The 112,194-nt window shown below is 68.4% G+C and carries 106 protein-coding genes (2 of these 106 only partly in view); 75 read left to right on the top strand and 31 right to left on the bottom strand.

Going from position 1 to position 112,194, the window contains the following annotated elements; genetic code table 11:
* Window positions 1–51 carry the 5' end (the start) of a hypothetical protein gene (locus LHU95_RS06335; protein WP_248710529.1) on the bottom strand. The gene continues 117 nt to the left of window position 1, outside the view, so 51 of the gene's 168 nt are visible here — the first part of the coding sequence; it begins with the start codon at window positions 49–51; its stop codon lies beyond the left edge, outside the window.
* Between the two features lie 65 nt (window positions 52–116).
* Here LHU95_RS06335 and LHU95_RS06330 point away from each other — a divergent pair, with 65 nt between their 5' ends.
* The 7 genes from LHU95_RS06330 to LHU95_RS06300 all read left to right on the top strand — a co-directional run bounded on the left by LHU95_RS06330 (window position 117) and on the right by LHU95_RS06300 (window position 7,250).
* On the top strand, window positions 117–359 hold the full coding sequence (locus LHU95_RS06330; RefSeq protein ID WP_248710528.1) for a hypothetical protein: 243 nt from the start codon (window positions 117–119) through the stop codon (window positions 357–359).
* Complete coding sequence (locus tag LHU95_RS06325; protein ID WP_248710527.1) at window positions 356–1,147, top strand: hypothetical protein; 792 nt, start codon at window positions 356–358, stop codon at window positions 1,145–1,147. The genes LHU95_RS06330 and LHU95_RS06325 overlap by 4 nt, the downstream gene beginning before the upstream one ends.
* A 763-nt stretch (window positions 1,148–1,910) precedes the next feature.
* A complete protein-coding gene (locus LHU95_RS06320; RefSeq protein WP_248710526.1) occupies window positions 1,911–2,276 on the top strand; it encodes a DUF1622 domain-containing protein in 366 nt (121 codons plus the stop codon).
* 94 nt (window positions 2,277–2,370) lie between these two features.
* The gene (locus LHU95_RS06315) at window positions 2,371–3,819 is read left to right on the top strand and encodes a DUF2252 domain-containing protein (RefSeq protein ID WP_248710525.1); all 1,449 of its coding nucleotides are present in this window, start codon (window positions 2,371–2,373) and stop codon (window positions 3,817–3,819) included.
* A 111-nt stretch (window positions 3,820–3,930) separates the two neighbouring features.
* Window positions 3,931–5,643, top strand: a complete 1,713-nt coding sequence (locus LHU95_RS06310) for a SulP family inorganic anion transporter (RefSeq protein ID WP_248710524.1) — start codon at window positions 3,931–3,933, stop codon at window positions 5,641–5,643.
* The gene (locus tag LHU95_RS06305) at window positions 5,640–6,017 is read left to right on the top strand and encodes a hypothetical protein (RefSeq protein WP_248710523.1); all 378 of its coding nucleotides are present in this window, start codon (window positions 5,640–5,642) and stop codon (window positions 6,015–6,017) included. The genes LHU95_RS06310 and LHU95_RS06305 overlap by 4 nt, the downstream gene beginning before the upstream one ends.
* A 3-nt stretch (window positions 6,018–6,020) precedes the next feature.
* Window positions 6,021–7,250, top strand: a complete 1,230-nt coding sequence (locus tag LHU95_RS06300; RefSeq protein ID WP_248710522.1) for an HlyD family secretion protein — start codon at window positions 6,021–6,023, stop codon at window positions 7,248–7,250.
* Window positions 7,251–7,325: 75 nt separating this feature from the next.
* On the opposite strand, the gene LHU95_RS06295 is transcribed toward LHU95_RS06300, so the two are convergent.
* The 4 genes from LHU95_RS06295 to LHU95_RS06280 form a co-directional block, all read right to left on the bottom strand.
* Window positions 7,326–7,601 carry a glycine zipper domain-containing protein gene (locus LHU95_RS06295; RefSeq protein ID WP_248710521.1) on the bottom strand — a complete coding sequence of 92 codons (276 nt, stop codon included), beginning with the start codon at window positions 7,599–7,601 and terminating at the stop codon, window positions 7,326–7,328.
* A gap of 16 nt (window positions 7,602–7,617) precedes the next feature.
* Window positions 7,618–8,049: a Rap1a/Tai family immunity protein gene (locus LHU95_RS06290; RefSeq protein ID WP_248710520.1), complete on the bottom strand. Its 432-nt coding sequence runs from the start codon at window positions 8,047–8,049 to the stop codon at window positions 7,618–7,620.
* A 108-nt stretch (window positions 8,050–8,157) separates the two neighbouring features.
* Window positions 8,158–8,715 (bottom strand): hypothetical protein, encoded by a 558-nt coding sequence (locus LHU95_RS06285; protein WP_248710519.1) that lies wholly within the window; start codon window positions 8,713–8,715, stop codon window positions 8,158–8,160.
* 101 nt (window positions 8,716–8,816) lie between these two features.
* Window positions 8,817–10,508: a hypothetical protein gene (locus LHU95_RS06280; RefSeq protein ID WP_248710518.1), complete on the bottom strand. Its 1,692-nt coding sequence runs from the start codon at window positions 10,506–10,508 to the stop codon at window positions 8,817–8,819.
* Between the two features lie 428 nt (window positions 10,509–10,936).
* Between LHU95_RS06280 and LHU95_RS06275 the strand changes: the two genes are divergently transcribed.
* The 21 genes from LHU95_RS06275 (at window position 10,937) to rfbD (ending at window position 32,696) form a co-directional block, all read left to right on the top strand.
* On the top strand, window positions 10,937–11,188 hold the full coding sequence (locus tag LHU95_RS06275; protein ID WP_248710517.1) for a hypothetical protein: 252 nt from the start codon (window positions 10,937–10,939) through the stop codon (window positions 11,186–11,188).
* 188 nt (window positions 11,189–11,376) lie between these two features.
* A complete protein-coding gene (locus LHU95_RS06270) occupies window positions 11,377–11,868 on the top strand; it encodes a hypothetical protein (protein ID WP_248710516.1) in 492 nt (163 codons plus the stop codon).
* Between the two features lie 107 nt (window positions 11,869–11,975).
* Window positions 11,976–14,684: an ornithine decarboxylase gene (locus LHU95_RS06265; RefSeq protein ID WP_248710515.1), complete on the top strand. Its 2,709-nt coding sequence runs from the start codon at window positions 11,976–11,978 to the stop codon at window positions 14,682–14,684.
* A 16-nt stretch (window positions 14,685–14,700) separates the two neighbouring features.
* Window positions 14,701–16,401, top strand: a complete 1,701-nt coding sequence (locus LHU95_RS06260; protein WP_248710514.1) for a transporter — start codon at window positions 14,701–14,703, stop codon at window positions 16,399–16,401.
* Window positions 16,402–16,432: 31 nt separating this feature from the next.
* Window positions 16,433–17,656: a sodium/glutamate symporter gene (locus LHU95_RS06255; RefSeq protein WP_248710513.1), complete on the top strand. Its 1,224-nt coding sequence runs from the start codon at window positions 16,433–16,435 to the stop codon at window positions 17,654–17,656.
* A gap of 257 nt (window positions 17,657–17,913) precedes the next feature.
* Window positions 17,914–18,048, top strand: a complete 135-nt coding sequence (locus LHU95_RS23335; protein ID WP_283094292.1) for a hypothetical protein — start codon at window positions 17,914–17,916, stop codon at window positions 18,046–18,048.
* Complete coding sequence (locus tag LHU95_RS06250; protein ID WP_248710512.1) at window positions 18,045–18,725, top strand: MarC family protein; 681 nt, start codon at window positions 18,045–18,047, stop codon at window positions 18,723–18,725. The genes LHU95_RS23335 and LHU95_RS06250 overlap by 4 nt, the downstream gene beginning before the upstream one ends.
* Before the next feature lie 187 nt (window positions 18,726–18,912).
* On the top strand, window positions 18,913–19,215 hold the full coding sequence (locus tag LHU95_RS06245) for a hypothetical protein (protein ID WP_248710511.1): 303 nt from the start codon (window positions 18,913–18,915) through the stop codon (window positions 19,213–19,215).
* Window positions 19,216–19,331: 116 nt separating this feature from the next.
* Window positions 19,332–20,450 (top strand): AI-2E family transporter, encoded by a 1,119-nt coding sequence (locus tag LHU95_RS06240; RefSeq protein ID WP_248710510.1) that lies wholly within the window; start codon window positions 19,332–19,334, stop codon window positions 20,448–20,450.
* A gap of 113 nt (window positions 20,451–20,563) precedes the next feature.
* Window positions 20,564–21,682, top strand: a complete 1,119-nt coding sequence (locus tag LHU95_RS06235) for an HlyD family secretion protein (RefSeq protein WP_248711511.1) — start codon at window positions 20,564–20,566, stop codon at window positions 21,680–21,682.
* Window positions 21,672–22,802 carry a DUF2955 domain-containing protein gene (locus LHU95_RS06230; RefSeq protein ID WP_248710509.1) on the top strand — a complete coding sequence of 377 codons (1,131 nt, stop codon included), beginning with the start codon at window positions 21,672–21,674 and terminating at the stop codon, window positions 22,800–22,802. Before LHU95_RS06235 ends, LHU95_RS06230 begins: the two co-directional genes overlap by 11 nt.
* Before the next feature lie 201 nt (window positions 22,803–23,003).
* Window positions 23,004–23,405 (top strand): ion channel, encoded by a 402-nt coding sequence (locus LHU95_RS06225; protein ID WP_248710508.1) that lies wholly within the window; start codon window positions 23,004–23,006, stop codon window positions 23,403–23,405.
* A gap of 400 nt (window positions 23,406–23,805) precedes the next feature.
* On the top strand, window positions 23,806–25,104 hold the full coding sequence (locus tag LHU95_RS06220; protein ID WP_248710507.1) for a glycosyl hydrolase family 8: 1,299 nt from the start codon (window positions 23,806–23,808) through the stop codon (window positions 25,102–25,104).
* On the top strand, window positions 25,101–26,270 hold the full coding sequence (locus LHU95_RS06215; protein WP_248710506.1) for a hypothetical protein: 1,170 nt from the start codon (window positions 25,101–25,103) through the stop codon (window positions 26,268–26,270). Before LHU95_RS06220 ends, LHU95_RS06215 begins: the two co-directional genes overlap by 4 nt.
* A 536-nt stretch (window positions 26,271–26,806) precedes the next feature.
* Window positions 26,807–27,304, top strand: a complete 498-nt coding sequence (locus tag LHU95_RS06210) for an SRPBCC family protein (protein WP_248710505.1) — start codon at window positions 26,807–26,809, stop codon at window positions 27,302–27,304.
* On the top strand, window positions 27,305–27,730 hold the full coding sequence (locus LHU95_RS06205) for an MGMT family protein (RefSeq protein WP_248710504.1): 426 nt from the start codon (window positions 27,305–27,307) through the stop codon (window positions 27,728–27,730). It abuts the gene before it with no gap.
* A gap of 533 nt (window positions 27,731–28,263) precedes the next feature.
* The gene (locus LHU95_RS06200; protein WP_248710503.1) at window positions 28,264–28,872 is read left to right on the top strand and encodes a hypothetical protein; all 609 of its coding nucleotides are present in this window, start codon (window positions 28,264–28,266) and stop codon (window positions 28,870–28,872) included.
* Window positions 28,873–29,255: 383 nt separating this feature from the next.
* On the top strand, window positions 29,256–30,368 hold the full coding sequence (gene rfbB / locus LHU95_RS06195; protein WP_248710502.1) for a dTDP-glucose 4,6-dehydratase: 1,113 nt from the start codon (window positions 29,256–29,258) through the stop codon (window positions 30,366–30,368).
* Complete coding sequence (gene rfbA, locus LHU95_RS06190; protein ID WP_248710501.1) at window positions 30,365–31,246, top strand: glucose-1-phosphate thymidylyltransferase RfbA; 882 nt, start codon at window positions 30,365–30,367, stop codon at window positions 31,244–31,246. The genes rfbB and rfbA overlap by 4 nt, the downstream gene beginning before the upstream one ends.
* Entirely contained in the window at window positions 31,243–31,809 is a 567-nt protein-coding gene (gene rfbC, locus LHU95_RS06185; RefSeq protein ID WP_248710500.1) for a dTDP-4-dehydrorhamnose 3,5-epimerase, read from the top strand. Before rfbA ends, rfbC begins: the two co-directional genes overlap by 4 nt.
* Window positions 31,809–32,696: a dTDP-4-dehydrorhamnose reductase gene (gene rfbD, locus LHU95_RS06180; RefSeq protein ID WP_248710499.1), complete on the top strand. Its 888-nt coding sequence runs from the start codon at window positions 31,809–31,811 to the stop codon at window positions 32,694–32,696. The genes rfbC and rfbD overlap by 1 nt, the downstream gene beginning before the upstream one ends.
* 28 nt (window positions 32,697–32,724) lie before the next feature.
* On the opposite strand, the gene LHU95_RS06175 is transcribed toward rfbD, so the two are convergent.
* Window positions 32,725–33,801 (bottom strand): isocitrate/isopropylmalate family dehydrogenase, encoded by a 1,077-nt coding sequence (locus LHU95_RS06175; protein WP_248710498.1) that lies wholly within the window; start codon window positions 33,799–33,801, stop codon window positions 32,725–32,727.
* 177 nt (window positions 33,802–33,978) lie between these two features.
* On the opposite strand from LHU95_RS06175, the gene LHU95_RS06170 reads away from it, so the two are divergent.
* Window positions 33,979–34,950: a tripartite tricarboxylate transporter substrate-binding protein gene (locus LHU95_RS06170; RefSeq protein WP_248710497.1), complete on the top strand. Its 972-nt coding sequence runs from the start codon at window positions 33,979–33,981 to the stop codon at window positions 34,948–34,950.
* A gap of 105 nt (window positions 34,951–35,055) precedes the next feature.
* Here the strand turns inward: LHU95_RS06170 and LHU95_RS06165 are convergent, their stop codons facing one another.
* From LHU95_RS06165 to LHU95_RS06155, 3 genes are read right to left on the bottom strand one after another with little or no spacing between them, the layout of a single operon-like run.
* Window positions 35,056–36,510 carry an SLC13 family permease gene (locus LHU95_RS06165; protein WP_248710496.1) on the bottom strand — a complete coding sequence of 485 codons (1,455 nt, stop codon included), beginning with the start codon at window positions 36,508–36,510 and terminating at the stop codon, window positions 35,056–35,058.
* A gap of 5 nt (window positions 36,511–36,515) precedes the next feature.
* A complete protein-coding gene (locus LHU95_RS06160; protein WP_248710495.1) occupies window positions 36,516–37,544 on the bottom strand; it encodes a patatin-like phospholipase family protein in 1,029 nt (342 codons plus the stop codon).
* Window positions 37,545–37,562: 18 nt separating this feature from the next.
* Window positions 37,563–38,567 carry an AI-2E family transporter gene (locus LHU95_RS06155; RefSeq protein WP_248710494.1) on the bottom strand — a complete coding sequence of 335 codons (1,005 nt, stop codon included), beginning with the start codon at window positions 38,565–38,567 and terminating at the stop codon, window positions 37,563–37,565.
* Between the two features lie 193 nt (window positions 38,568–38,760).
* Here LHU95_RS06155 and LHU95_RS06150 point away from each other — a divergent pair, with 193 nt between their 5' ends.
* From LHU95_RS06150 to LHU95_RS06095, 12 genes are all read left to right on the top strand, one after another.
* Window positions 38,761–39,288, top strand: coding sequence for a hypothetical protein (locus tag LHU95_RS06150; RefSeq protein WP_248710493.1), 528 nt, complete (start codon window positions 38,761–38,763; stop codon window positions 39,286–39,288).
* 33 nt (window positions 39,289–39,321) lie between these two features.
* Entirely contained in the window at window positions 39,322–40,785 is a 1,464-nt protein-coding gene (locus LHU95_RS06145; RefSeq protein WP_248710492.1) for an alpha/beta hydrolase, read from the top strand.
* A 231-nt stretch (window positions 40,786–41,016) separates the two neighbouring features.
* A complete protein-coding gene (locus LHU95_RS06140; protein ID WP_248710491.1) occupies window positions 41,017–42,093 on the top strand; it encodes an efflux RND transporter periplasmic adaptor subunit in 1,077 nt (358 codons plus the stop codon).
* Window positions 42,090–45,146 carry an efflux RND transporter permease subunit gene (locus LHU95_RS06135; RefSeq protein WP_248710490.1) on the top strand — a complete coding sequence of 1,019 codons (3,057 nt, stop codon included), beginning with the start codon at window positions 42,090–42,092 and terminating at the stop codon, window positions 45,144–45,146. The genes LHU95_RS06140 and LHU95_RS06135 overlap by 4 nt, the downstream gene beginning before the upstream one ends.
* Window positions 45,147–45,148: 2 nt before the next feature.
* The gene (locus LHU95_RS06130) at window positions 45,149–45,604 is read left to right on the top strand and encodes a Na+/H+ antiporter subunit E (RefSeq protein ID WP_248710489.1); all 456 of its coding nucleotides are present in this window, start codon (window positions 45,149–45,151) and stop codon (window positions 45,602–45,604) included.
* Between the two features lie 144 nt (window positions 45,605–45,748).
* Entirely contained in the window at window positions 45,749–46,012 is a 264-nt protein-coding gene (locus LHU95_RS06125) for an MrpF/PhaF family protein (protein ID WP_248710488.1), read from the top strand.
* A complete protein-coding gene (locus tag LHU95_RS06120) occupies window positions 46,009–46,302 on the top strand; it encodes a monovalent cation/H(+) antiporter subunit G (protein ID WP_248710487.1) in 294 nt (97 codons plus the stop codon). The genes LHU95_RS06125 and LHU95_RS06120 overlap by 4 nt, the downstream gene beginning before the upstream one ends.
* The gene (locus LHU95_RS06115) at window positions 46,299–47,246 is read left to right on the top strand and encodes a hydrogenase subunit MbhD domain-containing protein (protein WP_248710486.1); all 948 of its coding nucleotides are present in this window, start codon (window positions 46,299–46,301) and stop codon (window positions 47,244–47,246) included. Before LHU95_RS06120 ends, LHU95_RS06115 begins: the two co-directional genes overlap by 4 nt.
* A complete protein-coding gene (locus LHU95_RS06110) occupies window positions 47,243–47,536 on the top strand; it encodes an NADH-quinone oxidoreductase subunit K (RefSeq protein WP_248710485.1) in 294 nt (97 codons plus the stop codon). The genes LHU95_RS06115 and LHU95_RS06110 overlap by 4 nt, the downstream gene beginning before the upstream one ends.
* 33 nt (window positions 47,537–47,569) lie before the next feature.
* On the top strand, window positions 47,570–49,045 hold the full coding sequence (locus LHU95_RS06105; protein ID WP_248710484.1) for a proton-conducting transporter membrane subunit: 1,476 nt from the start codon (window positions 47,570–47,572) through the stop codon (window positions 49,043–49,045).
* A complete protein-coding gene (locus tag LHU95_RS06100) occupies window positions 49,042–50,661 on the top strand; it encodes a proton-conducting transporter membrane subunit (RefSeq protein ID WP_248710483.1) in 1,620 nt (539 codons plus the stop codon). The genes LHU95_RS06105 and LHU95_RS06100 overlap by 4 nt, the downstream gene beginning before the upstream one ends.
* Window positions 50,658–53,027 carry an AsmA family protein gene (locus LHU95_RS06095; RefSeq protein WP_248710482.1) on the top strand — a complete coding sequence of 790 codons (2,370 nt, stop codon included), beginning with the start codon at window positions 50,658–50,660 and terminating at the stop codon, window positions 53,025–53,027. The genes LHU95_RS06100 and LHU95_RS06095 overlap by 4 nt, the downstream gene beginning before the upstream one ends.
* A gap of 40 nt (window positions 53,028–53,067) precedes the next feature.
* Here LHU95_RS06095 and glsA read toward each other — a convergent pair whose 3' ends face one another.
* On the bottom strand, window positions 53,068–54,072 hold the full coding sequence (glsA, locus tag LHU95_RS06090) for a glutaminase A (protein ID WP_248710481.1): 1,005 nt from the start codon (window positions 54,070–54,072) through the stop codon (window positions 53,068–53,070).
* A 150-nt stretch (window positions 54,073–54,222) separates the two neighbouring features.
* On the opposite strand from glsA, the gene LHU95_RS06085 reads away from it, so the two are divergent.
* A complete protein-coding gene (locus tag LHU95_RS06085; RefSeq protein ID WP_248710480.1) occupies window positions 54,223–55,311 on the top strand; it encodes an AraC family transcriptional regulator in 1,089 nt (362 codons plus the stop codon).
* Here LHU95_RS06085 and serS read toward each other — a convergent pair.
* The 4 genes from serS to LHU95_RS06065 form a co-directional block, all read right to left on the bottom strand.
* Entirely contained in the window at window positions 55,298–56,557 is a 1,260-nt protein-coding gene (serS, locus tag LHU95_RS06080) for a serine--tRNA ligase (RefSeq protein ID WP_248710479.1), read from the bottom strand. The genes LHU95_RS06085 and serS overlap by 14 nt on opposite strands.
* A gap of 158 nt (window positions 56,558–56,715) precedes the next feature.
* Window positions 56,716–57,468 carry a twin-arginine translocase subunit TatC gene (tatC, locus tag LHU95_RS06075; protein ID WP_248711510.1) on the bottom strand — a complete coding sequence of 251 codons (753 nt, stop codon included), beginning with the start codon at window positions 57,466–57,468 and terminating at the stop codon, window positions 56,716–56,718.
* Between the two features lie 52 nt (window positions 57,469–57,520).
* Window positions 57,521–58,165 (bottom strand): Sec-independent protein translocase protein TatB, encoded by a 645-nt coding sequence (gene tatB / locus LHU95_RS06070; RefSeq protein ID WP_248710478.1) that lies wholly within the window; start codon window positions 58,163–58,165, stop codon window positions 57,521–57,523.
* A 72-nt stretch (window positions 58,166–58,237) separates the two neighbouring features.
* Window positions 58,238–59,338, bottom strand: a complete 1,101-nt coding sequence (locus LHU95_RS06065; RefSeq protein WP_248710477.1) for an ABC transporter ATP-binding protein — start codon at window positions 59,336–59,338, stop codon at window positions 58,238–58,240.
* A gap of 203 nt (window positions 59,339–59,541) precedes the next feature.
* Here LHU95_RS06065 and LHU95_RS06060 point away from each other — a divergent pair, with 203 nt between their 5' ends.
* Window positions 59,542–60,303 (top strand): sulfotransferase domain-containing protein, encoded by a 762-nt coding sequence (locus LHU95_RS06060; RefSeq protein WP_248710476.1) that lies wholly within the window; start codon window positions 59,542–59,544, stop codon window positions 60,301–60,303.
* 43 nt (window positions 60,304–60,346) lie between these two features.
* Here LHU95_RS06060 and LHU95_RS06055 read toward each other — a convergent pair whose 3' ends face one another.
* Together LHU95_RS06055 and hutU are read right to left on the bottom strand one after the other, a co-directional pair.
* Window positions 60,347–61,546 carry a glycosyltransferase gene (locus LHU95_RS06055; protein WP_248710475.1) on the bottom strand — a complete coding sequence of 400 codons (1,200 nt, stop codon included), beginning with the start codon at window positions 61,544–61,546 and terminating at the stop codon, window positions 60,347–60,349.
* 70 nt (window positions 61,547–61,616) lie between these two features.
* On the bottom strand, window positions 61,617–63,281 hold the full coding sequence (gene hutU, locus LHU95_RS06050; RefSeq protein ID WP_248710474.1) for a urocanate hydratase: 1,665 nt from the start codon (window positions 63,279–63,281) through the stop codon (window positions 61,617–61,619).
* Between the two features lie 111 nt (window positions 63,282–63,392).
* Here hutU and LHU95_RS06045 point away from each other — a divergent pair, with 111 nt between their 5' ends.
* Both LHU95_RS06045 and LHU95_RS06040 read left to right on the top strand, forming a co-directional pair.
* Window positions 63,393–63,686 carry a DUF3297 family protein gene (locus LHU95_RS06045; RefSeq protein WP_248711509.1) on the top strand — a complete coding sequence of 98 codons (294 nt, stop codon included), beginning with the start codon at window positions 63,393–63,395 and terminating at the stop codon, window positions 63,684–63,686.
* Window positions 63,687–64,185: 499 nt separating this feature from the next.
* A complete protein-coding gene (locus LHU95_RS06040; protein ID WP_248710473.1) occupies window positions 64,186–64,557 on the top strand; it encodes a hypothetical protein in 372 nt (123 codons plus the stop codon).
* Window positions 64,558–64,638: 81 nt separating this feature from the next.
* Here LHU95_RS06040 and LHU95_RS06035 read toward each other — a convergent pair whose 3' ends face one another.
* Window positions 64,639–65,619 (bottom strand): tripartite tricarboxylate transporter substrate binding protein, encoded by a 981-nt coding sequence (locus tag LHU95_RS06035; RefSeq protein ID WP_248710472.1) that lies wholly within the window; start codon window positions 65,617–65,619, stop codon window positions 64,639–64,641.
* A 92-nt stretch (window positions 65,620–65,711) separates the two neighbouring features.
* On the opposite strand from LHU95_RS06035, the gene LHU95_RS06030 reads away from it, so the two are divergent.
* The 3 genes from LHU95_RS06030 to LHU95_RS06020 all read left to right on the top strand — a co-directional run bounded on the left by LHU95_RS06030 (window position 65,712) and on the right by LHU95_RS06020 (window position 68,029).
* A complete protein-coding gene (locus tag LHU95_RS06030; RefSeq protein WP_248710471.1) occupies window positions 65,712–66,470 on the top strand; it encodes a hypothetical protein in 759 nt (252 codons plus the stop codon).
* Window positions 66,471–66,589: 119 nt separating this feature from the next.
* Window positions 66,590–67,573, top strand: coding sequence for a tripartite tricarboxylate transporter substrate binding protein (locus LHU95_RS06025; RefSeq protein ID WP_248710470.1), 984 nt, complete (start codon window positions 66,590–66,592; stop codon window positions 67,571–67,573).
* 63 nt (window positions 67,574–67,636) lie between these two features.
* On the top strand, window positions 67,637–68,029 hold the full coding sequence (locus LHU95_RS06020) for a RidA family protein (protein ID WP_248710469.1): 393 nt from the start codon (window positions 67,637–67,639) through the stop codon (window positions 68,027–68,029).
* A gap of 1 nt (window position 68,030) precedes the next feature.
* On the opposite strand, the gene LHU95_RS06015 is transcribed toward LHU95_RS06020, so the two are convergent.
* The 5 genes from LHU95_RS06015 to LHU95_RS05995 form a co-directional block, all read right to left on the bottom strand.
* Window positions 68,031–69,179, bottom strand: coding sequence for a hypothetical protein (locus LHU95_RS06015; protein WP_248710468.1), 1,149 nt, complete (start codon window positions 69,177–69,179; stop codon window positions 68,031–68,033).
* Complete coding sequence (locus LHU95_RS06010; protein WP_248710467.1) at window positions 69,176–70,441, bottom strand: glycosyl hydrolase family 8; 1,266 nt, start codon at window positions 70,439–70,441, stop codon at window positions 69,176–69,178. Before LHU95_RS06010 ends, LHU95_RS06015 begins: the two co-directional genes overlap by 4 nt.
* A 258-nt stretch (window positions 70,442–70,699) precedes the next feature.
* Window positions 70,700–71,653: a nitronate monooxygenase gene (locus LHU95_RS06005; RefSeq protein ID WP_248710466.1), complete on the bottom strand. Its 954-nt coding sequence runs from the start codon at window positions 71,651–71,653 to the stop codon at window positions 70,700–70,702.
* Complete coding sequence (locus tag LHU95_RS06000) at window positions 71,650–72,588, bottom strand: tripartite tricarboxylate transporter substrate-binding protein (protein ID WP_248710465.1); 939 nt, start codon at window positions 72,586–72,588, stop codon at window positions 71,650–71,652. Before LHU95_RS06000 ends, LHU95_RS06005 begins: the two co-directional genes overlap by 4 nt.
* Window positions 72,585–73,775 carry an acyl-CoA dehydrogenase family protein gene (locus tag LHU95_RS05995; RefSeq protein ID WP_248710464.1) on the bottom strand — a complete coding sequence of 397 codons (1,191 nt, stop codon included), beginning with the start codon at window positions 73,773–73,775 and terminating at the stop codon, window positions 72,585–72,587. Before LHU95_RS05995 ends, LHU95_RS06000 begins: the two co-directional genes overlap by 4 nt.
* Before the next feature lie 167 nt (window positions 73,776–73,942).
* Here LHU95_RS05995 and LHU95_RS05990 point away from each other — a divergent pair, with 167 nt between their 5' ends.
* The 7 genes from LHU95_RS05990 to LHU95_RS05960 all read left to right on the top strand — a co-directional run bounded on the left by LHU95_RS05990 (window position 73,943) and on the right by LHU95_RS05960 (window position 80,686).
* The gene (locus tag LHU95_RS05990; protein WP_248710463.1) at window positions 73,943–74,356 is read left to right on the top strand and encodes an ATP-binding protein; all 414 of its coding nucleotides are present in this window, start codon (window positions 73,943–73,945) and stop codon (window positions 74,354–74,356) included.
* A gap of 98 nt (window positions 74,357–74,454) precedes the next feature.
* A complete protein-coding gene (locus LHU95_RS05985; RefSeq protein WP_248710462.1) occupies window positions 74,455–74,778 on the top strand; it encodes an STAS domain-containing protein in 324 nt (107 codons plus the stop codon).
* 16 nt (window positions 74,779–74,794) lie between these two features.
* A complete protein-coding gene (locus tag LHU95_RS05980) occupies window positions 74,795–75,604 on the top strand; it encodes a CheR family methyltransferase (protein ID WP_248710461.1) in 810 nt (269 codons plus the stop codon).
* The gene (locus tag LHU95_RS05975) at window positions 75,597–76,535 is read left to right on the top strand and encodes a chemotaxis protein CheW (protein WP_248710460.1); all 939 of its coding nucleotides are present in this window, start codon (window positions 75,597–75,599) and stop codon (window positions 76,533–76,535) included. Before LHU95_RS05980 ends, LHU95_RS05975 begins: the two co-directional genes overlap by 8 nt.
* Window positions 76,532–77,614, top strand: coding sequence for a chemotaxis protein CheB (locus LHU95_RS05970; RefSeq protein ID WP_248710459.1), 1,083 nt, complete (start codon window positions 76,532–76,534; stop codon window positions 77,612–77,614). Before LHU95_RS05975 ends, LHU95_RS05970 begins: the two co-directional genes overlap by 4 nt.
* Entirely contained in the window at window positions 77,614–78,255 is a 642-nt protein-coding gene (locus tag LHU95_RS05965; RefSeq protein WP_248710458.1) for a response regulator, read from the top strand. The genes LHU95_RS05970 and LHU95_RS05965 overlap by 1 nt, the downstream gene beginning before the upstream one ends.
* A gap of 4 nt (window positions 78,256–78,259) precedes the next feature.
* Window positions 78,260–80,686: an ATP-binding protein gene (locus LHU95_RS05960; protein WP_248710457.1), complete on the top strand. Its 2,427-nt coding sequence runs from the start codon at window positions 78,260–78,262 to the stop codon at window positions 80,684–80,686.
* Here LHU95_RS05960 and LHU95_RS05955 read toward each other — a convergent pair.
* Window positions 80,674–81,840: a SpoIIE family protein phosphatase gene (locus LHU95_RS05955; protein WP_248710456.1), complete on the bottom strand. Its 1,167-nt coding sequence runs from the start codon at window positions 81,838–81,840 to the stop codon at window positions 80,674–80,676. The two genes, LHU95_RS05960 and LHU95_RS05955, sit on opposite strands and share 13 nt — an antisense overlap.
* On the bottom strand, window positions 81,837–83,408 hold the full coding sequence (locus tag LHU95_RS05950; protein ID WP_248710455.1) for a methyl-accepting chemotaxis protein: 1,572 nt from the start codon (window positions 83,406–83,408) through the stop codon (window positions 81,837–81,839). Before LHU95_RS05950 ends, LHU95_RS05955 begins: the two co-directional genes overlap by 4 nt.
* A 104-nt stretch (window positions 83,409–83,512) precedes the next feature.
* Between LHU95_RS05950 and LHU95_RS05945 the strand changes: the two genes are divergently transcribed.
* From LHU95_RS05945 to LHU95_RS05930, 4 genes are all read left to right on the top strand, one after another.
* Complete coding sequence (locus LHU95_RS05945; RefSeq protein ID WP_248710454.1) at window positions 83,513–84,250, top strand: aspartate/glutamate racemase family protein; 738 nt, start codon at window positions 83,513–83,515, stop codon at window positions 84,248–84,250.
* The gene (locus LHU95_RS05940; RefSeq protein WP_248710453.1) at window positions 84,250–84,726 is read left to right on the top strand and encodes an ureidoglycolate lyase; all 477 of its coding nucleotides are present in this window, start codon (window positions 84,250–84,252) and stop codon (window positions 84,724–84,726) included. The genes LHU95_RS05945 and LHU95_RS05940 overlap by 1 nt, the downstream gene beginning before the upstream one ends.
* Window positions 84,727–84,787: 61 nt before the next feature.
* Entirely contained in the window at window positions 84,788–85,951 is a 1,164-nt protein-coding gene (locus LHU95_RS05935; RefSeq protein WP_248710452.1) for a cobalamin-independent methionine synthase II family protein, read from the top strand.
* Between the two features lie 41 nt (window positions 85,952–85,992).
* Window positions 85,993–86,967, top strand: a complete 975-nt coding sequence (locus LHU95_RS05930; protein WP_248710451.1) for a tripartite tricarboxylate transporter substrate binding protein — start codon at window positions 85,993–85,995, stop codon at window positions 86,965–86,967.
* Window positions 86,968–87,076: 109 nt separating this feature from the next.
* On the opposite strand, the gene LHU95_RS05925 is transcribed toward LHU95_RS05930, so the two are convergent.
* Complete coding sequence (locus LHU95_RS05925; RefSeq protein WP_248710450.1) at window positions 87,077–88,252, bottom strand: M20 aminoacylase family protein; 1,176 nt, start codon at window positions 88,250–88,252, stop codon at window positions 87,077–87,079.
* A gap of 147 nt (window positions 88,253–88,399) precedes the next feature.
* Between LHU95_RS05925 and glpK the strand changes: the two genes are divergently transcribed.
* From glpK to LHU95_RS05900, 5 genes are read left to right on the top strand one after another with little or no spacing between them, the layout of a single operon-like run.
* Window positions 88,400–89,878 (top strand): glycerol kinase GlpK, encoded by a 1,479-nt coding sequence (gene glpK / locus LHU95_RS05920; protein WP_248710449.1) that lies wholly within the window; start codon window positions 88,400–88,402, stop codon window positions 89,876–89,878.
* Window positions 89,875–91,035 (top strand): hypothetical protein, encoded by a 1,161-nt coding sequence (locus tag LHU95_RS05915; RefSeq protein ID WP_248710448.1) that lies wholly within the window; start codon window positions 89,875–89,877, stop codon window positions 91,033–91,035. Before glpK ends, LHU95_RS05915 begins: the two co-directional genes overlap by 4 nt.
* A 37-nt stretch (window positions 91,036–91,072) precedes the next feature.
* Complete coding sequence (locus LHU95_RS05910; RefSeq protein ID WP_248710447.1) at window positions 91,073–92,452, top strand: acyclic terpene utilization AtuA family protein; 1,380 nt, start codon at window positions 91,073–91,075, stop codon at window positions 92,450–92,452.
* A complete protein-coding gene (locus LHU95_RS05905; protein ID WP_248710446.1) occupies window positions 92,449–92,790 on the top strand; it encodes a hypothetical protein in 342 nt (113 codons plus the stop codon). The genes LHU95_RS05910 and LHU95_RS05905 overlap by 4 nt, the downstream gene beginning before the upstream one ends.
* Window positions 92,787–93,752, top strand: coding sequence for a tripartite tricarboxylate transporter substrate binding protein (locus LHU95_RS05900; RefSeq protein ID WP_248710445.1), 966 nt, complete (start codon window positions 92,787–92,789; stop codon window positions 93,750–93,752). Before LHU95_RS05905 ends, LHU95_RS05900 begins: the two co-directional genes overlap by 4 nt.
* Window positions 93,753–93,857: 105 nt before the next feature.
* On the opposite strand, the gene LHU95_RS05895 is transcribed toward LHU95_RS05900, so the two are convergent.
* From LHU95_RS05895 to LHU95_RS05885, 3 genes are read right to left on the bottom strand one after another with little or no spacing between them, the layout of a single operon-like run.
* Entirely contained in the window at window positions 93,858–95,054 is a 1,197-nt protein-coding gene (locus LHU95_RS05895; RefSeq protein ID WP_248710444.1) for an LLM class flavin-dependent oxidoreductase, read from the bottom strand.
* Window positions 95,055–95,093: 39 nt separating this feature from the next.
* Window positions 95,094–95,981 carry a DMT family transporter gene (locus LHU95_RS05890; protein ID WP_248710443.1) on the bottom strand — a complete coding sequence of 296 codons (888 nt, stop codon included), beginning with the start codon at window positions 95,979–95,981 and terminating at the stop codon, window positions 95,094–95,096.
* Window positions 95,978–97,123: a lactonase family protein gene (locus LHU95_RS05885; protein WP_248710442.1), complete on the bottom strand. Its 1,146-nt coding sequence runs from the start codon at window positions 97,121–97,123 to the stop codon at window positions 95,978–95,980. The genes LHU95_RS05890 and LHU95_RS05885 overlap by 4 nt, the downstream gene beginning before the upstream one ends.
* Window positions 97,124–97,265: 142 nt before the next feature.
* On the opposite strand from LHU95_RS05885, the gene LHU95_RS05880 reads away from it, so the two are divergent.
* The 8 genes from LHU95_RS05880 (at window position 97,266) to LHU95_RS05845 (ending at window position 104,851) form a co-directional block, all read left to right on the top strand.
* A complete protein-coding gene (locus tag LHU95_RS05880) occupies window positions 97,266–98,249 on the top strand; it encodes a DUF4424 family protein (protein ID WP_248710441.1) in 984 nt (327 codons plus the stop codon).
* Window positions 98,250–98,331: 82 nt separating this feature from the next.
* Complete coding sequence (locus LHU95_RS05875) at window positions 98,332–99,375, top strand: TRAP transporter substrate-binding protein (protein ID WP_248710440.1); 1,044 nt, start codon at window positions 98,332–98,334, stop codon at window positions 99,373–99,375.
* Between the two features lie 65 nt (window positions 99,376–99,440).
* The gene (locus tag LHU95_RS05870) at window positions 99,441–99,863 is read left to right on the top strand and encodes a TRAP transporter small permease subunit (protein ID WP_248710439.1); all 423 of its coding nucleotides are present in this window, start codon (window positions 99,441–99,443) and stop codon (window positions 99,861–99,863) included.
* Complete coding sequence (locus LHU95_RS05865) at window positions 99,863–101,185, top strand: TRAP transporter large permease (protein WP_248710438.1); 1,323 nt, start codon at window positions 99,863–99,865, stop codon at window positions 101,183–101,185. The genes LHU95_RS05870 and LHU95_RS05865 overlap by 1 nt, the downstream gene beginning before the upstream one ends.
* Window positions 101,186–101,194: 9 nt before the next feature.
* Window positions 101,195–101,908: a protocatechuate 3,4-dioxygenase subunit beta gene (pcaH, locus tag LHU95_RS05860; RefSeq protein WP_248710437.1), complete on the top strand. Its 714-nt coding sequence runs from the start codon at window positions 101,195–101,197 to the stop codon at window positions 101,906–101,908.
* Window positions 101,908–102,441 (top strand): protocatechuate 3,4-dioxygenase subunit alpha, encoded by a 534-nt coding sequence (gene pcaG, locus LHU95_RS05855; RefSeq protein ID WP_248710436.1) that lies wholly within the window; start codon window positions 101,908–101,910, stop codon window positions 102,439–102,441. The genes pcaH and pcaG overlap by 1 nt, the downstream gene beginning before the upstream one ends.
* Before the next feature lies 1 nt (window position 102,442).
* Window positions 102,443–103,810, top strand: coding sequence for an adenylosuccinate lyase family protein (locus LHU95_RS05850; protein ID WP_248710435.1), 1,368 nt, complete (start codon window positions 102,443–102,445; stop codon window positions 103,808–103,810).
* A gap of 3 nt (window positions 103,811–103,813) precedes the next feature.
* Complete coding sequence (locus LHU95_RS05845) at window positions 103,814–104,851, top strand: TauD/TfdA family dioxygenase (protein WP_248710434.1); 1,038 nt, start codon at window positions 103,814–103,816, stop codon at window positions 104,849–104,851.
* Here LHU95_RS05845 and htpG read toward each other — a convergent pair.
* Window positions 104,838–106,658, bottom strand: coding sequence for a molecular chaperone HtpG (htpG, locus tag LHU95_RS05840; RefSeq protein ID WP_248710433.1), 1,821 nt, complete (start codon window positions 106,656–106,658; stop codon window positions 104,838–104,840). The genes LHU95_RS05845 and htpG overlap by 14 nt on opposite strands.
* Window positions 106,659–106,859: 201 nt before the next feature.
* On the opposite strand from htpG, the gene LHU95_RS05835 reads away from it, so the two are divergent.
* The 3 genes from LHU95_RS05835 (at window position 106,860) to LHU95_RS05825 (ending at window position 109,730) form a co-directional block, all read left to right on the top strand.
* On the top strand, window positions 106,860–108,011 hold the full coding sequence (locus tag LHU95_RS05835; RefSeq protein WP_248710432.1) for a mandelate racemase/muconate lactonizing enzyme family protein: 1,152 nt from the start codon (window positions 106,860–106,862) through the stop codon (window positions 108,009–108,011).
* Between the two features lie 83 nt (window positions 108,012–108,094).
* On the top strand, window positions 108,095–109,315 hold the full coding sequence (locus LHU95_RS05830; protein WP_248710431.1) for an acyl-CoA dehydrogenase family protein: 1,221 nt from the start codon (window positions 108,095–108,097) through the stop codon (window positions 109,313–109,315).
* A 10-nt stretch (window positions 109,316–109,325) separates the two neighbouring features.
* Window positions 109,326–109,730 carry a VOC family protein gene (locus tag LHU95_RS05825; protein WP_248710430.1) on the top strand — a complete coding sequence of 135 codons (405 nt, stop codon included), beginning with the start codon at window positions 109,326–109,328 and terminating at the stop codon, window positions 109,728–109,730.
* Window positions 109,731–109,745: 15 nt separating this feature from the next.
* On the opposite strand, the gene LHU95_RS05820 is transcribed toward LHU95_RS05825, so the two are convergent.
* Window positions 109,746–110,312, bottom strand: coding sequence for a DUF924 family protein (locus LHU95_RS05820; protein WP_248710429.1), 567 nt, complete (start codon window positions 110,310–110,312; stop codon window positions 109,746–109,748).
* Window positions 110,313–110,326: 14 nt separating this feature from the next.
* Window positions 110,327–112,194, bottom strand: the 3' portion of a protein-coding gene (locus LHU95_RS05815; RefSeq protein WP_248710428.1) for an FAD-binding and (Fe-S)-binding domain-containing protein. Its footprint extends 991 nt past the window's final position; 1,868 of the gene's 2,859 nt are visible here — the last part of the coding sequence; its start codon lies beyond the right edge, outside the window; it ends in the stop codon at window positions 110,327–110,329.

The raw sequence follows: 112,194 nt of genomic DNA, 5'->3' as shown, positions 1-112,194 counted from the left end.
ATCCGTCGCCGCGACGATGCCGAGCGCGGCGAGGATGCGCGGATCGTCCACGATGCAAGCTGCCAGCACGCGCGAGCGGGCTTGCCCGATGGTTTGCTCAGGTCCGCGCCGGCTTTGTGCCGCAGCCCGAGGCGGTCGGCGCCTTCGGCTACGACTTCCGCCAGGTGGTCGAGATGATCCGCGAGGCCAATGCCTTGCTCGACGAGGCCGGCCTTTCGCTCGACTCCGATCCCCGCCGCGTCGCCAAGTCCGGCGCCGCGCAGGACGCAGCCCAGCTGGCCGCCATTGAGATCGCCGCCACCGGTGCCGCATCGCCACGCGCGGAGGCGCCCACCACTTCCCCAGGAGCCACACCATGATCCCAGGCGGCTACGACTGGGCCGACGATATGCTCAAGGTCAAAAGCATGCGCCGGCGCTTCCGCGACAATTTTGCCGGCGACGTCATCAACCCGACTCGCTGGGAGGTGCTCGCCACCGGCAGCGGCATGCTCCTTACCATCGCCAATGGCAGTGCGCAGATCTCCACCGGCACCACGCTGGATGACGAGCTCGTCCTGCTGAGCCGCCAGAGCTTCATGCTGCCGCTGCGCTCGATGGTGGCGCTCAACCTCAGCCAGCGCATCGCTGGCCAGACCGCCTGGCTGGAAATCGTCAGCGTCACGCCCGAGACCAGCCAGCCCGACGAGCGCAACATCGTTGCGTGGCGGCTGGACGGCGTCAGCGCGACGCTCGCCAATTATGAGGTGGGCAGCGATGCGGCGCCGCGGCTCGGCACCGCCTCCGGTGTCACCATCCCCACCACGGCCCCGGCCGGCTGGTCGGTGCTGGAACTCGAGCCCAACAGCGACGAATGCTACTTCCATGGTCGCGCGCTGGACGGTACCGGGATGCGCGCCAATTCCTATGCCCGCCAGCAGCAGTTGCCCGATCCTGCCGGGCTCTATCGCTTTCGCATCCGCGTGCGGAATCGGCAGGTCTTCCACGGCATCTCTGCTGTCACCAACAACGGCAGCAGCGCGGTGCGGATCACCCGCGCCGCCCATGGCTACGCGACCTCGGATTCTGTGACGGTGGCCAATGTCGCCGGCGTGCCCTCGTCACCAGGGCGGGGAGGAAGGGTGCGCAGGGAGCCATGCCAAGCATGAGGAGGCCGACGGCATAGGGCTCCTCCAGCGGGACGATGCGCGTCAGCAGCCATGCGAGCAGGGGGCCCAGCACAAGGCCGAAGACCGCGCCATAGGCCAGAAAGTGTCTGTTGCGTAGGCCCTTCAGGGCCTCGGTCGCGCTCAGTCCAAGACCCATCTCGAGCATGGAGCCAGCCATGAAGACGAACAGGCAAAGCCGCAGCAGCAGCTCCGGAAGGCCATCCGGCGCGATCACCGCGTCACCCGGAGCGGCTGGGACGATATTGCGTTGCCCGCAATCGCAGGAGCTCCAGGTCTCTCATGTCGCGCTGGCTGGCGCTTGGGCCGGGCATACGGTTTTAGCCTTCAAACATGCATCATGCGAGCCTAAACCGGGCGCGTGGAGTACGTTACGGTACCACCAGATTTCACGCGGGGCATGGCGCCCCTGCGCCGCGCGCCCATTGAGAAGAATGACCTCAGCCCGCGCATGTCACCGTAACTTACCCCAGCAGCCGCGTGGCGCCCGCCGGACGGCCAGATCCGCGTGCTAGTCTCGTTCTTCGTACCATCCGCCGATCCCTAAGAAAGGCTATGCCGCGCTGTGTCGAGATCACTATGCAACGCCGCGCTCCGCACAGGCCCGACGGAGCACGGGCACCCGGCGTTCGCGCGGACCCCGCTGCCGTGATACCAGGCCACACGCCATCGCCGGCAAGCCAGACCACGGCTGCATCGGGGGGCCAAGCACGCAGCCGCGACGCGGTAAGCCTGGAGCTCAATCATGCATGCCCTGCCACCTCCCGAAGGTCTCGAAGCGGCGGTCATTGCAGCGGCCTTTTGGCTCAAGCTTGGCATCGAGGCGGTGAGCATCGCCATTATTCTCGTCGCCATGCTGGTGGCTGTGGGGCAGCTCGCCCTTCAAGTCATCGGCCGGACGACGGCGGATGTCCGGATGGGCCTGGCGCGTGGCCTGTCGCTCGCGCTCGAATTCCAACTGGCAGCCGATATCGTGGGTACGGCGATCTCGCCCGGCTGGGACCAGATCGGCAAGCTCGCGGCCGTTGCGGCGATCCGCACCTTCCTGAACTTCTTCCTGCACCGCGAAATAGGGGAAGTCCCATCGCCGCCGCCAAGGCCGCCCCTCTGATCGCCGCGCAAGTCCCAGCCAAGCCTGCGGCCAGCGAGCGGGCGCGCCGGAGGGGGCGCAACACCATTCACCGCGACGACCATGAACAAGGAACATGACCCAGGTGGGCAACACCGCGAAACGCAAGAACGGTCATCGCCGCGACGTGGCACCAACGCCTGCCGCAGCTTCCCTGCCGCAGCAGACCGCCAGCCTGCGCGAACGCCGCGCTGCCGGCGCTGCCCTAGCGAAGCACCTGCCCCTGCGCGAGCACGCCGCCTGGCACCCTGCCCGGCGCAAGCATGACCCGATCGACCTGCTGATCGAGAGCAGCAAGGGCCGCATCGAACAATTGCTGCCGATCCGCTACGGCCGCATGCTCGCCAACCCCTTCGCCTTTTACCGTGGCTCGGCGGCGGTGATGGCGGCCGACCTGGCGCATACGCCCATAAGCGGCGTTCAGCTCCAGGCCTGCGGCGATTGCCACGCGCTGAACTTCGGCGGCTTCGCCACGCCGGAGCGCCGCATCGTCTTCGACATCAATGATTTCGACGAGACCTCCATCGCCCCCTGGGAATGGGACGTAAAGCGCCTGGTGGCGAGCTTCGCCCTGCTGGGGCGCTATCGGAACTTCTCGCGCGATGACACGCGCGAATGCGCCTGGCGCGCGGCCCGCGCCTATCGCAAGCGCATGGCCGCCTATGCGGCGATGCCGCTGCTGGAGGCCTGGTACGACAATTTCGACCTGGATGATCTGCTGGACGCCGTGGGCCAGGGCGAGGCGCAGAAGAAGAACAAGAAGAAGATGCAGCAGGCCGCCAAGGCCACGAGCCATGCACTGGAGTTCGAGAAGCTCGCCATCCGCAGCCGGCCCGAGCCGCGCATCCGCGACCAGCCGCCCCTCATTTATCACATAGATGATGAGCGCGGCCGCCATTTCCGCGACGACGTGGCGGAATCCTTCCGCCGCTACAAGGAGACAGTGCAACCAGCCGTGGCCACGCTGCTTGAACGTTACCGCCTGGTGGATGTGGCGATGAAGGTCGTTGGCGTGGGCAGCGTGGGCACGCTCTGCGCCATCGTACTGCTGATGTCGGGCTCGGGCGATCCGCTCTTCCTCCAGGTGAAGGAGGCGCGGCGCTCCGTTCTGGAACCTTATGCGGGCACGAGTCCCGTCGCGCATCCGGGCGAGCGCGTGGTGCGCGGCCAGCGGCTGATGCAGGGGGCGAGCGACATGTTCCTCGGCTGGCTGGTGGGCGCCGGCAAGGGGCATCCGAACCTCTATGTGCGGCAGCTGAGCGATGTGAAGATCAAGCCTAAGGTGGAGGTGGCGATCCCCTCCGGCAGCAAGGTCTATGCTCGCTACACCGGGATGACGCTGGCCCGCGCGCATTGCCGCTCGGGTGACCCTGTCCTGCTCAGCGCCTATCTGGGCGATGGTGAGGCCTTCGAGGATGCGATGGCCGATTTCGCCGTCACCTATGCCGATCAGGCGGAGCGCGACCACGAGGCGATGATCGCCGCGGTGCGCGCCGGTCGCATCGAAACCCGATCGGAGGCCTGAGGCCATGGTGAGGTCGCGGGAGGCCAGCGGGGCCGGGGGCTCTGCCTTGACAGGGAGCCATCCTGTCCTTGCCCGCGCCTTGCCGGATGGCCCGAATGCGAGGCGCCGCTGATGGCCGCCACATCGGACCGGCGCGGCGGCCTTGCCACGATCTTCCCGCCCTGGGGGTGGCTGCGCGACTATCGCAGCACATGGCTGCACGGCGATGTGGTGGCAGGCCTCACCCTCGCCGCCTATGCCCTGCCCGTCGCCCTTGCCTATGCGGCGCTCGCTGGCCTGCCGCCGCAAGTTGGCGTCTATGGCTACATGTTGGGCGGCCTGGGCTACGCACTGCTCGGCTCCTCGCGCCATCTCGCCATCGGGCCGACTTCGGCGATCTCGCTCATGGTGGCGGCCCATCTCGGCGCCATGGCGGGTGGCGATGCCGCGCGCTATGCCGAGATCGCGAGCCTCGCGGCACTCACCGTCGCGCTGCTCTGCCTGATCTGCTGGGCCTTGCGGCTCAGCGTCCTGGTCAAGCTCATCAGCGACAGCATCCTGGTCGGCTTCAAGGCGGGGGCGGGCATCACCATCGCGGTGACACAGCTGCCCGCGCTGTTCGGCGTGCCGGGCGGCGGCAGCAACGTCATCGAGCGGCTGGTTGTGCCCGTCGGGCAATTGCCGGGGCTGAACCTGGTCACGCTTGGCGTCGGCCTTGCCGGCATCGCGCTGCTCGTCCTGGGCGGCCGCACCCTGCCGGGGCGGCCGGTGGCGCTGGGAGTGGTGATCCTTTCCATCCTGGTGGCGACCCTGCTTGGCCTTGCCCAGCATGGCGTCGTGATCACAGGCGCCATCCCCGCGGGCCTGCCCGATCTGGGCCTGCCCAGCCTTCGCCTGGCGGATGTCGAGGGCATCGTCCCGCTGGCGGCGGGCTGCCTGCTGCTTGCTTATATCGAGGGCGTCTCAGCGGCGCGCGGCTTCGCCGAGAAGCACGGCTACGCGCTCAATCCGCGGCAGGAGTTCCTTGGCATCGGCGCGGCCAATCTGATGGCGGGGTTGGGGCATGGCTATCCGGTCGCGGGCGGCCTCTCGCAATCGGCCGTGGCTGAGAAGGCAGGCGCGCAAACCCCATTGACGCTGGTGCTGGCCTCGGTCGCGCTTGGGCTCTGCCTGCTCTTCCTGACCGGGCTGCTGGCCAATCTGCCGAAGGCGACGCTGGCCGCTGTGGTGCTGACCGCGGTGGCGGGGCTGGTTGATATCCCGGCGCTGCTGCGGCTCTGGCGCGTCAGCCGTGAGGATTTCGCCGCTGCCGCCATCGCGCTGGTGGGCGTGCTGCTGCTCGGTATCCTGCAGGGCATCCTGCTCGCTGCCTTGGCCTCAGTGCTCATGCTTTTGGTGCGCGGCGGGCGGCCGCATGTCGCTTTCCTGGGCCGCGAGCCAGGCACGCGGCGCTGCGGCGACATGGCGCGCCACCCGGAGACGCAGCCCATCCCTGGCGTGCTCGCCTTCCGCCCCGAAGGCGCGCTGCTCTATGTGAATGCGGAGCATGTGGAGGCGTTGGTCCAGGGACGATTGGCTGCGCAGCCGCCCGGTACGCTCCGGCTCGTGGCCTGCGACCTCTCTGCCGTGCCGCGCATGGATCTCTCGGCGCTGGCCATGCTGCGGAAGCTGCATGCGGCGCTGGCCGCGCAAGGCATTCGCTTCACGATCGCCGGGGCGCATGGCAATCTGCGTGACCTGCTGCGCCGCGAGGGCTTCGCGGAGGTGGTCGGCGGTGTTTCGCGCGAGGTCACCATCGAAGCCGTGCTGGACGAAGCCGAGCCCGCCCCAGGAGCCTCCCGATGAGCCAAGCCCTCCACCCCTCAGCGCCCCACCACCTGCCGGTCTTTATTCCCGGCCCAGATGGCGCCGACCCGCTGCTGCTCGGCACGGGCGTCTTCCTTATCCTCGCCGTGGTCGGCTTCGGTCTACTCTTCCTGCGTCTGCACACCCTGCCGGAGCGCATGGCGCATCGCACCCACAAGCTGCAATTCGAGATCGTGGCGGTGCTTGGCCTGCTTGCGCTCTTCACCCATATCCACGCCTTCTGGGTGGCCGGTCTGTTGCTGGCACTCATCGACATCCCGGATTTCCTGAGCCCCTTGCGCCGGATCGCCGATGCCAGCGAGCGCATGGCCGCTGCCCCGCCGCCGCCTGTCAGCAGGAAGCGGGATCACTGAACCATGCTGGAAATCCTGTTCTGCTCGCTGCTCACCATCCTGCCGGACTACCTGTTCCGCCGCTACGCGCAGGGCAAGCGCTTCGGCCATGAGATCACGCTGTTCTCGGTCTGGTTCGAGCTGCGCTGGGGCATCGTCACCTGCCTGCTGCTCGCGATCAGCCTGATCACCCTCGTCTTCTACTTCCATCCGACCAGCGTGCATGTCAGCGCCGTCTTTCGCACCGTCCCCATCGTCCCGCAGATCAATGGCCGCGTGGCCGAGATCCACGTGCGCGGCAGCGAGGCTGTGGAGGCTGGCACGCCGCTTTTCCGTCTGGCCGATCAAACCCAGCGCACCGCGGTCGAGACAGCCCGGCGCGCGGTGGCCGAGGTGGACGCCGCCCGGCTCGTGGCCCAGGCCGATCTCGCTGCGGCCGATGCTCGCGTCCTGGAAGCCCAGGGCGCACTGCGTCAGGCGGCCGATGAACTGGCCATGCGCCAGGCCCTGCGCGATGTCGCCGCCCGGCGCGAGGTGGAGCGGATGCAGGTGACGGTGCAGACGCGGGAGGCTGGCGTCGCTGCCGCAGAGGCCGCCCGGCAGGCCGTCGCCGCCCGCATCTCCGACCAGTTGCCGGCCGAGCGCGCCAGCGCCCTCGCCGCCCTGGCCCAGGCCGAGGCCGAACTGGACAAGACCGTGATCCGCGCCGGCGTCTCCGGCCGGGTCGAGCAGTTCCTGCTTCAGGTGGGCGACATCGTGAACCCCTTCGCCCGCCCCGCCGGGGTGCTGGTCCCCGATGACCTGGGTGCTCGCAGCCCGCGCCTGGCTGCCGGATTTGGCCAGATCGAAGCGCGGGTATTGCGGCCGGGCATGCTGGCTGAGGCCAGCTGCGCCTCCCTGCCCTGGACGGTGATCCCGATGGTGGTGACGCAGGTGCAGTCCTTCGTCGCCAGCGGGCAAATCCGCGGCGGCGACGTTCTGTTGGACGCGCAGCAATTCAGCCGCCCCGGCACGGTCCTGGCGATCCTGGAGCCGCTTTATCCCGGCGGGCTCGACAAGGTCATCCCTGGCAGCAACTGCGTCGCCAACGCCTATACCTCCAACCACGAGGCGCTGAGCGATCCGGCGATGGGCACACTGCGGGGCATCGCGCTGCACGGGATTGATGCGGTGGGGTTGGTGCATGCCATCCTGCTGCGCATCCAGGTGGCGTTGCTGCCTTTCAAGACGCTGGTGCTGGGTGGTGGGCATTGAGGAGGCGCGGATCTGGATGCAGGGGACCGCGCCCGGTCATGGTCGCCCTATGCAAGAGCAGGGCTTGAGGCGGCCTCAGCGCGTGCTGCCGGCCTGGCCCTGGTAATAGCCCTGCGTATAGGCAGCCCGCTGCGCGTCCCGGCTGCGGCCGACGAGGTAGCCGCCGGCGGCGCCGACGCCGGCACCCGCCAGCGCCCCCCAGCCCGCATTACCACTGAAGGAGCCGACAATCGCGCCTGTCGCGGCGCCCAGGCCAGCACCGGTGGCGGTGGTCCGCCCCGTTTCGCTCATGCCCTCACAGCCGGTCAGTGCCAGCAGGCCCAGGACGGGCAGGATCAGGATCTTGCGCATATGCTTCCTCCTTCGCTTACTGGGGACGCGCGGCGGCGCGGGCGCGCCGGTTAGCGGGGGTGGGGCATGGGCTGACGGCGGTGGCGAAGCGCACCACGCCCTCCACCGCCGGGTCACCGCCATATTGCGGGTTGGCGCGCGCCCAATCCACGAAGCCCGCCGTGATCGCCGCGATGGTGGGCAAGGGCGAGGCAGGGCAGAACATCGGTGCAATCTTCCCGCCCGGCCGTGTCAGCGCGGCATGGAACTGACCCGTCGCCATCAGGAAGCCGTGGCAAAAATTCACCGCAGAGACGACATTGGGGTCGCCCGGCCCGGCGGCGCAGAGCGCGGCCAGGTCCGAGACGCGGCCACCGACGAAATTGTCGGGCGTGACCTGCGCCGCCGCTGGAAGGCTGGCGGCGCCGAGCCCCGCTACCAGCAAGGTCACCTTGAACCTTTGTAGCATTTACGAATTCCTCCTTGCATGCCCGCTTCGGGGGTTCTGCATATCTTGCGGGCAAGGTGTAGGGGCCGGTCGCATCCGTATGTGCCACCGACCCCGTGAGCGATAAGGTTACGACATGGGCTCGACGGAGATGGCCAGTGCTTCCTCATAGACCATGTCCACCTGCTCCCCGACGCGAAGCGAGCGGATGAAGGACTGGACCTGAGGGTTCTCGGCCGTGACCGTGCGCGTCAGGTTGCCTGGGCCGACGAAGCTCACCGTGGCCGTGTCGCGATCCAGCGCCGTGATGGTGACGCGACCGGCGCGGACACGCGTGACCTCACCGCCTGGCCGGGCCGCTTCGCGCGCGATGCTGGCGCCGGCGAAAGGCTGGCTGGCGCCGGCCAGGGGACGAACCGCCTGGGCGGCCAGCGCCTGATAGTAGCGCACGGTGACACGGTCCCCCGGGCGGATCTGGTTCAGCCGCTGCACCGCACGGCCGACGATCATGGTCAGCAGCGCGCCGGATTGGGCACCGGCCTGGCCGCGCAACAGCATTTCGCGGCTGCTAGGGTCCACCGTCTCGACGACGCCGACGAGCGTGGTGACCTGTGCCACATCCACCGATTGGCAAGCGGTCAGGACGGGGAGCGAGAGCGGGAGCGCGAGGAGAATACGGCGTTTCATAACGGATTCTTTCCATTCGGGTTGGAGCAGGAGGATCACGCCTCAAGCCTAGCGCGCAAAACCCGCTGTCTTGCCGCTCCTTCCGCCTCCCGGGGCGTTAGTTACTGTGACAATGCGACCGGGAAGATCTGGGTCTGCCCGGCGTCGCTGGCGGCGCCGATGCCCGTCGCTGATCGGCCGTTCATCTCGCGCCCCGTCATGCCCGCCTTGCGCAACCCCTCCAGCACCGCTCGGATCGTTTCGTCATGGATGTGTCGCTCGACCAGATCGCGAACGATTCGGTCGCCGTAATGCGGGTCAATGGCGAGGACGCGCCGGAGGCCTTCTGCCGCCTCAGCCCGCAGGCCAAGCTGCGCGGCCGCGGCTGCGATCAGCAGGTGGCCATAGATCACCGTCGGCGCATTGATTTTCCGTGCTTCCGAAAGGGCCTGCTCATACCGTCCGTGGACGTAGTGGTACTGCGCCAGGGCCACCCGATAAGTGCTGGGCTTGGCCGGATTACGCGCGAAGGCGCGCTCCAGCAACGGCAGCGCCTCACCCCAACGGCCAAGATTGGCGAGGCGAAGGCCGAGATCTGCCAGCAGGTTCGTGTCATTAGGGTTCAGCGCGTGTCCCACCTGTAAGGCGGCGAGGGCTCCTGCAATGTCGCCGCTGAACCACTGCGCATGGCCGAGCGCGTGATAGGCGCGGCTCGAATGGGGTGCCAATTCGACTGCGCGAAACGCCAGCTGAAGCGCCCTCTCCCTGAGGTCCACGCCCGGGCTCGGTAGATCATAGCGGAAGCGGTGGCCGTCCGAATACATCAGCGAGAGGCAGGCGAAGGCCTCCCCATAACTCGGTTCGGCGCGGATCGCGCGTTCGAGGCCCGCCAGGACGTCCTGGAAGTCATTCCGATCGAAGGTCCGATAATACTGGTAGAAGCGCACCACGCAGCCATAAGAATCGAGGAACTCCGGCGGCTGCCCCGCCATTTCCGTCGCCTTGTTGCTGAAGATGATGCCGTAGGGCTGCGCGAGGGTGCTGGCGATGGTGTTCGCCATCTCATCGCGGAGTTCAAGGATGTCGGAGGGGATGAACTTGCGCTGGAAATGCTCGGCCCAGACGTAGCGGCGCGTGCGCGCATCCAGCAGCATGGCCTCAAGTGCAAAGCTGTCCTGCGTGACGCTCACGCCACCGGTCAGGACGAAGTCCACGCCAAGCTTCTCGAGGAAGGCGGTGGAGAGGGTGCCGCCCTCCTGCTCGGAAAAGGATTCCGAGCTGAGGATCCAGAGATCCGTGAAGCAGGTCAGCGCGGCGATGACCTGCCGCGTCAGGCCGCGCCCGAAGCTGGGCAGGGGGCTCGGGCCACCCTCTTCCTCGAAGGGCGCCACCAGGATGGTGCAGATCTTCGCCTTGGCACGCGGCTCCGGCGGCGAGGAGAGGGGCGCGGGCAGGGGTTCTTCCAGCGCGGCAAAGCCGAAGCTCGGAACGTAGCCGCCGCGCGGAAGCGTGATGCGGACCCGCTCATTCACGCCGCTGGTCAGGTAGTAGTGCTCCAGGGCGCGCCGCAGGCGGCCCGCTTCAATCCGCACGATCGAGTCCAATTGCGGGTCGAAGGCTGGGCCGCGCCCGAACACGGTGGTGGCGATCGTATAGGCCTTGATGCGATGGCCGCGCCCTTCGAGGGCCTCTTCGACGACAAATTTCAGGAAGGCGCGGTTACGGTCGGACGTGTTGAAATCGGGCGCGCCGAGGATTCGCTGAAGGACTTCTCGGACGGCATCGGGCGACGGAGAGTTGGTCCCGTGATCCATGCCGCGCCTCCCTGCTTCAAGCCCGGGCGGATAGCCAAGCTCTCTCACGCTCTACGCCACATGGACGACGAGCCAAGCACCGGGTTCAGTGGCATTTCCAGCCAATCTGATAGCGTGCCATTTCATTGGCGTTTTCCGTTTTGCCGTCGCTGACTAAAATTTCATAAGCTTCCCATGCTGGCAGAAGCACAAAAGTGCGGCAACTTTATTTTATGTCCGGTACAATTCGCGCATTGTGGCTGCCACTGCGGGAGCACGGGCATTAACGGTGACGTACGTGGACCGCGCCCCGGAAACCAGGAAATTGTTGACCCATCGGGCAGGGCAAACCAGAGCCGAGGTCAAGCGCGAGGCGGTCGTCATGAGCCTTTGTCTGGACCGCCGGTCCGTCTCTTGCACCCATTGCCCGTCATGGGACCACAGACAAGATGCCTGATCGCCGCTACGGCCTCGACTCCGTGACCGCCTGCTTTCCGGACCAGGCAGGGCTGATCCTCCGCCTCTGCCTCTCCGATCCCTCTTTTCGCAGCATGTGCGAGGAATACGCACTCGCGCGCAACTGTCTCAGCCGCTTCGAGGAGCTGGGCGACGCAGCGCACGGGACCGAGATCGCCGACTACCGCTCGGTGATCCGAGCGCTCGAGGGCGAGATCAAGCGCTTCGTCTCACGCTCCGCCTGAGGCGGGAGCGCACCAGCGTTGCGCGAACGTCACCGTGAATAACCCAAGACGACTTGTCGGAGCGCTGCCGGTCCGGCGCACTGTACCGCATCGTCAGTTGCCCGACTGATCGTGGCGCTTCGGAGCGGCGACGGGATCACGCCGATGACATGTCCCAAAGAGCCACTGCGATGGCTGAAAGGTCGACTATGCGGAGCATCATCACGACGACGTGTCTTTCGCTGCTGCTCGTCTCCTGCGGGCCCGCCACACCGCCACCACCGGAGCCCACGCCGCTGCCCATGCCGACGCGCGAAGAACCCACCATCACGGACGCGGATTTTCCCTCGCGTGCGCAGATCGCCGCGGGTCAGAGCGTCCAGATCCGAGCCGGCGCGGTGCTCGGTACCTATGGGACGATTCATGCGATGGCGAACGCCCCGTCCTGCGGCGGGATCGAGTATGGGCGCACGGGGCTGCCCCTCCCTCTGGCTCTCGGCGCCAGCACCGTCACCATCGGGTTCAACATCAGTGAGCGTTGCCCCCGGCAGGACAGCTATCGCGGTCTGCCAGCCTTGATGATGGACCAGGCCGTCATCGTGCGGAACGGTGTCTACACCTCCAGCGCCACGCATGAGTGCCTGCTCCCGCAGGTCGGTGTCGGCATGTGCCGGGTGAAGCAGCCCCCGTCCCGGTCCTGACGAAGATGTTCGCCACCATCAGCAATGGCGGCGACCGCCCCGAGAAACTGCCCAAGGCTCCGGCGCCCCGAAATGAAAGCCGTGTTTGATTACGTTGGAGATGTTCGATGACCAGCATGTCACCCGCCCTCGACCAGTTCCTCATGATCCATTCCGGTCGCGCGGATGCATGGCGGGACCTCACGCATCTTGCGGAGTCCTGGGCCAAGGGCCTCATCGAGCGGGCCGAGATGGAAGCCCGTCTGGACGGCATGATGGCCATCGAGGGCTACCACGCCTATCCCGGCCCAGTGCTGCTCGGCGGCCTCACCGAGAAGGTCAACGCCAATGACGCGGTCGGCGCGGCGCGCCTTGCCCGCCGCGTCTCCAACGCGCTGCTCACGCATTCGTATCGAGAGCGCCACAGCGACTGGGACGCGGACGAAAAGAGCGCGGCGGAGGTGGCTGAGGTACTACCTCCCACGCTCGGCGGCGGCGCGGGTCGGCGCCCCTATTTCGAGGTGCTCTTCGTCAACAGCCAGCCTTCCGCGAACTGGCCCGGCCTGGCGGCGGAGCTGCGCCGCCTGCGCCGGTCAGAGGACGCGTTCATCTACGAACCCGTCTTCGTCGGATCCTTCGAGGACGCGGTCTGCGCGACGGCGAGCAACCCTGACATCATCTCGGTCGTCCTGGCCGAAGGCTTCGCCTATCGCTCCCGCCATGAGGTGCCGACGCTGCGCGCCATCCTCGACCCGATGGGCGTGCCGGAGGGGCCAGAGGCGTCGGCGCTGCGGCTTGGCCAGATCCTGAAGCGCATCCGGCCCGAGCTCGATCTCTACCTGCTCTCGGATCATGACGTGGAGGCGCTGGCGGGCGATCCTGAGGCCGATGTGATCCGCCGTATCTTCTACGCGGTGGAGGAGCCGCTGGAGACGCATCTGGCGATCCTGGAGGGCGTGCAGGCGCGCTTCGAGACGCCCTTCTTCGACAATCTGAAGAAATACGCGCGCAAGCCCATCGGCACCTTCCACGCCCTGCCCATCGCGCGCGGCAAGTCCATCTTCAAATCCGAATGGATTCGCGACATGGGCGAATTCTACGGAATCAACCTCTTCCTCGCGGAGAGCAGCGCGACGACGGGTGGCCTCGACAGCCTTCTTGAGCCGACGGGCAACATCAAGCGCGCGCAGGAGATGGCGGCACGCGCCTTCGGCGCCGACCACGTCTTCTTCGTCACCAACGGCACCTCCACCTCCAACAAGATGGCGGTGCAGGCGCTGCTGGCGCCGGGCGACATCGCGGTGGTGGACCGCAACTGCCACAAGTCACACCACTACGGCATGGTGCTGACCGGGGCGCAGCCTTACTACGTCGAGGCCTTCCCGATGACGGAATACTCGATGTACGGCGCGGTGCCGCTCGCTTCCATCAAGCGCGCGCTCCTGGCCCTGCGCGCCGAGGGGCGGCTGGACCGGCTGAAGCTGCTCGACCTGACGAACTGTACCTTTGATGGGCACATGTACCATGTGCGCCGGGTGATGGAGGAATGCCTCGCCATCAAGCCCGATCTCATCTTCCTCTGGGATGAGGCCTGGTCCGGCTTCGCGCGCTTCTCGCCCTTCCTGCGGCCGCGCACCGCCATGGGGGCGGCGGCGGACATCGAGCAATGGCTGCGCGATCCCGCCTCCATCGCCGCCTATGAGGCGCAGCGCGCCGCGCTGGGCGAGGCGCCCTCCGACGAGACGCTGCTGGCCACGCGCCTCATCCCCGATCCGCGCCGGGTGCGGCTGCGGGTCTACCAGACGAACTCCACGCACAAATCCATGTCCGCCATCCGCCAGGGCTCGATGCTGCTGGTGAAGGATGTGGACTTCCACACCGTGGAGGCACAGTTCCACGAGGCGGTCTTCACCCATGCCTCGACCAGCCCCAACCAGCAGCTGATCGCGAGCCTGGACGTCGCCCGCCGCCAGATGGAACTGGAGGGCTACGGTCTCGTGATGAACGCGATCGAGATCGCGCTGCGCATCCGCCGCGCGGTGAACGAGCACCCGCTGATCTCCAAGTACTTCCGCGTGCTGGGGCCGGATGCGATGATCCCGGCCGAATACCGCCAATCCGGGATCACCGACTTCGCGGCGCCGGGCATCACCTGGGGCGCGCTGATGCAGGCCATGAAGGAGGACGAGTTCTACCTCGACCCCACGCGCATGACGATGGTCTGCGGCACGGCGGGTTTTGACGGCACGCAGTTCAAGGGGCTGCTGGCGGCCGATTACGGCATCCAGCTCAACAAGACCTCACGCAACAGCGTGCTGCTGCAGTCCAACATCAACAATACGCGCAGCGACGTGGCGCATCTGATCCGCGTGCTGGTCGAGATCTGCCACGGCATCGAGAAGCGCCTCGCCGATGGAGGGCCAGCGGAGCGGGAGGCCTTCGCCGCACGGGTGAAGGCGCTGATGACCGATGTGCCGGACCTGCCGAACTTCAGCCATTTCCACGAGGTGTTCCGCGCCGATGCGGGGCGCACCACGCCCGAGGGCGACATGCGCAGCGCCTTCTTCGGCGCCTACGACCCCGCCCTCTGCGAATACGTCCCGCTCGCGGGCGCGGAATGCGACCGGCGCCTGCGCGAGGGGCCCGAGATGGTCTCCGCCAATTTCGTCATCCCCTATCCGCCGGGCTTTCCGATCATGGTGCCCGGCCAGGTGCTGACGCAGGAGACCATCGACTTCATGCGCAAGCTCGATGTGAAGGAGATCCATGGCTACGAGAAGGCGCGCGGCCTGAAGCTGCTGAAGCCCGACGCCGTCGCCGCGCGCGGCAAGCGCTGAGCGGGAGGACAGCATCATGCAAGCCCTGTTTCACTTCCTCGCGACCAACCCCTTCATCCTGCTCTTCCTGACGGTGGGCCTCGCCGTCTGGATCGGGCGGCAATCCATCGCGGGCTACGGGCTCGGCATGGTCGCCGCCGCCATCATCGTGGGCTGCGGGCTTTCCGTCTGGGCCTCGGCCTATGGCGAGAAGCTGGAGCTCAACAACTTCACCAAGAGCCTGTTCTACTATCTGTTCATGTATGGCGTCGGCCTGCGCGTCGGCCCATCCTTCGTGAACAGCCTGGGCGGCGACGGTCTGAAGTTCACCTTCCTCGCGGTGATCAGCAGTATCTGCGGCCTGGCACTCGTCGTTGTCGGCGCCAAGCTTTTCGACCTGCCGGTGGGGGCGGCGGGCGGCATGCTTGCCGGCTCGCAGACCATGTCGGCCGCCATCGGATCGGCCGAGCAGGCGGCCATCGCGGGCGCCATCGCCCTGCCGCCCGGCACCAGCGTGGAGCAGGTGAGCGCCATGATCGCGCTCTCCTACGGCATCACCTACATCTGGGGCACGGTCGGCATCATCCTGATCACGAAGTATCTGCCGAAATGGTGGGGCATCGATGCGCGCGCCTCGGCCCAGGCCTATGAGAAGCAATACGGCGTGGCCTCGGGCGATGCGCCCTCGCTCTCCGGCTGGACGGCGGGAGGCTTGCGCGCCTACCGGCTGGAGAATGCCGCCTGGGTCGGCCGCACCATGGCCGACATGCTGCGCGAGAGCCCTGAATACCGCTTCGTGAACCTGGTGCGGGAGGGCGCGGCGCTGGGCGCAGATAAGGCGACGCCGCTCCGCCTGGGCGACATCATCGCGCTCGGCGGTCAGCGCGCGGCGATGACCGAGAAAATGGGGCTGATCGGCCCCGAGGTCTCGGACCGCACGGCACTCGACCTGCCGCTCGACCGCGCCGAGATCCTGGTGACCAACGGCGCCATTCTGAAGAAGACGCGCGAGGAATGGCGCACGCTGCCCGGCGCCGATCACATCCAGGTGGTAGGTGTCGAGCGTTCAGGCGTGCCGCTGCCCATCGGCACCAACACGACGCTGCAGCGCATGGACATCGTCACCGTCGTCGGGCTGAAGGATGCGGTGAGCAAGATCGGCGCCGCGTTCGGCCGCGTGGTGCGCCCCTCCACCGCGACAGACCTGCTGACGCTCGCCATGGGCATGATCCTGGGCTTCCTGATCGGCCAGGTCGAATTCCCGGCCTTCGGCGCCACGGTGGGCCTGGGCAATGCGGGCGGGCTGCTGATCTCGGGCGTCATCGTCTCCTCCGTCGCGTCGCGGCTGCGCTTCTTTGGCAACACGCCGGCGGCCGCGCGCAACGTGCTGGAGGATCTGGGCCTCATCGTCTTCGTCGCCATCGTGGGCATCAATGCGGGCAATTCACTGCTCGCGCAGCTCACCGGCGTTCTCGCGGTGAAGATCTTCCTGGTGGGCTTCGTCGCCTGCACCATTCCACCCATCGTGGTCTGGGCCGTCGGCTACCACGTGTTCAAGCTGAACCCGGCGGTGCTGATGGGCGGCGTGGCCGGGGCGCGCAGTCACAGCGGCCCCTGCCGCGAGGCGGCAGTGGAGATCCAGTCCAACGTGCCCTGGATCGGCTTCCCGGTGGCTTATGCCGTCTCGGGCGTGCTGCTGACGGTCTTTGGCTACTTCGCTATGCTGCTGGCGCAGTAGCCAAGATGCGAGCCCCGACAGGAACCACGACATGGTGCGCTATGAATTCGACGAACTTGCGACGCTGATCATTGGCATCGTCGCGCTGTTCGTCGGCAAGGCGGTGCGGCAGTCCGTGCCGGTCCTGCAGAAGATGGACATGCCGAACGCGGTGGTCGGCGCCCTTATCGTCGCCCTGCTCGTGCTTATCGGGCAACTGCTCCTCAACGTGGACTTGGCGTTCGGCTCGCGGATAAGGGATGCGCTCCTGCTCGTCTTCTTCACCTCGATCGGCCTGTCGGCGAAGCTCAGTGCATTGCGGAGCGGCGGCAAACCGCTGCTGATCCTATGCGGCGTCACGGTCTTGGTACTCGTCGCGCAGAACGTGGCAGGTGCCGCCTTCGCGACGGCCTGGGGCGCGGCGCCGGCCTATGGAGTGCTCGCCGGGTCGCTCTCCTTCGTGGGCGGCCCCGGCACCGCGATGGCCTGGGCTCGGGAACTGGAGTTGCAGGGGCTGGCGGGGGCGCAGGTCGTCGGGGTGGGTGCGGCCACGCTCGCGGTGGTCTCAGGCGCTCTTGTCGCCGGGCCTGTCACCGGATGGATCGTCCGCCGGCACCGCCTCTCCGGCACGAGCGGGACGGTGACGGGCAACCCGTCCGCTAATGATACCGGGACGGCGGCAGCCGCGGTGCAAGGAGCCAATCACCTGGAAAGCCTTCTCGCATCGCTCTTCGTCATCGCTTTCTCGGTCTATCTCGGAGAGAAGCTCAACCTTATCGCACGGGATGCGGGGCTGCTGCTTCCAGGCTTCCTGTCGGCGATGCTGGCCGGCGTGCTCATCACCAACCTTGCTGACGTATTCCGCTTCCGGCTTGCCTTCGGGCCTATCGAGACGGGAGGTGCGGTGGCCCTGCAGTTGTTCCTGGTGACCGCCTTGATGGCGACGCCGCTGATCTCGGTCGCGCAGATCATCGTTCCGCTGGTGATCAACGTCGTCATCCAGGTGAGCCTGACGGTGGCCATTGCCTACCTTGTTCTGTTCCGGCTCCTCGGCAGGGACTACGAGGCGGCCGTCGCTTCGGGGGGGTTCCTGGGCTTCGGCCTGTCGTCCATGCCGGTCGCGATGGCCACGATGGACGAGATCGCCAAGCGCTACGGACCCGCGCCGAAGGCCTTCCTGCTGATCACCCTGGCAGGTTCGTTCTTCGTCGATCTCGCCAACGCCTTTGTTGCAAAGGCATTCCTGGCGCTGCCCTTCTTCGCGGTCGGACCATAACGGTGGCGGGCCGCGAAACCTCCGGCGCGTCCGGCTGGTGCGCCCCGGCAAGCATCATCCCTGCAGGGGCGTGTGCCTCGCCGGCTGGGCACCGACTGCGCGGTCAGGCTCACCGCGGTCGGCCGCATCGCCCTTGCCATGGCCACGCTGTCGCCAGCGTGCACTCCGTGCCGCCGCTCGGCCTAGTGGCAGATCGAGGGGCCGGCGTACCGTGTGCCGGGAGGAGAGCGCCTGACATGCTGTGCCGGGGATCCGTCATGGCAGAGATGCCTGCCGTGCAGGACCGTTCGGACAGTCCGGTCGCGGTGCTGGGCTACACCCCCGCCGTGCCCTTCGGCCACATCCTGCCGACGAGTTGGGGCAGCATCATCGTGGGCGAGATCGCGAGATGAGCGGCCTCTCCGTTACGGGCGTGGTGGGGGATTTCGTCTTCGGCTTTGGCACGCTCTTCGCCATCATCAACCCCTATGGCCTTGCCTTCGTCTTCCTGGAGCGAACGCTCGGCCTGACGGAAGCGGAGCGACGCTGGATCGCGCGCCGAATCGCGCTGAACGCGCTCTTCATCCTGCTGGTGTCGTTGTTCTTCGGCACAGCGATCCTCGGCTTCTTCGGCATTTCGGTGCCAGCACTGCGGCTGGCGGGCGGGCTCGTGGTGGCGCATGCAGGCTGGAACATGCTGAAGGAGGCGCCGCATACCACGGTCCCGGCCGCGCGCAGCAGTGGGAACTACGAGGCGGTGAAGCGGATCGTCTTCTTCCCTTTGACCATGCCGCTCACCACCGGGCCAGGTACCATCGCCGCAGCGATCGCCCTCGGCGCAGGGCGCGGGCAGGAGGTTCAAACCTTCCTGCTATCATCGGCCGTGTCCTTCCTCGTCGTGGGCGCGATCTGCCTGACCATCCTCAATGCCTATAGCGGCGCCAGCCTGATGGCCCGCGTGCTCGGCCCCGAAGGGACCCGTGTGGTCACACAGCTCTCGGCGTTTCTGCTGCTCTGTGTCGGCGTCGAGATCATGCTGATCGGCGGATCTGATGCGCTGGAGGATCTGTTGCTGAGGCGCGGCGACTGATTTCGGTGCCGCGAGGACCGGCGGTACTCCGGAGTTGGAGTTGCCCCCTGGCCGTGGACAGCCTGACACTCCCACGGAAGCTCCATGCTGAGACGCGGCTATGGTGCGGTCCCTCCGCAAGAATCCCGTCGCCAGCTGATGAAATCGCATCGCCGAAGCCGTTCGCGCCCGAACTTGGCGAGTGAGTTTGGCCGACATCACCTTCATGCAGACCGCGCCAGGATTTCCCTGCCTCTCCATCGCACTCGATTTCTGGTCCCACAACCATCCACCAGGGCGGGGGATCGCCAACTCCAGTTCCAGGCTGGATTCGCGACACCCGGCTGAAATCCTGTTGAAGCGAATGTGGCGGCGGGGCAGCACAGCCAGCGCGAACGTCACCGTGAATAACCTCCCCTGCCCCGTCGGGGCGTTGTTTCGCGGACCCCATTTGGCGCATCGTCCGCAAGTGGGGGTGCGCGGCAGTTTCGATGCAAGCAGCGACACGTGAAGCGATGCGGTGCCGAGACCGATCTCGTGTGTCCGACGTCGCTGAGGAATAAGGCGAGGAGGCGCGGACGCCGAGTAGCGTGATCCGCAAATGTGCAGGAGGTGCTGGCAATCCAAATGAATTCCACCGACCCCGAACTCGAGAAGCGCATGGCATCGGGCCTGCTCGATGTTCTGATCCGTGCCGGTCTCATCCTGGCCATGGTGCTGCTTTGCTACCAGGTCTTCTCACCCTTCCTGACCCTCATGGCCTGGGCCGTGATCCTGGCTGTTACCTTGTTTCCTTTGCACCAACTCATGGCACGAAAGCTGAATGGCCGGCAGGGCCTGGCCGCGACGCTCCTGGTGCTCCTCGCCATCATCCTCATAGTAGGGCCTACGGCGATGCTGATGATGTCACTTGGAGATTCCGTGCACCAACTCATCAACGGCATACAAGGCAATACCCTCGTGATCCCGCCACCGCGAGACTCCGTGGCGCATTGGCCGGTGATCGGCAGCCAACTCCATGCGTTCTGGTCACAGGCGCACGCCGACCTTCCGGCATTGATACAGGGCATGCAGCCCAAGATCGGCGACCTGGCGAGGGGCGCGCTTGGCTTCGTCGCGAGCATCGGCGGAGAATTGCTGAAGCTCCTGGCCTCGTTCGTCATCGCCGGCATCTTCATGGCCTTCGGCCACGCGGGTGGGCGGAGCAGCCGTGCGATCTTCCAACGCTTCGCAGGCGAGTCGCGTGGCTCGGAACTGAGCCGGCTCTCCACGGCAACGATCCGCGCCGTCGCCATGGGCGTCGTCGGCGTGGCCTTGATCCAGGCCATCCTGATCGGCCTTTGCCTGCTGGCGGCCAGCGTGCCGTTGGCCGGCGTGCTCGCCCTCATCGCACTGTTGCTGGGGATCGCGCAGGTGCCGGCGGTCATCGTGACGCTTCCGGCGATCGGATACATCTGGGCGAGCGGAGAATACGGAAATGGCGCGGCAATCCTCTTTACTTCGCTCCTGCTCGTCGCCGGGATGGCGGACAATGTCCTCAAGCCCGTACTCCTGGGCCGGGGGGTCGATGCGCCGATGCCGATCATCCTTTTGGGCGCCCTGGGCGGCATGGCGACGGGAGGAATTCTCGGGATGTTCGTCGGCGCCACGCTGTTCGCGCTGGGCTATCAGATCTTCATGGCCTGGGTCGCTGCCGGATCGGGTGCGGACAGGGTTCCCTCGGATGATCCAGAGCGAGGCGGCTGAAGCGCGCCGGGCGGTTCCACGTGGCATCCTCCTTCCGAGAGGAATTCGCTGACGGATAGGCAGGAAGCCGGTGGTCATTCGGCATTTTCGACGGTGATTTGGGAGGAGTGGGCATGAACGAGACGCAAGCTCCGGCGCCGGAGCAAGCGGTTGCATTGTCCAGGCCGGTTGATCCGGTCCGGCGCTGGACATTGGTGACCCTCGTCTTGTTCCTGCTGATGTTCGGCTGGACGCTGATCGCCGACCGTTTGACGCCATACACCAGCGACGCAAGCGTCCGCACCTTCGTGGTCCGGATCGCCCCGGAGGTCTCTGGCAAGGTCGTCGAAGTCGCCGTGCGTGACAATCAGATCGTGCAGACCGGTGATCTGCTGTTCCGGATTGATCCCATTCCCTTCCACATCGCAGTTGAGCGCTCCGAGGCGAGGCTCGCCGCGGCCGGACAGGCGATCGGCGCTTCGACAGCCGGGGTGGATGCGGCCCAGGCGCAACTCATGCAGGAGATCGCGGGGCGGGAGAATATTCGCGAGCAGGCCGCGCGCGTTTTTGAGTTGGTGCGCGGCGGCATTTATCCGGCCGCGAGAGGCGATCAGGCACGCTCCATGCTGGATGCCGCCGAAGCCAAGGTGCTGCACGCGCAGGCCTCGCTGGAGCAGGCGCGGCAAGCACTCGGCCCGCAGGGCGCGGATAATCCGCAGATCCGCGAGGCTCTGGCCGAGCTCGCTCAGGCACGCCTCGACCTCGCCCGTAGCACCCTGCGCGCACCTGGCGATGGCGTGGTGAGCAACCTTCAGCTCAATGTCGGGCAGTTCGCCGGCGTCGGTCAGCCGGCGCTGACCTTCCTGGATGCCCGGCTGATCTGGCTTCAGGCTTTCCTGCGAGAGAACAGCCTGGAACACATCAGGCCAGGGGCGCGGGCGGAGATTGTGCTCGATGTGCTGCCGGGCCGCGTGCTTTCCGCTCGGGTGGACAGCCTTGGCTGGGGCGTGGGCGAGGGCGACCTGGATTCCACCACCGGCCTGCCAAAGGCGCGCCAGGGAAGCGGTGGATGGTTCGCGCCGGCACAGCGCTTCCCGGTGCAACTGGCGCTCGACACCGGTGAGGAGCGGCCGCGCGGCGTGCGCTACAACGCCCGCGCCAATGTCATCGTCTATACGGACGAGCACCCCATCGCGAATGCGCTCGCCTGGTTCTGGATCCGGCTGATCGCGGTGCTGACCTATGTCTCCTGATGTGCCCCCGCATCGGGTCGCGCTGCGGCTCGCACTGGCCACAACGCTCGCATTGGTCTGGGGCACGATGGCCGGGGAGCCACTGCCTGGGCTCACTGCGGTGCTCACCGCGCAAATTCTCGTCGGAATGCCCCGGCCGCCACGGCTGGGCCAGGCCGCAGCACTGGTCGGGGTGATCCTGGCGACGGGTGGCGTGGCCTTCGCCGTCGCCTCCACTTTCTCGGACCGGCCGCTGATCCTCGCAGCAGCACTCGGGCTACTCTTCTACCTTGGTTTCTCGATGCGCGAGCGCGCGGCAAGCGAGCCGTCGCTGCCCGCGACCATGCTGCTCAATTTCACCGCGGTCGTCCCGGTCCTCACCTTCCAGGCGGAGATGCTGGGGGCTGGCGTGCTGGAAACCCTCGTCACCTCGGCGGTCCGGGCGATGCTCGTCGTCTGGCTGCTGCACGCCGCCCTTCCCGTCAGATCGGAGGAGACAGCGATACGCGCGGCAACGCCCGCCAAAGCCGAGCCGGTTCCGGACAACACGGGCACAGCGCACACGCTTGCCAAGGTCGCCATCGTGTTGCCGGCACAGTTCTACTACCTCGCCGAGCCTACGGCACTCGCCTTCCCGGCGTTGCTTGGCCTTGTCACCTTCCTGTCGGCACAGGATCCGGCTGCAGGGCGTATGCAACTCGTGATCCTGCTGCTGGGCAACCTCATCGGAAGCGTCGCCGCTGCTCTCGCATCGGGGGTTCTGGATATTGGCCCGCAATTGCCCGCCCTCACCTTCATGACACTGCTGGGATCGCTGGCCTTCGCCAAATGGATCATGAGCGCGCGGCGCCGACCGGGCGGCGCGGTGGCACTGACCGGCCTCGTAACCTTCCTGACGCTCTTCGGCCTCGCGGCGGCTCCACATGCATTCGAGGTCCCGGTCCTCGACCGGATCATGGATATCGCCATCCTCTCCCTCTACACGGTCGCGGCGACCACACTGCTGTTGCCCCCACACGGATCACCTGAGCCGACCACCTCAAAGCGCCGCCTGGCCGGCCATGCGGGCCGCCAAGCGCCAGATCTAGAGCAACTATCCCCGGCTGGCGCGGGAACAGCAGGCAGCGCCAACCATGGCTGAGCCAGCCCAGGAACCTGGATTGCGCCTGGAGCTGGCATCGCTCGGGAGCCCTGGCGCAGGTCATGCTGACGCGGAAGTGCCTCGACGCGGTTCCCTTCGAAGAGGCGGGGGAAGAGCCGGGTCAGGAGAGTTTCCAACACCACGATCGGGGAGCCTTCGATGGACAGGTTAGCCGCAGTTCTTCTCCTGGTGAGTGGCACCGTGGCATTGCAGGTCCTGGCGCAAGCCGCCCTGCTTTCCATTGTCCGCGTCTTCGACAGGCGCCTGCGGGAAGCAACGGAGTTTCGGCGGGCCTTCTGGATTTCGCTCAGCGCAGTGGTGCCGCTGATGTTCGGCCATGTGGCGCAGGTCGGTCTTTGGGCCGGATTTCTTTTCTGGCGCGGAGCGCTGCAGAGTTACGACGACGCTTTCTACTTTTCGCTCGTGACCTTCGCCACACTCGGTTACGGCGATATCTTGCTGGCGCCCGGCTTCCGCATCTTTGGCGCGCTGCAGGCCGCTTGCGGATCACTGATGTTGGGGTGGTCTACCGCTCTGATTTTCGCCGCCGTCTCTATCGCGAGGACAAACAGCGATGTTTCAGCGAAGTCCGCGTTGCGGTAGGGGATCGCCATTCCCCCAGCGAATCATTCTGGCCTTGAGCCGGGATGGCGCCCCCGCCCGAATATGCGGCGGCCGGGCACCATGCATCATCAAGGGCGATCGCCTGAAGCGCAACTTCCCCATGCGGATCGCCAGGCAGCGGCAGAGATGTACGGCGAGGCCTGGCGCTGGTCCTGCGCGGATGATGACGGCTTGCATCAAGACGAAAGCCGCACGCGACCGAGCGATAGAACAGGCAACAGATCAGTCTGCAAAGCATGTGCGGGAACATCCGAATGCCTCAAGGAAAATCGGCACCAACAATTGGCAGGACCAAACATCTGAAGTGGGGCCGCTCAGCAACGCGCTTGCCCGGGCCTGCGGCACATGCAACCGTTCGAATCACTAAGGAGTACAAGGCATGAGCAAAGCCTGGATATCCGGTGGAGGCGCCATGATCGTGGCCTTGCTGCTCGCCTTGGCTCCGGCCCTGGCCGTCACGCCGCCGCCCCCGGCCGCAACCGAATGGCAAGGCTATACGCGCCGCTACCTGGCGCCTGAGGGGCGCGTGATCGACACGGCCAATCGCGGGATCTCGCACAGCGAAGGCCAGGGCTATGCCATGCTCTTCGCCGTGTATTTCGATGACCGGCCGCGCTTCGACCTGATGTGGAACTGGACGCAGCGCCACCTTTCCCGGTCCGGTGACAGGCTGCATGCTTGGCGCTTCGATCCCAACAGCAACCCTCGCGTCGCCGATACGAACAACGCGACGGATGGCGACATCTTCATCGCCTGGGCATTGCTCATGGCCGCTGAGCGCTGGCAGGCGCCAGAATACCGTGTCGCTGCGGAGCGCATCGCGACCGATATCCTTCGTTGCTGCGTCACGGAATTCCGCGGGCGGACGATCCTCCTGCCGGGACGGTCCGGCTTCCAGGACAGCCAGGGAGTGATCGTCAATCTCTCCTATTACGCCTTCCCCGCGCTGCGGGCCCTCTCCCGCGCCGCACCGGATCCACGTTGGGCGGCGCTCGAAACCGACGGCCTCGCCTTGATGAACGAGGCTGCGTTCGGGCGCTGGCGCTTGCCACCCGACTGGCTTCTCCTGCCCTCCCATGGAGGGCCGCCCGTGCCGGCGAGCCGCTGGCCCAGTCGGTTCTCATGGGATGCCGTTCGCATCCCGCTGAACCTGGCCTGGCAAAATCTGAATGGCCTGCCATTGCCATCCGCTCATGCGTTCTGGGAGTTTTCCGGGCACACGCTGCGCCCCCCCGCCTGGGTAGACCTCAACACCGGCGCTTCGCCGTCCTATCCCGGTCACGCCGGCCTTCGCGCGGTGCACGCCCTCGTGCGGAATCACCTCGGCGGGACCTATGGCGCGTCCCTCGGCGTCGCTGATGCGCCGGATTACTTCGGCGCATCGCTCGTGCTGCAGGCCCGCCTGGCACCACATTTGCCTGTGGAGCCGCCCGCGCTTGTCCCCAGCGCTTCCCCGGCCGTGCCGTCGCGAATGGAGCGCGCCTTGGACACCGCGCAGTCGGCCTGGTCCAGACTCACCGGGTCAGGGCAGGAGGCCGCCGCACAGCCCGAGCCCGCAGCCCGCCCGGAGCCAGCTGCGCGCCCGGCGCCAAGCCAGTGGGCAAGGCCAGACGTCGCCGAGCCCGCTCAGGTGCGGGGCATGACGAGCGGCTATCGTGGATTGGTTCCGCCGCGATGAACCGGCTGTCCCGCCGCAGCTTCCTCGCCGCCAGCTGCGCCATTCCCGTCCAGGCGCAAGACAGGACGGGCAGCTCACCAGGGCTTGCTCTCGTCATCGCACCCGAAAACATCCGGCTTGGCCAAACCGTCATCGATGACATTCAACTCCAACAAGGAATTCGTCTGCCGGTTGAGACCGTGCGGCACGAAATGGTCCCATGGATCGGGAGCGACTTGGCGGAAGAGATGCTGGCGGGGCCGCTGCTCTTTGACGCAGTCCTCACCAACGTCGCCGGCTTCGCCTTGGGCGCCGCACAGGACCTCTGGGAGACCCTCCCGGCCGCCTTGTTCGAGACGAGCACACCCCTGCTCACGCCGACCGGGCAAATGGTGCAGGCGAATATCGGCATCGGCGGCCTCGTTATTGGCACTGCCCCTGGCGGACCCGTACTGCTTCATCGCCGCTCGGTCCTGCCCTCCGCACCACGCAGTGCCGCGGACCTGCTTGAATATGCCAGGCAAAATCCACGGCGCTTCCAATACGCGAGGCCTGGTCAGTCACGATTTGGCCAGGCTTTCGTCGCCGCCATGCCTTTCCTACTCAGGGATCGCGCTCCGCTCGATCCTCAAAATGGCTGGAACCGGACCTGGGAGTACCTGCTCGAACTCGGGCGTTTCGCCAATTATTATCCCAGTTCTGGTCAGGCCGTCGCGGAGGAATTCGCCGAGGGAGGCGTGGATCTCTGCCCCGTCATGCTCCCGGCCTATCTGTTCGGGATGGCTGGTGGATTCTTGCCACCCGACACCCTTTGCTCATTGTTTGATGATGCACCCTTGGTACCCAACAGCCTGATTCTCGCTGTACCGCGCGGCGTGCCGGCTGAGCGCTTGCCGCTGCTGAGTCCTCTGGCAAGCTACTTGCTCGGACCCGGCGCTCAGCGACAGCTTTTTGGCCGCGGCTTGATCCCCGGCGGCCCGGCTCGCGATATCGCCCCGGCAACCGCGACCCAGCCCGGGACTTCCCAGTTCGATGCTGACAGGCTCTGGATGACGGCAATGACGCCCGAACTGGCTGCCGCGCTGACCGGTCGCGAGACGGCACCTCCGCTCAACCCTTATGCGCAAGCGTATATGATCCGAGCCTGGGACGGCCGCATCGGCGCCCGGTATGGAGAGGTCCCATAGTCGGTGGATGGGGTCGTCCCGCACTGGCGCGGCGGGTGCCTCGGCGAAGGGCAGAAAAGTGCTGCGATCCAACGCGTGTAGCGGGCCGAGCATCCTTGGCCGCCGCTGCCCGCCAGAGACTATTTGGTGACGGTTCCCTTTCCTACGCCAGACCGGCGACGCCGCTGAGCAGAAGGTGGTCCGCCCTTCTCGGGTCAGCCTGATCGGTCGGGACAGCTCGGGCCTCTTCGGGATCTTGCACTGCGGAACTTCGCACCGCTTTACGCAACACCTGGATGGGTCGGGGGGAAGCACATATCCCTGGCGAAGGCCCAGCCTGCCGCGCAAGTGTTCCGCCCCGGGTCAGCATGCATGAACGCAAATCGCATCTTCCCCATCAGACATGGGGAGACCTCGCGCTGGAGCGACAAACGTCACTCGGCCCGAGCATCGGGCGGCAGGGATTCGAGCGTCGTCTCTCGGCCTAATACTCTGAAATAAAATCGGAAATTTCGAGGTACTTCTGTCCACTCGCGGCAATCGCTAGGTCATGGCCCATGAGCCGGAAAGTCTTCTTACGCGTCCTGACATGGTCCCTTTGCGTCCTGACCCTGCTGGCCGGGCTTGTTGTCCTGACCGGCGCATTGCTGCCCGCCTCGCGTGAGGGACGCGCGGAGACGGTCATCGCCGCGCCGCCCGAGCGGGTGCTGGCGGTGATCGCGGATGTCGAGTCGCAGCCAGAATGGCGCGATGTGGGGTCGGTGACCCGAACGAGGGATGGCTGGGTCGAGGTGACGGCGCGGGGCGAGCGGATCTCCTTTGTCGCGGAGGAGATCTCCACGGAGCGGGTACGTCTGCGCTTTTCCTCAGACGCCGGCTATTCGGGAGAATGGCATGCCCTGCTGCAACCGATCGCAGGGGGCACGCGGATCGCAGTGGTGGAGCGGGCAACAGTGCCCTCCCCGCTGGGCCGGATCGTCGCGCGGCTCCTGTTTGATCCAATCGCCTTCGCAACCGGGTATCTGGCGGCTCTGAAGGCACGGGTGGAGGGATAGATGGCAAAGAAGCCGACAGATTGGCGCAAGCGCTTCGGCGCGGCGAAGCTACCGCATGTGGTGACGCTCCATACCGACTTTGCGGGTGTGAAGGCGGGCAGCACGATGCTGAGTTCCTCGCCGGGAGACATCGCCGCCTACCTCGCCAGGATCCCCCGAGGCGAGACCCGAACGATCCACCGGCTGCGCAACGAACTCGCGCGCAAGGCTGGCGCGCAGGCGATGTGCCCGGTCACGACAGCAATCTACCTGCGCGTGGTCGCCGAGGTCAGCCTGCGCGATCTGGCGGAGGGCAAGGCACTCCATGAGGTCGTGCCTTTCTGGCGGGTCGTGACACCGGACAGCACTGTGGCGAAAAAGCTGTCCTGCGGCACGGAGCATGTGGCCCATCTGGTCGAGTTGGATCTGAGTGAGGGGCCGGCCTGAGCGGCGCGTGGCCTGTTGGTCTTGCGACCGCCTTGGCTTGGCTCGCGAGACGCACAAAGCCGTCGGCTGCGCAGCCTCTCACAGGACTACGGGGGAGAGAGGAAGGAGAGTGGCCGTCGGCGCATTCGATAACCAGGATGAGGGCCTGCCCGCTCGCCAGCACGCGCGCGCGCCAGAACACGATACCCGCGAAGGCGGGACTGCTCGCGGGATGTGGTCCCCGGTCGGCCCGTGCTTCTGACGATCCGCAACAGCCCTGCGTCATCCACTTGGCTCTGTGTTGGGCGCAGCCAACGGCCAGGCTGGCGGTGTAGGCCGTTCAAGCCATCTCCCCCCATGGGCTCGGGCGGGCGGCCTCTCCCCCCCGGTCGGTTGCTCCACGAAGCTGCAGACCCTCAGCTTCCTGCGGCCACTCCACCCGCACGCCACGACCACCAGGGGCAACGCCGTGTGGCGCAACGGTCGAGACGAAGGCATATTTTTGCCTTGAAGAGGCTGTCCGCTGCAACTTCAGCCGTTTCAGGGAGACAAACGTGGCGGACATCCATCTGCGGGTCATGGATCGCCGGGTCGCCCCGCGTTACCGGGAACCAAGGCCTTCTGACCTCGTCGTCGGCCTGGAGACGCATCTCTACACGCTCTTCAGGAGGATCCTCGGCGTGGTTGGCCGCCATCGCTTGCGCCGGCTGTCCATTTGCTGCCACGGCATCGAGGCTGGCGTGGCCGATCAGCGTCGGATGGTCTCCCGCGTCGGGGGAGGCTTTGGGCTTTCGCTGGGATGGGAGGATCTGACCCTCGCGACCGCTGGCTCGTTCCAGGCGCTGCGCGGCAAATTCGCCCCAGGCGGCATGATTGACCTGTATGCCTGCGCCGCGGCCGATGACAGCTCGACCACTGGCTTCACTGGCAATGGCCGGCTGTTGATGCGCGAGATTGCCGGCCACGCCAATGCTCTGGTGCGCGCATCCGACGCGGTCCAGGTCTTCCGCACCACCACCATGGAGCGCTCATTCCTGGGGTTTCCCCTGCAACCCGCGCATCTGGGCATTGATTGCGGCGCGTGGGAGGGGAATGTGTGGATCTTCCCACCCAGTGGCGCCGCCCCAAGGCTGGATTCCGCGCCAGGCCGCGGCGAGCGCTGAGCCACGCCTATGCTTCAACACCGGCCACCTGCCGCGTATCCCGGTGGCCATACCGCTGCCCTTGCCGCTGCGGTCGGTGGGCCTGACGCTCAACCACGCGAATTATGCGATGCCAAACCACAGCATCACCGGCGGCGGCAAGTGCGCGTGAGAGGACGCCCGCGCCATAATCCCTGCGGCCGAAATGGCCCATAGCCCACAGCGGTCATGGGCCGATGCGCGCAGTGCCGCGGGCTCCGCCCAAGCAATTGCCTCCGCCGGTAGCATGAACGGTCGCAGTCCCAGGCAACTCGCGCGGCACCCGAATCTGCTGCGCAAAATCTTTGGCTTGACGACTGGCTAAGCTATGTTTTCATGCCTCAGACATATGGAGTTCCGTCGTTTTGACCTTCCTCATCACTGGCGGCTTCGGCTTCATCGGTTCAGCGGTTGTCCGCCGCCTCCTCACCACCACTGACGCCGTGATCGTCAATATCGACAAGATGACCTACGCGGCGAGCCCGGCATCCCTCGGCGCGCATGCGGGCGATGCGCGGCATATCCACATCGCCGCCGATATCTGCGACGTCGAGGCGATGCGCGCGGCCTTCGCCCAGCATCGGCCACGCGCCGTCATGCACCTCGCCGCAGAAAGCCATGTGGACCGTTCCATTGACGGGCCAGCGGAGTTCATCCGCACCAATGTGGTGGGCACGCAGGTCCTGCTGGAAGCCGCCCGGGAGTACTGGAACACACTCGAAGCCGCCGAGAAGGCGGCCTTCCGCTTCCACCACGTTTCCACGGACGAGGTTTTCGGTTCGCTCTACCCGGGTGATGCGCCCTTCACGCCCGAGACTCCCTACGACCCACGCAGTCCCTATTCCGCCAGCAAGGCGGCCTCCGACCACCTGGTCCGCGCCTGGAACCACACCTATGGCTTCCCGAGCTTCGTCTCCAACACCACCAACAACTACGGCCCCTGGCAATTCCCCGAGAAGCTGATCCCGCTCGTCACGCTCAACGCCCTCGAAGGCAAGGCTTTGCCCGTCTATGGCGAGGGCACCAATGTGCGCGACTGGCTGCATGTCGAGGATCATGCCGAGGCGCTGGTTCTGGCGCTCATGCATGGCCAGCCCGGGGCAACCTATTGCATCGGACCGCGCCAGGAGCGGACCAATCTCGAAGTGGTGAAGGCCATCTGCGCCACGCTGGACCGTCTGCGCCCGGACGGCGGGGGCCCTCGCGAAAGGCTGATCACCTTCGTCCGTGACCGCCCCGGCCATGATTTCCGCTACGCGATGGACCCCTCGGGCGCCGAGGCCGCGCTTGGCTGGAAGCCGCGCTTCGACTTCGAAAGCGGCCTGGAGCAGACCATCCGCTGGTACCTCGACAATGAGGCGTGGTGGCGGCCCATCCGTGAGAAGGCCTATGCTGGCCAGAGACTTGGCAGCAACACCGCGGCACGGCCGGGAGCGGGGTCTGAACCCGTGACGCAGAAGGGCCATGTGAGCGCATGAAGGGCATCATCCTCGCCGGCGGGTCCGGCACGCGGCTGCACCCCATGACGCTGGCCGCGTCCAAGCAGCTTCTGCCAGTCTATGACAAGCCGATGATCTACTATCCGCTCGGCACGCTCATGCTGGCCGGCATCCGCGATATCCTGGTCATCTCCACCCCGACCGACCTGCCCTCCTTCCGCCGGCTCCTGGGCGATGGCAGCGCCTTCGGCATCAAGCTCAGCTATGCTGAGCAGCCCTCGCCGGATGGGCTTGCGCAGGCCTTCCTGATCGGCGCCGATTGGCTGGGCGGCGAGGCCTGCGCCTTGGCCCTGGGCGACAACATCATCTACGGCGAGGGCCTATCCGACCGGTTGACCAGCGCCGCCACCCGCGCCGAACAGGGCGAGGCCACCGTCTTCGGCTATCGCGTGGCGGACCCCGAACGCTACGGCGTGGCCGAATTCGACGCCGAGGGACGAGTGATGTCGCTCGAGGAAAAGCCGCTGCATCCAAAATCCGACTGGGCCGTGATCGGCGTCTATTTCTACGACAAGCGCGTGACGGAACTGGCCCGCCAGGTGGTGCCCTCGGCCCGTGGCGAATTGGAGATCACGGATCTCAACGCCATCTACATGCAGGATGGCACGCTGCGCGCCGAAAGATTGGGCCGTGGTTGCGCCTGGCTGGACGCCGGCACGCCAGCCAGCCTCCTGCAGGCCGCGACCTTCGTGCAGACGGTGCAGGAGCGGCAGGGCCTGCAGGTCGGCTGCCCCGAGGAAATCGCGTTCCGCCGTGGCTTCCTGACGGCGGCAGAATTGCGCGCCCGCGGACAATCCCTGGGCAAGACGGCCTATGGCCAATATCTCGTGCAGCTCGCGGATGGCGTCCAAGCATGAAAATCACGCCGCAATCCATCCCCGACGTCCTGCTGATCGAGCCCAATCGCTTCGGCGATCCGCGCGGGTTCTTCAGCGAGGTCTGGAAGCGCAGCGCCCTGGCAGCCCTCGGCTTCACGGCGGATTTCGTCCAGGACAACCACTCCCTCTCGCGGGAGGTGGGCGTGCTGCGCGGCCTGCATTTCCAGCGCCCACCCACGGCGCAAGGCAAGCTCGTACGCGTCGTGCGGGGACGGATCCTGGATGTGGCGGTGGATATTCGCCAGGGCAGCCCAAGCTATGGCCAGCATGTGGCGTGCGAACTCTCCGCCGAGAACTGGCGCCAGCTCTGGGTGCCGCGCGGCTTTGCCCATGGTTTCCTGACGCTCGAGCCCGAGACCGAAGTGCTCTACAAGGTGGATGCCGAGTATGACCGCGCGACCGATGCGGGCATTGCCTGGGATGATCCGGTGCTGGCGATCAACTGGCCCATCCCGCCGCATGGCGTGATCCTCTCGGACAAGGACCGCACGGCGCCGCGCCTCGCCGATATCGCCCCGCCCTTTCCGGCAGGCTCGCTCTGATGCGTCGCATTCTCGTCACCGGCCAGGGCGGTCAATTGGCAACGGGCCTGGCGGAAAGCCTGCCCGCGCAAGGCTTCGACCCGCTTCTGGTCGGTCAGCCCGATTTCGAGTTCGACCGGCCGGAGACGGTCATGGCAGCCTTCGCCACCCTCCAGCCCGAGGCTGTGGTCAATTGCGCCGCCTGGACCGCCGTGGACGCCGCCGAGGATGACGAGGCCGCGACCTTCCGGGCCAATGCCATGGGTCCGGCCCTGGTCGCCCGCCTCTGCGCCGAGGCGGGCATTCCGCTGATCCAGATCAGCACGGATTATGTCTATGACGGGCTCAAGGGCTCGCCATATCTTGAAACCGACCTGACCAATCCGCTCAGCGCCTATGGGCGCACCAAGCTCGCCGGCGAATGGGCCGCGCTGGCCGCGAACCCCCGGACGATCATCCTGCGTACCGCCTGGGTGTTCAGCCCGGTCGGCAAGAATTTCGTGAAGACCATGCTGGCCGTGGGCGCCACGCGCCCTGAACTGCGCGTGGTGGCGGACCAGCATGGCCACCCCACCTCCGCCCCCGACCTGGCCGATGCCATCGCGGCGATCCTCGCGCGCATCCGGACCACCGACTGGCAATCCGATTATCGCGGCGTCTTCCATGCGCGCGCCGAGGAGGCCACACATTGGCACGGCTTCGCCGAGGCGATTTTCGCAGGCGCGGCCCCGTTCGGTGGCCCGCAGCCGCGCGTACTGCCGATCGCCACGCATGAATATCCCGTCAAGGCCACGCGCCCGGCCGATGGGCGGATGGATGGCAGCAAGCTGGCCATAACCTTCGGTGTGGCCTTGCCCAGCTGGAAAAGCGGCCTGGAGCGTGTGCTGAAAGCCCTCCACGCGGGGTAACGGCGCGGCCGGATTGCGCTTTGCGCCCTCAGCCGAGCGCCTCCAGCACCCGCCGCGCCACCTCTCGCGTGCCCGCGGCGCCGCCGACATCGGGCGTGCGCAACCCGGCCGCGAAGGCCGCATCCACGGCGGCACGGATCTCGGCCGCGGCCTCGCGCAGGCCATCGCCCCCGCCACGCTGCGCGAGCCATTCCAGCATCATCGCCCCCGAGAGGATCATCGCCGTCGGATTGGCCAGGCCCTTGCCCGCGATGTCGGGCGCCGTGCCGTGGCTTGGCTGGAACACCGCGTGAGCGGCGCCCAGATCAGCCGAGGGCGCGAAGCCCATCCCGCCGATCAACCCGGCCGCCAGGTCGGAGAGGATGTCACCGAACATGTTTTCCGTCGGCAGCACGTCGAAATCCCAGGGGCGGCGGATCAGGTCCAGCGCCATCGCATCCACGTAATGCGCGTTGTAGGCGATGGCAGGGTGCTCGGCCGCCACCTCCTCGAAGATGCCACGCAGCCAGGCGAAGGCACGAAAGACATTGGCCTTGTCCACCAGCGTCACGCGCCCTGGCCGGCCCAACCGCGCCGCGCGCTCGCCCGCCAGGTCGAAGGCCATTCGCGCCAGGGCCAAAGAGGTCGGGCGGGTGAGGCGAAGGGTCTCCTCGGCCATCTCGGCGGTGACGCGGCCGCGATCCTTGGAGAAGAACAGCCCCTCGGTGCTTTCGCGCAGGATGACGAAATCCATCTTCGCCGCGCGCGGGTCCGACAGCGGCAGCGGCACGCCCGGAATGGCGCGGATCGGCCGCACGCCGCCGAACAGCCCAAGGCGCATTCGCAGCGTGATCTGCGGCGCCAATTCGGTGCCGTCCTCGCGCCGGATGCCGGGCCAGCCCATGGCGCCGAGCAGGATGGCATCGGCATCCCGCGCGCGGGCGAAGACCGCCTCCGAGAGATCATCGCCCGTATCGCGATAGGCCATGGCCCCGGCCCGGTGCTCGGCGAAGCGCAGGCCGAGCTTGTGGCGCGCATCCACCGCCTCCAGCACGGCGATGCCCGCCTCCATCACCTCGGGCCCGATGCCATCCCCACCCAGCACCGCGATCTCGAAACTGTTCATGGGCCGCCCATCCCCTGGATTTCCCGGCAAGCTAGGGCATCGGCGGCTCCAGCGAAATCGCCTGCGCGGGTCAGTCTGCGCGAAAACCGGCGGGCGGGTGCTTGCGCCGGAAGCCCTGGCGAGCGGAACATGCGCTGAGAAGGGGCAGCAAGCCCCACAGGCCCAAGGAGAGAATGCATGAATCCGTCACGCCGCGCTGCGCTGGCATTGCCCGCGCTTTTGCCCGCCACGAGCCTGGCCCAGGGCAGTTGGCCGGAGCGTCCGGTCCGGATCATTGTCCCCTTCCCACCCGGCCAGGCGGCGGACATCTTCACGCGCCTCGTCGCCGATCAATTGTCGCAGCGCTGGCCGCAGCGCGTCGTGGTCGAGAACCGCGCCGGCGGGGCCGGGGCACCCGCCCTGGAAGCCGGCGCGCGGGCCGCCCCCGATGGCTACACCCTCATCGCCGGCACGTCCGGCACGCTGGGCGTCAACCCCTCGGTGCTGCAGCGCCTGCCTTATGACGCCGAGCGCGACTTCGTCGCCATCAGCAACATCGCCATGGTGCCCCTGCTGCTGGTGGCGCATCCGAGCTTCCCCGGCCGCGACGTGACCGAGATGGCGGGCATGGTGCGCGCGCGGCCGGGCGAGGTGAACATCGCCTCCGCCGGCCCCGCGACCAGCCAGCACATGGCGACCGAGCTGTTGCAGCTGCGCACGGGGCTGCGCTTCAACATCGTGCATTACCGCGGCTCCGGCCCCGGCATGGCTGATCTGCTGGCCGGCAATGTGCCCCTGATGATGGACAGCGTGGCCAGCGCCCTGCCGCAGATCCAGGGCGGCCGCATCCGTGCGCTGGCCGTGGCCCAGCCGCGCCGCGTGCCGCAACTGCCCGATGTGCCGACCATCGCCGAAACCCTCTCCCCCGGCTACGAGGCGGCCGGCTGGAGCGGCCTGGTGGCACCCGCCGCCACCCCGGCCGCCATCATCCGCCGCATCTCGGCCGATGTTGGGGCCGTGCTGCGCGAGGCGGCGGTGACTGAGCGCATCCTGGGCATGGGCGCCATCGCCGACCCCAATACGCCCGAGCAATTCGCCGACTTCATCCGCGCCGAAATCGAGAAGTGGCGTGAGGTGGCGCGGGCGGCGAATGTGCGGCTCGATGGATGATGGCCAAGGGCGGTTGCGCGACGGCGCCGCCGCTCAGCGTGGGCCCCTGATAGCCGCTCGCGCGCGAGCGGCGCCCGGGATCACCAAGCGGGCCCAGCCGGTGGCTCAGAACGAGCCCACCACACTGCCCAGCAGGATCACCGCGCCAAGCGCGATCAACGCCCCCACGATGCAGGCCATGACGATATCCATGTAGCTCTGCCGGTGGGTGGTGCCGCAGACGGCCAGCAGCGTCACCACAGCGCCGTTGTGCGGCAGGCTGTCCAGCGTGCCCGCACCGATCACCGCCACGCGATGCAGCAGCCCCGGATCAATCCCCTGCTGCGCGGCCAGCGCCATATACGTGGGCCCCAGCGCCTCCAGCGCGATGGTCAACCCGCCCGAGGCCGAGCCGGTAAGCGCCGCCAGCACATTGGTGGCAACCGCGAGCGAGACCAGCGGCCCGCCGCCAATCCCCAACACCCATTCGCGCACCAGGGCGAAGGCCGGCATGGCCGCCACCACCGCGCCAAACCCCACCAGCGAGGCCACCGCGAAGATCGGCAGCACCGAGGCATTGGCGCCCGCATCCATCGTCGCGCGCAGCGAGGGGATGCGCGCGGAACTCGTCACCACCAGCACGAGGATGGCCGCCAGCAACGCGACCGCGACCGACCAGACGCCCGCCACGGCCGAAAGGCTGGTGCCGCCCCAGCGTGGCTCGGCCAGGAAGCTCGCATCCATGTGGGGCAGGACCAACACGGACATGACGAGGTTCACGCCCACCACGACAAACAGCGGCAGGGCAGCGAGCAGGATCGGCAGTTCCGCCACGGCGGAACGGCTGCGATGCATCTCGGCCGGGTCGAATTCACGGGCGGTGGAGGCGCGTTCGCGGATCACGGGATCATCGGCGGCCAGATCCACCGGGGCGGGCGTATCATCGCCGAAACCCTCGCCCGCGGCCGCGGCCCGCGCCGCAGCGCGTTGCAGCCACCACAGGCCGAACCCCAGCATGATGGCCGAGGCGATGATGCCAAGGCCGGGTGCCGCGAAGGGCGTCGTGCCGAAGAAGGGCATCGGGATCGCGTTCTGGATCGCCGGCGTGCCGGGTGCGGCGGACATGGTGAAAGTCATGGTGCCGAGTGCGATGGCGGCCGGCATCAGGCGGCGCGGGATGCCGGCCTCCCGGAACAGCGCCATCGCCATGGGCACCAGCACGAAGATCGCGACAAACAGGCTGACACCGCCATAGGTGACGGCAGCGCCAGCCAGCACGACGGAGAGGATGGCGCGTTGCGGACCCAGCCGCCCCGTCATCCAGCGCGCGATGGCGGCCACCGCGCCGCTATCCTCCATCAGCTTGCCGAACAAGGCGCCCAGTAGGAACAGCGGGAAGAAGGAGGCGACGAAATTCGCCGCACTCCCCATGAAGGTCTGCGTCCAATGCGCCAGCAGCGGCTCGCCCGCGAAAGCCGCTGCCACCAGCGCCGCGATGGGGGCCAGCAACAGGATGCTCCAGCCCCGGAAGGCCAGGAAGATCAGGGCGGAAAGCCCCAGCAGGATGCCGAGCAGGCCCATGGCGGCTACCAGCCGGCCAGCAGCTGATCGATGTCGAGCGTCGAGCTTTTCCCGAGTTCCTGGCCCTTGCCCGCCAGGAAGGCTTCGCCCGCGCGGCGGCCCTCATCGCGCAGCATCGTCAGGAAGGCCCATTCGGCATTGAGCTTCGAGGACGCCCCCAGATCGGTCAGCATGTCGCTGCGCACCAGGTGGATGCGCATGCTGCCCCAATGCTTCGCCTCGGCATCCTCGGTGAGGGCGGCGCCGCGGCGCAGCAGGGCCATCATCTCCAGCTCCTTCAACAGCACCGCGTTGAAGGACACCTCGTTCAGCCGGTTCAGGATATCCCGGGCCGAGCGCGGCACGCCCGGCCGCTCCACGGGGTTGATGCCGATCAGGATGGTATCGTCCGAGACGCATTCCTGGATCAGCGGGCGCATCGTCGGGTTGCCGGCGAAGCCGCCATCCCAATAGCCATCGCCGTCAATTTCCACCGCCTGGAACATCTGCGGCAGGCAGGCCGAGGCCATCAGCACCTGTGGCGAAATCTCGGCATTGCGAAACACCCGCCCGCGGCCGGTCCGCACATTGGTGGCGGTGATGAAGAGCTTGATGGAGGAGCGCGCCAGCCGCTCGAAATCCAGGCTGCCGGCCAGGATTTCCTCCAGCGGGTTCTTGCCGCCAAAGGGCATGTCATAGGGCGAGAAGAGCCGCGTCATGACGTCCATCGCGATGTAGGCGGGCGAGGTATCGAGCGTCCAGCGATCCAGCATGACATCCAGCGGGCCGCGCTTGAGCGGGCTCATCGCGGCGGCTTCGGACACGTTGCGCCAGAACTTCTCCAGCGCCTCCCGCGCGCCATCGGCGCCGGCGCGGGTGAAGCCATCCGCCAGCACGGCCGCGTTCATGGCGCCGGCAGAGGTGCCGGAAATCGCCTCGATCTTCAGCCAGCTTTCCTCCAGCAGCCGGTCCAGCACGCCCCAGGTGAAGGCGCCATGGCTGCCACCACCCTGGAGTGCGAGGTCAATCAGCAAAGGCGAGCGGGTCTTGGGCATATGGACGTTCCGATAGGGTTAGCCGCGCGCGGGATCACGACCTGAAAGCAGGTCGGCGAACCAGCGGCTGCCGGGGAATTGCTGGCAAATGGTGAGGGCCGCGATGAGCACCGGCACGCCGATGAAGGCACCCGGAATGCCCCAGAGAAAGGAGCCGAAGAACACCGCGAGCAGCACCATGAAGGAGGACACGGCCAGCGTCTTGCCGGCCAGCAGCGGCTCGATATAGCTGCCCGAGATGGTCTGGATGGCATTCAGGCTGAGGAAGACCACCACCGCCACCTCCCACGAGGCAAATTGCAGAATGGCAAAGAGCGTGGGGAAGAGCGTCGCCACCAACGGGCCGATGAAGGGGATGTAGTTCAGCACAAAGGCGATCACCCCCCACTCGGCCGCGAGGTCGAGGCCCATGAAGGTCGCGAAGCCCCAGACGCAGACACCGGTGACAACGCTCATGATGGTGCGGACCAGCATGTAGACGCGGAATTTCCGGGCCGTGGCGGCGCTGGCGGCGAGCAGGGCTGGCGCCGTCTGCCCCTCCATCCGCTCCATCTGGCGGCGCACCACATCCACCTCAAGCAGGCCGAGCACCAGGAAGACGACGGTGACGATGGTGAAGCTGAGGATTCCCTGCAGCCGCCCCGTGACCTCCTGCGCGATGCGCACCAGCCAGCGCGTGTTGAAATTCTCGACGAAGACGCCGGCAACGGCGATGCCGCGCGCCTCCAGGAAAGCGAGCTTCTGGGCATAGAGCATCTGCAACTGTGCGGAATTGGCGAGGACCCATTGCCCCACGCTGCCAAAGGCCCAGGCGATGAGCAGCGCCATGCCGACCAGAGTGACCAGCGCGCCGGCCATGGTGACCAGCATGGCCAGCGCGCCCGGCAGGATCACCGCGAGGCGGCGTTGCAGGGGCCAGACCAGCGCGATGGCGAATACCGCAAAGAGGATCGGCACCAGGATGGATTGCGCGAGGTACATCGCGCCGGCCGTCAGGATGGCCGCGCAGAGGCCGAGCAACATGTTGGGCTCCTCCCGGCCGCTTTGGTATACGACCGAACCAGCCTGAGGCTATCGCATGCCTTTTGTGCAGCGCACAACAGCTGCGCCCCCTCCTGGGATGCTGGGTGCAGTGCCGGGACGCCCCCCCCCTGCCGCCCGAGGCAAAGACGCGGCATAGTGAAACCCATGCCAATCACGCAGAAAGGAGCGCTTCATGGGCGTTGAATTCGCCGCCGAACGGCGCCTGCTGAGCGAGGAGGAGTTCGCCCCCGTCGTCAGCAGCCACTACCCCGAGCTGGCGGCCTTGCCGCATGAGGAACTGGTCAGCCTGGCCCGTTGGCTGCGCGGCCAGCACGCCCGCGCGCGGGACCTCATCCGCGGCCGCCGGCGCGTCCATCGCGGCAAGGCCGAGGCGCGCGGCACCGCCGCCGAAACGGCGAGTGACCGCGGCCTCACCGGCAAAAAGCAGGTCTTTGCGCGCGGCCTGAAGCGCGTGAATGCGCGCCTCACCGTGCTGCGCGACGAAGCCCGGCGCGCCGAAGCGACGGCAGCGCTGCGCGCGGCCCTGGAGCGCCGCAAGGCCGCCACGCCGCATCATCCGGCCGGCGGGGACAGCCCGGCCCGGGGTGCTACCGCCCGCCCCAATGCCAAGCGGCGCGGCATCATCAGTGACGCGCGCGCAGGCAGCGTCTCCCAGGCTGGGCGCAACGCGCAGGCCGCCCGCGACGGCCGCGGGGGATAGCCGCCTGATGCGATCCGTGTGACAGATTCTGCCATGCACGGGATCGCAAGCTGGCTGTGGCGATGGACGCGGCGACTGGCCTATGCGCTGGTCGCCGTGCTTCTCGTTGTCATCGTGGTGCGCATGGTGGACAGCCAGACCGGCCCGGCGCTGGAACTCTGGCACACGCAAATCCCCGATGACCTGCGGGCCGAGCAGATCAACCGGCTCGACTGGGCCGGCTACCTCGCCGCGGAGCAGCGGATTTTCGACCAGGTCCGGCGCGAGGTCACGACGCAGCTGCCACTCGAACAGCGCACACTGGAAAACAGGTTCTTCGCGGGCAGCCCCATCCATCCGCCCGGTTTTGCGCAGGATTGGAACCGCTCCTTTGTGCTGGAGCCGGAGGGCAGCCCGCGCGGCGCGGTGGTGCTGGTCCATGGGCTGACCGATGCGCCCTACAGCCTGCGCCACGTGGCGGAGCTTTACCGCGCTGCGGGCTTCGTGGCGCTGGGTTTGCGCGTGCCGGGCCACGGCACCGTGCCCGCCGGGCTGACCGTGGCCGCGTGGGAGGATTGGACCGCGGCGACCCGCCTTGCCCTGCGTGAGGCGCGGCGGCGGGCCGGCCCCACGGCGCCCGTGCATATCGTGGGCTACTCCAATGGCGGCGCGCTGGCCCTCAAACACGCCATGGACGCGGTCGAAGACCCCAGCCTGGTGCAGCCGGCCCGGGTGGTCGTGATCTCACCCATGGTGGGCGTTTCGGGTTTCGCGCGCTTTGCGGGCCTCGCCTCCTTGCCGGCCATGCTGCCGCGCTTCGCCAAGGCGGCCTGGCTTTCCATCCTGCCCGAGTTCAACCCCTTCAAATACAATTCCTTTCCCGTGAATGCCGCGGTCCAGTCCTTCCGGCTGACGCAGCAGGTGCAGGGCCAGGCGCGCCGGCTTTCCCGCGCCGGGAGGCTGGAAGGCATGGCGCCGGTGCTGGCCTTCCAGTCGCTGATGGATTTCACCGTCAGCACGCAGGCGCTGGTGAATGATTTCTTCGCGCTGCTGCCCGCCAATGGCAGCGAACTTGTCATCTTCGACCGCAATCGCGGCACCAAGCTGAGCTTCCTGCTGCGGCCCGCCTTTGATCCGGCGGTGGAGCGCATCGTGCCCGATCCGCCGCGCAACTGGCGCCTCACCGTCATCACCAACCGCGACGATACCAGCACCGAGGTGGTGGCCCGCGTGACCCCGGCCGGCGCGACGCAGGAGGAGGTGGTGCCGCTCGGCCTGCAGTATCCGCGCGATGTCTATTCCCTCTCGCATATTGCCCTGCCCTTTCCCGTCACGGATTCGCTCTACGGGCTGAGCCCGGAGGCGGAAGCGGAATTCGGCGTGAGCCTCGGCGCCACGGCGATCCGGGGGGAAACCGGCGTGCTGGTCATGGCACTCGATTCGCTGGTGCGGATCTCCTGGAACCCCTTCTTCCCCTACATGGCCGGCCGCATCGGCCAGGTGCTGCCGCCCCGCTAACGCGGCGGTTTTGGGACGTTCGGCGCAGCCTTGGGATGCAGGGCTGATCCGGCTGACGGGGGCCGATGCGAATGAAACTGACGCTGCGATTGCCTGCCGGCAGATGATGTTTCCGTGGCGGGTTTGCCGCTGCCATGCCACATCAGGCATATGGGCGGGGAGTGGCCGCCTTGAACTGATCAGAGGATATCCATGCCATCCATCCCGCTGCCGATCCGCCCTGATCAGGCTGTGCGATCCCGGCCCCTGGCGCTTCCGGCCCTCCTGCTGCCAGCCTTCCTGCTGTTGGCCGGCTGCGATGATGGCGCGCCCCCGCCCGCGCCGGAAATCCGCCCTGTCCGCGTGATCGCGGCCGAACGCAGCGCGGGTGGCGATGTGGTAACATTGACCGGCACGGTGCAGGCCGAGACGCAGGTGAACCTCGCCTTCCGGATTGATGGCCGCATGATCGAGCGCCTGGTGAATGTGGGCGATGCGGTGCGCGCGGGCCAGGTCATCGCGCGCCTTGCGCGGGAAAATGAGGAGAACGGCCTGCGCGCCGCCCGCGCCCAGGTCACCGCCGCCCGCGGCCAGCTGCGCGAGGCCGAGAACAACTACTGGCGCCAGGGGCAATTGCTGCGCGAGGGCTTCACGACCCGCGTCCGCTACGATCAGGCGGCGCAGCAGCTCCAGACCATCCGTGCGGCCGTGGATGCGGCCGAGGCGCAGGTGAGCATCGCCGAAACGCGGCTGGGCTACACGGAGCTTGTCTCCGATGTCAGCGGCAGCGTGACCCAGCGCGGTGCCGAGCCGGGCGAAGTGGTGCAGCCCGGGCGCATGATCGTCCGCATTGCCCGCACCGAGGGGCGGGACGCCGTGTTTGACGTGCCGGCCCAGGTGAAGGACCAGGCGCCGGCCAATCCGCTGATCGCGGTGAATGTCACGGGCCAGCCGCAGATCCGCGCCCAGGGCCGCGTGCGTGAGGTCTCGCCCCAGGCGGATGCCGTCACCGGCACCTTCCAGGTGCGCGTCGGCCTTGCCGAGCCGCCGCCCGAAATGCGCCTGGGCTCCACCGTGACGGGCCAGATGCAGCTGGGCACGACGCCCGGCATCACCATCCCGGCCTCCGCCCTCACCCGCGCCGAGCGCCAGCCCGCCGTATGGGTGGTGGACCCGGCGAGCGAGACGGTCTCGCTCCGCCCGGTCGAGCTGGTGCGGCATGATCCGGGCCATGTCGTGATCGGCCAGGGGCTGCAGCCGGGCGAGATCATCGTGACCGCCGGCGTGCAGACGCTGCGCCCCGGCCAGAAGGTGCGGCTGCTCCGATGATCGGCCCGAACCTCTCCGAATGGGCGATCAACAAGCGGTCGCTCATCATCTATTTCATGATCGTGGCGCTGATCGCGGGCGGCTTCGCCTTCTTCAAGCTCGGCCGCAACGAGGATCCGGCCTTCACCTTCCGCACCATGATCGTCTCGGCCGTCTGGCCGGGGGCGACCATCGAGGAGACGCTGCTCCAGGTGACGGAACGCCTGGAACGCACGCTGCAGGAAACCCCCAACCTGGACCGGCTGCGCAGCTACACCGTGCCCGGCCAGACCACCATCTTCGTGGACCTCAAGGGCGCCACACCCGCCACCGTGGTGCCCGACATGTGGTACCAGGTGCGAAGGCGGGTGGCCGATATGCGCCACACCCTTCCCGGCGGTGTGGCCGGCCCCTTCTTCAATGATGATTTCGGCGACACCTTCGGCATCATCTACGGCTTCACCGCCGATGGCTTCACGCCCCGCGAATTGCGCGACTATGTCGAGGATGCGCGCTCCCGCCTGCTGCTGGTGCCCGATGTCTCCAAGGTGGAACTCCTGGGTGCCCAGGATGAGCGCGTCTTCATCGAATTCTCGACCGAGCGGCTGGCCGGCCTCGGGCTGAACTATGGCGCCATCCTGCAGGCCTTGCAGGCGCAGAATGTCGTCCGCCCCTCCGGCATGATCGAGACGGGTGAGGAGCGCCTGGCCGTCCGCGTCTCCGGCGCCTTCGAGAGCGAGCAGGATCTGCTCGCGGTGAATTTCGTGATCGGCGAGCGGGTGTTTCGCCTGACCGACATCGCCACCATCCGGCGCGGCTTCGCCGACCCGCCGCAACCCATGTTCCGGGTGAATGGCGTGCCCGCCATCGGCGTCGCCATCGCCATGCGGGAGGCGGGGGATATCCTCGGCCTCGGCCGGAACGTGCAGGCCGCCATCGCCGAAATCCGCGCAAACCTGCCCATCGGCATCGAGGCCCTGCTGGTGGCTGACCAGGCGGTGACGGTGGATGAAGCCATCGGCGATTTCATGGAAAGCCTGTGGCAGGCCATCGTCATCATCATGGTGGCGAGCTTCCTGGCCCTCGGCGTGCGGGCGGGCTCGGTCGTGGCACTCTCAATCCCGCTGACGCTGGCCATCGTCTTTCCCATCATGTCGCTCTTTGGCATTGACCTGCAGCGCATCTCGCTCGGCGCATTGATCATCGCACTCACGCTCCTGGTGGATGACGCGATGACGACGATTGACGCGATGATCCGCAGGTTGGCCGCCGGCGACAGCAAGCGCGATGCGGCAACCTTCGCCTACAAGGCGCTGGCGGCACCCATGCTGATCGGCACGCTCGTCACCATCGCGGGGTTCCTGCCGATCGGCTTCGCGAAATCCTCAGCGGGCGAATACACCTTCACCATTTTCGCGGTGGTGGGAATTGCGCTGATCGTCTCCTGGTTCGTGGCGGTGCTCTTTGCCCCCTTGCTTGGCATGGCGATCCTCAAGGCGCCGGCAGGTGCGGGCGCCAATGCCGAACCGGAACAGCCGGGCCGCGTGCTGCGCGCCTATACCGGGCTGCTGACGCTGGCCATGCGCGCGCGCTGGGTCACCATCGCCATCACGCTTGGCATCTTCGCGGTCTCGATCTTCGCGATGCAATTTGTCCCACGGCAATTCTTCCCCTCCTCCGACCGGACGGAATTGCTGGTGGACATCACCCTGCCGCAGAGCGCCTCCGTTTTCGCGAGCGAGGCCGCGACCACGCGGCTGGAGGCGGTGCTGGCGCAGGACCCCGATGTGGAGCGCTGGAGCAGCTATATCGGCCGCGGTGCCATCCGCTTCTATTTGCCGCTGAACGCCCAGCTCGCCCTGCCCTTCTTCTCGCAGCTGGTGGTGGTGGCCAAGGACCTGCCGGGGCGCGAGCGGCTGCAATTGCGGCTGGAACGGCTGATGGCCGAGCAATTCCCCGATGCGGTCTCGCGCGTGTATCCGCTGGAACTCGGCCCCCCCGTGGGCTGGCCGCTGCAATACCGGGTGAATGGTCCCGAGATCGAGAAGGTGCGCGAGATCGCGCAGGATGTGGCCCGCATCATGGCCGAGGCGCGTGGCTCGCGGCATGTGCATTTCGACTGGATGGAACCGGCACGGCAATTGCGCGTGGTGGTGGACCAGGATGAGGCACGCCGCCTCGGCCTCAGCTCCGCAGGCGTTGCCGCCGTGCTGAACGCGGCTGTCACCGGCACCACCATCACCCAGCTGCGCGACGACATCTATCTCATTAATGTCGTGGCGCGGGCGACGGGCGAGGAGCGGCTCTCGCTCGCCACCCTGCGCTCCATCCAGATCCCGCTGCCGGGTGGGCGCACCGTGCCGCTCAGCCAGCTTGCGAGCTTCGAATATGCGCAGGAATTCCCGATGGTCTGGCGGCGGGACCGCGTGCCAACACTGACCATCCGCGCCGATGTCACCGCCGGCACCCTGCCGGATTCGGTGGTGGCCATCATGCAGCCGCGGATTGACGCGCTGAACGCCACACTCCCCCGCCCCTATCGCGTGGATCTTGGCGGCATCGCGGAGGAGAGCGCGCTCTCCCAGGCCTCGGTGCTGGCGGTGGTGCCGGTGATGCTGGCGGTGATGCTGACGCTGATGATGTTCCAGCTGGTCTCCTTCAGGCGCTTGTTCCTGGTGGTGGCGCTGCTGCCACTCGGCATCATCGGCGTGGTGCTGGCCTTGCTGGCCTCCGGGCGGCCGCTTGGGTTCGTCGCCATCCTGGGCATCCTCGCGCTGCTGGGGATGATCGCGAAGAACGCCATCATCCTCATCATCTCGATCGAGGATGAACGCGCCGGCGGGGCCTCCGTCTGGGAGGCGGTGGTGCGGGCCGCCTCCTCACGCCTCCGGCCCATGATGCTGACCGCCATTTCCACGGTCTTCGGGCTGATCCCCATCGCGCCCACGGTGTTCTGGGGGCCGATGGCCTTCGCCATCATGGGGGGCCTGATGGTGGCGACGCTGCTGACGCTGGTGTTCCTGCCCACGCTCTACGTCACGGTGTTTGGCGGCCGGCCGCCGGCACGAGGCTGAGCATGGAGCGCGCGGCCCGCTTCGCGCTGTTCCTGGGCCTGTGGCTGATCCTGGCCGGGGGCCCGGCGGGGCTGCCCTTCGGGCTGCTGGCGGCGGCGCTCGCCACTTGGGCCAGCACGCGGCTGATGCCGGGACGGATGGCCCTGGCCGACCCGCTGGCGGCATTTCGCCTGGCGGGCCGCAGCGGCTGGCAGGCGCTGCTGGCCGGGACCGATATCGCCCGCCGCGCCTTTGATCCCCGCCTGCCCCTGCAGCCCGGCCTGGTCATCCATGCCAGCGCCCTGCCCGAGGGTCCGGCGCGTGATGGCTTCACGGCACTCGCCAGCCTCGCCCCCGGCGCGCTGCCGGCCGGCACGGATGCGGCGGGTGCGTTGGTGGTGCATGCGCTGGATACGCGCCTGCCCGTGGCGCGGGATCTGGCCGCGACGGAGGCGCTGTATGTGCGGGCGGGGGGCTAAGGGCTTGGGTGGGTTTCGAGGGGCGCTGCCCCTCGAGCACCCCGGCAAGAACCTCAGGTTCTTGCATCTCCGGACACCGATGAAGGTGCAGAAGACCTTCGGTTTCCGCCGGGGGCGAGGGGTAAATCGCCTCGAAAGCCGCCGATGACGGAAGCGCTGTTGCTGGCCGCCGGCCTTATCCTTTTGGCCGCGCTGGCCGGCCTCTATCGCGCCCTGCGCGGCCCGGGCGCGGCGGACCGGATGATGGCCGCGCAATTGCTCTGCTCGGGCTGCATCGCGGCACTTCTGCTGGTCGCGGTGGCCACCGGGATGGCCGGCGTCGTGGATGTGGCCCTGGTGCTGGCGCTGCTCGGCGCCTTCGCCTCGGTCGCCTTCGTGCTCGCGGCGCGCGGGCTGGGCGAGCGATGAGCCTGTTCCTGGCCCTGTTCAGCGGCATCACCATCGCGGTCGGCGTGGTGTTTTTCATCGCCGGCACCGTGGCGCTGCTGCGCTTCCCCGATCCGCTCAGCCGGCTGCATGCGCTGACCAAGGCGGATAGCCTGGGCCTGGGGTTGATCGTGCTTGGCCTGCTGCCCTGGGCCGGCGGCTGGCTTGCCGCGCTCAAGCTCATCCTGGTTTGGCTGCTGGTCCTGCTGGCCGGCGCCACGGCGACGCAGATGATCGCTGAGCGCATCCGGCGCTCCGGGCCGCCGCAGTGAGCCTGGTGCTGGATCTGTGCCTCGCGCTGGCGGTGATCGGCGTTGCCGTCTGGACGCTCGCGGTGCGGGGCAATTTCCCGGCGGTGATCGGCTTCGTGGCCTACGGGCTGCTGCTCGCCCTGGTCTGGGTGCGGCTGGGCGCGGTGGATGTGGCGCTGACCGAGGCCGCCCTGGGGGCGGGTGCGACGGGCGTGATCCTGCTCTTTGCCGTGGTGCGGCTGCGTGGCGGCAAGGCGGAGATTGATGCGGCCACGCCCAGCGGTCCGCAACGCATCGCGGCGGGGCTGCTCTGCGCTGTGGTCGGCATCGGCCTGGCCGCGGCGGTGGTGACCCTGCCTGAGCCCGCGCCCAGCCTCGCGGCCGAGGCAGCACGCCATTTGCCGGCACTTGGCGTTGCCAATCCCATCACCGGCGTGCTGATGGCCTATCGCGGGCTGGATACGCTGCTGGAGGCGGTGGTGCTGGTCTTTGCCGTGCTCGCCATCTGGACCATGGCGCCGGATCGGCGCTGGGGCGGCGTGCCGGGGCCGGTGTTTCCGGTGCAGTCCAGTGGACCGCTCTCCCTGCTCGCGCGGGTGCTGCCGCCGATCGGCATTGTCGTCGGCATCTATGTCGCCTGGGTCGGTGCGGATGCGCCGGGCGGCAAGTTCCAGGGCGGCACCATCCTGGCGGCGATGGGGATTTTGGCCTGGGTGGCTGGGCTCTGGCGGCTGCCGCCCACCAGCGCGCGCGGACTGCGCTGGGCGGTGGTGGCAGGGCCGCTGGCCTTCATCGGCGTGGGGCTGCTGGGCTTCGTGATCGCCGACGGATTCCTGGCTTACCCGCCCAGCTTGGCGAAGCCCTTGATCCTGCTGATCGAGGGCGCGATGACGCTCTCCGTCGCAGCCGCCCTCATCCTCATGGTGGCCGGGCCGCCAGAGGGCGGCGGGAGGCGCGCGCCATGATCTTCGGCCTGACCGGATCGGCGCTGGTGGCCCTGGGGCTCTACGGCCTGGTGACGCAGCCGGCGCTGCTGCGCAAGATCCTGGCCTTCAACCTGCTGGGCGGCGGGGTGTTCCTGCTGTTCGGCGTGATGGCGCGGCGCGGCGCGGTGGTGGACCCGGTGCCGCAGGCGCTGGTCATCACCGGGCTGGTGGTGGCTTTCGCGGCGACAGCCTTGGCCTTGGTGCTGGTGCTTCGGCTGTTCCAGATCACCGGCGCCGCGACCATCGCCGAAGACGAGGCGCCGCCCTGATGGAAGTCACGCACTGATGGAAGCCACGCACTGATGGAAGCCACGGCGGGCGGATTTCTGCTGGTGCTGCTGGTGGTGGTTCCGGTCACCGGGCTGCTGCTGGGCTTCGCGCTGGGCGGCCGCGCGCCGGAGCGGATCGCGCTCTGGCTCATGCCGGTGGGCCTCGCCATGGCGTTGGTGCTGCTGGCGGGCGTGCTGCATGCCAAGGCGCCCGTGGTGGCCTTTGTGGGGGGCTGGGCGCCGCCCCTGGGGCTAGCCTTGCGCGCCGATGGGCTGGCTGCCGCCATGCTGCTGACCACGGCGCTGATCATCGGCGCCATCGCCTATTTCGCCCGGGCGGATTACCGCACGCCGCTCCATGCCCCCGAAGCCCGTGCCTCGCTGGCCTTCTGGTGCTTCCTGCTGGCGCTCTGGGCCGCCCTGAACGCGGCCTTCCTGGGCGGTGACCTGTTCAACCTGTTCGTGGCGCTGGAAATGCTCACCTTCGGCGCCCTGGCGCTGGCCTGCCTCGATGGCAAGGCCACGCAGTTCAAGGCGGAGTTGCGCTATCTTTTGTTCGCGCTGATCGGCTCGGTGCTGTATCTGCTCGGCACGGCGCTGCTCTATGGCGCCTATGGCACGCTGGACATCCTGCTGCTGGCGCGCGCCGCGCGGGCCGATGCAGCCACCATCGTCGCGGCATCGCTGATGACCGTCGGGCTGCTGGGCAAGATGGCGCTGTTTCCGCTGCATCTCTGGCTGCCGGCCGCGCATGCGGGGGCGCCGCCGGCCGCCAGTGCGCTGCTCTCGGGCCTGGTGGTCAAGGCCTCCTATGTGCTGCTGCTGCGGCTGTGGTTCTGGGTGATGCCGGCCGCGCTGCTGCTGGCCGTGGCGCCCATCCTGGCGCTGCTGGGGGCGGCGGCGATCCTCTTCGGCAGCCTGGTGGCGCTTCGCCAGGCGCGGCTGAAGCTGCTGGTGGCGTATTCCACCGTCGCGCAGATCGGCTATCTGTTCCTGATGTTCCCGCTGGTGGCGGGCAGCGCAGGCGAGATCGCCGAGCGCGCCTGGACCGGCGGCGCCTTGCAGGCCATCAGCCATGCCTTCGCCAAGGCGGCGATGTTCCTGGCCGCCGGCGTCATCGCCCGCGCCATGGGGCATGACCGCATCGCGGAATTGCAGGGGGCGGCGCGGATCGCCCCCCTGTCCGTCCTGGCCTTCGGGCTGGCCGGCCTCTCGCTGATGGGCATCCCGCCAAGCGGCGGCTTCACCGCGAAATGGCTCCTGTTGCAGGCCGCGCTGGACTCCGGCCAATGGTGGTGGGCGCTGGTGATCGTGGCGGGCGGCCTGCTCACCGGCGGCTATGTGTTCCGCGTGCTGAGCGCCGCGATGCGGGCGCGCGCCGCGCCAATCTTCCCCATGGTGCCGGTGGATCTCGCGCAGGAGCGTGTGGCCCTGGGCCTGGCCGTGATTTCGGTGCTGCTGGGCCTGCTGCCGCTCGGCGCCTTCGGCCTGGTGCTGATCGGCCGATGATGCCCGCCCTCGCCCATTTTCTGCTGCTGGCGACGATCCTCGTCCCGCTCGGCCTGCTGGTGAGCGAGGTGACGCCGCGCGGGCGGGCGCGGCTGCCCGGGCTGCTTGTCTGGGCGCCCTTGCCCGGCCTCGCCGCCGCGCTGCTGGCGTTGGGGCAGCCGCCGCTGGTGATCTACGCGGACTGGCTGCAACTGACGCTCAGGCTGGATGCGCCCGCGGCGGTCCTGCTTGGCGTGGCCGCATTGCTCTGGTCTGCCGCGGGGGCCTACGCGAAGGCCTATCTGGGCCAGAAGCCGGAGGCCGCGCGTTTCGCCGGCTGGTGGCTGCTGACCCTGGCGGGAAGCCTTGGCGTCTTCGTCGCGGGGGACCTTGTCACCTTCTACTTCAGCTTTGCCCTCGTCAGCCTCGCCGCCTACGGGCTGGTGGTGCATGACGCAACCGACCGCGCGCGCCGCGCCGGAGCGATCTACCTGGCCCTCGCCGTGTTGGGCGAGGTGTTTCTTCTCTTTGCCTTCGCGCTCCTCACCGTGCATATCCCGGGCCAGAGCTTGGCCATCAGCGACGCCGTGGCGGCCCTTCCCGGCTCGCCCGTGCGGGATGTCACGATCCTGCTGCTGCTGCTGGGCTTCGGGCTGAAAGCGGGGCTGGCACCGCTGCATGTCTGGCTGCCGCTCGCGCATCCTGCCGCCCCCATGCCGGCCTCGGCCGTGCTCAGCGGGGCCATCATCAAGGCGGGCATCATCGGCCTGATCCGCTTCCTGCCCTTCGAGGGTGGCATCGCCGGCTGGGGCGAGACGCTGGGCGTGCTCGGCTTCCTCACGGCTTTCTACGGCGTGGCGTTGGGCATCACGCAGCAAAACCCCAAGACCATCCTGGCCTATTCCAGCGTCAGCCAGATGGGCGTGGTGATGGCAGCACTCGGCTTCGGCCTGGCGGCAGGCGACGGGACCGCGTCGATGAGCGGCGCCTTCTATGCGTCACATCATGTCCTGGCCAAGGGCGCGCTGTTTCTGGGCGTGGGTGTGGCCTATGCTACCGGTGGCCGCCGGCTCTGGTGGGTGATGGGGCCGGTGCTGCTCCTGGTGTTCAGCTTCGGCGGCCTGCCTTTCACGGGCGGCGCCCTGGCCAAGGAAGCGACGAAGGGTCAATTGGGCGCGGGGTTGCTGGGCTGGCTGGCGGCCTTCTCCGCCGCAGGGACCACCATGCTGATGCTGCATTTCGCCGGAAGGCTCCGCCTGGGCATGGCCTCCGCCCCGGAGGCGCGCGCGGCAGCCGGGTTGATCCTGCCCTGGGCCGTCATGACCGCGGCCGCCCTGACCCTGCCCTGGGTGCTGGCCCCCGCCGGCATGAGCGACAAGTTCTGGCCGGCCCTTTGGCCTGTGCTGCTGGGCATCGGCCTGGCCCTGGCCCTGCGCCGCTGGGGCAGCCTTCTGCCACGCCCGCCCGAGGGCGATCTGCTGGTCTTTGCCGAGCGCGGCGCGAGCCGCCTGGCCCCGCCGCTGACCGAGCGCGCCAGCCGGATCGAGGCGGTGTTGCGCGCCTGGCCCAGCGCGGGCCTGGCGCTGCTGGGCATTGCCGTCCTCCTTGGCCTCGTCATGGCGGGTGCCGCGCCATGAAGCGCTTCCTCTTTTGGGGCCTGGGGGGCTTGCTGCTCCTGCTGCTGGCCGCGCCGCTGCTGTTCCAGGCCGCGCTGGAGCGCGGCGCGCTGACGGCCCAGCTTGATGCCGCACTGGAGCGAGCGACGGGGCGCGCGGTGACACTGGGCCGCATCACCCTCTCCCTCAGCCTGCCGCCGCACATCACCGTGCTGGATGCCCGCATCGCCAATGTCCCAGGCGGGGCGCAGCCGAATTTCGCGCGCGTCGGGCGGCTGGAGGTGAAGCTCGCCCTGCGCGCCCTGTTGCGCGGCGAGATCGAAGTCCGGGACCTTGTTCTCGCCAATGCCGAACTCTGGCTCGAACGCGATGCCGATGGCCTGCCCAACTGGGTCTTCAGCGCGAGTACGGAGGGCGGCTCCGGCGGCGGCTTGGCGCTGGACGCGCTGCGCATCGAGACCTCGCGCATCCATCTGCCCGATGGCCTGCCCAGCCCGCTCGGCATCCAGGCGCTGGATTTCCGCCGCCTGCCCGATGGGCGAACGCTGCAATTCCAGGGCCGTGTCCGTCTGGGCGAGGAAGCGATGCAGCTGGACAGCCGCATCGGCCTGCTCTCCGAGCCACGCTCCCCCCTCAACGCGACCATCACGGGCGAGGGCTTTCGCCTCACGGCCGAGGGCCAGGTCGCGCGGCGCCTCAGTGATGCGGGCTGGGGGTTGGCGCTCTCGGCGCAGGTCGCCTCGCCGGCGCGGCTGATGGCGCTGCTGGGCAGCGGTGCGAACCTGCCCAGCCTTGGCCCGCTGACCGGCACGGCGCAGCTTGGCCCTGGCGGGCGCCTCACGGACATCACCATCCGCAGCGGCGCTTCGGAGCCATCGCGCGGGCTGCGCATCGCCAACGCCGCCCTCAGTGCGGCCGCACTGGACCAGCCGATGCATTTTACGGCCGAGGGGGAGCGCGGCGGGCAGCGCGCCTCGCTCGCCCTCACCTTGCCTTCGCCTCGCGTGGCCTTTGCGCCGAGCGGGCCCATGCCCGTATCGGCGCGGCTCTCGGCCGGTGCGGCGCGCCTGACCGCGACGGGGCACTTCACCTGGACCAATCCCCTGGGCGCGGCCCCCTTCGAGGTGACGCTGACGGCCCCAACCCTGGCCCCGCTTGGGCCGCTGCTGGGGCTGGATTTGCCGGCGCTGCATCAGGTGGAGGCACGGGGGCGGCTGTCCCGCACGGGGCCGGCTGCGCTGCGCTGGGCCAATGCCCGGCTCACCGCCACCGGCATCGCGGCGACAGGCGCGCTGGAGATTGGCTGGGCGGCGCGGCCGAGGCTGAGCGGGCAGCTGCAATTCACGCAGCTGGACCTGGATGCGCTGCTGCCTTCCGGCCCGGCGGCGCCGCGGGCCGGGGGTCGCATCATCCCCGATCTCGCCTTGCCGGTCGCGCCGCTGCGCGGCTTCGATGCCACGCTCGACCTCGGCGCCGAGCGCATGGTCGCCATGGGCCTGACCTGGCGCGCCCTGCGGACCCAGGCAACGCTGGCGGCCGGGCGGCTGCAGCTGGCTGGTTTTTCCGTGACCACGCCCGGCGGGCCGATCAGCGGGCGCATCGGCTGGGATGTGGCCAGCGAACCGCCGAGCGCCAGTCTTACACTGCGGTCCGGCGGGCATGGGCTCGATTTTGCGGCGATCCGGCGGGAGCTGGGGGCCGGCATCGGCGTGCAGGGGCCGGTCGAGGTGGCGCTGGACCTGCGTGCGCGCGGCGTCACCACCCGGGCGCTGGCGGCCAGCCTCAGCGGTTCGGGGGGCCTTGCCATGGTCGAGGGGCGCCTCTCGCGCACGGGCATGCTGCGCATCGGGCCGGATCTGACCCGCGTGCTGCTGATGGGCCGTGCGCCGCCCGAGGGAGTGGAGATTCGCTGCTTCGCCCTCAGCCTGACCGGCCAGGAAGGCCTCCTGCAGAGCGAGGCATTGCTGCTGGAAAGCTCGGCCGGGCGCATCACCGGCACGCTGGCCATCAACCTGCGGAACGAAACCCTGGCGGCACAGCTGCGGCCTGATTTGCGCGTGCTGGGTGCCACGATGCGCGCACCGGTCGGCATTGGCGGCACCCTGGCGGCGCCGCGCGTGGGGGTGGAGCCCGGGCAGGCGCTGGCCCAGGTGGTCGGCGATACGGTCGCCAACCGGCTCTGGCGCAGCAGCACCGTGGAATGGCTCCGCCGGGGCGAGGGCGATGCGGATTGCGCCGCGCAGCTGCGCCAGGCGCGCCTCGGCCAGGCCGGCCGTGAGCCGGCCCAGCCAACCGCCACCATCATCCCGCTGGTGCCGCGCGAATTGCAGGCCCCCGTGCAGGAGGTGTTCCGCGGCCTGGGCGGGCTGCTGGGCGGGCGGCGCTGAGGCGGCTCGCCACCGGCCCCAACGCCGGTGCGGCGATGCGCTACCCGACCGGCCGTGACGCAAAGAGGTTGAGGCCCAGCCGCTCGGACAGGAACTTCGTCGCCAATTGGCCGCGCACGCTGTTGCCCGCGGCATCCAACGGCGGCGAGAAGACGCCAAGCCCGCCCTTGCCCGGCGCGATGGTGACAATGCCCCCCGCCACGCCGCTTTTGCCTGGCAGCCCCACCTCATAGAGCCAGTCGCCGGATTCCTCGTAGAGCCCGGCGGTGGCCAGCACGGCCAGCACGCGCTGGCAGCGATCGGCATCCACCACACGCTCCCGCGTGACGGGGTTCACGCCACCATCGGCCAGGGTGGCGCCCATCACCGCCATGTCGCGCGCGGTGACGCTCAGGGCGCATTGGCGGGTGTAGAGTTCGGTCGCTTCATCGGGGTCGGAATACATCCGGCCATAGCCATGCAGCAGGCGGGCGATGCCCTGGTTGCGCTGGTTCGTCGCGGCTTCGGAGGCATGGACGTCCTCATCCATCTGCAGTTCCCGCCCGGCGAAGCGGGAAAGCCCATCGCGGATGAAGACCCATTTCGCCGCCAGATCGGCGCCCGGCACCAGGCTGGTGGTGGCGATGGCGCCGGCATTCACCATCGGGTTCATGGTGCGGTCCTGGTTCAGCTCGATCGCCATGACCGAGTTGAAGGGCAGGCCGGTCGCGTTCACGCCGATCTTTTCGCGCGCGATGCCGCCGCCCAACGCCTGGCAGACAAGGGCAAAGACGAAAGGCTTGGACATGCTCTGGATGGAGAAAGCGTGGTCGGCATCGCCCACGGCGAAGGTTCGCCCATCCACGCCGGCAATGCACAGGCCGAACAGGCCGGGGGCGGTCTGCGCCAGGGCCGGGATATAGTCGGCAACGCGGCCTTCCGTGACACTGCCAAAACGCTCCCACGCCTCGCGCACCAGCGCGCGAACGGCCTCGGGCGGCGGCAATTGCCCGGTCGAGACAGGCATTTGGCTGGCGGCTTCCGCCGCGTGCAGGCGCTGATCCATGCGGTTCCCCAGGGTCTTCCCGCCCCTTTCTAGCGGGATCGACGTGGCCGTGCATGGGCCAGGAATCCCACGCCCATGGCTTTGCACATCTTGCGCCCCTGGAAGGAAGCAGATGCGGCAATACGGGTTTTCGGGTAGCCTGCGGTGGCCATGCAATCCGACCCCCCCGGAGCTTCAACGCGCTCCACCGATGCGCCGGAGAAGCCGCCGGCATCTGTCGGGTTCTCAACCGCCGCCTTGCCGGTCGCGCAGCAATTCGATGCCTGGCGCGACCATTGCAGCTCCGTGGTGGAAATCACCGAGGCGCTGGGGCCGGAGCCCGGCTATCGAGCCGGCTTCCGCATGTGGTCCTTCGGGCATTTCGCGCTCAGTGCGGTGCAGGCCCCACCGACCCGGTTCCGCCGCACGCCCCGGCAGATCCGCCGCGATTCCCTCGATCATTGGGTCATCCACATCGCGCGGAAGGGCCACCATACGCTCCAGGCCGGCGATGCCGACATGCGGGTGCCGCCCGGCCAGCCGCATATCTTCTCGCTCGATCAGGTGATGGAAGGCCAGCGCTCCGAGGTGGATTGGCTGTGCCTCTTCGTGGCGCGGGATGCCTTCCCCAAGCTCGGCGCCGCGCTGGATGCCCGGCGCGAGGCCCCGTTGCAGGGCCCCATGGCGGGGCTGCTCGGCAGCTATATCGAAGCCCTGGCCGAGAGCCTGCCCGGCATGGCCTCGGCTGATCTGCCGCATGCCGCGGAGGCGACGCGCGCCGTGGTGGCCGCCTGCCTCGCCGCCGGCGCGCCGCCCTGCGACCCCCAGCTGGCCGGCGCGCGGCTGGGGCGGGTGCGGCAGATCATCCGCGGCCAACTCGCCTCGGCCCGGCTCGACCCTGAGCGACTTTGCCGCCTGGCCGGCATGTCCCGCTCGCAGCTGTACCGGTTGTTCGAGCCGTATGGCGGCGTGGCCCGCTTCATCCAGAGCGAGCGCCTGGGTGCTGCGCACCGCGCCCTGGCCGATGCCGAAGACCGCCGCGACGTGCTGCGCATCGCCGAGGCAGTGGGCTTCTATGACCCCTCCGCCTTCAGCCGGGCCTTCCGGCGCGAATTCGGCTACTCGCCGACCACGCTGCGGATGAACGCCGCCACGGGATGGGTCACGGCTTCCCCCGGCACGGCGCAACACGCGGCAGCCGGCGACTTTGCCGGCGCGCTGCGGCGCCTCTCCTTCGGAATGCCGGCTAGCGGCGGATGATGTCCGTGCCCATCCAGGGCCGCAGCACCTCCGGCACGAGGATGCTGCCATCCGCCTGCTGGTGGGTTTCCATCACCGCGATCAAGGCACGGCCAACCGCGACGCCCGAACCGTTGAGCGTGTGCAGGAAGACCATGTCCTTGCCGCGCTTGAAGCGCGATTTCATCCGCCGCGCCTGGAAATCACGACAATTGGAGCAGGAGGAAATCTCCCGCCAGGCCTTCTGGCCAGGCAGCCAGACTTCGAGGTCATAGGTCCGCGCGGAACCAAAGCCGGTATCGCCCGCGCAGAGAAACATCCGCCGCCAGCTCAGGCCGAGCGCGGTCAGCACCGCTTCGGCGCAGCCGGTCATGCGCTCATGCTCGGCCGCACTCTCCTCGGGGCGCGTGACGGAAACCATCTCGACCTTGGAGAATTGGTGCTGGCGCAGCATGCCGCGCGTGTCACGCCCCGCGCTACCCGCCTCGCTGCGGAAACAGGGGGTGAGCGCGGTGTACCGCAGCGGCTCCAGCGGCTCGGGGATGACCTGGTCGGCCACCAGGTTGGTCAGCGGCACCTCGGCCGTCGGGATCAGGTAGTGATCGCCCGCCTTGAAGAGGTCTTCCTCGAATTTCGGCAATTGGCTCGTGCCGTAGAGCGCGGCAGCATTCACCAGCAAGGGCGGGTTCACCTCGGTATAGCCATGCGTATCGGTGTGCAGGCCCAGCATCCATTGGCCGAGTGCCCGTTCCAGCCGGGCCAGCGCGCCTTTCAGCACCACGAAGCGGCTGCCGGAGAGCCGCGTCGCGGTGGCGAAATCCATCAGGCCGAGCGCTTCGCCGAGTTCGAAATGCTGCCTCGCCTCGAAATTCGGGATGCGCGCCTCGCCATGCTGGTGCATCACGACATTGGCGGTTTCGTCCCGGCCTTCGGGAACATCGGCATCCAGGATATTGGGCAGGGTTTCGAGGCCGGCATTCAGCTCCGCCTCACGGATCGCGGGCAGGTTGGAGGCGGCGCGTTCCTGGATCGCCGCGACCTCGGCCTTCAAACGCTCGGCCTCGGCCGCGTCGCCGCGCTTCATGGCGGCGCCGATATCGCGGCTCAACTCGTTGCGGCGGGTCTGCGCTGCCTCCGTCCCGCGGATCGCCTCGCGCCGGGCATCGTCCAGCGCCAGCAGCATGGCCGATTGGGCGGGTAGCCCCCGCCGGGCCATCGCCGCGTCAAACGCCGCCGGATCGGCGCGCACCGCCCTGATGTCATGCATGGAACTGGCCGATCACGAAAGCTTGGGAAGACCGCGCAGGAATGCGCCAACCGGATGATGGCTGGACGACGTGCCATCCGCGCGGTTCGTCGCAGCCGATTGCGCATTGGTGACGGGGGCCGGGGCCCCGCGCCGCGCATCACGATACACCGGCTGCATCAGGCCTTCTCCTCCTCCGGCGGCTTGGGCGTGGTCCAGGCCGCGAACAGGATCGAGATCTCGTAGAGCAGGATCAGCGGCACCGCCAAACCCACCTGGCTGATCACATCCGGCGGCGTGATCACGGCGGCGACGACGAACATGCCGACGATGGCATAGCGCCGCCCCTTGCGCAGGCTCTGCACATTCAGGATGCCGACCTTGCAGAGCAGCACCAGCCCGACCGGCATCTGGAAGGCAATGCCAAAGGCCAGGATCATGTGCATGACGAGCGAGAGATACTCGCTGACCTTGGCTTCCAGCTGGATCGGTACGGTGCCGGCCCCGGCCGGCGTCTCGAAGCTGATGAAGAAATGCCAGGCCAGCGGGAAGATGAAGTAATAGGCCAGCGCGGCACCCAGCAGGAACAGGAAGGGCGAGGCGACGAGGAAGGGCATGATCGTCCGCTTCTCGGAGCGGTACAGTCCCGGCGCGATGAACAGCCACAGCTGCGTCGCCCAGATCGGGAAGGAGAAGAAGATGGCGCCGAAGAAGGCCACCTTCAGATAGGTGAAAAAGGCCTCATACAGCGCGGTGAAGATCATCCGCCGGTCGCCACCGCCCTGCTCGAACAGGACATTCGCGAGCGGCTGCGCCAGGAAGCCATAGATATTCGTGCTGAAATAATAGCAGACGGCGAAGGCGATGAAGAACGCGCCGACCGACCACAGGAGCCGCTGGCGCAACTCCATCAGATGCTCGATCAGCGGCATCGGCTTGTCGTTGATGGGATCTTCGTCTTGCGCGGTGTTGGACAAGGCGGCCTCAGACGATCTTGGCCGCGGCCGGGGCCGCGGGCGCGTGATTTGCAGGCTCGGGTGTCGTGGACGCGGGAGGGGCCGGCGCCTGGGCTTCGGATATGACAGGCTCGGCAGGCACACCAGGCACGGCCGCCACGGGCGGCGGCGCGACATTCACGGGCGCTGGCGTCGAGGGCGGAACAAAGGAGGGCATGTCCGGCGCCGGCGGCGTCGGCAGAGGATCGGGCGCCTTGTAGGGCGCCATGGTCTGCGGCGGGATCATCGCGGGCGCGTCGGGCGTATCGCGCGCGGTGGGCGGCGGGGTCCAGGCCGGCGTGCTGCTGCCCCCAGTGTTGCCCAGGGGGTTGTCGGAGAAGGTCTTGGTCAGCGTGCCATCGCCATCCACGGCCTTGGTGATCTCGCCCTTCAGGTCGAAATTGCGGATCTCGTTGAGCGCGCCCTTCACATCGGCAATCTGGTTGCGGACGTCGTCGAGCTTGGCCTCGCGCACCAATTCATCGGCCTGCTGCTGGAAGCTGGCCAGCTTGCGCTTGCCGGTCTTGATGAGGTCCGCGATTCCGCGAATGGCGCCGGGCAGGTCCTTGGGCCCGATCACCACCAGCGCCACAACGGCGATCAACAAAATCTCGGACCAGGCGAGGTCGAGCATCCCATCCCCAATACGGTTTCAGCGGCCCTGGATACCAGCAGGCCGGCTTGCCGCCAATGCGGCCCCTGCAATCTAGGCGTTCACCTGCTCACTTGCACCCTGTGAGCCACCCTGGACGCCCCCCTGGGCCCGCAAAAATGCAAAGGCGCGGCCCGGATCGAGCGTCACCCCCACCATCTGCCCGCGCACCAGGGTCGCTCCGGGCGGCAGCCGCGCGTGGAGATGCAGCACACCGCCCTCGCCATCCGCGACGGCCATGTGGACCAGGGTGGTGGCGCCGAGCAGGCGGCAGGCCTCGACCTCGGCCGGGGTGGTGCCCTCGGTCCCGGCGGGCAGGACGCGCAGCCCCTCGGGGCGGAGCAGCAATTCCGCGGCACTCCCCTCCGGCAGGCCACCGGCCGGGGCCTGGCCGATGACGCTGACGGCGCAGCCCTCCCGAATCCGGGCGGGCAGCCGGTTCACCTCGCCCAGGAAGGTGGCGACGAAGGGGTCCGCCGGCTGGAGATAGAGCTGCTCCGGTGTGCCCAGCTGCACCAATTGCCCTTCCCGCATCAGGGCGATGCGGTCGGCCATGAACATCGCTTCCTCGGCGTCATGCGTGACGATCAGGGCGGGGATCCCCGCCTCCTGCAGCACATGCAGCGTGTCATCGCGCACCTGTTCGCGCAGCCGGGCATCCAGGCTGGCGAAGGCCTCATCCAGCAGCAGCACCTGTGGCCGCGGCGCCAGCGCCCGGGCCAGGGCGACACGCTGCTGCTGCCCGCCCGAAAGCTGGTGCGGCCAGGCGCTGGCAAAGGCTTCGAGCCCGACACGGGCCAATGCCTCGGCCACGCGCCAGACGCGATCGCCCTTGGGGGTGCCGCGCAATCCGAAGGCCACGTTTTCCTGCACGGTCAGATGCGGGAACAGCGCGTAATCCTGGAACACGAACCCGACATGGCGCTGCTCGGGCGGGACTTCCTGGCCAGGTTCGGCCAGAACCCGGCCATCGAGCTCGATGCGGCCCTGCTGCAAGTGCTCAAGCCCGGCCACGAGGCGCAGCAGCGTGGTCTTGCCATCCCCGGAGGGGCCAAGCAGGCAGACGATCTCGCCCTTTGCCACGGCGATGGTGATGCCGCGCAGCACTTCACGCTCGCCATAGCGGTGGCGGATATCGGAGAGAATGAGGCTCATGCCGCTTTGTGGGGTGGCACAGCGGCTCTGTCCATCGCGTCATGGAACACGTAATCTCGCAAAGACTTCGCATGCCGGCGGGGGGAACCCGCCATCGTGGCCGCAAGCCCGGCCTGGATGTTCAGCCCCGGGCGAAAACGCGCCCGGCATGAGAGCAGATGTGGCAGCCGCCGCGAGTTTCGATCAGGCACGTGATATTGGACATGGCTAGAAGCGTCATTTTTCTCTCCACCCCGACCAGTGCGACGGGGTCACAGCTGCGCGCCATCAACGCAATCGCACGGCGTCAATACCGCCGTGAGAAATGGCTTGAGACGTTTCACGAGAACCGTCGCCTGAAAGACCTCATGCACGAATCTCCGCCTGAGCATGACGCACTGATCCTCCATAATACTCCACAGTATTTCAACCACAACATGAATTTTGCCAATTATCGCTTCATACTGAATGCGCGGGACCCAAGAGATTTGATCTGCAATCAATTCCATTGGCAATTCAGCCATCCAAACCATCATGAAACAGCGGAAGAAAAGCAGCGACGCCACGAACTCGCCGCCAAGGAGGGCATCGACGCCTTCGCCCTGCGCTATGATAACCGCCAGATGCTCAAGGGTTTTTTTGAAGCCGCCCGTCGCATTGCACCACCTGATCGCATCTTCACCGGCTACGCCATGTATTGCCTGCATTTTGACGAGGTGATCGCGCGGATTTCGGAATTTCTGGGCGTGGCGCCCTCGGATTGGGGGCGCAAGCAGCGCCAGGCCATCGCGCGGGAAAACGCCGGGGGAGCGACCGCCAATCCGAATTGGGTCGGGCATCCCCTGAGTGGCGCGGACACGGCCCCCGGGCGGCACAAGGTCGAATTGCAGCCGGAGACGATCCGGGTGCTCAACAAGCGCTACGCCTGGTTCCTGGACTTCCTCCGCCGCATGGATGATCCCAGGGTCGCCCACACCTACGATTGACCTTGGCGATTGAACCTGACCCGCGCGCGGGGCGCTTTTTACCTCAGGCCGGCAAGGAGACGGCCGGCTCGGGTTGCATCCTGCCCGCCGCGACGGCATCCAGCATGGCGATTTGCTGCGGCAGGCAGACCCGCGCCAGGTCGTAATGCGCCAGCACATGCTGCCGCGCGGCTGCCTTGATGGGGACCTGGCTCTCGGGATCGGCCAGCATGCCGGCCAGTTTTTCGGCCATCGCCGCGTGGTCGAAGAAATCCACCAGCCGGCCATTCACGCCATCCTCGATGACCTCCAGCACCGGCGGCGTTGCCGAGCCCAGGATGGCGGCCCCACATGCCATGGCATCCAACATGGACCATGACAGGACAAAGGGGTAGGTCAGATAGAGATGCACGCGGGTCAACCGAAAAAGGCTGAGCAATTGCCCATAGGGCACCCGCCCCACGAAGTGCACGCGTGAGAGGTCGATCTTCCCCTCCATCTCCCGCAGCATCACCTCCCGCCAGCTTCCGCCCTCGGCCGGCGGGCGGCCGTAGGAGACGCCGTCGCTGCCCACGACCACAACCTGCAGCTGGGGCCGGAGCCGTTGCAAGGCGGGCAGCGCGCGCATGAATTGCGGGAAGCCGCGATACGGCTCCAGGTTGCGCGCGACATAGGTCACCACCTCATCCTCGCGCGTCAGCAGGCGGCCATCCGGCAGGCGGTATTCCGCCACCCCCCCGGGTGTCGCGATGGCGGTATCAATGCCCTCATGGATCACCGAGATGCGGCTGCGCGCCCATTCCGGATAGCGGGACCATTGCCAGCGCGTCGGTGAAACGCCCCAGTCGGCGGCTTCGAGCTGGATGAGCTGGATGGTGTTCTGCACCCGTGTCCGCGCCGCCTCATCGAGGCTGACGGCAACGCCAGGCGGATCAAAGCCGATATCGCCACCCTTGGACTGGAAGAAATACTCCCAGTAGAAAATCATCTTGGCGTCTGGAAAGACGTCGCGCAGGAAAAGCCCCTCGCCCCAGCCGGGATGCGCGCAGATCAGGTCGGGGCGGAAGCCCTTGTCGCGCAGTTGCAGCGCCGCACGGGCGGCGGCCTGACCATGCCTGATATGGCCCTCGGTGCGCACCAGATAGGGGTGGGGCGTGGTCTTGCCGGGCTCGGGCGGTTTGTAGCGCAGCTGGGTGATGCCGGGGATGATCGGCGTTTCATTCTGCCCGAGTGCCACGACGCTAGTGCCCTTTCGGGCCGCCATGGCGCTGGCCAAGTGGCGATACTGCCCCGGGAAGTTCTGATGGAGAAACAGGATCTGCATTGGCAGCGGGCTATTTCAGGATGGCAGGCAGATCCAGCCCCTGTTCCCGCGCGCAATCGAGCGCGATGTCATAGCCCGCATCGGCATGGCGCATGACACCCGTCGCCGGGTCATTCCAGAGCACGCGGGCCAGGCGGCGCGCGGCATCGGGCGTGCCATCGGCCACGATCACCATGCCCGCATGCTGCGAATAGCCCATGCCGACGCCGCCGCCATGATGCAGCGAGACCCAGGTGGCGCCGCTCGCGGTGTTGAGCAGCGCATTCAGCAGCGGCCAGTCGGAAACGGCGTCCGAGCCATCCAGCATCGCCTCCGTCTCGCGGTTGGGGCTGGCCACGCTGCCGGAATCCAGATGGTCGCGGCCGATCACCACGGGGCCGATCTCGCCCGCCGCCACCATCTCGTTGAAGGCGAGGCCGATGCGGTGCCGATCACCCAGGCCCACCCAGCAGATGCGCGCGGGCAGGCCCTGAAAGGCGATGCGCTGCTTCGCCATGTCGAGCCATTGGTGCAGATGCGTGTCATGCGGCATCAGCTCGCGCACCTTGGCATCGGTTTTTGCGATGTCGTCCGGGTTGCCGCTCAGCGCCGCCCAGCGGAAGGGGCCGATCCCGCGGCAGAACAGCGGGCGGATATAGGCCGGCACGAAGCCCGGGAAATCGAAGGCATTGGCCAGGCCCTCATCCTTCGCCATCTGGCGGATGTTGTTGCCGTAATCCAGCACGGCGGCACCCATCTTCTGGAAATCCAGCATGGCCTGCACATGCTGCACCATGCTGCGCTTGGCCGCGGCATAGACAGCCGCCGGATCGCTCTCGCGCTTCGCCTGCCACTCGGCGAGGGTCCAGCCAGCGGGCATGTAGCCATTGCCCGGATCATGCGCCGAGGTCTGGTCGGTCACGATGTCGGGCACCACGCCGCGCCGCACCAATTCGGGGAAGATCTCGGCGGCGTTGCCGAGCAGGCCGACGCTGATGGCGCGCTTCTCGGCGCAGGCCGTGCGGATCATGTCGAGTGCGGCGTCGAGGTCATCGGCACGGTAGTCCAGATATTTGGTCTGCAGCCGCTTCTCGATGCTGCTGGGCTGGCACTCCACCGCCAGCACGGAGGCGCCGGCAAACACCCCGGCCAAGGGCTGCGCCCCGCCCATGCCGCCCAAGCCGCCCGTCAGGATCCAGCGCCCGGCGAGCGAGCCGCCGAAATGCTGGCGGCCGGCCTCCACGAAGGTTTCGTAGGTGCCCTGCACGATCCCCTGGCTGCCGATGTAGATCCAGGAACCGGCCGTCATCTGGCCGTACATCATGAGACCCTTGCGATCGAGCTCGTTGAAATGCTGCCAATTCGCCCAGGCCGGCACCAGGTTCGAGTTGGCGATCAGCACGCGGGGCGCATCCGCATGGGTCCGGAACACGCCGACCGGCTTGCCCGATTGCACGCAGAGCGTCTGGTCGGCCTCCAGCGTCTTCAGACTGGCAACGATGCGCTCATAGCTGTCCCAGTCGCGCGCCGCGCGGCCGATGCCGCCATAGACGACGAGTTCGCCCGGGCGTTCCGCCACCTCGTCATCCAGGTTGTTCATCAGCATGCGCATCGCCGCCTCGGTGGTCCATTGGCGGCAGGTGATGTCCAGGCCGCGCGGGCTGCGGATGGCGGGAGCATTGCGGAAACGGGTCATGGCGGCACCGGTTCTGGTTGATGGCCCAGACATAAGGGCAACCCGCCTCGCTGGCCAATTTCCCCCGAATGGGTCTAGGAAGCGCCCATGTCCGACGCATCCCCACCCGATATGTCCCCCGAGACGCCCCCCGAGACGCCCCTCGACACCCCGCCCGATCGCCTCGCGGCCGATCCGAAAAGCCCGTTCCATGACGCCAAGGCACTGGAGCGCGGCGTGGGCATCATCTTCAAGGGCGTCGAGCGCACCAATGTGGATGAGTATTGCGTGAGCGAGGGCTGGGTCCGCCTCATCATGGGCAAGCAGGTGGGCCGCAATGGGCTTCCGCTGACCATGAAGCTCCAGGGGGAGGTCATCCCCTATTTCCGCGACCTGCCGCGCCCGGAAGCCGGCCCCAAGACCTAGAGGTTGCTCCGCTCGCAAGGGCTCATGGAAAAATCTCTGGCCTATTGATTTTCAAACAGCTTTATCCGTTCAGACACTTCCGTTTGCACTGATGCTTCTTTCGTCAGGCGGGCGCCCGGATGGGGGCGGACAAGCGCCATGGCGCGGCGCTGGCGCGCATGGCCGCAAGCCGGCAGGTTGCCCGTCATCGCTCGCCTTGTTCAGATCAGCCCCTGCTGGGCCACGGCGCGCCGACCCAGCAGGCCGGGCAGCAACACTGTGTGACTTTCCTTTCCTGATCATGAGTCTTCGGCGAAGCATGAGGATTCCATGTCTTGGAAGTCTCTGATTTGGCACGCCTCGCTCTTGAGAATTGTCACATTCCTTCATAAATATTGCTTTCGCCTGACTGCATGTTCATGCAGAGTTGGCCTGGGACATGGCCCCCGCTCTTGGCCTGAAGTGGAACAGGCGGCGAGTTTTCCGGCGCCCGCCTCCGACGTGCTGAGGGAAAAGTCAGGTGCGCCCAGTTTATCCGGCCATGTCTGCGCATAACGCCGATGAGGAGCCCTGGCGGCTCGAACGCCTCGCCCGGACGGATGGCCGGGTCCGGGAATTGCTCCGCATCCTGACGCGTGAGGCCCCGGACGATGAATCAAGCCTGGGCGAGGGCGTCTGGGCCAAGCATGTGACGGCCATGCATGATGACCGCGGCACACTGATCGCCCGGATCAGCCCCACCCTCGCCGCCTCATCCTGGCTGCCGGTGATTGGCGCCGTGGTCGGGCGGGCCTGGAATGGCGAAGATGAGGGCAGCGTCGCCTTCCGCGTGGATGGCAGCCTGACAGTCATGGCCCTGGCCGATATCCTGGCCCCGGAAGGCCCCATCTGAGCCCAACAGGGGCTGCTCCGTCCTGGTTGGGGATGCGGCTTTCCTGGGTCTACGGCAGCGCGAAAGAGGCCGAGAGGTCGGCTATCGGGCAAAACGGCCGATCCGGATCGCGCGTGCAATGCGTTCATGTTCCTGCAGGCTCTCAGCCATCAGGGCCGCGAAGGGCTGCGGCCCGAGGCGAAGGGGCGCGATGGCCAGCCGCCGCATCGCCTCCAGGAAATCAGGCTGCAAGCTGGCGGCCATCAGCGCCTCGACCCAGCGCGCGAGGATGGGGGCGGGCAGGCCGCGCGGCGCACCCACGCCGATCCAGGGGCGTGAGGACCAGGAATAGCCGAGCTCCGGCAGCGTCGGGATATGGGGGAACTCCTCCGATTTCTCGGCGTTCAGGATGGCCAGCGCCCGCAGCGCGCCATCGCGCACGCTGGGCAGCACCTCGCCCGAGACCACCGCACACTGGATATGGCCGCCCAGCAGCGCCGTCGTCGCCGGGGCGCCGCCGGTGAAGGGCACGAAGGTGACTTCGAGCTGCTCCTCGGCGGCCAGCCGGGCCATGTTGAGATGGCTGTTGCTCCCCAGCGCCGCGACGCCGATGGAAAGCCGCCCCGGTTCACGCCGGGCGAAGGCGATCATCTCGGGCAGGCTCGCGAAGGGCGCATTCGCCGCCACCACGATGAAGGTGAGGAAGGCGCCATAGGCCCAGAGCGGCTGGAAATCCCCCACCGGATCAAAGGCCAGGTCCTGCAGTTGCGGCGCCACCGCATTGCTGTTCACGCTGAGCAGCCCGATGGTCTGCCCATCGGGCCTGGCGCGCAGCAATTCCGCCAGCATGATGGTGCCGCCCGCGCCAGGCCGGTTCACCACCGCGACCGGCTGGCCCAGCAACGGCTCCAGCGGGCGGGCAAGGGCGCGCTGCGTGAGGTCAAAGGACCCACCGGCGGCGAAAGGGCCCAGAAACGTGACCGGCCGCTCCGGCGCCCAGCGCGGCTGCGCCGCCGCGCGGGGAATGGCGGGGGGAGCGGCGAGCGCCGGAAGCGGCGCCAGGGCACGGCGATGGAGCGGCATGGGCGGGTTTCCTTCGGCGATGCGCGAGTATGGCGCGGCTTGCCGCCCCGCGCCCAGCGGTTCAGCATCGCAGGAAGCGATCAGGAGAGACCATGTCCGCCACCATCACTGCCGCCCTGGGCGGGTTCCGCTTCATCCCGGGCGTTTATCAGTATTCGGCCGGCGTTGCGGCGGCGCCAGGCTTCCGGCTGGAACGCGTCCGCTTCGCCGAACCCTTGCCCATGGCCGAAGGCTTCGCCCGCATCGCGCAGGTGCTGGAGGCGGCGGGCCGGCCAAAGCAGTCCTTTTGCGCTTGCGAATTGCGTTCACCCGCCCCCTTCACCGAGGCGGGGTTCGAGGCGTTCAATCGCGAATACGGCGCGGTGCTGACGGAGTGGGGCATCTTCCAGGAGGGGCTCAATCCCGTGGCCCGCAGCAATGTCTGCCCCGAGTTGCACAAGCCGGCCGCACCCAGCTTCCACGCCTTCACCTTCACCATCCCCGATGCGGCGGCAGCGCCCAGCTTCGTGGTCGCGGGCAGCGGCGAATCGGCCGAGGGCAAGGGCAGCTATCGCGACAACACCGTGGCGCTGGGGGATGTCTCACCGGCCGGCCTGCGCAAGAAGGCGCAATGGGTGCTGGCCGAGATGGAGCGGCGCATGGCCACCCTTGGCTTCACTTGGGCGGCGACGACGGGCGTGCAGGCCTATACCGTGCATGACCTGCATCCCTTCCTCGCCGAGGAACTGGTGGTGCGGGGTGCTGCGCGGCATGGCCTCACCTGGCAATTCTGCCGGCCGCCGGTGGTGGATCTCGAATATGAAATGGACTGCCGCGGCGTTTTCAGTGAGCGCGTTCTGCCCAAAGCCTGAGACGAGCTGGCCGATTTTTGCGCTTTTTTGCGCCGGTTCGCGGAAATTGTCTCTGGACCGGTTGACCTGGAGTGGCTGAGGAAGCGCATGCTGCCGCGCGCCTCAAAAAGGATGATGCCATGCCCCATGTCTCCCGCCGCGCCGCCGGCCTCATGGTTCTTGCCGCGCCTGGCCTCGCCAGGGTTCAACCCGCCAGCGCCCAGGCCAGCTGGGCGCCCACCCAGCCGATCCGCGTCATCATCCCCTTCACGCCGGGCGGGACGATGGACACGGTGGTGCGCCCCGTGCAGCAAATCCTCCAGCAGGATCTCGGCCAGCCCGTGGTGATCGAGCATCGGCCGGGTGCCGCGACCGTGATCGGCACGCAGGAGGTGGCGCGCGCGCCCGCCGATGGCCACACCATGATCATGATCGCCAACAGCTTCGCCGCGAACATCACGCTGCGGCCGAGCATGCCCTACAACCCGATGCGTGATTTCGCGCCGCTGGTGATGGCCACCGTGGTGCCGCATGTGCTGGTGGTGCACCCCTCCGTCGCGCGGGATTTCGCCGGCTTCGTGGCCGCCGGGAAGCGCGCCGGGGCCAATCTCGCCTTTGGCTCCTACGGAATCGGCACCTCCAACCACCTTGGCGGCGAGCAATTCCGCGAGCTGACCGGCATCAGTGCCACGCATGTGCCCTATAATGGCGCCCCGCAGGCCTATACCGACCTGATCGGCGGGCGCCTGCAATTCATGTTCGCCAACCTGCCCGATATCATCCAGCCCTCGCAGGCCGGCCAGATGCGGCCCATCGCCATCTCGGCCGAGCGGCGGGTGAAAGAATTGCCCGATGTGCCGACCATGGCGGAGCTGGGCTTCCCGCTGGTGCTCTCGGATAGCTGGTTCGGCCTGATCACCCGTGCGGATGTCCCCGCCGCGGCCCGCGCCCGGCTTGAAACAGCCTGGCTCACCGCCCTCAACCGCCCCGAAGTGAAGGGCAGGCTGGAGGAGCTGGGCTTCACCGTCCTTGCCAAGCCCGGTGCGGAATTCGGCATCGAGATTCGGCGCTACACAGAGACCTATGCGCAGGTCATCCGCGCCAACAATATCCGGGTGGAGTGATCATCCGGTGGCCGGGCGGCGCAGCCGCCTCGCGGCAGGTAACGGATCGCAAAGGAAACGCACATGACAACGCCGCTGGAGCATGTTTTCGTCGAGGGCCAGTTCAAGGTGGCGGCCCCGCTCTCACCCGCGGTGAAGGTGGGCAACCTGCTCTTCATCTCGGGCATCCCCGCCTATGACGAGCAGGGCAAGCTCGCCATCGGCGATTTTCCGGCCCAGATGAAGCAGACCATGGCCACCATCACCGGCATCCTGGAAAGCGTGGGTGCCGGCTGGGACCGTGTGGCCAAGGTGAATGTGCTGCTGACGCGGCGCGAGGATTTCGAGGAGATGAACCGCATCTACGCGGCGCACTTCCCCGACGGGAAATATCCGGCACGCACCACGGCCATCGTCTATTCCCTGCCACGCCCGAATTTCCTCCTGGAGATCGAGGCGGTGGCGGTGCTGGATTGAGTCAAAGCGTCTCGCCATAGCGCGAGCCGATCCGGTCATCCCAGAGCCGCAGCATCGCGGCTTCGGCCGCCGGATCAAGTGGCGGGGCGGTCGGCCGGCCGGTCAGGGAGGCCGCCAGTTCGGGTGTCATGGCCGCCGTCCAGAGGCGATCATTCGCGCTCAGGTCCAAGCTCGCTCCATCGCGGGCCGGATTTCCGGGAATGAGGCCGCGCCCGAAGATCAGGCGCTGCGGCCCGGGTTCGCGCATGAAGGCGATCAGAGGGTCAAGCAGGGCCAGGCGCTGCTCCGGCACGCCGCGCGGCACCACCAGGATCAGGCTATGGGGCACCAATGGCACATCGTCGAAGGGCGTGCACATGGTATCGGTCGGCAGCAGGCCAGTGGCCATTCCCAGCAGATAGGAGCCCAGCAGGGCGGGCATCAGTTCCACGCTGCCTTCGATAAATTCCTCGGCGGCGGCGCGGCCGGAGCTCGGGTAAAAGCGGGCCGCGCGCCCCAGTTCCAGCAGGTAGGGCCAACTCCCGGTCCAGCCATTCTCCGGGTCGAGCGGGTTCGGATCCTTCAGGAGATAGGGCATGCTCGTGATAAAGGCTTGGCCGAACCGCGATTGACCGGGGCGCGTGTATTGGAAGCGACGCGGATTTTCCCGCGCATAGTCGAGCAGCGCCGCCGCATTGCGCGGCGCGACCGGCAGGACGGACCGGCGGTGCACCAGCACCGGCCCGCCAGGGATGGTGCCGACCACCAGCCCCGCCTCCCCCAGCCGCGCCTGGACCAGTTGTCCGGCGGGCGAAAGATGCGGCGTATTGGCGTCCAGCAACCGCGCGGGCAGCGCGTGCCAAAGATCCCGCGCTGCTCCCAGGGCAAAGCCGGCGGCATTGGTCAGCACGGCATCCATGCCGGGCAGCCCGGCCTCGACCTCCTCATGCAGATCGCCCGCGATCCAGGGGGTCACCTCTTGCCGCAGCGTGCCGACCGGCAAGGCCAGGTTGTTGTTGTGGAACAGGTCATCCATCACCGAGGCACCGAGCCTGGGGCTCTCTCCCGCCAGGACAATGGAGAGATCAGTCGCGGCCAAATCCTGCGCCCTGCCCAAGCCAGGAAGCATGCAGGCGGCGGCCAGCAGATGGCGGCGGGAGGGGGCGGTCATCGCGGTGGCGTCAGGCCGCGAAGCCCGCCCGGAACGCCGCGCACCTGGGAGGGTTCAGCGAGGTTGAAGCGTGCCCATTGGGCAGATTCCGGCGCTGGCGGCGGGTCGGCATCGCCACCTCGCCATCTGGACCAGGCGGATTGCGCGGCATCCATCAAGCGGTCCACGCGCGAAGCCTGGGGCGCTGTGACTTCCGGAATCACGGCGGGGGGCTCCAGCGGCATATGCGGCGCGATGCGCGTTTGCAGGACCAGGGCGCCGCCGAAGTAATCGGGCGCATCCGCAACGCCCAGCGGCGGGCCGAAGGGCTCGCCAAAGCGGCTGCGGACCAGGGCATGAATTGCGCGCACCCCCGCATGACCCGGATAGGGCGAGATGCTGCCGGTGCTCAGATCCACCCAGGCCGGCGGACGCTGCGGATGGCCTGGAAAGTCCCAGAAGCCACGCGAGGCCGGCAGGGGAACCGCCTGCAGATTCTGCCAGGCGAGATTCAGCGGAACCCGCACCGCATCCCAGGCAAAGCGGTTCGGCCAACGGCTCGCCGGTGTCGGAGGTCCCCCATGGGAGGGCAGGAGGAGCCAGTCGGGCGGCAATTGCCAACGCCCGAAGCCCGCCTCGTTCATCAGCCGCAGGCCGTCACTCTCCAGCGCGACCCAGCGCGCATCGGGCACGACGCGTGAGAGAGCGCGCAGCGCGGGAAAAGCGTAGTAGGAGAGGTTGATGATCACGCCCTCGCCATCCTGAAAGCCGCGCGCGCCAGGAAGCATGAGGGTGCGGCCGCGGAACTCGATGACGCAGCAGCGCAGGATATCCGCCGTGATGCGTTGCGCGGCCTCCCGGTATTCCGGCACCTGCCAGCGCTCCGAGGCCATGAGCAGGGACCAGGCGATGAAGATGTCGCCATCGGTCGCGTTGTTGGTGTCACTGACACCGACGCGGCTATTCGGATCGAAACGCCAGGCAAAGAGGCTGTCGCTCGGGCGCATCAGGACACGCCGCGTCCAGTTCCACATCAGGTCAAAGCGCGCCCGATCGTCGAAATGCACCGCGAACAGCATGGAGTAGCCCTGCCCCTCGCTGTGCGAGATGCCGCGATTGGCCGTGTCAATGATGCGCCCTTCGGGTGCGAGGTAGCGGCGGGTATAGGCTTGCCATTCCGACACGCCGGGCGGTGGCGGGGGCTCGGCCGCGATGCCCTGCGCCACACCCAGCATCAGGCCCAGCGCTGCAAGGAAACTCCGCGATGAGCACAACCAGCGCATGGCAAATCCCTCCCGGATATCCCGTTCAGGTTGCATATTAACATCTGGGATTGCAAATTATTTCGCTTATACAACCTCCGATAATCTGTCTGGCCACGCCTTGCTCGCGCTTCGCACGGGTGATCTGCATTGTTCCGGCGCGATGCGATGAAGACAAAGCGACGAGGCGGCGGGTGCCGCGGCCCGGGCTAAGGGCGGCAGTGCTCAAGGCGCAGCGCGACTTGCGGCCTTGGGAACGAAGCGGAGGGCGATCCTCCGCTAGGCAGCAAACGCCCCGCGCAGACGCAACAGGCCGGCCTCCGCCTCCTGCACCATGCGGCGCACCACCTCGCCCGCCGGCGGGATATCCTCGATCAGGCCCGAACATTGCCCGGCCCAGGCGAAGCCCTCCTGCATGCGGCCTTCATCCGTCGCGATGGCGTTCACGCTCCCCGCGATCATTGGCACGATCTCCTCGGCCGGCGCGCCCGCCGCCTCGCGCGCGGCAATCTGTTGCGCAAAGGCGCTGACCAGCGCGCGCCCCGGCATGCCGAGCGAGCGCTTGATGATCATCGTCCCGGAAGGCTCGGCGCTGACGATGGCCTGCTTGTAGTTCTCATGCGCCTGCGCTTCCCGCGTGGCGACAAAGCGCGTGCCCATCTCCACCCCCTCGGCGCCGAGGGAGAGTGCTGCCAGCAACCCCGCGCCCGTCGCGATGCCGCCCGAAGCGAGGACGGGAATGGAAACCGCCCGCACCACGCGCGGCACCATCACGAAGGTCGTTTCATCCGAGCGGCCGAGATGCCCGCCGCCCTCATAGCCCACCGTCGCCACCATGTCGGCGCCTGCGGCTTCGGCCTTTTTCGCCAACTCGGGCCCGGCGATCAGCACCAGGATCTTCGCCGCGCCATTGATCCGCTTGATCCAGGGCGCCGGGTTGCCGGCGGTCAGCGCGATGACGGGCACGCCCTCCTCCAGCGCCACCTCCATCATGGCGGTGATGTCCATGCGCCCCAGCGGGAAATTCACGCCGAAGGGCTTTTGCGTGAGCGTCCGGCAGCGCTGGATTTCCGCCCGCAGCGCCGCTGCACCCTCCAGCCCGGCCGTGGCGATCTGCCCCAGCCCACCCGCCTCCGAGACGGCCGCGCAAAGCTCCGCCTTGGCGACGCGGGCCAAGCCGCCCTGCACGATGGGATAGGCGATGCCGAGCATCTCGGTGACACGGGTTTTCATTCGGCGGTGGCTCCGGAAAGACGCACGGCTTCCGCCCATTTGGCGACTTCAGCCTGGAGGAAAGCGGGAAACACATCGGGGCCGATGCTGCCAGGCACGAAGCCCATGCCGCGCAGCCGCGCAGCCTGGGCCGATGTCGCCCCCAACACGACCTCCGCGATACGCCGGACAAAACCCATGGGCGTCCCGGCCGGCGCCACGAGGGATTGCCAGGCCACGGCCTCGAAGCCCGCGAAGCTCTCGCCGATGGTGGCAAGGCCTGGCCAGTCGGGCAGGCGTTCGGCGGTGGAGACAGCGATGGGGCGGATGGCGCCCGCCCGCACATGCCCCGCCTGGGGCGGCAGGTTTTCCAGCACGGATTGGATGCGCCCGGCCAGCAATTCGGTCAGGGCCGGCACCGTGCCGCGGAAGGGCACATGCGTCGCCTCGAAGCCGCCGCGCTGGGCCAGCATCACCATGGCCAGATGCGGGATGGTGCCAATCCCGGCCGAGCCATAGGTGATCCCGCCGCGCTGCGCCCGGGCAAAGGCCAGGAACTCCGCCATGTCCTGCGCCGGCACGGAAGGATGGACCGAGAGCAGGTTGGGCACCACGCCCACCACGCAGACCGGCGTGAAATCCCGCAGCACGTTGAAGGAGAGGTTGCGATACAGCGTGGCGTTGGAGGCCTGGGCGGCCGCCATCATCAAGAGGGTGGCACCATCCGGCGCGGCGCGGGCGACGAATTCGCCCCCCAGATTGCCCCCGGCACCGGTGCGGTTCTCAACGAGGACGGGCGTGCCGGTGGCTTCGGTGATGGCCTGTGCCGCGAAGCGGGCCAGCGTGTCGCCGGCGCCGCCAGGCGCGAAGGGGCAGATGATGCGGATCTGCGTCGGCTGCGCGAAGGCCGGTGCCGCGATCAGCGCGGGCGCGGCCAGCAGGAGGCGGCGCTTCATGCTTTGGCCCCCCTGATCATGTCCTTGGCGATCAACATGCGCTGCACATCCGAAGCACCCTCGAAGATGCGGAATAGCCGGACATCGCGGTAGAATTGCTCCACCACGCTGCCGCGCATCCACCCGGCCCCGCCATGGATCTGCACGGCGTGATCGGCCACGCGCCCCACCATCTCGGAGGCGAACAGCTTGCAGCAGGCGATGTCGGCGATGATCGGCCCCTGCGCCTCGCCCGCCGCATCGAAGGCGCGGGCGGTTTCCAGGATCATGCTGCGCGCCGCCTGGGTTTCGGCGCGCATGTCGGCAAGCTTGGCCTGCACGAGCTGGAACTCGGCCAGGGCCTGGCCGAACTGGCGGCGGTTCATCGCGTGGAACAGCGCCTCCTCGATCAGCCGCTGCGCTTGGCCCACGCAGGTGACGGCCACATGCAGCCGCGCATGGTTGATGCCGCGCATGGCAGTCTTGAAGCCGCCCCCTTCGCGCCCGCCGATCAGGTTCTCCGCCGGCACGCGGGCCCCGTCGAAAAACACCTCGCTCGTGGCGCTGCCATCCTGCCCCATCTTGCGGTCGGCCGGGCCGCAGCTCACGCCCTTGGTGCCGATGGGCACGATGAAGGCGGAAATGCCCGCGGCGTCGCGCGTCCCGGCCTCGCTGCGCGCCATGACGATCAGCACCTCCGCCTGGCGGGCATTGGTGATGTAGCGCTTGCTGCCATTCAGCACGTAATGGTCGCCATCGCGCGTTGCCGTCGTGCGCAACCCGCCCGCATCGCTGCCGGCCTCGGGCTCGGTCAGGCAGAAGGCGGCCGTCACCGCGCCGCTTGCCATGCGCGGCAGCCATTCCGCGCGCTGGGCGTCGGTGCCGTTGTAGAGAATCGGCTGCGAGCCGAGGCCGATGGTGGTGGAAAAGCGCGCGCGGTAGACGCTGCTGGCGCGCGTCACCTCGAACATGACGCGCACCTGCTGCTCCATGGTCAGGCCCAGCCCGCCATGCCGCATCGGGATGGAAATGCCAAAGAGCCCGGCGTGGCGGAGCAATTCCGTCAAATCCTCCGGCAGGGTTTCCTGGCCTTCCAGCCGGGGCTCGGCGGGAATGAGCTTCTCCCGCACGAGACGGCGAATGCCGTCCAGATAGGCCTCGAATTCGGATGGCGTGGCGCGTTCCGCCACGGGCAGCGCATCGTTCATGGAGTTCCTCCGTTGGCGGCAGCATCCGGCGGCGGGACTGCGGGAGTCAAACACGGCGCAAAGCTCCAGGCGGATGAGCCGGGATACGCGGCTGAAGCCGGAGGTATCCAGGCGGCCTCGAAGCTCGCTATATTTCTCAGCCAGAAGAATCGCGGGAAACCTTGCGCTTGGACACGCCGCCCTTTCACCTGCGCCTGCCAGCGACGCTCGACAGCGTCAGCCAGTTGCTCGACGCGCTCGAGGTCTATGCCGAGGAGGCCGGCATCGCGCCACGCATTGCCGCCCGCCTGGCCCTGGTGGCCGAGGAGGTGGCCGCGAATGTCGCCATGCACGCCGCCGGCGCCAGCTTCTTTGAATTGCGCGTGACGCCCGATCACGGCCAGCTTGGCCTCTCCATCGAGGATGACGGCCCGGAATACGACCCCCTCGCCCGCGCCGCGCCCGATACGGCGGCCACGCTGGAGGAGCGCGATGTGGGGGGGCTGGGGGTGCATCTGGTGCGCGAATTGACCCGCGATGCGCGTTATCAGCGCGATGCCGGGCTGAACCGCCTGGTCTGCGCCCTGCCGCTGGGCGATTGAGCCCTGAAGCTGCGCATTTGAAGGCAGCGAATTGTGGGCTAGCCTGATTTCATCCTGCCGCGACACGACGCGGCACGACACCCATGGAGATTGCGCTGATGGACATCACCGAGACCCAAGAAGGCGCCAAGGCCGTAGCCATCCTGGATGGCCGCCTCGACACCGCCACAGCCGCCCTGACCGAGACGCGCCTGCTGACCATGCTGGAAAAGGCCAGCGTGATCGCGGATCTCTCGGAGGTCCGCTACGTCTCCTCGGCCGGGCTGCGCGTGCTGCTGAAGGCCGCCAAGCAGGCCAAGGCAACGGGGGCGAGCTTCGCCGTCGTCGGGCTCCAGCCCCCCGTGCGCGAGGTGTTCGAGATCAGCGGCTTCGACAAGATCATCCCCGCCTACGCCACCCGCGCCGAGGCCGCCCAAGCTTGAACATGGCGGCCTGAACATGCCGCCCGGCACCGCCGCCCCGGCCCTGGCTGAGGAATGGACCGGCCGGAACCGGGCGGTGGTTGCCGCACTTGGCGCCTTTGCGGGGCTTGCCCCCTCGCCCGTGCTGACGGCGCGGCTGCGGCGGGCGGCGCATCTGGTCGCCGCTTGCGACCCCGCCGCCGCCCATCTGGATGACCCTGCCTGGGCGGCGCTGCTGGATGCGGTGACGGTGCAGGAAACCCGCCTCTATCGCCATCCGGCCCAGGCCGAATTGGCGGGCAGCCTGTTCCCCGCCGCGCTCGGCCGGGCGCGTGCCGAAAGCCGGCCCCTGCGCATGCTCTCGGCCGGCTGCGCCACCGGGGAGGAAGCCTTCACCCTGGCCGCCCAGGCGATAGAGGCCATGGCCGAGGCGCCAGGCGTCGGGTTGGAAATCCAGGGCCTCGATCTCTGCCGCCCCGCCCTGGCCAGCGCCGCGGCCGGCATCATCTCCCCGGGCATGGGTGATCCGCTGGGCCTCGTCCCGGCGGCGCTGCGCCCCTGGCTGGCCGCGGGGGATGGCACGCCACGGCTGCACCCGAGCCTGCGCCGCTGCCTGGATTTCCGCCGTGCCAACCTGCTGGATGGTTTCGGCGCAATCCCCGGCTACGACGTGATCTTCTGCCGCAACGTGCTGATCTATCTGACCGATCCGGCACGGCTGCAGGTCATGGGCGCGCTCGCCGCGGCCCTCCGGCCAGGCGGCGTGCTGGCGCTGGGCCCGACCGACCGCCCCCCCGCCGGGCTGAAGCCCCTGGGCGAGGCCGTCTGGGTCAAGCCGCATGAATAGCTATCCCCTGCCCGGCGGTGGCTGGTTCAAGTTGCAGGAGGGCGAGGCGGTGCTGGCCGAGGCGCCCGCCCGCCCCGCCAGCACCGACGCACCACGGCTGGCACAGCCCGCACCCGTCCAGCCACCGCGCCGGGCCATGGGACTTGCCGCGCTGCATCTCTCGCTGGGGGGAATCGCGCTCGCCATCCCGGCCGCCCTGGCCGAGCATATTCTGCCCATGCCGGCGCTGCGCCCGCTGCCCGGCGCTGCCCCCGGCGTCGCCGGGCTGGCCGAGGCCGAGGGCGCGCCGGTGCTGGTGCTGGAAACCGGCTTCGCCGCCGGCATGCCCCTCCCGACCGAGGCCGAGGAAGAACCGACCCTCTTGCTGGTGCTGCGCGAGGGTGGCCGCCGCTTCGCCCTGCCGGCCAGCCGGATCGAGGCCGGCCCCGCCATTGCCGCCGCGGCCGGCTTCCAGGCCTGGCTCAAGACGCCAGAGGCGCGCGCCGCCCTGGCCTATGCGCCGCCCGCGCTGGATGCGGAACCGCAACGCCCCATCGCGCAACGCCACCTCGTGATGTTCCGCGCCGCCGGGATGGAATTGGCCCTGCCGGCCGAAGCCGTGGTGGCGGTGTTGCCGGCCACCCTGCCCCTGCCCACACCCCGCCCAGGCATCGCGGGGCTGGCCGCGCATCGTGGTGCGGTGCTGCCGGTCCTGGATGGCGGGCTGGTGCTGGGCGGCCGCGCAGCACTGGCCGATGGCCCCGCGCCGCTGATCCGCCTGGCCCTCTGGCCCGAGGTGCTGGTGGCGGTGGAGCAGATCGGTGGCGTGCGCGCCGTGGCCGCCGCCGATGTGACGCCACTCGCTCAGCGTGATGGGCTGGTCGCGGCTTTTGCGCGCCTGGGTGGCGCCCCCATGCCCGTCCTGGCGCCGCACCGGTTCGGCGCGCTGTGAAACCGCTCTTCCCCGGCCCAGCTTCCCCCGGCGTTTCGCCCCCCGGCCCCATCCCGGTTCTCATCGTGGATGACAGCGCCTTCATGCGCATCGCCCTGCGCCGCATCATCGAGGCAGAGGGCGATCTGCGCGTGGTGGCCGAGGCCGCGGATGGTGAGGCCGCCATCGCCGCCGTCCGCCAGCACCAGCCGGCGGTGGTGGCGATGGATGTCGAAATGCCCGTGCTGGGCGGCATCGAGGCGACGCGGCGGATCATGGCGCTGCCCAACCCGCCCGCCATCATCATGGTCAGCCAGCACACCCAGGCGGATAGCCCGGCCGCCATTGCCGCCATCGCGGCCGGCGCCTCCGACTACATCAGCAAGGAAGCCGGGCTCGGTGGGCTCGACCTTGGTCATCTCGATCAGGCGCTGCGGGGGCGGCTCAGGCATTGGGCGCGGCAACGATACCCCTTGGCGACCGATCTCCCGGTCCCCAGGGCCGCGCCGAAGCGGATCGGACCGCCGGACCAGGCGGGCCAGGCCCCGCCACCGCTCATCCTCATCGCCGCCTCGACCGGTGGGCCGGATGCGCTGGCCGCGCTGCTGGCGGCGAGCGGCCCGCTGCCCGTGCCCGTCCTGATCGCGCAGCACATGCCGGAGGGGCTGGCACCGGAACTCGCCCGGCTGCTGGCGCGACGGGCCGGCTGGCCGGTTTGCGTCGCCGAGAATGGCCAGCGCGTCACGGCCACGAGTGCCACGCTGCTGCCCACGGACGGCGTGCTGCTGCGGGCGCTGGGCGGCTTTGCCTTGCGCCTCGCACCCAATGCCGGGGCGGTGCATCCCTCGGCCGACCTGCTGTTCCGCTCGGCGGCGCTGCTGGGGCTGGCGGCCTGCGGCGTGGTGCTGACCGGCATGGGCCAGGATGGCGCGGCCGGGGCGGCGGCGCTGGCGGCCGAGGGCGGGCGCATCCTGGTGCAAAGCACGGAAACTTCGGTTGTCGCCGGCATGCCCCAGGCCGCAAGCTCCCTCGTCGCCGAGGCCGAGGCGCTCTCGCCCGAGGCGCTGGGCCTGGCGCTGCGTGCCATGTGGAGGGCGTGATGGACGAGGAGTTGCTGGCCGCCTTCCGCGAGGAATTCGCCGCCCTCTGCGCGAGCCTCGCCGTGGCAGAGGACATGCCGGTGGCGCAGCGCCTCCTGGCGCAGCTTGTCGCCATGGCCGAGGGCATGGAGATGGCGCCCCTGCTGGCGCGGCTGCGCGAATGCCAGGCGGAGGAATCGCTGCCCGCCCTGCGCGACGCCATCCGGGCCCTGGCCGAGGACGAACCCACCGAGGCGCGCCCCATCCGCACCCTCATCGTGGATGACAGCGCCATGATGCGCCGCCTGTTGCGCGGCATCCTGGCGCTCGATCCCCGCTTCAGCGTGGTGGGGGAGGCGGTGGACGGCGCCATGGGCCTCTCCGCCATGGCCGAGTTGCAGCCCGACCTTACCCTGCTCGATCTGGAGATGCCGGTGCTGGATGGCATGGGCTTCCTGGCCGAATGGGCCCTGAGCGGCCATGGCCAGGTGGTGGTTGTCTCCTCGGCCGCGCATCCTGGCAGCCCGGCCGCGCTGGAAGTGCTGCGGCGTGGCGCCTGGGCGGCCGTCGCCAAGCCCTCGGGCGCGCTCTCGCCGGATCTGGCGGAGCGCAGCGGGGCGGAAATCCTCGCCACGGCCCGCGAAGCGGTGGGGGCAGGCTGAGGCCATGGAAGCCGACGATCCACTCTGGCAGGAATTCGCGGCCGAGACGGCCGAGCATCTGGATGCGCTGGAGGCGGGCCTGGCCGGCGACGCTGCCGGCGGGGGCGCGGTGGATGTGCTGTTCCGCGCCATGCACAGCCTGAAGGGCATGTCCTCGGCCATCGGCGCGCACGGCATCGGCACGCTGGCCCACAAGGCCGAGGATGTGCTGGGCCTGGCCCGCGCCGGGCGGCTCACCCTCGATCCGGCGGTGCGCGCGGCACTCCTGGCGGCGGTGGATGCGTTGCGTGGCCAGCGCCTGGCCCTGCTGGAACGCCGCCAGGACCTGCCGCCACCCGCCACCCTGCTGGCCCGCCTCGGCGCGCTGGCCGAAGGCAGGCCGGAAGCGCCGGCCGCGGTGGCCCCGCGCGAGGACCCGCTGCGCGCGACCCTCGCGTCCCGCCTTGCCGATGAATTGCCACGGCTGCAAGGCGAGCCTGGCCGTGCCCCGCGCCTCGCGGCCCTGGCGCGGGACGGCAAATTGCCGCGCCTGGCCCTGCTGCTGGAGGCCATCCCTGCCGCGCGTGACCCGCTGGCGGCGCTGGGCCGCTTGCGCCGGGCGCTGATGCTGCTGCCGGCCGGGGAGCCCGTGCCGCGCCTTAAGGGCGATTTGCGCGCCCAGGCCGAGGCCACCTGCGCCGCCCTGGCCGGCCCCCGCGCCGCGCTGGCCCGCGCCGCCGAACAGCTCGCCGCCGCCGCCGATGCGCTGGGCGATGAGCAGGCCGAGCTTCTGGCGCGGCAAATCCAGGACCTCGCCGTGCGCTTGGGCGAGGAGCCGGCACAGCGGCTGGATGAAGCCCGCGCGGCGTTCGCGGCCGCCCTCGCCGCCCCCAGCCTCGCGCCGCTGACCGAACGCCTGCGCCCCGCGCCACCGCCGCTGACGCCGGGGCTGGCCGCCGCCCTGCCGCCTTCGGCCCATGCCCGCGCCGCCGCCGCCATGGCCGCCGGGCGCCGCATCTGGCGGTTGCGCCTGGGGCCGCTGCCCACCGCCGAGGCCATCGCCGAACCCTTCCTCGGCCGCGCGGGCGAGGTGCTGGGCAGCGCCGGCCCGCCCGAGGCGCTGGACCTGTTTCTCGCCAGTGACCTTCCCCCCGCCGAACTCGCCGCGCTGCGCGCCGAGGCCGACCCCGATGGCGGCGCACTGACCGACCTGACGCCCGCCGATGCCCCGCCCCCGGCCCCCACCATGCGCGTGCGGCAGGATCGGATTGACGCTGTGATCGCGCTGGAAGCGGAACTCCGCGCCGCCGCACTCGCCTTGGGGGAAGCCATTGCCGCCCCGCAGGCCCGCAGCGCCTTCGAGGAGTTGGCCGCCTTGCAGGCCGCGCTGCCGCCCGGCACGGCGGCGCGGCTGGCCAGCGCGCTGGAACGGCTGCGCGCCGCGACGGGCGCCGCCGAACGCGCCCATGGCCGGCTTTCCATCGCACTCGGCCAGCTCGACGAGGCGGTGCTGGAATTGCGCGTCATGCCCTTCGCCAGCCTTGCCATGCGGTTGCCCCGCGTGCTGCGCGCCACGGCCGAGGCGCAGGGCAAGCTCGTCGCCCTCGAAGTGGTGGGTGAGGAGGTGCAGATTGACCGCAGCCTCTCCGACCTGCTGGCCGATCCGCTGCTGCATCTGGTGCGCAATGCGGTGGACCACGGCATCGAGACGGCGGAGGAGCGCATCGCCGCCGGCAAGCCAGCCACGGCGCGGCTGCTGCTGGTGGCGGAACGCCTGCCCGGCCGCCTGGTTCTGAGCTTTTCCGATGATGGGCGCGGCATTGATGACGCGGCTGTGCTCTCCCGCGCATTGGCGCGCCGGTTGATCAGCGCCGAGGCGGCCACGCGGCTCAGCCAGGCGGAAATCCACGCGCTGCTGTTCCTGCCCGGCTTTTCGACACGGGACGCCATCAGCGAGACCTCGGGGCGCGGCGTCGGGCTGGATGTGGTGCAGGACGCGGCGCGCCGCGCCGGTGGCGCCGTGCGGGTGGAGAGCAAGCCCGGCCAGGGCACGCGCTTCGTGCTCGACCTGCCGCTGACGGCGGCGATGCAGCCCGTGCTGCTGGTGGAGGCTGGCGGCCAGCCCTATGCCCTGCCCGCCGGCCGCGTGGAGGCGGTGATGCGGCCCGAGCAGGTTTCGCCAGGGCAGGCCATCACCACGCTGGAAGCCGTGCTGCATCTCCCCGCCGCCGAGAGCAGCGCCATCGTGCTGGTGCGCCGCCCGGCGGGGCTGCTGGCGCTGGCGGTGGAACGCGTGGGGCGGCGGACGGATCTCTTGCTCAAGCCGCTGCACCCGGCCCTGGCCGGCACCCCGGGCGTGGGCGGCGTGGGCGTGCTGGGCAATGGCGAGCCCGTGCTGCTGCTGGAGCCGGACAGCCTGGAGAGCGCCCTGCCTGCCGCTCAGCCGGCGTAGCGCACGGCCAGCACCGTCACGTCATCGGCCGGCGGCGCCTCGCGCACGAAATCCGCGACATCCTTCAGCAGGGCCGCGATGGCGGCGGCCGGCTCCGCCTCATGGCCCAGGGCCGCCAGCACGCGCTCCTTGCCGAACAACCCGCCCTCCATGTCATGCGCCTCGGTCACGCCATCGCTGAGCAGCAGCATCGCTTCGCCCGGGGCCAGGGTGAAGGCGGCGCTGGTGTAGGGCAGGTCCTCGATGATGCCGAGCGGCGGCTGGATCCGGTAGCCGCCCATCACCTGCACCCCGGCCGCCGAAAGGCGCAGCGGCGCCTCATGGCCGGCGACGCAGATGCGCCCCGCCCCCGTCCCGGCCTCAAGAATGGCGAGGGCGGCGGTGACGAAGGTCATGTCGGGATTATCGGCGGCGAGATCGCCATTGGCGAGCGTCAGCAGATCGGCCGGGTCCGGGACCTCGCCGCGCGCGGCGGCAAGGCGAACGCCCGCGCGGATCAGACCCATGCTGCGCGCCATGGTCAGCCCGGCCGAGGCGCCCTTGCCCGCCACATCCGCCACCACGAACATCAGGTGATGCGCGCCGATCCATTGCATGTCGTAGAGATCGCCCCCCACCTCACGCGCCGGCTCCATATGCGCCGCGACCGTGAGGCTCCCGCGTGAGAGCGCTGCGAAATCACGCGGCACGAGCGAGAGCTGCGCGCGGCGCGCGCTTTCCAGCTCGGCTTCCAGCGCGTGCAGCCGCTCGGCTGCGAGGTCACGCAGGCGCTTCTTTTCCAGCACCGCCTGAAGCCGCGCGCGGAGCAGGGGGGGGTCGAAGGATTTCGGCAGGTAATCCTCGGCGCCGAGCTCAATGCAGCGGATCACGCCCGACATCTCGGTCTGGGCCGAAATGACGATCACCGGCGGCGCGTTGCTTTGCGTGTGCAGCCGTTCCAGCACGCCGATGCCGTCGAGTTCCGGCATTTCGAGATCGAGCAGCACCACATCGAAGGATTTGGCGGCGATGGCGGCCAGCGCCTCCACCCCATTGGCTGCCATCGCGGGCTCGGGGTAGCCGAGTTCGGCGAGGCGACGCTTGAGCAGCAGCCGGTTGAAACTGCTGTCATCAACAACAAGAATTTCGGGCACCACCAGGATTTCGGCGCTCATTCCGGTCGTGCTGCCATGCTTTCCACCGCGCGCCGCGATTCGGCGGCGAGGCGGGAGAGATCAATCATCGTCACGGTGATTTCCTCGGCGGCCGTCGCGTTGGACTGGCCGATGCGGGTCAGCGTCGCCACGCGCTCATCGAGCGAGGCGACGGTCGTCTGCTGTTCTTCCATGGCGACGGCGATCGCCGCCGCCAGCCGCGCGGACTCGCCCGTCAGGCGCTCGAAGCCGTCCATCGCCTCGCCCACGGCGGCGGCGGTTCCCGCCCCTTCGCGGGTGCGCCGGCCGGCGGCGAGCACCACATCGGCGATTTCCTGGGCCAAGGCCTCGGTATTCGCGGCCAGCGCGCGCACCTCCTCCGCCACCACGGCAAGGCCGCGGCCATGCTCGCCCGCGCGCGCCGCCTCGATGGCGGCGTTGATCGCGAGGATGTTGGTCTGCGTCGCGATCTTGGCGATGGTGCCGGCGATGCGGGTCACGCGCTCGGTATCCTCGCCCACGGCATCCACCGTCTCGATGAGCAGGCGCACCTTCTCCAGGCTTTCGCCCAGCAGGCTTTGCGCTTCGCTCGCGGTATCGCGCGCCTGCTGCGTGCTGCGGCCCACATCGGCGACCGCATCGGCCGTGTGCGAGAGCGCGTCCGAGACCTGGCGCAATTCGGCCAGCTGCGTCATCGCGCCGTCACTGACCTGGCCGATGGCCTGGCTGGCCTGGTTGGTGACGACGGCGGTGCGGCGTGCCCCTTCCAGCGCCTGCTCCATCAGGCGGTTGGAATTGGCGAGGTTGGTTTTGAACACCTCCACCGCGCGGGCCATTTCCCCCACCTGGTCCAGCCGGCCGGCTTCGGAGACTTCCACCTCGGCATCGCCGCGCGCCAGGCGCTGCATCGACCGCGCGAGGCGCGACAGCGGACGCGCCGTCAACTGCACCAGCACGAACCACACGAGGCCCAGGCCAAGCAGCCCGATCCCGGCCGCGACATAGGTGTATTTCCGCCCCTCCGCCTGCAGCGCATGCGCCCGGTTGAGATTGGCATCCGCATCCGCCTTGGCGATGCCGCGCGCAAGGCTGGCCAGCGTGTTGAAGGCGACCACCATGTCCAGCCACTCCTCCTGGAGGGGCGCGTATTGGTCGCGGGCACGGCGGGCGAAGGCATCGCGCACACGCTCGCCCAGATCCGGCAGCCGGGCGGCCATGTCCCGCGCACCGGCGGCGGCGACGGGATCAATCCGCGCCTGCACGAGGCCATAGAGCAGCTCGAAGCTCTCGGTGATGCCCGCCGCGTTGCGCTGCATGCGCGGCGCCGTCACGGTGGGCGGCAGAACGCCCGCCAGCACGGCGGCGAAGGCCTGCGCGAAATCCGCGACATCATTCGAAAAATCGTCCACCGCCTCGATCGCCGCGCGGTCACGCACGCCCATCTGCTCGATGATGGCGCCCTGGCGCGTCAGCAGCACCAGGGAATTGCCGGCGAGGAAAGCCAGCACCGAGAACATCAACACGAGGATGACGGCAGCGCGCGTGCCGATGCGCCCCAAGAGGCGGCCGCGCGCCGGCGGCTTCCCCACGGGGAGGATCATGCTCGAAGCTGGGGCCTGGGTGTCGGGAGCCATCGCGGGATAGGATACATCCATTCACCCCGCCTCGGCCACAGCTTGATCAGGACCCGCCCATGACCTGCCGCATCCTCGTCGTGAACAGCAACACCACCGAGAGCGTGACCGCGCGCATCGCCCTGGCCGCGCAGGCCGCCCTGCCGCCAGGTTGCAGCGTGGAGACCGTCAGCGCGCCCTTTGGCCTGCCGCTCATCGTCACGCGGGCCGACTGGTCCGTGGCAGGGCCCGCGACGGTCGCGGCACTTGCCGCCCGGCGTGGGCAATTCGACGCGGCCGTTGTCGCCTGCTTCGGCGATCCAGGCGTGGACGCGGCGCGGGAGTTGTTCGACGTGCCCGTCATCGGCATCAGCGAGGCCGCCTTCCATGCCGCCAGCATGCTTGGCCGCCGCTTCGGCATTGTCAGCTTCACCGCGGCGCTGAAGCCCATGTTCGTGGATTGCCTGGAGCATGCGGGCCTCGCTCACCGCTGCGCCGGGTTCCGCATGGGGCCCGCCTTCTCCGGCGATCCGGGGCGCGTCGCGGAGGAGAGGCGGGACATGATCCTGGAACTGTGCCGCGCCAGCATAGAGCAGGATGGCGCGGAGGTGGTGATCCTGGCGGGCGGCCCGCTCGCTGGCCTCGCGCCGCTGCTGGCGCCCGATGTGGCGGCCCCGCTGGTGGATGGCACGGCGGCGGGCGTCCGGCTGGCCGCGGCGCTGGCCGGCCTCGCGCCCGTACGGCGCCCGCATCGCGGCCGCGCGCTTGCCGGCTATGAGCCAGGGCTGACGGCGCTCTATGCCGAAGGCGCAAACTGATGGGCCGCATCCTGCGGCTGGAACCGCTCACCGCCGAAGCCTTTCGGCCCTTCGGCGATGTGATGGACCCACCCGCCCTGGGTGAGAGGCCCGCGCTGGGCGCCAGCGTGGTGGCGCGCGATGGCGCCAGCACGCCCACGCTGGCTTTCAACCACGCAGCCCCTGTGGCCCTGCCGCTGCTGGCAACACAGATGGAGCGGCACAACCGGTCCGCGCAATGCTTCGTGCCGATGGATGTTTCGCGCTGGGTGGTGATGGTGGCGCCCGATCGCGGCGGCGCGCCCGACATCGCGGGGCTGCGCGGCTTCCTCGTGCGCGGCGACCAGGCGGTGAATTACCATCTGGGCAGCTGGCATCATCCGCTGCGCGTGCTGGACCGGCCCGCGCGCTTCGCCATCCTGATGTGGACCACCGGCCACAAACCGGATGACGAGGAATGGGCCACCCTGGAGGAAGCCGTGGAGTTGCGCGGGTGAGCCCATTATTCCCAACGCGAAGCGAATGACCTAAACCCCCTGCAATCCAGGGGGAAACATCATGCCATCAACCGGGCGCATCCTGACCACCCATACGGGCAGCCTGCCGCGGCCGCGCGCCCTGACCAAGCTGCACGCCCGCCGCGCTCGGGGCGAGGCAGTGGACGCGCAGGAACTGGCCGCCGCCTCCAGCGCCGCCGTCCAGGCCATCATCCCGAAGCAGCGCGCGGCCGGCATTGATATCCCGAATGATGGCGAGCAGGGGCGCGAATCCTTCGTGCTGTATCTGCGGGACCGTCTGACCGGCCTCGGTGGCAGCAGCGCGCGTGGCGGCTTCCAGGATATTGACGCCTATCCGGAATTCAAGGCCGAGATGCAGGCCGGACTCGCCGGGAAGGAGGCCGCCAGCGTCACCAGCAACCTGCCCGCCGCCATCGGCCCCGTGACCTATGTGGGCACGGCCGCCATGCAGGCGGAATGCGCGGAGTTTCGCGCGGCTCTGGGCAGCCCGGATGCGCCCGGCTTCATGGCCGCACCGTCACCCGGCATCCTCGCCGCCGTGGTGCAGAACCAGCATTACGCCAGTGACGATGCCTATCTCGATGCACTGGCCCATGCCCTCCGGGCCGAATACGGCGCCATCCTGGCCGCCGGCTTCACCTTGCAGATCGATTGCCCCGACCTCGCACTGGAGCGCCACGGCGCCTGGCAGGACAAGCCCCTCTCGGCCTTCCTCCATTTCTCCGAGCGTGTCGTCGCCGCCATCAACCGTGCCATCGAAGGGCTGCCGCGGCAGCGCATCCGGCTGCATGTCTGCTGGGGCAATTACGAGGCGCCGCATGACCATGACGTGCCCTTCGAGGATATCTGGCCGGTGATCCGCCAGGCGCAGGTGGGTGGCTTCGTGCTGCCCTTCGCCAATCCGCGCCACGCGCATGAACACCGGGTCTTCCGCCGCATGCCGCTGGCCGAGGATCAGATCCTGGTGGCCGGGGTGATTGATACGCTCACCAATTTCGTCGAGCACCCCGAAGTCGTCGCCGAACGGCTCGAACGCATCGCCGAGAGCATGGGCGATCCGCGCCGGCTGATGGCGGGGACCGATTGCGGCTTCGACACCTCGGCCGGGCGCGGGCGCGTGGTGGCCGAAGTGGTCTGGGCCAAGCTGCGCAGCATGGCGGAAGGGGCGCGCATCGCCTCTGGCCGCCTGCTCGGCCCGGGCTGACGGCGATGTGCTGGATTTGTGCGTCAACAGGGAGAAACCATATGAAGCGCCGCAATCTTCTGACCGCGACAGGGCTCGGCCTGGCCGCGCCCGCATTGGCGCAATCGCCGAGCTGGCCGGCTGGGCGGCAGGTTCGCATCATCATCACCTACCCGCCCGGCGGCACCACGGATTTCGTGGCGCGCCTGTTCGCCCAGCGCCTGGGCGAGCAGACGGGCGGCAATTTCATCGTGGAGAACCGCGCGGGCGGCGGCGGCGTGGTGGGCTGGACGGCGGCCGTGCGGGCACCCAATGACGGCACGGCCCTGTTGCTGACCGACAACTCCCTGGCCACCGCGCCACCGCTGCATGCCAATCTCGGCTTCGATATCGCGGCCGATTTCACGCCCATCTCGTTGCTGGTGGACTACCCGACGGTCTTCGTCGTGCCGGCCAATTCCCCGGTGCGCAGCCTGCGTGACTTCGTGGAGGCCGCGCGCGGCCAGGCGGCGGATGCGAATTTCTACGGCTCGATGGGGGCTGGCTCCTCACCGCATCTCTACACCGAGTATCTCCAGGACCTGGTCGGCATCCGGCTGACCCATGTGCCTTACCGCGGCATGGGGCCAGCCTTTACCGACCTGCTGGCCGGACGCATCGGCCTGCTCATCGCGGCCCCACCGACCGTGCTGGGTGCCGTGCGTGACGGCCGCGCAAGGGCGATTGCCATCGGCACCCAAGGGGGGCGCATTCCCGCCTTGCCCGATGTGCCGACCGCCCGCGAACTCGGCATCAACTTCACCTATTCCTTCTGGTACGGCCTGCTCGGCCCGCGCGGGATGGAGCCTGCGCTCGTGTCCCGCATCCAGGAGGAGATCGGCAAGGTGCTGGCCACGCCGGAAGTGCGCGAGCGCTTCGTGCAGCAGGGAGCGACGCCGGTGGGCGGCGATGGCGCGGCCTTGCGTTCGGTGATGGAGAGCGACCTGGCGCGCTGGAGCGAGGTTGTTCGCGCGAAGAACATCACCTTGCAGAACTGAAGGATGAGGGGCGCTGCCCCTCATCCCGGCAGGGGACGCGTCCCCTGCAACCCTCTCAATTGAAGCTGCAGGAAACTGGTTTCCTGCCGGGCCAGGGGCAGAGCCCCTGTTACGAACGCGGCAGTTCCTGCTCCACAAGCGCGCTGAAGAAACCCACCCCCAGCGGCGCCGCATCGTCGTTGAAATCATATTTCGGGTGGTGCACCGGCACGCCGCCCTTCCCGTCCGGCGCCTTCTGGCCGAGCTTCACGAAGGCGCCCGGCCGCTTCTCCAGCATGTAGGAGAAATCCTCGGCCCCCATGATGGGCGGGCGCTTGCGGATGATCCCCTCGGGCGCGAAGACCTTGGCGGCCGCCTTGGCCGCAAGGTCTGCCTCACGCTCATGGTTCACCGTGACAGGATAGCCCGACTTCCACTCCACCCGGATTTCCGCCTCGAAGGCATCCGCGACGGAGGCCGCGATGCGCTTGATGTGGCGCTCCATCGCCGCGCGCGTTTCCTTCTTCAGCGTGCGGATGGTGCCCTTGATCTCGCAGGTCTCGGGGATGACGTTGGAGGCGCTTCCGGCATGGAACATGCACAGGGACAGCACCGCGCTGTCCAGCGGGTCCACCCGGCGCGAGACGATGCCCTGCAGCGCCACCACCAGCTGCGCGCCGATCAGCACGGGGTCGATCGCCATATGCGGCCGCGCCGCATGGCCACCCAAGCCGCGGATATGGAACGTGACAGTATCGGCGGAGGCCAGAATTGGCCCGGCCACGATGGAAGTCTCGCCCAGCGCGAGCGAAGGGTCATTGTGGATTCCATAGACGCTGTCGCACGGAAAACGCTCGAACAGCCCTTCCTCGACCATGACGCGGCCACCGCCCGGGCCCTCCTCGGCCGGCTGGAAGATGAAGTTCACGGTGCCGTTGAAATTGCGCGTCTCGGCCAGGTATTTGGCGGCACCCAGCAGCATGGCGGTGTGGCCGTCATGGCCGCAGGCATGCATCTTGCCAGGGGTTTTGGAGGCATGCGGCGCACCGGTTTCCTCGGTCATCGGCAGGCAGTCCATATCGGCGCGCAGGCCGATGGAGCGGCCCGAATCCCCATTCCGCAACACGCCCACCAGGCCGGTGCCGGCGATGCCGCGATGCACCTCGATCCCCCAGGCGGCCAGCTTCTCGGCCACCAGGGCGCTGGTCGCATGCTCCTCGAAGCCAAGCTCGGGATTGGCGTGGATGGTCTGGCGCCATTCGGCGATTTCGGGCGCCATGGCGGCGATGCGGTTGTTGACAGGCATGGTGTGGCTCCTGGGCTATGGCCGGATTGTCGGGCCGGCGCCGCGCTCCGTCAAATTGGCAGCGCCACGCCCTGGTTGCCCCCCATGCTGGTTGACCCCCGTGGAAATCCTTCCTCTCCTCATGCCCGATGACCGGGAGACAACGCCATGCCCCTGCTGCTCGCCCTGGACCAGGGCACGACCTCGACACGCGCCATCGCCTTCGATGCGCGGCTGGTGCCGCTTGCCACGGCCCAGATGGACTTGCCGCAGCATTTCCCAGCACCCGGTTGGGTGGAGCATGAGCCGGAGGATATCGCGGGCCACGCCATCGCCGTATTGCGTGAGGCGCTGGCCAAGGCGGGTGGGACGGCGCGGGACGTCGCTGGCATCGGCATCACCAATCAGCGCGAGACGACGCTGCTCTGGGAGCGCGCCACGGGCCGCGCCGTCAGCCGCGCCATCGTCTGGCAGGATCGCCGCACCGCCGCCGCTTGCCACGAATTCCGCGCGGCGGGGCATGAACCCCTGGTCACGGCCCGCACCGGCCTGCTGCTGGACCCCTATTTCTCCGCCACCAAGCTCGCCTGGCTGCTCGACAACACGCCAGGCGCCCGCGCCGCCGCCGAGCGGGGCGAGCTCTGCTTCGGCACGGTGGAGAGCTTCCTGCTGTTTCGCCTGACCGAAGGGCGCGTCCACGCGACCGATGCGACCAATGCCGCGCGTACCATGCTCTTTGAAATCCACCGCGGCATCTGGGACGCCGAACTCTGCGCCCTGTTCCGCGTGCCCATGGGCATCCTGCCGGAGGTGCGCGACTGCGCGGCCCCTTTTGGCGAGACCACGCTGCTGGGCGGCTCCATCCCCATCCTGGGCATGGCGGGGGATCAGCAGGCAGCGACCATGGGCCAGGCCTGCTTCACGCCCGGCATGATGAAATCCACCTATGGCACCGGCTGCTTCGCGCTGCTGGTCACGGGGGCGGAGGCGGTGGCCTCCAGCAACCGCCTGCTCACCACCATCGCCTGGCAATTGCAGGGCAAGCGGGCCTATGCGCTGGAGGGCTCGATCTTCATGGCGGGCGCCACGGTGCAATGGCTGCGCGATGGCCTCGGCATCATCCAGCATGCGCGTGAGGCCGGCGAATGGGCCGCCCACGCCAATCCCGCCGAGCGGGTGCACCTGGTGCCCGCCTTCACCGGCCTGGGCGCGCCCTGGTGGGATGCGGCCGCGCGCGGCGCCATCCTCGGCCTGACCCGTGCGTCCGGCCGCGCCGAGATCTGCCGCGCCGCGCTGGAATCCGTCGCTCTCCAGACCAGCGACCTGCTGGACGCCATGCGGCGCGACTGGCCGGCCTTGCAGGAGACGGTGCTGCGCGTGGATGGCGGCATGGTGGCGAGCGATTGGACCATGCAATTCCTGGCCGATATCCTGGGTGCGGCGGTGGATCGCCCCGAAGTGCCGGAGACGACCGCGCTGGGGGCCGCCTATCTCGCCGGCCTCCAGGCCGGGCTGCTGCCACCGCCTGGCGATGCACCCACCCATTGGCGGCTGGAGCGCCGCTTCCTCCCCGGCATGGCGCCCGAGGAGGCGGCGCGGCGCAAGAGCGACTGGCACCACGCCGTGCGAAGCGTGCTCAGCCCATGATCTTCGAGCGCTTCGGCATCACGCCCATCATCAACGCCTATGGCACCAACACCCGCCTCTCCGCCGGGCCGCTCAGTGACGAAGTGGCGGAGGCGATGCGTGCGGCCGCCACCGCCAGCGTGGATATCCTGGACCTCCAGGCCGCCGCCTGCCGGGAGATCACGCGCGCCACGGGGGCGGAGGCGGGCTTCGTCACCGCGGGCGCTTCCGCCGCCCTGCTGCTGGCCGCCGCCGCCTGCATGGCGCGGCTGGATGCGGGGGCGATGAACCGCCTGCCCAGCACCCGCGAAGGCCGCTGCGAATTCCTCATCTCCCGCAGCCAGCGCAACATGTATGACCGCGCGATCGAGACGGCGGGCGGAAGGCTTGTGGATGTCGGCATTCCGGACCGCGTCTCCGGGGCCGGGGTGCGCGATGCGAGTGCCGCCGAATTCGCCGATGCCATCACCCCGCGCACCGCCGGCATCCTGCATGTGGCGCAACCGCATGCCGAGCCGCCCTTGCCCGGGATTGCCCGCGTGGCGCGTGAAGCAGGCATTCCGCTGATCGTGGATGCCGCCGCGCAATTGCCGCCGGCCGCGAATTTGCGCCGTTTCATCGCGGAGGGCGCTGATCTGGTGGCCTTCTCCGGCGGCAAGGCCATGGGTGGGCCGCAGGCTTCGGGCATTCTTGCGGGACGCGGAGCGCTGGTGGCCTCGGCCCTCGCGCAGATGCTTGATCTTGACCTGCCCGAGGCGCAGTTCCGCGCGCCGGCCGAATTCCCGGCCTTGTCGCAACTGGCCTTTTTCCCGCGCACCGGCATCGGCCGCTCCTGCAAGGTGGGGCGCGAGGAAGTGATGGGGCTGCTGGTGGCCTTGCAGCGCTTCACGAGCGAGGATGCGGCGACGCGCCAGGCGCGCTGGCAGGCCCGGCTGGATGCGGTGCGCCAGGCCTCGGGCCTGGTTTTCGAGGAGGCGATGGCCGGCGAGGTGCCGCTCCTCCTGCTGCGCTGCGTGGATGCGCCGGCCGTCGAGGCGCGGCTGCGCGCCGGCACCCCCGCCGTGCATGTGAACCCCGCGCGCCTGCGCGACGGGATGCTGACCATCAACCCGATCAGCCTGCATGAGCGTGATTGCGCGCGGCTCGGCCAATTGCTGCGCGCGGCCCTTGCGGATTGAGGCCGGCCAGCGAACACTCGGCCCCAGGGAGATCAGAATGGACCGCTTTCTCGTCGGCAATGGCGCGGGGTTTTCGGGCGACCGGGTGGATGCGCCGCTCCCCGTGCTACGCACGCTGATCGCCAGCGGCCTGCCCTCTGCCATGTTCTTCGAAACGCTGGGCGAACGCACCGTGGCCCTCGCCCATCTGGAAAAGCGCCGTGACCCCGAGGCAGGGTATGAGCCCATGCTGGAGCGGCTGCTGGAACCCATCCTGGCGCTGGCCAAACAGCACGGCATTCCACTCCTGGGCAATTGGGGTGCCGCAAATCCCCCCGCCGCCGCGCGCGCCGTGGCACGCCTCGCGATGGCGCAGGGCATGCCCGATCTGCGGATCGCGCTGGTGGAGGGCGATGACGTGACGGGCCTGGTCGCCGGCGGCCAATTGCCGGTGCATGAGGCGGATGCGGGCCTCGACATGGGCGCCTGGAACCTCATCGCCGCCAATGCCTATATCGGCGCGGAGCCGCTGATCGAGGCGCTGGCGCTGGGCGCCGATGTCATCGTCGCGGGCCGCACCAGCGACCCCGCACTGGCCATTGCGCCGCTGGCGCATCACTTCGGCTGGCGGGCGGATGATTGGGAGAAGCTGGCCCTGGGGGCGGCCACCGGGCATCTGCTGGAATGTGGGAGCCAGGTGACCGGCGGCGTCTTCTGGGACCCGGGCTACAAGGACATCCCTGACCCCGCAAATATCGGCTTTCCCATCGCGGAAGTGACGCGGGATGGCGGCCTGGTCATCACCAAGGCCGCCGATACCGGCGGCCTCGTGGATCTGCGGACGGTAAAGGAGCAATTGCTCTACGAACTGCACGACCCCACGCACTACATCACGCCCGACGTGGTGCTGGATATCAGCCATTGCACGCTGGAACAGCTGGGCCAGGACCGCGTGGCGGTGCACGGCCTGCGCGGCCATCCGCGCCCCGATACGCTGAAGGTGACTGCGAGCTTCGAGGGCAGCTGGCTGGGCGAGGGCGAGGTTTCGGTCGCCGGTCCCAATGCCCTCGCCCGCGCCCGCGCCACCGCCGATGTGCTGCTGGAGCGCATGAAGATCCGCGGGCTGGACGTCCGCGCGCGCGTGGATCTGATCGGCGTCGCCAGCGTGCATGACAGCGATGATGGCGCGCTATGGCGCGGCTATGACGGGCCGGAGCCACCCGAAATCCGCATCCGCCTGGCCGTCGAGGCCCGCACGCGCGACGATGCGGACCAGGCCGCGCGCGAGGTGCTGGCCATGCTGTGCTGCGGCACTGCGGGCACGGGCGGGGCGCGCTGGCGCGTGACACCGCGCATCCTGACGCGCAGCCACCTGGTGCTGCGGGAGCGTGTGCCGGTCACGGTTTCGGTGCGGACAGCGCGGGAGATTTTATCGTGATCGAGGTCCCCCTCCACGAAGTTGCCCATAGCCGCGCGGGGGACAAGGGCAATCGCCTGAACATGTCCCTCATTCCCTATCGCGCGGCGCTGTATCCCGTCCTGGCCGAACAGGTGACGGCCGAGCGGGTGCTGGCGCTGTTCCGCCATCGCGGCGCCACAACCTGCGTGCGGCATGACCTGCCATTGCTGCACGCCTTCAACTTCGTCGTGGATGAGGTGCTGGAGGGTGGCGTGAATGGCAGCCTCAACCTCGACGGCCATGGCAAGACCCATTCCTTCCGCCTCCTCGCGCTGACGATCTCCGTCCCCCCTGACCTGCTGGAGAGACCCGCATGAACCGCCGCACCCTCCTGGCCGCAGCGACTTCGGCACCCTTTGCCGCTCATGCCCAGACGGGCGAATGGCCACGCCAGCCGCTGCGCGTGATCCTGCCCTTCGCCTCGGGCGGCGTTACCGATCTCACGGCACGGCTGCTGGCACCCGGGTTGCAACAGCGGCTGGGCCAGCCCGTCATCATCGAGGGGCGCACCGGGGCGGGCGGCACGATCGCGGCCGAGCTGGTGGCGCGCGCGACCGATGGCCACACGCTGTTCAGCACCACAGGCGCCACCAACAGCATCGCACCCGCGCTGTTCCCGACGCTGCGCTATGATCCGGTGCGGGATTTCCAGCCGATCAGCTTCATCGCGCGCGTGCCGCATGTGGTGCTGGTGAACCCGGCCTCCGGGCTGACCAACATCCAGGAGCTGATCGCCCTGCTGCGGCGGGAACCGGGGCGGCACAACTATGCCTCCACCGGGGCTGGCTCCATCACCCACCTGGCGCCCGAGTTGTTCCTGCAGCTGGCCGGCGTTCAGGCCACGCATATCCCGACGCGAGGCTCCGGCCCCGCCATCATCGAGCTGCTGGCCGGGCGCGTGACCTTCATGATTGACGCGCTCGCGCCGGCCATCGGCCAGGTGCAGCAGGGCAGCCTCAAGGCGCTCGGCGCCGGCACCAGGACGCGCATCCCGAACATGCCGGATCTGGTCCCCGTGGCCGAGCAGGGGCTGCCGGATTTCGAGAGCTACACCTGGGCCGCCATCTACATGACCGCCGGCGCGCCGCCCGCTGTGGTGCAACGCCTGCACGCCGCCACCGTCGCCGCTGCGCGCGACACGGATGTGACGCGGCGCTTCTTCGAACTGGGCTACGAGCTGGTGGCCTCGACGCCCGAGGAGCTGGCCCGCATCCAGCGCGAGGAATATGTGAAATGGGGCGCGGTGATCCGCCGCGCGGATATCAAGCCAGAGAGCTGAGCCTTGCGGTGATTGAACGCCAGGGCTTGCGGGTCACTCAGGCCGCGCTGGCGAGATGATGTGCTTTCAGACCGGCGCGCAGCAACGGCGCGCGCGGCATGATGCTCACTCGCCCGGTTGGCGCTCGCGCAGCTTCAGGCGTTCCATCTCCGGCACGGATTGGCCGGCATCCACGAAAGCCTGCTTCAGCGCCTGCAGATTGGGCGCGAAGATCCCCTCGCGGTTCTGATAGCACCATTCGCGGCTCTCGGCCGGCATGCGCAAGGACCCCTGGAAGCGTGGCATGACCCAGCGGGCAAAGAGCTCATAGCTGCGCAAGGTCTGCTCGCGATCGGCCCATTCATGGGCGCGGAACAGGATGCCGCCGGCACCGCCCTCGCTGAAGCCGATCAGCCGTTCAATTCCCTTGGCCACGGTTTCGGGACTGCCGACGAGCGTGGTGCCGGCGCGCAGCCCATCGCCCAGCGGGTCCTCAGTCCGGGTCGGCGGGCGGCCGAGGGTTTCGCCGAAATAGCTCTCGGTCTCCATGCGCTCACCGATGCGGCAATCTCGCATGGCGCGCTCATCCTCCTCGGCGCAATGCATGTTGACGACGAGGCGCCAGTTCCGGCGGTCCATGGTGTGCCCGTGCTTCGCGGCCTCGGCCTCGGCCATGCGCCATTGCTCGGCGAGCTTCTGCGGCCCGCCGGGCAGGCCGGCGCCGAGCGAGATCAGGCCCAGGCCATGCTTCGCCGCCGCCAGCGCGCCGGAAGGCGTGGTGGAGGAAGCCACCGAGATCGGAAACCGCGGATGGGTGTAGGGGGCCAGGTGCAGCCGCGCTTCGCGCAGTTCGAACCAGTCGGTCTTCATGGTCACCGGCCCGTCACAGGCCAGCAGCCGCGTGATCGCCTGCAACGCCTCCTCCATGCGTGGGCGCTGGGTATGGGCCTCGATGCCCATCATGTAGGCGTCGCTCACCAGGGCGCCGGGGCCGCAGCCCAGCATCACCCGGCCACGCGTCATGTGGTCCAGCTGGACGAAGCGCTGCGCCACGAGGAACGGGTGGTGATAGGGCAGGCTGGTCACGCCGGAACCAAGCCGGATATGCTTGGTGCGTTCGGCCGCGGCGGCGATGATGATCTCGGGGCTGGCGATCGTCTCCCAGCCGGCCGAGTGATGCTCACCGATCCAGGCTTCATCGAAGCCCAGCTGGTCCAGCGCCACCAGAAGATCGAGATCGCGCCCCAAGGCGAGCGTGGGATTGTCGCCCAGCCGGTGGAAGGGGGCGAGAAAAATGCCGAAATTCAGTCCAGCATGGGCCATGGGAAGTTCCTCGTCTTTGCGCCGAGCGTGACGCGCCGCTCAGCGCTTGGCAACCACAAGCGCCACGCCCAGCACGGCCACGGCCGTGCCCGCGATGGCCAGCCAGGCCATTTCATCGCCCAGCACCAGCCAGGCGATGAGCGCGGCCAGCGGCGGCACCAGGAAGAACACGGATGAGGCGCGCGTCGCCTCGCCATGGCGCAGCATGGCAAACAGGATGGAAAGCGAGATCAGCGAATTCACGAAGACCATGTAGGACAGGCCAATGAACAGCTCCGGCGCCCAATCCACCACCATGGTTTCGGTGAACCAGGCGACGGGCAGGCTCGCCACCAGCGCCACGCTGCACATGACGAGGTTGGCGGTGACCAGGTGGGTGGAACGGCCGGATTTGCGCTCCAGCAGCGCGCCGCTGGTCATGACGCTGAGCGCCAGCATCGCAAAGCCCAGCCCCAACCAGCCACTTGCCGAAAAGCCCGTGCCGGAGCTGATCACCAGCCCGGCGCCCAGCAGGCCCAGCATCAGGCCAATCCAGCCGCGCGTCCCTACCGGCGGGTCACCCACCACGACGGGCGCCAGCAAGGCCACCAGCACAGGTTGCAGGCCGATCAGCAATGCGATGGTGCCCGCCCCCATGCCATTCGCCATGGCGAGGTTCATCGCAGCGAAATACGCGAATTGCACCAGCAGCCCCATGCGGACCAGATGCATCAGCGTGGCGCGATCGGGCCGCGCGGGCCGCAGGACAAGCCATAGTGGCAGCAGGATCGCCACCACCGTGGCGTAGCGCATGACCTGCAGCGTCATCGGCTCGGCATGCGGCAGGCAGAGCTTGATGGCGGTAAAGCCGCCCGACCAGAGCGAGACAAACAGAAAAGGCGCCGCGACCAGCCAGGCTGGCCGCGGCTGAGAGGCTGCTGTCTTCAACGATCCGCCGTGCGGAACGCCGAAGGCCCACCATCCACAGCGATGCGCCCGGACAGGGCCGTCAGGCGCTGGCCATCAAAACCGAAGCCCTGGATTTCGCGTTCCACCATGTTCTGAACATAGACCCGCGTGCCGTCATTGTTGAAGACCACGCCCTGCCCCCAGCTTCCCATCTCGGCCTGGGCCACGCGCGTCAGCCGGCCGTCATCAATGCGCAGCATCACAAGCTGGCCCCGCCCATAGAGCGGGTGATTGGCGGCACGGGCCGAGCCATTGATCACCACCACCGCCACATGCCGCCCATCGGGGCTGACCTGGATGCCCTCCGGAGTTGGCCCCACGCTGATGGTATCCGCCACGCGGAAGGGCTCGGCCGTGAGCGAAACGAGGCTCACCGTATCGGCATCGCCCGAGACGCGACCGAGATTGGCGACCACGGCCCAACGCCCATCGCGGGTGATCCCGAGGCCATAGGGCCGGATGCCGACGGTGATGTCGCGCCCGGCAAGGGTCACGGCCTCGCCCTCCACCTTCAGCACGGTCACCATGAAATCGCCATCGCGCGTCACCAGCGCGAAGCGCCCATCGGGGGTGAACTGCGCATGGCTGACGCCCGAGGCCGGCGGCCCGATGGTCAGCGTGGAGAGCGGCGCCAACCGCCCATCCGCAATGCGATACACGCTGACGGTTCCGGCATTGCGATTGGCCACCAGCGCCAGCGTGCCCGCACGATTGACCGAGACGCCCGAAGCACCCGCCCCGGCTTCCAAAGTCTGCACCACGGCGGGTGGCGTCGCGCGCAGGTCAATCACCGAAAGCCGGTTGTCGGGGATGGTGCGTGCCGGATTGGCCGGGTCCAGCTTCTGCGCGGAGGTGACAAGGCCCAGCCGCTCATCCGGCGTCAGCGTCACGGAAAGCGGCGGCCCCACCACCGAATGCGGCGCCTGCACGCTGCCCACCACCCGCGGCGGATGACTGCCGAGATCGAGAATGGTGATCGTATCGGCCGGCGGGTTTTGCACAACGCGGACCGTGCCATTCTCCAGCACGGCCTTGCTGTCATTGCCGGAGAGCGCGAGCTGCGCGAAGGCTGGGCCCGCCGCGAGCAGGGCCGCGAGCGCGGTGAGGGTGGCTTTCTTCATGATGTCCTCCTGCGGGGTCTGCCGCCCCATGGACCAAGCCTAGGGCCTCGGGCGGCGCAGCGCCACAGGCCAGATACGGCGTGCTTGACCTGGCGCGCCAGCCCCGGAAGATGCGTGTTGCACGCTCAACGGAACCCAGCCGATGCTTCGCAGCACCCTGCGCCATGCCGCCCTGTTCCTGTTGCTGGGCGGCCCACCCGCGCTGGCCAATGACAGCAGCGCCGCCATCGGCCTGGGCGGCCTGACACTGACGCGCAGTGCCGAAATCCGGCTGGACCAGCAGGAGCTTTTCATCAGCCGCACGCAGGTGCGGGTGAACTACGTCTTCACCAACACCACCGACCGCGACATCGAGACGCTGGTGGCCTTCCCCCTGCCCGACTTCACCCATTCCCCGGTGGAGCGCGTGCCCGATTACGCCCGGGACCTGAATTTTCGCACCCTGGTGGATGGCCGCCCGCTTGCGTTGGAACTGGTGCAGCGCGCCACCTTTCGCGGCAAGGACATCACGGACCGCCTGCGCGGCCTCGGCCTGCCGCTGGTGGGCGGCGCGGATGAGCGCTTCGAATACGCAGCCAATGCCCTGCCCGAGGCGACGCGCGCCGCCTTGGTGCGGGAGGAGCTGGTCCTCGGCCATTTCGGGAATGGCCGCACCACCATCGACGAACCCGCCTGGACCGTCACCAGCAGCATCACGCGGCGCCAGATCTTCCCTGGTGGGCGGAGCCTGCGGGTGCAGCACAGCTACACGCCCTTCGCCGGCGGCTCGGTCGGTGGACGCCTCTCACCCCGGCATCGCCAATCGGCGGATTTCCGGGCCGCCCGGGCCCAATTCTGCATGGATGACAGCTTCATCGCCGCACTGGACCGCCGCACCAGCCGGGCGGCGAATGGTTCCGACTACAGCGAGGTCTGGCTGCAATACATGCTGACGCCGGGCGGCAACTGGGCCGGGCCGATCCGCGATTTCCGCCTGGTGGTGGACAAGGGCAATCCGGGCTCGATCGTCAGCTTCTGCGGCGAAGGGGTGCGCCGGCTGGATGACCGGCGGTTCGAGATGCGCCTGCGCGACGTCACGCCCAGCCGGGAGCTTGATATCCTGATCGTGGATTTTCACCGGGATTGAGCCGGACAGCAAAGAGACTTGAGCAGTTTCCAGGATCAGGGCAGAAGGTTTGGAGGAAACACCCCAGGGAGGCCACAAGGCCATGACGACCCGTCGCACCGCGCTGTTCGGCGCGCTCGCCACTCCCGCCATGCTTGCCGCCAGGGGCGCACAGGCGCAGGAAGTGACGCTTCGGCTGCACCATTTCCTGCCCGCCGTTTCCAATGTGCACCGGCATTTCCTCATGCCTTGGGCGCAGAAGATCAACGCCGAAAGCCAGGGCCGTCTGCGCGTGCAGATCTTCCCGGCGATGCAGTTGGGCGGCGCGCCGCCGCAACTCTACGACCAGGCCAAGGATGGCGTCGTGGACATCATCTGGACGCTGCCAGGCAATACGCCGGGCCGCTTCCCCTCCATCGAGGTGATCGAGCTGCCTTTCGTTGCCCATAAGCGCGCCAGCGTGAATGCGCGCGTGGTGCAGGAACTCTATGAGACGCGCTTCCGCCAGGAATTCGCCGATACGCAGATCCTTTGCGCCTGGGCGCATGATGCGGGCGTGATCCATGCGCGCCGCGAGGTCCGCCGCCAGGAAGACCTCAACGGCCTGAAGCTGCGCTTCCCCACGCGCCAGGCCGGCGAAGCGCTGCGCGCACTGGGTGCCGCCCCCATCGGGCTGCCCATCCCGCAAGTGCCCGAGGCGCTGGCCCAGGGCGTGATCGATGGCGCCGTGGTTCCCTGGGAAGTCGTCCCCTCGATCCGCCTGCACGAGACGCTGCGCAACCACACCGAGATCGCGGGCTCGCCCACCTTCTATGTGGCCAGCTTCGTGCTGGCGATGAACAAGGCGAAGTATGAAGCCCTGCCGGCCGATCTGCGGCGCGTGCTGGATGCCAATTCCGGCCAGGTGGCCGCCGCGATGGCGGCCAAGGTCTGGGATGAGCAGGGGCCGGTGGTGGAGGAGATGGTTCGCCGCCGCAACAACGCCATCATCGAGCTCTCGGCCGAGGAAACCCAGCGCTGGACGCGCACCACGCAACCCGTGATCGACAACTGGGTGCGCGCGATGAGCGAGCGCAACATCCAGGCTGCCGCGTTGCTGGAGGAGACCCGCGCGCTCATCGCCCGCTACGGCCAGGGCGTGACCTGAGCGACGCGCCACCCCGCGGCCCGGTTGCCCGCCTCGCTGCCACACTCGCTGTGTGTGGCGGCGTGGTGCTGCTGGCCACCGCCTTGCTCACCGTCATCTCGGTCACCTTGCGCTGGCTTACGAGCCAGCCGGTGAAGGGGGATTTCGAGCTGGTGTCACTGGGCTCCGGCCTCGCGGTCTTGGGGTTTCTCGCCTGGGGCAGCGTCACCCGCTCGAACATCCTGGTGGACAGCTTCACCACCTGGCTGCCGCCGCGCCTCAATGGCGCGATTGATGCGTTCTGGTCGCTGGTCTGGGCCGCGACCATGCTGCTGATCGCCGAGCGCATGTGGCAGGGGATGTTCGACACCTGGCGCAACGGCATGCGCACCATCGGATTGCTGGCGCTGCCCTATTGGTGGGCCATCGGCATCGGCGCCTTCTGCTTCGCGCTGGCGGGCGTGGCCGCGCTGCTGGCCATCCCGCGGCTGCTCAAGGGCCAGCGCTGATGGCGCCGGAATTCCTGCTGGCCCTGGCCGGCTTCGCCGGGCTGATGGCGCTCATCATCCTGCGCGCTCCCATCGCACTGGCCATGCTGATCGCGGGTGCGGCGGGCTATGTCCACATTCTCGATCAGGCCGCGCTGTTCAACTACCTGAAGACGACGCCCTATCACCTTTTTGCCAATTACACGTTGAGTGTGATCCCGCTGTTCATCCTCATGGGCGCGCTGGCCGAGCGCGGCGGGTTGGCGCGCGATCTTTTCGCCGCAGCGAATGCCCTGCTGGGCCGCCGGCCGGGTGGCCTGGCCATGAGCGTGATCGGCGCGAGTGCGGCCTTTGGCGCGGTCTGCGGCTCCTCCGTCGCTACCACCGCCACCTTTGGGCGCGCAGCACTGCCGGAGCTGCTGCGCTTCGGCTACGCCCCGGGCTTCGCCACCGGGACCATCGCGGTGGGCGGCACGCTGGGCATCCTGATCCCGCCTTCCGTCATCCTCGTCGTCTATGCGATCAGCACCGAGCAGAACATCGCCAAGCTCTTCATGGCGGCCCTGATTCCCGGCCTGATGGCGACGGCCTTCTACCTGTTCACCATCTGGCTCTGGATGCGGTTCCGCCCGGAGCTGGGCCCGCCAGCGCCCCCGCTGGAGCCGGGCGAGCGCGCCCGCGCCTTCCGCAACGTGATCCCGGTGATGATCATCGCCATCTTGGTTGTGGGCGGCATCTATGGCGGCGTCTTCACACCGACGGAAAGTGCGGCTGTCGGCTGCATCGGCGTGCTGCTGATCGGCCTGGTGCGGCGCAGCCTGTCCCTCACGGATATCCGCGCGGCCTTGCTCGGCACGGCCGAGACCACCGCCATGATCTTCGCCATCCTGCTGGGTGCCGAGGTGTTCAACGCCTTCCTCGCCTTGTCGCAAGCGCCCGACCTGCTGGCGATGTGGGTGACGGATCAGGGTTTCCCACCCTACGGCGTGCTCGTGGCGCTGCTGGTGACCTACATCGTGCTGGGCGCGGTGATGGACGAGCTGGCGATGATCCTGCTCACGCTCCCTGTCTTCTTTCCCGTCATCACCGCGCTCGATTTCGGCATGACGACCGAGGAGACGGCCATCTGGTTCGGCATCCTGGTTCTGGTGGTGGTCGGCATCGGGCTGACGGCGCCGCCGATCGGGCTGAATGTCTTTGTCATCTCCGCCATTGCGCGCCAGGTCCCGATCGCGCAGACCTATCGCGGCGTCCTGCCCTTCCTGGCGACGGATCTCGTGCGGCTCGGCCTTTGTGTTGCCTTCCCCGCACTCAGTCTTTGGCTGGTGCGCCTTCTGACCTAGGATCAGACCATGTCCGACCCCATCCCCTATGCCCGCCCGGCCCCCGGCAGCCAGCCGCCGCTGGACAGCCCCGCCTATCGCAGCACGCAAAGCCGTGCGCCGCTGTACCCGCCCATCCGGGCACCCCATACGCTGACCGAAGCGAGTTCGCCGCGCCTCTCGCCCATGCATTATCCGGTGCATGCCGACATGTCGGTGGTGGCCGGGAAGGCCGCGATGGGCGAGCGCATCATCGTCGCTGGCCGCGTGCTGGATGAGGCGGGGCGGCCCGTAGCGAACAGCATGGTGGAAATCTGGCAGGCCAATGCCGCCGGACGCTACCATCATGTGCGCGACGATCACGACGCCCCGCTCGACCCGAATTTCGAGGGCCATGCGCGCGTGTTCACTGATGCGGGGGGGAATTACCGCTTCACCACCATCCGCCCCGGCGCCTATCCCTGGCGCAATCACCACAATGCCTGGCGGCCGGTGCACATCCATTTCGGTCTGTTCGGCGCCGGCTACGCCCAGCGCATGATCACCCAGATGTATTTCCCGGGTGATCCGCTGCTGCCCCACGACCCCATCTTCAACACGACCGCCGATAAAGCGGCGCGCCAACGTCTCATCGCCAGCTTCGATCTGGATGTGACGCAGCCCGAATGGGCGCTGGGCTACCGCTTCGACATCACGCTGCGCGGCCCCGCAGCGACACCCTTCGAAGAGGGGGATCATCACTGATGGCCACGGCACATCAAACCGCCGGCCCCTATTGGCACATGATCGATTTCCCCGCCTGGGCCGACCTGCTGCGCGCCGATGGCCCCAATGCCGGCGCCGAGGGCGAGCGCATCGTGATTGAGGGCACCATCACCGATGGCGATGGCGCGTTGGTGACAGATGCCATGGTGGAAATCTGGCACGCCGACCCTGCCGGCCGCTATGACGCGGAATTCCAGGGCTTCGGCCGCTGCGCGACCAATGCCGAGGGGCGCTTCCGCTTCATCACCCTGAAGCCCGGCCCGGTGCCGGGCCGCGGCAATACACTCCAGGCGCCGCATGTGCAGATCGCGATCTTCGCGCGCGGCCTGCTCAGCCACGTGACAACCCGCCTCTACTTCGCCGCCGAGAAGCTGAACGAGACCGATCCGCTGCTGGCACTCGTTCCCGCCGAGCGCCGCGCGACCCTGATCGCCGAGCCGGCGGCGCCCGGCACCTGGCAGCTCGACATCCGGCTGCGCGGGGGCGCCGAAACCGTTTTCCTGGATATCTGACATGACCATGTCCCTTGGGTCCGTGAACCCCGCCGATTCCCCCGTGATGGGCGTGCTCTACGGCACGGATGCGATGCGCGCCGCGATGGGCGAGCGCGCCTTCCTCCAGCGCATGCTGGATGTGGAGGCCGCACTCGCCCGCGCGCAATCGCGCCTCGGCATCGTGCCGACCGAGGCGGCGGCCGCGATCACCCTTGCCGCGCAGGTGGACAAGCTGGATTTCGCCGCACTGGGCGAGGCCACGCGCAATACCGGCTATCCCGTGGTGGGGCTGGTCAAGCAGCTCACCGCACTTGCCGGCCATGATGCCGGGCGCTGGACGCATTGGGGTGCCACCACGCAGGACATCATGGACACCGCCGTGGTGCTGCAGATACGCCAGGGCCTGGCCCTGCTGCGCGGTGATCTCATGGCCGTGATCGGCGGCTTCGCGGCCATGGCCAGGCGCCATCGCGGCACCATCATGGCCGGGCGCACGCATTTGCAGCACGCCCTGCCGGTCACCTTCGGCTACAAGGTGGCGGTCTGGCTCTCGCCCCTCATCACCATGCTGGAGCGGCTGGAGCAGCTGCGCCCGCGCGTGGAGCGCGTGCAGTTCGGCGGGGCGGCCGGCACTCTTGCCTCGCTCGGCGATCAGGGCCTCGCGGTCCAGCGCGAATTGGCGGCGGAGTTGGGCCTCGCCTGCCCCGATATCCCCTGGCATGTGGCGCGTGACGGCCTGACCGAGGCGGTGGCCTTCACAGGCCTGCTCTGCGGCGCCCTCTCCAAGATCGCAACCGATGTCATGCTGCTCATGCAGACCGAGGTGGCGGAGGTGAATGAGCCGCATGTGACGGGGCGCGGCGGCTCCTCCACCATGCCGCAGAAGCGCAACCCGATCGCCTGCGAGTATATCCTCGCGCAGTCGCGCGGCGTGCATGCGCTGGTGCCGCAGATGATGGCCGCCATGGCGCACGACCTGGAGCGCGGCACCGGCCCCTGGCAGGCGGAATCCCTGGCCATCGGGCAGGCCTTCAACCTGACGCATGGCGCACTGCTGCAAGCGCGCTTCCTGGCGGAGGGGCTCGTCGTGGACCCTGCGCGGATGATGCGCAACCTGGCCGCGACCGGCGGCCTGATCGCCTCCGAGCAGGTGATGATGGGCCTGGCGCCGATCCTGGGCCGCGGCGAGGCGCATCACATCGTCAACCGCGCCTGTGACCTTGCCATCGCCCAGGGCATCCCGCTGCTGGCCGCGCTGGAGGCGGACCGCGACATCGCCTCCCGCGTCGAAGCCGCGAAGTTGCGCGCGCTGTGCAACCCGGAGAACTACCTCGGGAGTGCGATGCTGTTCGTGGACCAGGTGCTGGCCCGCGTGGCGACGCGCTGAATCATGGCGCGCGAAGCCCTGACCGGCCCCAGCATCTGGACCGGCGCCGAGATGGCGGAACGCAGCGACTGGATCTGGCATTGGAGCGCGGCCGAGCTCACGGAGCTGCTGGCCTGTGGCCACGCCATGCTGGCCAGTGGCCGCATGGTGGAGGAGTTCCGGCATTCTGACGTGCCATTGCCCATCACCGCCCCGCGCCTCGCCGCCATCCGGCAGGATCTCGAAGATGGCTCGGGCATCGTCAATCTGCGCGGCCTGCCCATCGAGGCCACGACGCCGGAGCTGCTCCGCGCCATCCTCTGGGCCATCGGGCTGCATCTCGGCACGGCGCTTTCCCAGAGCAAGCTCGGCGAATTGCTGGGCGAGGTGCGCGACACCGGCGAGGTACTGGGGCGGCCCGGCAGCCGTGGCTACCGCACAGGTGGCGCCTTGCGCTTCCACACCGACCGCTGTGACGTGGTGGCGCTGCTCTGCTGCCGCCAATCCCGGAGCGGTGGCGAGAGCCTGATCGTCTCCACGCCGGCGATCCACAACGCCATGCTGGAACGCGCGCCCGCCCTGCTCGATCTGCTGTTCGAGCCCTGGTTCCACAGCCGCCAGCAGGAGCAGCAGCCGGGCGAAAAGCCCTGGTATCGCAACCGCATCTTCGCGCTGCATCAGGGTCGCTTCACCAGCCAGTACAGCCGCAGCTACGTCGAATCCGCGCAGCGTTTCGACGATGTGCCCCGCCTGACGCCCGGCCAGAACGCCGCCCTCGAAATGCTGGCCGCGCTCGCCACCGCGCTTGCGCTGCAAACCCGCATGGAGCCGGGGGATATCCAGCTCCTGAACAACCACATCACCTATCACGCCAGAACCGAATTGCTCGATCCCGAGCGCCAGAGGCTGCTCTATCGCCTGTGGCTTTCACTGCCCAACAACCGCGCCCTGCCGGCTGATTTCGAGGAGCTCTGGGGGCCGGTCGAAGCGGGTGCCGTGCGCGGCGGCGTGGTCGCCGCCGCCGGCTATCGCAGCATCCTCGATCGTTTCAGCCAGGCTTAGCCAGGGCCTGCGCCACGCGCCGCGCGAAATCCGCCGGATCACGCGGGGCATCGCCATCCTGCAGGCGCGCCAAGTCAAGGATCAGGCCGGCCTGGTCACTCAGCACGGCGTCATCCACATCGGCTTCCGCCAAATGGCGGATCAGCGCGTGGCGGGGATTGATTTCCAGCACCGGCAGCCCGCCCTGGAAGCCGCGCCCCGCCCGGCGCAGCAGGCGCTGCATCGCCAGGTCCGGGCCGAATTCACCCGCCGCCAGGACGGCCACGCTTTCCACCAGCCGGTCCGTCGCGCGCACCTCGGAGACATGTTCGGCCAGTGCGGATTTCAGCCGCTCCAGCAGGGGTGCAACATCAGGCGCAGCCTCGGCTTCCGTGGCCTCCAGGCTGACCGTGCCCTGCGTGATGCTGCGGATGGGCTTGTCCTCGAAGCTCCCGAGGCGTTCGGGCCAGAAGGCGTCAATCTGGTCGGAGAGCAGCAGCACCTCCAGCCCACGCGCGCGATAGCCCTCAAGCTGCGGCGATTTGGCCAGCGCCGCCGGATCATCGCCCACGAGGATATAGATTGCCTCCTGCCCCAGCTTCATCCGGCCGATATACTCGGCCAGCGACGTCCAGCCTTCCATGGCCGAGGAACGGAAGCGCAGCAGGGCCGCGACATCCTTCTGATGATCCCCCGGCTCCCAGACGCCCTCCTTCAGGACGGCGCCGAAATTCTCCCAGAATGTGACGTAGCCCTCGGCATCCTTCGCGCGCGTCTTCAATTCGGACATCACGCGGCTGGTCACGGCGCGGCGGATGCGGGCGAGAATGGGTGTGGCCTGCAACATCTCGCGCGAGACGTTGAGCGGCAGATCCTCGGTATCCACCACGCCATGCACGAAGCGCAGGAAAGGCGGCAGGAGTTCCGCCTCATCGGTGATGAACATGCGCCGGACATGCAGGCGCGCCGTGCTCTTGCGATCATCTTCCATGGCCTGGAAGGGCTTCATGCCGGGGATGAACAGCAGGGCCGAGAAATCCAGCGCCCCTTCGGCCCGCCAATGCAGCGTGGCCCAGGGCGTATCGAAGACATGGCCGAGATGGCGGTAGAATTCGGTGTAGCTCTCTTCGCTCACCTCGGATTTCGGCTTTTGCCACAGCGCGGTGCCGGCATTGGCCGCCTCTTCCTTGCCCTCATTCATGACAAGGATGGGGATGGCGATGTGATCCGCCCATTTGCGTATGATCGTGCGCAGCCGGAGCGGCTCCAGGAACTCCTCCGCATCCGCCTTCATGTGCAGCACAATGTCAGTACCAGGCTCGGCCCGTTCGGCGGGGGCAAGGGTGTAGTCCCCCTTGCCTTCAGACGCCCACAGCCACGCCTCCTCCGTACCGGCGCGGCGAGAAGTGACTTCCACGCGCTCGGCCACCATGAAGGCCGAGTAGAAGCCCACGCCGAACTGGCCGATCAGGCTCGGCTTGTCGGTGGTCGGCGCATTGGCGAGCGTCTGCGCGAAGGCGCGCGTGCCGGAGCGCGCGATGGTGCCCAGATGCTGGGCGAGCTCAGTCTTGCCCATGCCGATCCCGGCATCGGAGATGGTGAGGGTGCGCGCCGCCTTGTCCGGGGTGATCCGCAGATTGGCTTCGGCCGGCAGGGCCAGCGCTTCATTGGTCAGCGCCTCGAAGCGCCGACGATCCACCGCATCGGCCGCGTTCGCCACCAGCTCGCGCAGGAAGATTTCGCGCTCCGAATAGAGCGCGTGCACCACCAGATCCAGCAGGCGCCCGACTTCCGCGCCGAATTCGTGCCGCTCGACAGTTTCGTTCACATCCGCCTCCAGTCCTGAAATAAGGCCGCGCGCGATATGCGCGGATGATCTTCAAGTTTCAAGCACCCTCGCTTGCGCAGCCCGCCGCGCCGGGCAACCCTGGCGCCAGGATCACGGGAGGCCAGGATGGAGGGGCGGCAGGGGGCGGATATGGCCGCATGGCGGCGGCGCGTTCGGGCCACGCCGCGCGAGGCCCGATAGATGCGCATCGCGTCCGTCACCTTCCTCGGCGTGAACGTCACGCCCAAGACCAATTGGTGCTTCCTGCTGCTTCGCACCGAGAGCGGCCTGACCGGCACCGGCGAGTGCACCCTGAGCGACCATGAGGCCCTGCTGGCTGCGGAGGCAGAGAGGATCGCGGGCGCCTTGATCGGCGAGGATGCCCTGGCCCGCAACCGCATCGCGCGGCTGATCCCACACGCACCGGGCGGGCTGGTCAGCCATGCCGTCGTTTCCGCCCTGGAGCAGGCGCTTTGGGACCTGGCGGGGCAGGAAGCCGGGCGGCCCATCCATGCCATGCTGGGCGGCGCGCTTCGCCCCTGCGTGCCGCTCTACGCCAATATCAACCGCGGCGCGGCTCCCCGCACGCCCGAGGGCTTCGCCGCCGCCGCGCGCCGCGCCGTGGCATCGGGCTTCCGCGCCGTGAAGCTCGCCCCCTTCGAGCCGATGGTCTGGGAAGATGCGGCTGAGCCTCGCCAGCGCGCGGCCTATGCCGAAGGCCTTGCCCGCATCGCCGCTGTCCGGGAGGCCGTGGGTGCGGCCGTGGATGTGATGGTGGATGCGCATTGGCGCTTTTCGCCCGGCGGGGCGGCAGCGCTGATCCGCGATGTGGCGCCCTTTGACCTGTTCTGGCTGGAATGCCCGGTTTCGGAGGCAAATCATTGGGAAATCCGCCGCCTGCGCGGCATGGCCAATGACCGCGGAATCCGCCTCGCCGGGGCCGAGACGCTGGCCGGGCTGGCCGCCTATCGCCCGATCATCGAGGCCGGCTGCTATGACGTGCTGATGCCCGATATCAAATATGCGGGCGGGCATGCGCAGATCACCCGCATCGCGGCCCTGGCGCAGACCGCCGGCATCGAGATCGCGCCGCATAACCCCACTGGGCCGGTCTGCCACGCCCATTCCGTGCAGCTCTGCGCGACCCTGCCGAACCTGCTGCCGCTCGAAGTGCAATTCGGCGAGACGGAGCGCTTCTTCAGCATGACCCAGGGCCATGACCAGCGCTTCACATCGGGCACGGCGCCGCTTCCGGTCTTGCCTGGCCTGGGCCTGCGGCTGGACGAGCGGGCCGCGCGCGAAACGCCCTGGCAGCCCATGCCAAGCCCATGGCTGGATCCCCGCCTGGGTTGAGCCCCGTCCGCTGGGCCTACGCTGTTGACGAGCCCGCGCCGCCAGCGCCAGACTTCAACGGATAAAAAGCCTGGGGGGATCACATGAGTGCCGCCAATGACCGCGTGATCGCCACGCCCATGGCCCCCGTGACCCTGCTGGGGGACCCCCTCACCCGCGCCCGCGCCCTGGCGCCGCTGATCCAGGCGGCAGCGCCGCGCATCGAGGCGGACCGCGCTCTGCCGGCGGATCTGCTGGAAGCCCTGCACGCGGCCCGCCTGTTCCGCACCCTCCTGCCGCGCGCCGTGGGCGGCGAGGAAGTCCTGCCCGAAACCTATGCGCGCATGATGGAGATCATCGCCCGCGCCGATGCCTCCACCGCCTGGTGCATCGGCCAGGCCTCGGGCTGTTCCATGGCGGCCGCCTATCTCGCGCCCGATGTGGCGCGCGCGATCTGGGGCGGGCATGACGCGGCGCTGGCCTGGGGCTCCCTGGGCCCGGACCAGGTCGCCGATGTGGTGGAAGGCGGCTATCGCGTCACGGGGCGCTGGACCTTTGCCAGCGGCGGCCGCCACGCCACCTGGTTCGGCGGCCATTGCCGCGTGCGCGAGCGCGACGGCAGCCTGCGCATGACGCCGGAGGGGACGCCCTATGAGCGCACCATGTTCTTCCCGCGGCACGAGATCAGCATGGTCGCAAATTGGCAGGTGATGGGTCTGCGCGGCACTGGCAGCGACAGCTATTCGGTCGAGAACCTGTTCGTCCCCGAGGCATTCTCCACCCGGCGGGATCGTAACGAGGAACGCCACAGCCACGGCCATGGCCCGCTCTATCGTTTCACCACCACGCATCTCTATGCCGCGGGCTTCGCCGCCGTGGCACTGGGGGCCGCACGCGGCATGCTGGATGCCTTCGTCCAGCTCGCCAGCGAGAAGACGCCACTCTCCAGCACCCGGATGCTGCGCGACAGCCCGGTGCTGCAAAACGGCCTCGCCTGGGCCGAAGGGCAATGGCGGGCGGCGCGGGCGCAGCTCCATCTCGCGCTGCGCGAAGCCGAGGAGCATGTGGCCAGCGGCGCGTCCCTGACCACCGAGCACAAGGTCTCGATCCGGCTGGCCACCACCTTCGCCATCCATCAATCCAAGCAGGTGGCGGATTTCGCCTGGACCGAAGCGGGTGCAACGGCGATCTTCGAGGACCAGCCCTTTGAGCGCCGCTTCCGCGACATCCATGCCGTGACGCAGCAGGTCCAGGGCCGCCGCACCCATTTCGAGACGGTGGGCCAGCATCTGATGGGGCTGAACCCCAATCCCCGCTTCCTCTGAGGAGAACGCCATGCCGCTCGAAGGCCTGAACCACTACACCATCCGCCCGGTGGATCTGGAGCGCACCCGCGCCTTTTATTCGGATGTGCTGGGGCTGGAGGAAGGCTACCGCCCGCCGCTCGGCTTTGAGGGGCATTGGCTCTATTGCGGCGGCATCCCCACGGTTCACCTGATCGGTCCGCGCCCGCAGCGCGAGGCCGGCTGGCCGGAACGGGTGGTCGGCCCCACCGGCTTGCTCGACCATATCGCGTTTTCCTGCACCGGCCTCGCCGAGATGAAGCAGCGCCTGACCAAGGCCGGCCTGCCCTATGAGGAACGCGTCATCCCCCGCGACCGCCAGACGCAGCTATTCCTGCATGACCCGGACGGCATCGCGGTGGAGCTGAACTATCCGCCGGAAGAGACCCCGGGTTAGCCCCCGGCCGGCCGCTCAGAACCCCGCGCCGGGCTGCGCCAGATAGGCCAATTCGGCCGGCGTGCTGGCACGGCCCAGGATGGCGTTGCGGTGCGGGAAGCGGCCAAACCGGGCGATCACGGCGCGATGCGCCCAGGCATAGACGATGCTCTTCCCCGGTGCCGCATGGGCCGGCGAATCCCGCAGCCCCTCGAACAGCGCGACAGAGAGGTTTTGCGCCTCCATCGCTTCCGCATGCTCGAAGGGCAGATACAGAAACACGCGCTGCGTCGGTGTCAGCGCGAGGTCCATCCGCTCGGTCAGGACGATCCGCAGCGCCAGGGCCAGCGCATGCCCGTCACTGGCGAAAGATTCGGGCGAGCCGCGAAACAGGTTCCGCGGAAACTGGTCCAGCAGGATCAGCAGGGCCAGCGCGCCCTCGGGCGTGGCCGCCCAGGCATCGAGCCTGCCCTCCCGCGCGGGGGCGACGAAAGGCCCGAAACGACCGGCGATTTCGGCGTCGAAGGCCGGGTCCTTCTTGAACCAGGCCTCACGCGGCGTGTTCGGCCCATCGGCGAACCAGAAGTCGAGGATGTCCTTCATGGGGGGCTCCATCGTCACAAGGCTTTGTCCAGGATGCGAATGGAGTGCAACGCCTCACGCCCGCTGAGGTCACTGATCTGATGCCGGCAGGATGTGCCATCCGCCACGATCACGTCACCTGGCGCGGCGGCGCGCACGGCCGGCAACAGCGACAGCTCCGCCATGGCCTTGGAGGCTTCGAGGTTCTTTGCCTCATAGCCAAAGGCGCCGGCCATCCCGCAACACGAAGAGGCGATGGGCCGCGCTTCCATGCCCGGCACGCGGCGCAGCGCCTTAACGGCGGCTGGGAAGGCGCCGAAGGCCTTCTGGTGGCAATGCCCGTGGATATGCGCCGCCGCCGCAACGGGCTTGAGCGCCGGCAGAGTGCCCTCGGCCTCCAGGAATTCGGTGACGAGGAAGGCGCGGCTGGCCAGGGCCTCACTCTCCGGGCCCGGCAGCATGGCCATGAATTCATCCCGCAGCGTCATCAGGCAGGAGGGTTCCAACCCGAGCACCGGCGCATCGGAATGCGCCAGTGCCGCGAGGGTGCGGCGGGCTTCGGCGCGGGCCTGCTCCACCATGCCGGCCGCCAGATAGGTGCGGCCGCAGCACAGGGGCCGCGCATCATCTCCCATGGCTGGCTTCACGCTGTAGCCGGAGGCCACCAGCACACGCACGGCGGCGCGGAGATTTTCCGGCTCGAAATAACGGTTGAAGGTATCGCCAAAGAGCAGGACTTCGCGCCCTTCGCCGGCGCGGGCTTCCTCATCGCGGAACACATCGCCGCGGAAGCGCGGCAGGCTGCGGCCGGCGGCGAGGCCGAGGAACCTCTCCGAAAGCCTGGCGAGGCCCGGCACGGTATCGCGCAGATTGGCCAGCCAGGGGGCAAAGCGGGCATAGCGCGCGATCACCGGCAGATAGGCGATCAGCCTGTCCTTCAGCGGCACGCCCTGCTGCGCGTTGCGGGCGGCCAGCACCTCGATCTTCATGCGCGCCATGTCCACGCCGGTCGGGCATTCGCGCTTGCAGCCCTTGCAGGAGACGCAGAGCGACATCGCCTCCTGCACCTCAGCGCTCGCAATGCCGCCCGGAATCTGGCCAGTGAGTGCCAGCCGCAGCGTATTGGCGCGGCCACGCGTCAGATGCTGCTCATCGCGTGTGACGCGATAGCTCGGGCACATCACATTGGCGTCGAATTTCCGGCAGGTGCCATTGTTGTTGCACATCTCCACGGCGCCCAGAAAACCCGCCTGAGGGCCGGGATGCGCCGACCAATCCAGCACGGGCTTCACATCACGGAGTGGCGTGTAGTCGGGCGGATAACGGAACAGGCTGCGGTCATCCATGCGTGGGGGGCGCACCACGCGGCCGGGGTTCAGCAGGCCTTCCGGATCGAATTCATCCTTCACCGCCTCGAAGGCGCGCACGATGCGGGGGCCGAACATGCTCTCATGAAATTCGGAGCGGACGATGCCGTCGCCATGCTCGCCCGAATGGCTGCCCTTGTATTCGCGCACGAGGGCGAAGCAGCGCTCGGCGATCTCGCGCATCTTCCGCACATCGCCGCCCTCCTTCATGTTCAGCACGGGGCGGACATGCAGGCACCCGACGCTCGCATGGGCATACCAGGTGCCCTTCACACCATATTCGTCGAACACGGCCGTCAGACGCTCGGTATAGTCGGGGAGGTCTTCGAGGGAGACCGCCGCATCCTCGATGAAGCTGACGGGCTTCGCGTCGTTCTTCATGCTCATCATGATGTTGAGGCCGGCCTCACGCACCTCCGCGATGGCGGCCTGGAAACCGGCGTCGATGGCATGCACCACTTGGCCCGGCAGGCCGAGATCGCCCATCATCTCATCGAGCGAGGCCAGCTGGCGCGTGAGCTTCGCGCCATCATCAC

It is taken from the genome of Sediminicoccus sp. KRV36, from assembly GCF_023243115.1.
Lineage (GTDB): Bacteria > Pseudomonadota > Alphaproteobacteria > Acetobacterales > Acetobacteraceae > Roseococcus.
Note: the sequence above shows the minus strand (reverse complement) of the source record. Positions and strands in the feature narration are given on the sequence as shown.

Excerpts from the sequence above, each read along its gene's own strand:
- LHU95_RS06205 (WP_248710504.1), top strand. The coding sequence starts at position 27,305 with ATGGCAAAGAAGCCGACAGATTGGCGCAAGCGCTTCGGCGCGGCGAAG.
- LHU95_RS06060 (WP_248710476.1), top strand. The coding sequence starts at position 59,542 with ATGGCTAGAAGCGTCATTTTTCTCTCCACCCCGACCAGTGCGACGGGG.
- LHU95_RS06210 (WP_248710505.1), top strand. The coding sequence starts at position 26,807 with ATGAGCCGGAAAGTCTTCTTACGCGTCCTGACATGGTCCCTTTGCGTC.
- LHU95_RS05895 (WP_248710444.1), bottom strand. The coding sequence starts at position 95,054 with ATGGCCCATGCTGGACTGAATTTCGGCATTTTTCTCGCCCCCTTCCAC.
- LHU95_RS06150 (WP_248710493.1), top strand. The coding sequence starts at position 38,761 with ATGGGCGTTGAATTCGCCGCCGAACGGCGCCTGCTGAGCGAGGAGGAG.
- LHU95_RS06000 (WP_248710465.1), bottom strand. The coding sequence starts at position 72,588 with ATGAAGCGCCGCCTCCTGCTGGCCGCGCCCGCGCTGATCGCGGCACCG.
- LHU95_RS05915 (WP_248710448.1), top strand. The coding sequence starts at position 89,875 with ATGATCTTCGAGCGCTTCGGCATCACGCCCATCATCAACGCCTATGGC.
- LHU95_RS05930 (WP_248710451.1), top strand. The coding sequence starts at position 85,993 with ATGAAGCGCCGCAATCTTCTGACCGCGACAGGGCTCGGCCTGGCCGCG.
- rfbA (WP_248710501.1), top strand. The coding sequence starts at position 30,365 with ATGAAGGGCATCATCCTCGCCGGCGGGTCCGGCACGCGGCTGCACCCC.
- LHU95_RS05945 (WP_248710454.1), top strand. The coding sequence starts at position 83,513 with ATGACCTGCCGCATCCTCGTCGTGAACAGCAACACCACCGAGAGCGTG.
- LHU95_RS06170 (WP_248710497.1), top strand. The coding sequence starts at position 33,979 with ATGAATCCGTCACGCCGCGCTGCGCTGGCATTGCCCGCGCTTTTGCCC.
- LHU95_RS06155 (WP_248710494.1), bottom strand. The coding sequence starts at position 38,567 with ATGTTGCTCGGCCTCTGCGCGGCCATCCTGACGGCCGGCGCGATGTAC.
- LHU95_RS06275 (WP_248710517.1), top strand. The coding sequence starts at position 10,937 with ATGCCTGATCGCCGCTACGGCCTCGACTCCGTGACCGCCTGCTTTCCG.
- rfbC (WP_248710500.1), top strand. The coding sequence starts at position 31,243 with ATGAAAATCACGCCGCAATCCATCCCCGACGTCCTGCTGATCGAGCCC.
- LHU95_RS05865 (WP_248710438.1), top strand. The coding sequence starts at position 99,863 with ATGGCGCCGGAATTCCTGCTGGCCCTGGCCGGCTTCGCCGGGCTGATG.
- LHU95_RS06310 (WP_248710524.1), top strand. The coding sequence starts at position 3,931 with ATGGCCGCCACATCGGACCGGCGCGGCGGCCTTGCCACGATCTTCCCG.
- LHU95_RS06175 (WP_248710498.1), bottom strand. The coding sequence starts at position 33,801 with ATGAACAGTTTCGAGATCGCGGTGCTGGGTGGGGATGGCATCGGGCCC.
- LHU95_RS06215 (WP_248710506.1), top strand. The coding sequence starts at position 25,101 with ATGAACCGGCTGTCCCGCCGCAGCTTCCTCGCCGCCAGCTGCGCCATT.
- LHU95_RS05925 (WP_248710450.1), bottom strand. The coding sequence starts at position 88,252 with ATGCCTGTCAACAACCGCATCGCCGCCATGGCGCCCGAAATCGCCGAA.
- LHU95_RS06035 (WP_248710472.1), bottom strand. The coding sequence starts at position 65,619 with ATGCCGCTCCATCGCCGTGCCCTGGCGCCGCTTCCGGCGCTCGCCGCT.
- LHU95_RS06030 (WP_248710471.1), top strand. The coding sequence starts at position 65,712 with ATGTCCGCCACCATCACTGCCGCCCTGGGCGGGTTCCGCTTCATCCCG.
- LHU95_RS06325 (WP_248710527.1), top strand. The coding sequence starts at position 356 with ATGATCCCAGGCGGCTACGACTGGGCCGACGATATGCTCAAGGTCAAA.
- LHU95_RS06100 (WP_248710483.1), top strand. The coding sequence starts at position 49,042 with ATGATGCCCGCCCTCGCCCATTTTCTGCTGCTGGCGACGATCCTCGTC.
- LHU95_RS06145 (WP_248710492.1), top strand. The coding sequence starts at position 39,322 with ATGCACGGGATCGCAAGCTGGCTGTGGCGATGGACGCGGCGACTGGCC.
- LHU95_RS06305 (WP_248710523.1), top strand. The coding sequence starts at position 5,640 with ATGAGCCAAGCCCTCCACCCCTCAGCGCCCCACCACCTGCCGGTCTTT.
- LHU95_RS06260 (WP_248710514.1), top strand. The coding sequence starts at position 14,701 with ATGCAAGCCCTGTTTCACTTCCTCGCGACCAACCCCTTCATCCTGCTC.
- LHU95_RS06240 (WP_248710510.1), top strand. The coding sequence starts at position 19,332 with ATGAATTCCACCGACCCCGAACTCGAGAAGCGCATGGCATCGGGCCTG.
- LHU95_RS06065 (WP_248710477.1), bottom strand. The coding sequence starts at position 59,338 with ATGAGCCTCATTCTCTCCGATATCCGCCACCGCTATGGCGAGCGTGAA.
- LHU95_RS05850 (WP_248710435.1), top strand. The coding sequence starts at position 102,443 with ATGACCATGTCCCTTGGGTCCGTGAACCCCGCCGATTCCCCCGTGATG.
- LHU95_RS05980 (WP_248710461.1), top strand. The coding sequence starts at position 74,795 with ATGCCGCCCGGCACCGCCGCCCCGGCCCTGGCTGAGGAATGGACCGGC.
- LHU95_RS06020 (WP_248710469.1), top strand. The coding sequence starts at position 67,637 with ATGACAACGCCGCTGGAGCATGTTTTCGTCGAGGGCCAGTTCAAGGTG.
- LHU95_RS06005 (WP_248710466.1), bottom strand. The coding sequence starts at position 71,653 with ATGAAAACCCGTGTCACCGAGATGCTCGGCATCGCCTATCCCATCGTG.
- LHU95_RS05885 (WP_248710442.1), bottom strand. The coding sequence starts at position 97,123 with ATGAAGAAAGCCACCCTCACCGCGCTCGCGGCCCTGCTCGCGGCGGGC.
- LHU95_RS05965 (WP_248710458.1), top strand. The coding sequence starts at position 77,614 with ATGGACGAGGAGTTGCTGGCCGCCTTCCGCGAGGAATTCGCCGCCCTC.
- glpK (WP_248710449.1), top strand. The coding sequence starts at position 88,400 with ATGCCCCTGCTGCTCGCCCTGGACCAGGGCACGACCTCGACACGCGCC.
- LHU95_RS06235 (WP_248711511.1), top strand. The coding sequence starts at position 20,564 with ATGAACGAGACGCAAGCTCCGGCGCCGGAGCAAGCGGTTGCATTGTCC.
- LHU95_RS06270 (WP_248710516.1), top strand. The coding sequence starts at position 11,377 with ATGCGGAGCATCATCACGACGACGTGTCTTTCGCTGCTGCTCGTCTCC.
- tatB (WP_248710478.1), bottom strand. The coding sequence starts at position 58,165 with ATGCTCGACCTCGCCTGGTCCGAGATTTTGTTGATCGCCGTTGTGGCG.
- pcaG (WP_248710436.1), top strand. The coding sequence starts at position 101,908 with ATGGCCACGGCACATCAAACCGCCGGCCCCTATTGGCACATGATCGAT.
- LHU95_RS06165 (WP_248710496.1), bottom strand. The coding sequence starts at position 36,510 with ATGGGCCTGCTCGGCATCCTGCTGGGGCTTTCCGCCCTGATCTTCCTG.
- LHU95_RS06250 (WP_248710512.1), top strand. The coding sequence starts at position 18,045 with ATGAGCGGCCTCTCCGTTACGGGCGTGGTGGGGGATTTCGTCTTCGGC.
- LHU95_RS05835 (WP_248710432.1), top strand. The coding sequence starts at position 106,860 with ATGCGCATCGCGTCCGTCACCTTCCTCGGCGTGAACGTCACGCCCAAG.
- LHU95_RS06125 (WP_248710488.1), top strand. The coding sequence starts at position 45,749 with ATGACGGAAGCGCTGTTGCTGGCCGCCGGCCTTATCCTTTTGGCCGCG.
- pcaH (WP_248710437.1), top strand. The coding sequence starts at position 101,195 with ATGTCCGACCCCATCCCCTATGCCCGCCCGGCCCCCGGCAGCCAGCCG.
- serS (WP_248710479.1), bottom strand. The coding sequence starts at position 56,557 with ATGCATGACATCAGGGCGGTGCGCGCCGATCCGGCGGCGTTTGACGCG.
- LHU95_RS06230 (WP_248710509.1), top strand. The coding sequence starts at position 21,672 with ATGTCTCCTGATGTGCCCCCGCATCGGGTCGCGCTGCGGCTCGCACTG.
- LHU95_RS05955 (WP_248710456.1), bottom strand. The coding sequence starts at position 81,840 with ATGAGCGCCGAAATCCTGGTGGTGCCCGAAATTCTTGTTGTTGATGAC.
- LHU95_RS06285 (WP_248710519.1), bottom strand. The coding sequence starts at position 8,715 with ATGAAACGCCGTATTCTCCTCGCGCTCCCGCTCTCGCTCCCCGTCCTG.
- LHU95_RS06300 (WP_248710522.1), top strand. The coding sequence starts at position 6,021 with ATGCTGGAAATCCTGTTCTGCTCGCTGCTCACCATCCTGCCGGACTAC.
- LHU95_RS05985 (WP_248710462.1), top strand. The coding sequence starts at position 74,455 with ATGGACATCACCGAGACCCAAGAAGGCGCCAAGGCCGTAGCCATCCTG.
- LHU95_RS06095 (WP_248710482.1), top strand. The coding sequence starts at position 50,658 with ATGAAGCGCTTCCTCTTTTGGGGCCTGGGGGGCTTGCTGCTCCTGCTG.
- LHU95_RS06290 (WP_248710520.1), bottom strand. The coding sequence starts at position 8,049 with ATGCTACAAAGGTTCAAGGTGACCTTGCTGGTAGCGGGGCTCGGCGCC.
- LHU95_RS06295 (WP_248710521.1), bottom strand. The coding sequence starts at position 7,601 with ATGCGCAAGATCCTGATCCTGCCCGTCCTGGGCCTGCTGGCACTGACC.
- LHU95_RS06105 (WP_248710484.1), top strand. The coding sequence starts at position 47,570 with ATGGAAGCCACGGCGGGCGGATTTCTGCTGGTGCTGCTGGTGGTGGTT.
- LHU95_RS06320 (WP_248710526.1), top strand. The coding sequence starts at position 1,911 with ATGCATGCCCTGCCACCTCCCGAAGGTCTCGAAGCGGCGGTCATTGCA.
- LHU95_RS06160 (WP_248710495.1), bottom strand. The coding sequence starts at position 37,544 with ATGCCCAAGACCCGCTCGCCTTTGCTGATTGACCTCGCACTCCAGGGT.
- LHU95_RS05975 (WP_248710460.1), top strand. The coding sequence starts at position 75,597 with ATGAATAGCTATCCCCTGCCCGGCGGTGGCTGGTTCAAGTTGCAGGAG.
- LHU95_RS06010 (WP_248710467.1), bottom strand. The coding sequence starts at position 70,441 with ATGCGCTGGTTGTGCTCATCGCGGAGTTTCCTTGCAGCGCTGGGCCTG.
- LHU95_RS05875 (WP_248710440.1), top strand. The coding sequence starts at position 98,332 with ATGACGACCCGTCGCACCGCGCTGTTCGGCGCGCTCGCCACTCCCGCC.
- LHU95_RS06135 (WP_248710490.1), top strand. The coding sequence starts at position 42,090 with ATGATCGGCCCGAACCTCTCCGAATGGGCGATCAACAAGCGGTCGCTC.
- rfbD (WP_248710499.1), top strand. The coding sequence starts at position 31,809 with ATGCGTCGCATTCTCGTCACCGGCCAGGGCGGTCAATTGGCAACGGGC.
- LHU95_RS06015 (WP_248710468.1), bottom strand. The coding sequence starts at position 69,179 with ATGACCGCCCCCTCCCGCCGCCATCTGCTGGCCGCCGCCTGCATGCTT.
- glsA (WP_248710481.1), bottom strand. The coding sequence starts at position 54,072 with ATGGATCAGCGCCTGCACGCGGCGGAAGCCGCCAGCCAAATGCCTGTC.
- LHU95_RS05820 (WP_248710429.1), bottom strand. The coding sequence starts at position 110,312 with ATGAAGGACATCCTCGACTTCTGGTTCGCCGATGGGCCGAACACGCCG.
- LHU95_RS05960 (WP_248710457.1), top strand. The coding sequence starts at position 78,260 with ATGGAAGCCGACGATCCACTCTGGCAGGAATTCGCGGCCGAGACGGCC.
- LHU95_RS06220 (WP_248710507.1), top strand. The coding sequence starts at position 23,806 with ATGAGCAAAGCCTGGATATCCGGTGGAGGCGCCATGATCGTGGCCTTG.
- LHU95_RS06130 (WP_248710489.1), top strand. The coding sequence starts at position 45,149 with ATGGAGCGCGCGGCCCGCTTCGCGCTGTTCCTGGGCCTGTGGCTGATC.
- LHU95_RS06280 (WP_248710518.1), bottom strand. The coding sequence starts at position 10,508 with ATGGATCACGGGACCAACTCTCCGTCGCCCGATGCCGTCCGAGAAGTC.
- LHU95_RS05880 (WP_248710441.1), top strand. The coding sequence starts at position 97,266 with ATGCTTCGCAGCACCCTGCGCCATGCCGCCCTGTTCCTGTTGCTGGGC.
- LHU95_RS05910 (WP_248710447.1), top strand. The coding sequence starts at position 91,073 with ATGGACCGCTTTCTCGTCGGCAATGGCGCGGGGTTTTCGGGCGACCGG.
- LHU95_RS05935 (WP_248710452.1), top strand. The coding sequence starts at position 84,788 with ATGCCATCAACCGGGCGCATCCTGACCACCCATACGGGCAGCCTGCCG.
- LHU95_RS06265 (WP_248710515.1), top strand. The coding sequence starts at position 11,976 with ATGACCAGCATGTCACCCGCCCTCGACCAGTTCCTCATGATCCATTCC.
- hutU (WP_248710474.1), bottom strand. The coding sequence starts at position 63,281 with ATGACCCGTTTCCGCAATGCTCCCGCCATCCGCAGCCCGCGCGGCCTG.
- LHU95_RS06055 (WP_248710475.1), bottom strand. The coding sequence starts at position 61,546 with ATGGCGGCCCGAAAGGGCACTAGCGTCGTGGCACTCGGGCAGAATGAA.
- LHU95_RS06045 (WP_248711509.1), top strand. The coding sequence starts at position 63,393 with ATGTCCCCCGAGACGCCCCCCGAGACGCCCCTCGACACCCCGCCCGAT.
- tatC (WP_248711510.1), bottom strand. The coding sequence starts at position 57,468 with ATGCCGCTGATCGAGCATCTGATGGAGTTGCGCCAGCGGCTCCTGTGG.
- LHU95_RS05825 (WP_248710430.1), top strand. The coding sequence starts at position 109,326 with ATGCCGCTCGAAGGCCTGAACCACTACACCATCCGCCCGGTGGATCTG.
- LHU95_RS06025 (WP_248710470.1), top strand. The coding sequence starts at position 66,590 with ATGCCCCATGTCTCCCGCCGCGCCGCCGGCCTCATGGTTCTTGCCGCG.
- LHU95_RS06255 (WP_248710513.1), top strand. The coding sequence starts at position 16,433 with ATGGTGCGCTATGAATTCGACGAACTTGCGACGCTGATCATTGGCATC.
- LHU95_RS06315 (WP_248710525.1), top strand. The coding sequence starts at position 2,371 with ATGACCCAGGTGGGCAACACCGCGAAACGCAAGAACGGTCATCGCCGC.
- LHU95_RS05900 (WP_248710445.1), top strand. The coding sequence starts at position 92,787 with ATGAACCGCCGCACCCTCCTGGCCGCAGCGACTTCGGCACCCTTTGCC.
- LHU95_RS06120 (WP_248710487.1), top strand. The coding sequence starts at position 46,009 with ATGAGCCTGTTCCTGGCCCTGTTCAGCGGCATCACCATCGCGGTCGGC.
- LHU95_RS23335 (WP_283094292.1), top strand. The coding sequence starts at position 17,914 with ATGGCAGAGATGCCTGCCGTGCAGGACCGTTCGGACAGTCCGGTCGCG.
- LHU95_RS06110 (WP_248710485.1), top strand. The coding sequence starts at position 47,243 with ATGATCTTCGGCCTGACCGGATCGGCGCTGGTGGCCCTGGGGCTCTAC.
- LHU95_RS05830 (WP_248710431.1), top strand. The coding sequence starts at position 108,095 with ATGAGTGCCGCCAATGACCGCGTGATCGCCACGCCCATGGCCCCCGTG.
- LHU95_RS06085 (WP_248710480.1), top strand. The coding sequence starts at position 54,223 with ATGCAATCCGACCCCCCCGGAGCTTCAACGCGCTCCACCGATGCGCCG.
- LHU95_RS05940 (WP_248710453.1), top strand. The coding sequence starts at position 84,250 with ATGGGCCGCATCCTGCGGCTGGAACCGCTCACCGCCGAAGCCTTTCGG.
- LHU95_RS05995 (WP_248710464.1), bottom strand. The coding sequence starts at position 73,775 with ATGAACGATGCGCTGCCCGTGGCGGAACGCGCCACGCCATCCGAATTC.
- LHU95_RS05845 (WP_248710434.1), top strand. The coding sequence starts at position 103,814 with ATGGCGCGCGAAGCCCTGACCGGCCCCAGCATCTGGACCGGCGCCGAG.